This is a genomic window from Acinetobacter sp. 802_lipA, from assembly GCF_058242885.1.
In genome coordinates, this window is the sequence record NZ_JBZAYP010000001.1 from 2,880,937 (window position 1) to 2,996,279 (window position 115,343).

The 115,343-nt window shown below is 41.3% G+C and carries 103 protein-coding genes, 1 tRNA gene, 7 pseudogenes and 1 other annotated feature (2 of these 112 only partly in view); of the genes and pseudogenes, 63 read left to right on the forward strand and 48 right to left on the reverse strand.

Annotated features, from left to right (window positions below; translation table 11 throughout):
- The 6 genes from AC4CU3_RS14280 to AC4CU3_RS14305 form a co-directional block, all read right to left on the reverse strand.
- Positions 1–587: the 5' portion of a septal ring lytic transglycosylase RlpA family protein gene (locus AC4CU3_RS14280; RefSeq protein ID WP_004695839.1), read on the reverse strand. It extends 22 nt beyond the left edge of the window; only the first 587 of its 609 coding nucleotides appear in the window; the start codon lies at positions 585–587; the stop codon falls past the left edge of the window.
- A 287-nt stretch (positions 588–874) separates the two neighbouring features.
- Positions 875–1,876 (reverse strand): lytic murein transglycosylase B, encoded by a 1,002-nt coding sequence (gene mltB / locus AC4CU3_RS14285; RefSeq protein ID WP_279044425.1) that lies wholly within the window; start codon positions 1,874–1,876, stop codon positions 875–877.
- A 469-nt stretch (positions 1,877–2,345) separates the two neighbouring features.
- The gene (locus AC4CU3_RS14290) at positions 2,346–2,996 is read right to left on the reverse strand and encodes a hypothetical protein (RefSeq protein WP_234304686.1); all 651 of its coding nucleotides are present in this window, start codon (positions 2,994–2,996) and stop codon (positions 2,346–2,348) included.
- Positions 2,997–3,023: 27 nt separating this feature from the next.
- Positions 3,024–3,836: an NADPH-dependent 7-cyano-7-deazaguanine reductase QueF gene (gene queF / locus AC4CU3_RS14295; RefSeq protein WP_279044419.1), complete on the reverse strand. Its 813-nt coding sequence runs from the start codon at positions 3,834–3,836 to the stop codon at positions 3,024–3,026.
- Positions 3,836–4,609, reverse strand: a complete 774-nt coding sequence (locus AC4CU3_RS14300) for an ABC transporter permease (RefSeq protein ID WP_004982514.1) — start codon at positions 4,607–4,609, stop codon at positions 3,836–3,838. The genes queF and AC4CU3_RS14300 overlap by 1 nt, the downstream gene beginning before the upstream one ends.
- Complete coding sequence (locus AC4CU3_RS14305) at positions 4,606–5,541, reverse strand: ABC transporter ATP-binding protein (RefSeq protein WP_279044416.1); 936 nt, start codon at positions 5,539–5,541, stop codon at positions 4,606–4,608. The genes AC4CU3_RS14300 and AC4CU3_RS14305 overlap by 4 nt, the downstream gene beginning before the upstream one ends.
- 178 nt (positions 5,542–5,719) lie before the next feature.
- Between AC4CU3_RS14305 and AC4CU3_RS14310 the strand changes: the two genes are divergently transcribed.
- Positions 5,720–5,795: transfer RNA gene (locus AC4CU3_RS14310), tRNA-Arg, on the forward strand.
- 376 nt (positions 5,796–6,171) lie between these two features.
- Here the strand turns inward: AC4CU3_RS14310 and AC4CU3_RS14315 are convergent.
- From AC4CU3_RS14315 to moaA, 3 genes are all read right to left on the reverse strand, one after another.
- The gene (locus AC4CU3_RS14315; protein WP_279044414.1) at positions 6,172–7,389 is read right to left on the reverse strand and encodes a molybdopterin molybdotransferase MoeA; all 1,218 of its coding nucleotides are present in this window, start codon (positions 7,387–7,389) and stop codon (positions 6,172–6,174) included.
- Positions 7,386–8,309: a bifunctional molybdenum cofactor biosynthesis protein MoaC/MoaB gene (gene moaCB, locus AC4CU3_RS14320; protein ID WP_004695990.1), complete on the reverse strand. Its 924-nt coding sequence runs from the start codon at positions 8,307–8,309 to the stop codon at positions 7,386–7,388. The genes AC4CU3_RS14315 and moaCB overlap by 4 nt, the downstream gene beginning before the upstream one ends.
- Before the next feature lie 139 nt (positions 8,310–8,448).
- The gene (moaA, locus tag AC4CU3_RS14325) at positions 8,449–9,444 is read right to left on the reverse strand and encodes a GTP 3',8-cyclase MoaA (RefSeq protein ID WP_279044412.1); all 996 of its coding nucleotides are present in this window, start codon (positions 9,442–9,444) and stop codon (positions 8,449–8,451) included.
- A 376-nt stretch (positions 9,445–9,820) separates the two neighbouring features.
- Between moaA and AC4CU3_RS14330 the strand changes: the two are divergent.
- The 6 genes and pseudogenes from AC4CU3_RS14330 to AC4CU3_RS14355 all read left to right on the forward strand — a co-directional run bounded on the left by AC4CU3_RS14330 (position 9,821) and on the right by AC4CU3_RS14355 (position 15,886).
- Positions 9,821–12,233: pseudogene (locus tag AC4CU3_RS14330) on the forward strand (FdhF/YdeP family oxidoreductase).
- Between the two features lie 83 nt (positions 12,234–12,316).
- Positions 12,317–13,117, forward strand: coding sequence for a formate dehydrogenase accessory sulfurtransferase FdhD (fdhD, locus tag AC4CU3_RS14335; protein ID WP_279044410.1), 801 nt, complete (start codon positions 12,317–12,319; stop codon positions 13,115–13,117).
- An 84-nt stretch (positions 13,118–13,201) separates the two neighbouring features.
- Entirely contained in the window at positions 13,202–13,552 is a 351-nt protein-coding gene (locus AC4CU3_RS14340; RefSeq protein ID WP_201702801.1) for a winged helix-turn-helix domain-containing protein, read from the forward strand.
- A 279-nt stretch (positions 13,553–13,831) separates the two neighbouring features.
- Positions 13,832–14,572: a molybdate ABC transporter substrate-binding protein gene (gene modA / locus AC4CU3_RS14345; RefSeq protein ID WP_407079300.1), complete on the forward strand. Its 741-nt coding sequence runs from the start codon at positions 13,832–13,834 to the stop codon at positions 14,570–14,572.
- Positions 14,572–15,264, forward strand: a complete 693-nt coding sequence (gene modB / locus AC4CU3_RS14350; protein ID WP_151836069.1) for a molybdate ABC transporter permease subunit — start codon at positions 14,572–14,574, stop codon at positions 15,262–15,264. The genes modA and modB overlap by 1 nt, the downstream gene beginning before the upstream one ends.
- 4 nt (positions 15,265–15,268) lie before the next feature.
- Entirely contained in the window at positions 15,269–15,886 is a 618-nt protein-coding gene (locus AC4CU3_RS14355; protein ID WP_201702803.1) for an ATP-binding cassette domain-containing protein, read from the forward strand.
- 72 nt (positions 15,887–15,958) lie between these two features.
- Here the strand turns inward: AC4CU3_RS14355 and AC4CU3_RS14360 are convergent.
- A pseudogene (locus AC4CU3_RS14360) lies at positions 15,959–16,270 on the reverse strand (helix-turn-helix transcriptional regulator); the annotation flags it as partial.
- Between the two features lie 337 nt (positions 16,271–16,607).
- A pseudogene (locus AC4CU3_RS14365) lies at positions 16,608–16,775 on the reverse strand (Mpo1-like protein); the annotation flags it as partial.
- Between the two features lie 21 nt (positions 16,776–16,796).
- On the opposite strand from AC4CU3_RS14365, the gene AC4CU3_RS14370 reads away from it, so the two are divergent.
- The 3 genes and pseudogenes from AC4CU3_RS14370 (at position 16,797) to AC4CU3_RS14380 (ending at position 19,870) form a co-directional block, all read left to right on the forward strand.
- Positions 16,797–17,585, forward strand: a complete 789-nt coding sequence (locus AC4CU3_RS14370; protein WP_279044403.1) for a helix-turn-helix domain-containing protein — start codon at positions 16,797–16,799, stop codon at positions 17,583–17,585.
- Positions 17,586–17,750: 165 nt separating this feature from the next.
- Complete coding sequence (locus AC4CU3_RS14375; RefSeq protein WP_279044400.1) at positions 17,751–18,527, forward strand: class II aldolase/adducin family protein; 777 nt, start codon at positions 17,751–17,753, stop codon at positions 18,525–18,527.
- A gap of 105 nt (positions 18,528–18,632) precedes the next feature.
- A pseudogene (locus AC4CU3_RS14380) lies at positions 18,633–19,870 on the forward strand (IS3 family transposase).
- 27 nt (positions 19,871–19,897) lie between these two features.
- Here the strand turns inward: AC4CU3_RS14380 and AC4CU3_RS14385 are convergent.
- A complete protein-coding gene (locus AC4CU3_RS14385; protein ID WP_201706624.1) occupies positions 19,898–21,301 on the reverse strand; it encodes an aminotransferase-like domain-containing protein in 1,404 nt (467 codons plus the stop codon).
- Between the two features lie 127 nt (positions 21,302–21,428).
- On the opposite strand from AC4CU3_RS14385, the gene AC4CU3_RS14390 reads away from it, so the two are divergent.
- Together AC4CU3_RS14390 and AC4CU3_RS14395 are read left to right on the forward strand one after the other, a co-directional pair.
- Complete coding sequence (locus AC4CU3_RS14390) at positions 21,429–22,289, forward strand: DMT family transporter (protein ID WP_151836076.1); 861 nt, start codon at positions 21,429–21,431, stop codon at positions 22,287–22,289.
- 412 nt (positions 22,290–22,701) lie between these two features.
- A complete protein-coding gene (locus tag AC4CU3_RS14395; RefSeq protein ID WP_201706623.1) occupies positions 22,702–24,543 on the forward strand; it encodes a monovalent cation:proton antiporter-2 (CPA2) family protein in 1,842 nt (613 codons plus the stop codon).
- A 118-nt stretch (positions 24,544–24,661) separates the two neighbouring features.
- On the opposite strand, the pseudogene AC4CU3_RS14400 reads toward AC4CU3_RS14395, so the two are convergent.
- Positions 24,662–26,239: pseudogene (locus AC4CU3_RS14400) on the reverse strand (sensor domain-containing diguanylate cyclase).
- A gap of 324 nt (positions 26,240–26,563) precedes the next feature.
- Here AC4CU3_RS14400 and AC4CU3_RS14405 point away from each other — a divergent pair.
- Together AC4CU3_RS14405 and AC4CU3_RS14410 are read left to right on the forward strand one after the other, a co-directional pair.
- The gene (locus AC4CU3_RS14405; RefSeq protein ID WP_004696030.1) at positions 26,564–26,743 is read left to right on the forward strand and encodes a hypothetical protein; all 180 of its coding nucleotides are present in this window, start codon (positions 26,564–26,566) and stop codon (positions 26,741–26,743) included.
- A gap of 326 nt (positions 26,744–27,069) precedes the next feature.
- Positions 27,070–28,214 (forward strand): IS3 family transposase gene (locus AC4CU3_RS14410; RefSeq protein ID WP_126624276.1). Its coding sequence is split into 2 segments (ribosomal slippage): positions 27,070–27,334 and positions 27,334–28,214, totalling 1,146 coding nucleotides; the frame shifts between segments, so codons are not numbered across the junction.
- Positions 28,215–28,253: 39 nt separating this feature from the next.
- Here the strand turns inward: AC4CU3_RS14410 and AC4CU3_RS14415 are convergent.
- Entirely contained in the window at positions 28,254–28,415 is a 162-nt protein-coding gene (locus AC4CU3_RS14415) for a DUF2171 domain-containing protein (RefSeq protein ID WP_490738338.1), read from the reverse strand.
- A 178-nt stretch (positions 28,416–28,593) separates the two neighbouring features.
- Positions 28,594–29,136, reverse strand: coding sequence for a serine O-acetyltransferase (locus tag AC4CU3_RS14420; protein ID WP_279043832.1), 543 nt, complete (start codon positions 29,134–29,136; stop codon positions 28,594–28,596).
- Between the two features lie 514 nt (positions 29,137–29,650).
- On the opposite strand from AC4CU3_RS14420, the gene AC4CU3_RS14425 reads away from it, so the two are divergent.
- Positions 29,651–29,869 carry a hypothetical protein gene (locus AC4CU3_RS14425; protein ID WP_004696033.1) on the forward strand — a complete coding sequence of 73 codons (219 nt, stop codon included), beginning with the start codon at positions 29,651–29,653 and terminating at the stop codon, positions 29,867–29,869.
- Between the two features lie 340 nt (positions 29,870–30,209).
- On the opposite strand, the gene AC4CU3_RS14430 is transcribed toward AC4CU3_RS14425, so the two are convergent.
- Positions 30,210–30,806, reverse strand: coding sequence for a hypothetical protein (locus AC4CU3_RS14430; protein ID WP_279043833.1), 597 nt, complete (start codon positions 30,804–30,806; stop codon positions 30,210–30,212).
- Positions 30,807–30,895: 89 nt separating this feature from the next.
- Positions 30,896–31,594, reverse strand: a complete 699-nt coding sequence (locus AC4CU3_RS14435) for an exonuclease domain-containing protein (RefSeq protein WP_004696037.1) — start codon at positions 31,592–31,594, stop codon at positions 30,896–30,898.
- Positions 31,595–32,085: 491 nt separating this feature from the next.
- Here AC4CU3_RS14435 and AC4CU3_RS14440 point away from each other — a divergent pair, with 491 nt between their 5' ends.
- The 7 genes from AC4CU3_RS14440 (at position 32,086) to ahpF (ending at position 40,279) form a co-directional block, all read left to right on the forward strand.
- The gene (locus AC4CU3_RS14440) at positions 32,086–33,345 is read left to right on the forward strand and encodes an alpha/beta hydrolase (RefSeq protein ID WP_279043834.1); all 1,260 of its coding nucleotides are present in this window, start codon (positions 32,086–32,088) and stop codon (positions 33,343–33,345) included.
- A gap of 156 nt (positions 33,346–33,501) precedes the next feature.
- Positions 33,502–34,755 (forward strand): serine hydroxymethyltransferase, encoded by a 1,254-nt coding sequence (gene glyA, locus AC4CU3_RS14445; protein ID WP_004982454.1) that lies wholly within the window; start codon positions 33,502–33,504, stop codon positions 34,753–34,755.
- A gap of 170 nt (positions 34,756–34,925) precedes the next feature.
- Positions 34,926–35,330, forward strand: a complete 405-nt coding sequence (rnk, locus tag AC4CU3_RS14450) for a nucleoside diphosphate kinase regulator (protein WP_004696044.1) — start codon at positions 34,926–34,928, stop codon at positions 35,328–35,330.
- A 312-nt stretch (positions 35,331–35,642) separates the two neighbouring features.
- A complete protein-coding gene (locus AC4CU3_RS14455) occupies positions 35,643–36,431 on the forward strand; it encodes a tellurium resistance protein (RefSeq protein WP_201706619.1) in 789 nt (262 codons plus the stop codon).
- Between the two features lie 19 nt (positions 36,432–36,450).
- Entirely contained in the window at positions 36,451–37,584 is a 1,134-nt protein-coding gene (locus tag AC4CU3_RS14460; RefSeq protein WP_259233020.1) for a toxic anion resistance protein, read from the forward strand.
- Positions 37,585–37,617: 33 nt separating this feature from the next.
- Positions 37,618–38,544 carry a hypothetical protein gene (locus AC4CU3_RS14465; RefSeq protein ID WP_279043835.1) on the forward strand — a complete coding sequence of 309 codons (927 nt, stop codon included), beginning with the start codon at positions 37,618–37,620 and terminating at the stop codon, positions 38,542–38,544.
- Positions 38,545–38,713: 169 nt separating this feature from the next.
- Entirely contained in the window at positions 38,714–40,279 is a 1,566-nt protein-coding gene (ahpF, locus tag AC4CU3_RS14470; protein ID WP_348960226.1) for an alkyl hydroperoxide reductase subunit F, read from the forward strand.
- 284 nt (positions 40,280–40,563) lie between these two features.
- On the opposite strand, the gene AC4CU3_RS14475 is transcribed toward ahpF, so the two are convergent.
- The 3 genes from AC4CU3_RS14475 to AC4CU3_RS14485 form a co-directional block, all read right to left on the reverse strand.
- The gene (locus tag AC4CU3_RS14475; RefSeq protein WP_126037291.1) at positions 40,564–40,818 is read right to left on the reverse strand and encodes a YfhL family 4Fe-4S dicluster ferredoxin; all 255 of its coding nucleotides are present in this window, start codon (positions 40,816–40,818) and stop codon (positions 40,564–40,566) included.
- A 14-nt stretch (positions 40,819–40,832) separates the two neighbouring features.
- On the reverse strand, positions 40,833–42,233 hold the full coding sequence (gene trhP / locus AC4CU3_RS14480; protein WP_279043837.1) for a prephenate-dependent tRNA uridine(34) hydroxylase TrhP: 1,401 nt from the start codon (positions 42,231–42,233) through the stop codon (positions 40,833–40,835).
- Between the two features lie 463 nt (positions 42,234–42,696).
- Positions 42,697–43,125 carry a Cd(II)/Pb(II)-responsive transcriptional regulator gene (locus AC4CU3_RS14485; RefSeq protein ID WP_279043838.1) on the reverse strand — a complete coding sequence of 143 codons (429 nt, stop codon included), beginning with the start codon at positions 43,123–43,125 and terminating at the stop codon, positions 42,697–42,699.
- A gap of 76 nt (positions 43,126–43,201) precedes the next feature.
- Between AC4CU3_RS14485 and AC4CU3_RS14490 the strand changes: the two genes are divergently transcribed.
- Complete coding sequence (locus tag AC4CU3_RS14490; protein ID WP_238954173.1) at positions 43,202–43,840, forward strand: cation efflux transmembrane domain-containing protein; 639 nt, start codon at positions 43,202–43,204, stop codon at positions 43,838–43,840.
- Positions 43,841–43,982: 142 nt separating this feature from the next.
- On the opposite strand, the gene AC4CU3_RS14495 is transcribed toward AC4CU3_RS14490, so the two are convergent.
- Entirely contained in the window at positions 43,983–44,825 is an 843-nt protein-coding gene (locus tag AC4CU3_RS14495; RefSeq protein WP_279043839.1) for a hypothetical protein, read from the reverse strand.
- 251 nt (positions 44,826–45,076) lie between these two features.
- Here AC4CU3_RS14495 and AC4CU3_RS14500 point away from each other — a divergent pair, with 251 nt between their 5' ends.
- Positions 45,077–45,643: a TetR/AcrR family transcriptional regulator gene (locus AC4CU3_RS14500; RefSeq protein ID WP_125274718.1), complete on the forward strand. Its 567-nt coding sequence runs from the start codon at positions 45,077–45,079 to the stop codon at positions 45,641–45,643.
- Between the two features lie 387 nt (positions 45,644–46,030).
- On the opposite strand, the gene AC4CU3_RS14505 is transcribed toward AC4CU3_RS14500, so the two are convergent.
- Together AC4CU3_RS14505 and AC4CU3_RS14510 are read right to left on the reverse strand one after the other, a co-directional pair.
- Entirely contained in the window at positions 46,031–46,831 is an 801-nt protein-coding gene (locus tag AC4CU3_RS14505) for a DUF2071 domain-containing protein (RefSeq protein WP_279043840.1), read from the reverse strand.
- 108 nt (positions 46,832–46,939) lie between these two features.
- On the reverse strand, positions 46,940–47,719 hold the full coding sequence (locus AC4CU3_RS14510; protein WP_004696086.1) for a ferredoxin--NADP reductase: 780 nt from the start codon (positions 47,717–47,719) through the stop codon (positions 46,940–46,942).
- A gap of 102 nt (positions 47,720–47,821) precedes the next feature.
- Between AC4CU3_RS14510 and tsaA the strand changes: the two genes are divergently transcribed.
- Positions 47,822–48,532 (forward strand): tRNA (N6-threonylcarbamoyladenosine(37)-N6)-methyltransferase TrmO, encoded by a 711-nt coding sequence (gene tsaA, locus AC4CU3_RS14515; protein ID WP_279043841.1) that lies wholly within the window; start codon positions 47,822–47,824, stop codon positions 48,530–48,532.
- A 5-nt stretch (positions 48,533–48,537) separates the two neighbouring features.
- Here the strand turns inward: tsaA and AC4CU3_RS14520 are convergent, their stop codons facing one another.
- The gene (locus AC4CU3_RS14520; protein ID WP_279043842.1) at positions 48,538–49,794 is read right to left on the reverse strand and encodes a DUF4010 domain-containing protein; all 1,257 of its coding nucleotides are present in this window, start codon (positions 49,792–49,794) and stop codon (positions 48,538–48,540) included.
- Between the two features lie 208 nt (positions 49,795–50,002).
- Here AC4CU3_RS14520 and tfpB point away from each other — a divergent pair, with 208 nt between their 5' ends.
- The 4 genes from tfpB (at position 50,003) to AC4CU3_RS14540 (ending at position 54,368) form a co-directional block, all read left to right on the forward strand.
- Positions 50,003–51,760, forward strand: coding sequence for a type IV pilus assembly ATPase TfpB (gene tfpB, locus AC4CU3_RS14525; protein ID WP_159152861.1), 1,758 nt, complete (start codon positions 50,003–50,005; stop codon positions 51,758–51,760).
- Positions 51,761–51,861: 101 nt separating this feature from the next.
- The gene (locus tag AC4CU3_RS14530) at positions 51,862–52,224 is read left to right on the forward strand and encodes a NirD/YgiW/YdeI family stress tolerance protein (RefSeq protein ID WP_004696098.1); all 363 of its coding nucleotides are present in this window, start codon (positions 51,862–51,864) and stop codon (positions 52,222–52,224) included.
- 144 nt (positions 52,225–52,368) lie between these two features.
- Positions 52,369–53,031, forward strand: coding sequence for a response regulator transcription factor (locus AC4CU3_RS14535; RefSeq protein ID WP_010327161.1), 663 nt, complete (start codon positions 52,369–52,371; stop codon positions 53,029–53,031).
- Entirely contained in the window at positions 53,031–54,368 is a 1,338-nt protein-coding gene (locus tag AC4CU3_RS14540) for a sensor histidine kinase (RefSeq protein ID WP_279043843.1), read from the forward strand. The genes AC4CU3_RS14535 and AC4CU3_RS14540 overlap by 1 nt, the downstream gene beginning before the upstream one ends.
- A gap of 122 nt (positions 54,369–54,490) precedes the next feature.
- Here the strand turns inward: AC4CU3_RS14540 and hemP are convergent, their stop codons facing one another.
- Positions 54,491–54,658: a hemin uptake protein HemP gene (gene hemP, locus AC4CU3_RS14545; RefSeq protein ID WP_004696105.1), complete on the reverse strand. Its 168-nt coding sequence runs from the start codon at positions 54,656–54,658 to the stop codon at positions 54,491–54,493.
- A 150-nt stretch (positions 54,659–54,808) separates the two neighbouring features.
- On the opposite strand from hemP, the gene AC4CU3_RS14550 reads away from it, so the two are divergent.
- The gene (locus AC4CU3_RS14550; protein ID WP_279043844.1) at positions 54,809–55,708 is read left to right on the forward strand and encodes an NUDIX domain-containing protein; all 900 of its coding nucleotides are present in this window, start codon (positions 54,809–54,811) and stop codon (positions 55,706–55,708) included.
- A 12-nt stretch (positions 55,709–55,720) separates the two neighbouring features.
- Here AC4CU3_RS14550 and AC4CU3_RS14555 read toward each other — a convergent pair whose 3' ends face one another.
- Positions 55,721–56,269, reverse strand: coding sequence for a tetratricopeptide repeat protein (locus tag AC4CU3_RS14555; RefSeq protein WP_279043847.1), 549 nt, complete (start codon positions 56,267–56,269; stop codon positions 55,721–55,723).
- A 21-nt stretch (positions 56,270–56,290) separates the two neighbouring features.
- Positions 56,291–58,687, reverse strand: coding sequence for a penicillin-binding protein 1B (gene mrcB / locus AC4CU3_RS14560; protein ID WP_005400554.1), 2,397 nt, complete (start codon positions 58,685–58,687; stop codon positions 56,291–56,293).
- A gap of 151 nt (positions 58,688–58,838) precedes the next feature.
- Here mrcB and AC4CU3_RS14565 point away from each other — a divergent pair, with 151 nt between their 5' ends.
- The 3 genes from AC4CU3_RS14565 (at position 58,839) to AC4CU3_RS14575 (ending at position 60,581) form a co-directional block, all read left to right on the forward strand.
- The gene (locus AC4CU3_RS14565) at positions 58,839–59,777 is read left to right on the forward strand and encodes an NAD(+) kinase (protein WP_078426355.1); all 939 of its coding nucleotides are present in this window, start codon (positions 58,839–58,841) and stop codon (positions 59,775–59,777) included.
- A 3-nt stretch (positions 59,778–59,780) separates the two neighbouring features.
- A complete protein-coding gene (locus AC4CU3_RS14570; protein WP_005400556.1) occupies positions 59,781–60,047 on the forward strand; it encodes a YeaC family protein in 267 nt (88 codons plus the stop codon).
- Between the two features lie 93 nt (positions 60,048–60,140).
- A complete protein-coding gene (locus AC4CU3_RS14575; RefSeq protein WP_005400557.1) occupies positions 60,141–60,581 on the forward strand; it encodes a hypothetical protein in 441 nt (146 codons plus the stop codon).
- Between the two features lie 28 nt (positions 60,582–60,609).
- Here AC4CU3_RS14575 and AC4CU3_RS14580 read toward each other — a convergent pair whose 3' ends face one another.
- Positions 60,610–61,605: a glycosyl transferase family protein gene (locus tag AC4CU3_RS14580; protein WP_236769652.1), complete on the reverse strand. Its 996-nt coding sequence runs from the start codon at positions 61,603–61,605 to the stop codon at positions 60,610–60,612.
- 410 nt (positions 61,606–62,015) lie between these two features.
- Between AC4CU3_RS14580 and AC4CU3_RS14585 the strand changes: the two genes are divergently transcribed.
- The gene (locus tag AC4CU3_RS14585; RefSeq protein ID WP_078426358.1) at positions 62,016–63,359 is read left to right on the forward strand and encodes a dicarboxylate/amino acid:cation symporter; all 1,344 of its coding nucleotides are present in this window, start codon (positions 62,016–62,018) and stop codon (positions 63,357–63,359) included.
- Positions 63,360–63,501: 142 nt separating this feature from the next.
- The gene (locus AC4CU3_RS14590) at positions 63,502–64,644 is read left to right on the forward strand and encodes an acyl-CoA dehydrogenase family protein (RefSeq protein WP_126037264.1); all 1,143 of its coding nucleotides are present in this window, start codon (positions 63,502–63,504) and stop codon (positions 64,642–64,644) included.
- Positions 64,645–64,699: 55 nt separating this feature from the next.
- Here AC4CU3_RS14590 and AC4CU3_RS14595 read toward each other — a convergent pair whose 3' ends face one another.
- Complete coding sequence (locus AC4CU3_RS14595; RefSeq protein ID WP_126037262.1) at positions 64,700–65,218, reverse strand: DJ-1/PfpI family protein; 519 nt, start codon at positions 65,216–65,218, stop codon at positions 64,700–64,702.
- Positions 65,219–65,674: 456 nt separating this feature from the next.
- Between AC4CU3_RS14595 and pheA the strand changes: the two genes are divergently transcribed.
- The 4 genes from pheA (at position 65,675) to AC4CU3_RS14615 (ending at position 70,669) form a co-directional block, all read left to right on the forward strand.
- Positions 65,675–66,784, forward strand: coding sequence for a prephenate dehydratase (gene pheA, locus AC4CU3_RS14600; RefSeq protein WP_004696123.1), 1,110 nt, complete (start codon positions 65,675–65,677; stop codon positions 66,782–66,784).
- 66 nt (positions 66,785–66,850) lie between these two features.
- The gene (gene hisC, locus AC4CU3_RS14605; RefSeq protein WP_126037260.1) at positions 66,851–67,942 is read left to right on the forward strand and encodes a histidinol-phosphate transaminase; all 1,092 of its coding nucleotides are present in this window, start codon (positions 66,851–66,853) and stop codon (positions 67,940–67,942) included.
- Positions 67,943–67,945: 3 nt separating this feature from the next.
- The gene (locus AC4CU3_RS14610; RefSeq protein ID WP_490738339.1) at positions 67,946–70,195 is read left to right on the forward strand and encodes a bifunctional prephenate dehydrogenase/3-phosphoshikimate 1-carboxyvinyltransferase; all 2,250 of its coding nucleotides are present in this window, start codon (positions 67,946–67,948) and stop codon (positions 70,193–70,195) included.
- Positions 70,196–70,303: 108 nt separating this feature from the next.
- Positions 70,304–70,669, forward strand: a complete 366-nt coding sequence (locus AC4CU3_RS14615) for a hypothetical protein (protein ID WP_126037254.1) — start codon at positions 70,304–70,306, stop codon at positions 70,667–70,669.
- A 113-nt stretch (positions 70,670–70,782) separates the two neighbouring features.
- Here the strand turns inward: AC4CU3_RS14615 and AC4CU3_RS14620 are convergent, their stop codons facing one another.
- Together AC4CU3_RS14620 and AC4CU3_RS14625 are read right to left on the reverse strand one after the other, a co-directional pair.
- Complete coding sequence (locus AC4CU3_RS14620; protein ID WP_410169719.1) at positions 70,783–71,190, reverse strand: DUF2147 domain-containing protein; 408 nt, start codon at positions 71,188–71,190, stop codon at positions 70,783–70,785.
- 420 nt (positions 71,191–71,610) lie between these two features.
- Positions 71,611–72,240 (reverse strand): alpha/beta hydrolase, encoded by a 630-nt coding sequence (locus AC4CU3_RS14625; RefSeq protein ID WP_010327145.1) that lies wholly within the window; start codon positions 72,238–72,240, stop codon positions 71,611–71,613.
- Between the two features lie 126 nt (positions 72,241–72,366).
- Between AC4CU3_RS14625 and yaaA the strand changes: the two genes are divergently transcribed.
- Together yaaA and AC4CU3_RS14635 are read left to right on the forward strand one after the other, a co-directional pair.
- Positions 72,367–73,146 (forward strand): peroxide stress protein YaaA, encoded by a 780-nt coding sequence (yaaA, locus tag AC4CU3_RS14630; RefSeq protein WP_236769322.1) that lies wholly within the window; start codon positions 72,367–72,369, stop codon positions 73,144–73,146.
- 15 nt (positions 73,147–73,161) lie between these two features.
- Complete coding sequence (locus tag AC4CU3_RS14635) at positions 73,162–73,788, forward strand: HD domain-containing protein (RefSeq protein WP_236769321.1); 627 nt, start codon at positions 73,162–73,164, stop codon at positions 73,786–73,788.
- On the opposite strand, the gene AC4CU3_RS14640 is transcribed toward AC4CU3_RS14635, so the two are convergent.
- Entirely contained in the window at positions 73,785–75,212 is a 1,428-nt protein-coding gene (locus tag AC4CU3_RS14640; protein ID WP_236769320.1) for a cryptochrome/photolyase family protein, read from the reverse strand. The genes AC4CU3_RS14635 and AC4CU3_RS14640 overlap by 4 nt on opposite strands.
- A gap of 228 nt (positions 75,213–75,440) precedes the next feature.
- On the opposite strand from AC4CU3_RS14640, the gene AC4CU3_RS14645 reads away from it, so the two are divergent.
- The 4 genes from AC4CU3_RS14645 (at position 75,441) to AC4CU3_RS14660 (ending at position 78,857) form a co-directional block, all read left to right on the forward strand.
- Positions 75,441–75,680: a hypothetical protein gene (locus AC4CU3_RS14645; RefSeq protein ID WP_236769319.1), complete on the forward strand. Its 240-nt coding sequence runs from the start codon at positions 75,441–75,443 to the stop codon at positions 75,678–75,680.
- 369 nt (positions 75,681–76,049) lie between these two features.
- Positions 76,050–77,372, forward strand: coding sequence for an NCS2 family permease (locus tag AC4CU3_RS14650; RefSeq protein ID WP_004696144.1), 1,323 nt, complete (start codon positions 76,050–76,052; stop codon positions 77,370–77,372).
- A gap of 66 nt (positions 77,373–77,438) precedes the next feature.
- Positions 77,439–78,440 (forward strand): adenosine deaminase, encoded by a 1,002-nt coding sequence (locus AC4CU3_RS14655; protein WP_279043845.1) that lies wholly within the window; start codon positions 77,439–77,441, stop codon positions 78,438–78,440.
- Positions 78,441–78,494: 54 nt separating this feature from the next.
- The gene (locus AC4CU3_RS14660) at positions 78,495–78,857 is read left to right on the forward strand and encodes a hypothetical protein (protein WP_218288240.1); all 363 of its coding nucleotides are present in this window, start codon (positions 78,495–78,497) and stop codon (positions 78,855–78,857) included.
- 26 nt (positions 78,858–78,883) lie between these two features.
- Here the strand turns inward: AC4CU3_RS14660 and AC4CU3_RS14665 are convergent.
- Positions 78,884–79,438, reverse strand: a pseudogene (locus AC4CU3_RS14665) (cytochrome b).
- Positions 79,439–79,674: 236 nt separating this feature from the next.
- On the opposite strand from AC4CU3_RS14665, the gene AC4CU3_RS14670 reads away from it, so the two are divergent.
- Positions 79,675–80,052, forward strand: a complete 378-nt coding sequence (locus tag AC4CU3_RS14670; protein ID WP_035326742.1) for a hypothetical protein — start codon at positions 79,675–79,677, stop codon at positions 80,050–80,052.
- Positions 80,053–80,239: 187 nt separating this feature from the next.
- Here AC4CU3_RS14670 and AC4CU3_RS14675 read toward each other — a convergent pair.
- A protein-coding gene (locus tag AC4CU3_RS14675) for an IS3 family transposase (RefSeq protein WP_490738342.1) occupies positions 80,240–81,474 on the reverse strand; the annotation gives its coding sequence in 2 pieces (ribosomal slippage) (positions 80,240–81,198 and positions 81,198–81,474; 1,236 coding nt in all).
- Positions 81,083–81,199 (reverse strand) — a sequence feature (AL1L pseudoknot). It overlaps the preceding gene by 117 nt.
- A 151-nt stretch (positions 81,475–81,625) precedes the next feature.
- Between AC4CU3_RS14675 and AC4CU3_RS14680 the strand changes: the two genes are divergently transcribed.
- Positions 81,626–81,880 carry a hypothetical protein gene (locus tag AC4CU3_RS14680; protein WP_348960569.1) on the forward strand — a complete coding sequence of 85 codons (255 nt, stop codon included), beginning with the start codon at positions 81,626–81,628 and terminating at the stop codon, positions 81,878–81,880.
- A gap of 62 nt (positions 81,881–81,942) precedes the next feature.
- A complete protein-coding gene (gene rnhB, locus AC4CU3_RS14685) occupies positions 81,943–82,530 on the forward strand; it encodes a ribonuclease HII (RefSeq protein WP_087012125.1) in 588 nt (195 codons plus the stop codon).
- Positions 82,531–82,578: 48 nt separating this feature from the next.
- On the opposite strand, the gene csrA is transcribed toward rnhB, so the two are convergent.
- The 3 genes from csrA to alaS form a co-directional block, all read right to left on the reverse strand.
- A complete protein-coding gene (gene csrA / locus AC4CU3_RS14690; protein WP_004982340.1) occupies positions 82,579–82,833 on the reverse strand; it encodes a carbon storage regulator CsrA in 255 nt (84 codons plus the stop codon).
- Positions 82,834–83,106: 273 nt separating this feature from the next.
- Positions 83,107–84,387, reverse strand: coding sequence for an aspartate kinase (locus tag AC4CU3_RS14695; RefSeq protein WP_010327134.1), 1,281 nt, complete (start codon positions 84,385–84,387; stop codon positions 83,107–83,109).
- Positions 84,388–84,453: 66 nt separating this feature from the next.
- Positions 84,454–87,147, reverse strand: coding sequence for an alanine--tRNA ligase (gene alaS / locus AC4CU3_RS14700; RefSeq protein ID WP_279043043.1), 2,694 nt, complete (start codon positions 87,145–87,147; stop codon positions 84,454–84,456).
- A 392-nt stretch (positions 87,148–87,539) separates the two neighbouring features.
- Between alaS and AC4CU3_RS14705 the strand changes: the two genes are divergently transcribed.
- The gene (locus AC4CU3_RS14705; RefSeq protein WP_279043041.1) at positions 87,540–88,574 is read left to right on the forward strand and encodes a type I glyceraldehyde-3-phosphate dehydrogenase; all 1,035 of its coding nucleotides are present in this window, start codon (positions 87,540–87,542) and stop codon (positions 88,572–88,574) included.
- A gap of 113 nt (positions 88,575–88,687) precedes the next feature.
- Positions 88,688–88,993 carry a hypothetical protein gene (locus AC4CU3_RS14710; RefSeq protein WP_126037229.1) on the forward strand — a complete coding sequence of 102 codons (306 nt, stop codon included), beginning with the start codon at positions 88,688–88,690 and terminating at the stop codon, positions 88,991–88,993.
- Between the two features lie 9 nt (positions 88,994–89,002).
- Here AC4CU3_RS14710 and AC4CU3_RS14715 read toward each other — a convergent pair whose 3' ends face one another.
- Together AC4CU3_RS14715 and AC4CU3_RS14720 are read right to left on the reverse strand one after the other, a co-directional pair.
- Positions 89,003–89,302, reverse strand: coding sequence for an AzlD family protein (locus AC4CU3_RS14715; protein ID WP_126037227.1), 300 nt, complete (start codon positions 89,300–89,302; stop codon positions 89,003–89,005).
- Positions 89,299–90,045 carry an AzlC family ABC transporter permease gene (locus AC4CU3_RS14720; protein WP_126037225.1) on the reverse strand — a complete coding sequence of 249 codons (747 nt, stop codon included), beginning with the start codon at positions 90,043–90,045 and terminating at the stop codon, positions 89,299–89,301. Before AC4CU3_RS14720 ends, AC4CU3_RS14715 begins: the two co-directional genes overlap by 4 nt.
- Positions 90,046–90,209: 164 nt before the next feature.
- On the opposite strand from AC4CU3_RS14720, the gene AC4CU3_RS14725 reads away from it, so the two are divergent.
- A complete protein-coding gene (locus tag AC4CU3_RS14725) occupies positions 90,210–90,665 on the forward strand; it encodes an Lrp/AsnC family transcriptional regulator (RefSeq protein ID WP_126037223.1) in 456 nt (151 codons plus the stop codon).
- A gap of 87 nt (positions 90,666–90,752) precedes the next feature.
- Here the strand turns inward: AC4CU3_RS14725 and AC4CU3_RS14730 are convergent, their stop codons facing one another.
- The gene (locus AC4CU3_RS14730; RefSeq protein WP_279043036.1) at positions 90,753–91,265 is read right to left on the reverse strand and encodes a hypothetical protein; all 513 of its coding nucleotides are present in this window, start codon (positions 91,263–91,265) and stop codon (positions 90,753–90,755) included.
- Between the two features lie 429 nt (positions 91,266–91,694).
- Here AC4CU3_RS14730 and AC4CU3_RS14735 point away from each other — a divergent pair, with 429 nt between their 5' ends.
- The 4 genes from AC4CU3_RS14735 to AC4CU3_RS14750 all read left to right on the forward strand — a co-directional run bounded on the left by AC4CU3_RS14735 (position 91,695) and on the right by AC4CU3_RS14750 (position 95,716).
- Entirely contained in the window at positions 91,695–92,861 is a 1,167-nt protein-coding gene (locus tag AC4CU3_RS14735) for an ATP phosphoribosyltransferase regulatory subunit (protein ID WP_279043034.1), read from the forward strand.
- Positions 92,862–92,930: 69 nt separating this feature from the next.
- The gene (locus AC4CU3_RS14740; RefSeq protein WP_236769313.1) at positions 92,931–94,250 is read left to right on the forward strand and encodes an adenylosuccinate synthase; all 1,320 of its coding nucleotides are present in this window, start codon (positions 92,931–92,933) and stop codon (positions 94,248–94,250) included.
- A 200-nt stretch (positions 94,251–94,450) separates the two neighbouring features.
- Entirely contained in the window at positions 94,451–94,756 is a 306-nt protein-coding gene (locus tag AC4CU3_RS14745) for a hypothetical protein (protein WP_004696180.1), read from the forward strand.
- Between the two features lie 186 nt (positions 94,757–94,942).
- The gene (locus tag AC4CU3_RS14750) at positions 94,943–95,716 is read left to right on the forward strand and encodes a M48 family metallopeptidase (protein ID WP_004982314.1); all 774 of its coding nucleotides are present in this window, start codon (positions 94,943–94,945) and stop codon (positions 95,714–95,716) included.
- Positions 95,717–95,897: 181 nt separating this feature from the next.
- On the opposite strand, the gene AC4CU3_RS14755 is transcribed toward AC4CU3_RS14750, so the two are convergent.
- Both AC4CU3_RS14755 and crp read right to left on the reverse strand, forming a co-directional pair.
- Positions 95,898–96,947: an NADP(H)-dependent aldo-keto reductase gene (locus AC4CU3_RS14755; RefSeq protein ID WP_279043032.1), complete on the reverse strand. Its 1,050-nt coding sequence runs from the start codon at positions 96,945–96,947 to the stop codon at positions 95,898–95,900.
- A gap of 186 nt (positions 96,948–97,133) precedes the next feature.
- Positions 97,134–97,841, reverse strand: coding sequence for a cAMP-activated global transcriptional regulator CRP (gene crp, locus AC4CU3_RS14760; protein WP_279043030.1), 708 nt, complete (start codon positions 97,839–97,841; stop codon positions 97,134–97,136).
- Between the two features lie 147 nt (positions 97,842–97,988).
- Between crp and AC4CU3_RS14765 the strand changes: the two genes are divergently transcribed.
- The 3 genes from AC4CU3_RS14765 to AC4CU3_RS14775 all read left to right on the forward strand — a co-directional run bounded on the left by AC4CU3_RS14765 (position 97,989) and on the right by AC4CU3_RS14775 (position 102,896).
- Positions 97,989–98,411, forward strand: a complete 423-nt coding sequence (locus tag AC4CU3_RS14765) for an OsmC family protein (RefSeq protein ID WP_125273517.1) — start codon at positions 97,989–97,991, stop codon at positions 98,409–98,411.
- Positions 98,412–98,801: 390 nt separating this feature from the next.
- Positions 98,802–101,381 (forward strand): ATP-dependent chaperone ClpB, encoded by a 2,580-nt coding sequence (gene clpB, locus AC4CU3_RS14770; protein ID WP_125281298.1) that lies wholly within the window; start codon positions 98,802–98,804, stop codon positions 101,379–101,381.
- A 228-nt stretch (positions 101,382–101,609) separates the two neighbouring features.
- Complete coding sequence (locus tag AC4CU3_RS14775; protein WP_279043026.1) at positions 101,610–102,896, forward strand: DUF945 family protein; 1,287 nt, start codon at positions 101,610–101,612, stop codon at positions 102,894–102,896.
- Positions 102,897–103,019: 123 nt separating this feature from the next.
- Here the strand turns inward: AC4CU3_RS14775 and rlmKL are convergent, their stop codons facing one another.
- Positions 103,020–105,224 carry a bifunctional 23S rRNA (guanine(2069)-N(7))-methyltransferase RlmK/23S rRNA (guanine(2445)-N(2))-methyltransferase RlmL gene (gene rlmKL / locus AC4CU3_RS14780; protein ID WP_087012145.1) on the reverse strand — a complete coding sequence of 735 codons (2,205 nt, stop codon included), beginning with the start codon at positions 105,222–105,224 and terminating at the stop codon, positions 103,020–103,022.
- A gap of 231 nt (positions 105,225–105,455) precedes the next feature.
- Here rlmKL and AC4CU3_RS14785 point away from each other — a divergent pair, with 231 nt between their 5' ends.
- The 5 genes from AC4CU3_RS14785 to AC4CU3_RS14805 all read left to right on the forward strand — a co-directional run bounded on the left by AC4CU3_RS14785 (position 105,456) and on the right by AC4CU3_RS14805 (position 111,113).
- Entirely contained in the window at positions 105,456–105,809 is a 354-nt protein-coding gene (locus AC4CU3_RS14785) for a hypothetical protein (protein WP_004696191.1), read from the forward strand.
- 286 nt (positions 105,810–106,095) lie between these two features.
- The gene (locus AC4CU3_RS14790; protein ID WP_126037213.1) at positions 106,096–107,112 is read left to right on the forward strand and encodes an aspartate carbamoyltransferase catalytic subunit; all 1,017 of its coding nucleotides are present in this window, start codon (positions 106,096–106,098) and stop codon (positions 107,110–107,112) included.
- A gap of 10 nt (positions 107,113–107,122) precedes the next feature.
- On the forward strand, positions 107,123–108,358 hold the full coding sequence (locus AC4CU3_RS14795; RefSeq protein WP_126037210.1) for a dihydroorotase: 1,236 nt from the start codon (positions 107,123–107,125) through the stop codon (positions 108,356–108,358).
- A gap of 160 nt (positions 108,359–108,518) precedes the next feature.
- The gene (locus AC4CU3_RS14800) at positions 108,519–109,976 is read left to right on the forward strand and encodes an OmpA family protein (RefSeq protein ID WP_279043021.1); all 1,458 of its coding nucleotides are present in this window, start codon (positions 108,519–108,521) and stop codon (positions 109,974–109,976) included.
- A 114-nt stretch (positions 109,977–110,090) separates the two neighbouring features.
- Positions 110,091–111,113, forward strand: coding sequence for a DUF1311 domain-containing protein (locus tag AC4CU3_RS14805; protein ID WP_279043052.1), 1,023 nt, complete (start codon positions 110,091–110,093; stop codon positions 111,111–111,113).
- Between the two features lie 100 nt (positions 111,114–111,213).
- Here the strand turns inward: AC4CU3_RS14805 and AC4CU3_RS14810 are convergent.
- The 5 genes and pseudogenes from AC4CU3_RS14810 to AC4CU3_RS14830 all read right to left on the reverse strand — a co-directional run.
- Positions 111,214–112,622 (reverse strand): annotated as a pseudogene (locus tag AC4CU3_RS14810) (short-chain fatty acid transporter).
- 133 nt (positions 112,623–112,755) lie between these two features.
- A complete protein-coding gene (locus AC4CU3_RS14815; RefSeq protein ID WP_279043019.1) occupies positions 112,756–113,385 on the reverse strand; it encodes a CoA transferase subunit B in 630 nt (209 codons plus the stop codon).
- A gap of 3 nt (positions 113,386–113,388) precedes the next feature.
- On the reverse strand, positions 113,389–114,093 hold the full coding sequence (locus AC4CU3_RS14820; RefSeq protein WP_279043017.1) for a CoA transferase subunit A: 705 nt from the start codon (positions 114,091–114,093) through the stop codon (positions 113,389–113,391).
- A 26-nt stretch (positions 114,094–114,119) separates the two neighbouring features.
- A complete protein-coding gene (locus tag AC4CU3_RS14825; protein WP_279043014.1) occupies positions 114,120–115,022 on the reverse strand; it encodes a hydroxymethylglutaryl-CoA lyase in 903 nt (300 codons plus the stop codon).
- Positions 115,019–115,343, reverse strand: the final stretch of a protein-coding gene (locus tag AC4CU3_RS14830) for an acetyl/propionyl/methylcrotonyl-CoA carboxylase subunit alpha (RefSeq protein ID WP_279043012.1). Its footprint extends 1,667 nt past the window's final position; 325 of the gene's 1,992 nt are visible here — the last part of the coding sequence; its start codon lies off the right edge, out of view; its stop codon occupies positions 115,019–115,021. The genes AC4CU3_RS14825 and AC4CU3_RS14830 overlap by 4 nt, the downstream gene beginning before the upstream one ends.

Genomic DNA, 115,343 nt, shown 5'->3' on the forward strand with positions numbered 1-115,343 from the left:
CGTTCAATGCTGACTTTCGCAGTACCGGCATTGGTAATACCCAGTTGCTTAGCAGCGCCATAAGAAAGATCAAGCACGCGGTTACCGTGGAATGGGCCGCGGTCATTTACTTTAACCACAACACTTTTACCATTGGTTTTATTCGTTACACGAATAAAACAGTTTAGCGGCAAGCTACGGTGAGCTGCAGTTAATGCATTCATATCGAATGTTTCACCACTTGCTGTTTTACGACCGTGGAACTGACGACCATACCAAGACGCCATGCCCGTTTGACTAAACTTACGTACTGTATTTGATGCAACAGTATTTAACTTTTCAATCACTGAAGGCTCTTCTTCAGGGATCTCAATTTTTGCAGCGATTGTTTCGCGACGAATTTTATCGCCTGAACGTTCAGTGATTGAAAGGCTATTTAAATTTGAGAAGTGTGAGTTGAAGCCTTGAGCATCTTTATTCAAGACACGCGCAGCTAGGCGAGAGTTATCATTATCATTGGTAAATGATGACTGAACCATCTCTGCTTGCGATTGGCTCAGCGCGATGGTCGAGGCAATGGCCAGTATATATTTAAGTGAAGACTGCATTTATAAACTCCAAAAGACAATACTTTTTTCTTTAAACTAAGTGGTTGAAAGATAAAAAAACTTGCCTGTTAATTCACTTTTGCAACAACATTTGACGAAATGGATAATATTCATGCAGTCATAAGCATGTCTAGTGTTTAATTAAAATAATGATAAAAACTACATAAACTGAACATTTTTTGGTTAAAAAATAATCGACATTGTAACAAAGTGTGAAAAATGCCGAAATTTACATCATTTTTAAATATTTTTTTATTGACATCTCAAACTTGATTAAAAAGCTAGCCTTATCGGCTAGCAATTTCAGCTCCTAATTGCCACACTGCAGTCGCATACATACGGCTCTTGTTATAGGTCGTAATCACTTGAAAGTTAGGGTAAGTGATGTAATAACTTTGCCCATAATTTTCCTGTAGTTGGATCACATTCACCATATCTAAATCATCGATTTTGACAATCGGATTGGTCGGTTGAATGCCCTGATTTTTTAAAACACCATAAGGCGTCGGTAAAGTTAAATCTTTGGCAATCACTGATTCAGGATTTGAGCCACTATAGCGTGCTGCGAATCCAATTGGCTGATTACGTTGCCAGCCATGATTTGCTAAATAGTTGGCAATCGAGCCGATGGCATCGACAGCTGAATTGCGTAAATCGACATGACCATTGCTGTCATAATCCACACCAAACTTTGGAATATTGCTAGGCATAAATTGTGGGTAGCCCACCGCACCTGCATAAGAACCTACAACTGAGTTGGTTGGCACGCCATCTTTATAGCTCCATGCGATTAAAGCACTGAGTTCATCTTGGAAATATTGCTTACGACGTTCGTAACCAAAACCTAAAGTTGCTAAAGCATCACGGGTGACAAAATTACCTTTATTGCTCCCAAAACCTGTTTCTACCCCTAAAATGCCGAGAATGACTGACTGCGGTACGCCAAACTGTTGTTCGGCACGGTTTAAAGTATCTGCATATTGTGCTTTGAAACGGACACCTCGTTGAATGGTGCTTTCCGCCATAAAGTTGGTTTTATATTCGTACCACGGTTTACTTTCACCAGGGCGGTTCATAATGTTGATGATGTTAGGTACATTTTTAGAACCACTCATCGCCCAATCAACTTGTTCAGCAGACAGACCATAATTTTGCATGGTTTTTTGTTTAAAGCTGACATAGTCAGGATGAGAAGCGAAATCGTTGGCTTGGCAAAAACTGGTGATCGACAAAGCGCCAATCAATAAAGGTAAACGTTTAACTTTGTTATAAAAGTTTAAATTTAACATAGAAGTCTAATTTCCAGAGTCGTTATTGGCAGTGGAGCAAAGCGAATAGGGTAAAGCCCATAGTTCGCGTTTCTGTTATGTCGAAATTCTTGTGAACGGAGTCTAGCGTGAATAGGCTTTAAGATAACATTGTCTGTACTGAAGCGGGCAAATAGGTATACAAAAAAAGACAAACTCAGCCTATATAAAGGACAGATTATTTAAAATGGCGCAGATTTTTAGGCAGAGTATTTACGTGACTATATAAGTCAAGTTTTACTGACTGATATAAAAAGTCTTCCTTATATAGAAGCAATTAAAATTGTAGTGTTTAGAGTCTAGTGACAATGACAAAAAGATCTGGTCTCAGCTTATATATGGACTTTATATAGCTTTATATAAAGAGCAAGAAATCACAGCTTAGAAACAAAAATGACCCTACATAGGTAGAGTCATTTTGATCTGAAAAGCCTCGAAAGACTTTTAGCACTTAAGCATGAAATAAGGTGTCGTGATATTCAGCTAAAGCTAAAAGTTCATCTTTGGTTAGATTGGGGATGATTTTATTGGCAGCAATATGCACTGCTTTAATGACAGCTGCAGAACCGATATCGGCCGCTTTACGCTTAATCATGCCCAAATCGAGGGTTTTATTAAAGTCATTCATGAAGTGGCGTACAGTCGCTTCAGCAAACTGTTTATACAGTTCAGTTAACGCGGCTTTATCTACTTCATTGCCTGCTTTAATTTCAGCATAGTTATATTTGAGGTTGGTCACTAAGCTTGCATCTAACGCTTCACCCACACGGAACTGACCTTCAGCATCTTTAAACAAGCTTTTTTCAGAAAACTGAATCGATGCTTGAACCACATCATTCGATGATTTGCCTAAAAGCTGCTTCAACAGAACCGCAACTGTTGACTTAATATAGCCAGCTAGTTTCTCGGCTGTGTCTCGTTTATCACTCGGTGGGAAACGACGTACTAACTCAGTCAAAATGGCATCAATAATTTCATCATTGATCAGTAGTGCTGTTTTGTCTCGAAGTGGATATAAAGGTTCACTTGAGTCTTTCTTCTGCTGAGCAGTTTGAATAGTCTGTAAAAGTTCAGTCGATGGAATAAAACCAAAAAATGGCATCGTGTATTAACCTCAATGTTCTTTATTTTATTGTCGCGCCAATCGAATTGGGCGGGGCATCCATGACACATCTGACACACGACAAGGGTTAATGTCTAAACCACCACGGCGTGTATAAGCTGCGTACACCATCAGCTTTTCAGGTTTCAAATTTTGCCAAATATCGGCAAATATTTGTTCCACACATTGTTCGTGAAAACCGTTGTGCTGACGATAAGAGATAATATAAGCCAGTATGCTGTTATAACAAGGCTTTTTACCTTTATATCGGATAAATACCGTGCCCCAATCAGGTTGTCCAGTGACTGGGCAGTTACTTCTGAGTAAATGTGAGTAAATCTGTACTTCAATATCTTCCGCAGTATCATCTAATGCCAATAGATTTGCATTGGGATGATTTTCCAATTGGGTCGGAGTCAGTTCATCAATACAGATACCTTCAGGTTGACTAATTTCCACATCATCGACATGAAAAAGATCAATATTCACATCTGCGCCAGCCGCTGCCGATAAATCCTGTTCGACTGTTTCTTTAAACGTAGCTTTAGACTCAAACTGAGTAAAGTTCATGCTATTAAAGTAAAGTTTTAATGACTTTGACTCAATGAGGTTGGGCGAGGTGGCCGGTAGGCTGATGCGACCAATGGCAACTTGCGGAACACCAAGGTGATTTAACCAAGAAATTTCAAAAACATGCCACCAGTCTTTACCTTGTTGAATACCTTCAACATGTGCATAGTGCTCACGTGCTGTAGCACGGGCTATAGGAAAAAGAATATCGGGTTGATAAGTTGTAGGGTAATTGGTGTCTTTACCCAAAAGAGAATGTTCTACACTCATTATTCACGCATTCCTGAACCACGAGAAAGTAAATAGTAAGCAATGCCATAAAGCACTGCACAGCATATGGTCATAACAGATAGGGAGACGACGACGTTAACATCGCTATGACCTAAGATACCGAAACGAAAAGCATTGACCATATATACAATCGGATTGATCAACGATAAATTTTGCCAAAAAGGGCTGAGTGCTGAAATGGCATAAAATACGCCACCTAAATAAGTTAAAGGCGTCAGCACAAATGTTGGGATGATGGAGATATCATCAAAAGATTTCGCATACACCGCATTGATAAAACCACCCAGTGAAAATAAGAACGAGGTGACTAAGACGGTGTAAATGGTAACAAACCAATTGGTAATATAAAGGTCAGTAAAAAATAAACTCATAGCTGTCACAATAATACCGACCAAGACCCCGCGACAGACACCACCTAAGACAAAGCCCCATAAAATGGCATGCAAAGGTACAGGACTCATGATTAGCTCTTCAATACTTTTTTGAAATTTGGCACTAAAAAAGCTCGAAGAAACGTTAGCATAACTGTTGGTAATCACCGCCATCATAATCAGTCCAGGTACGATGAACTGCATATAGCTAAAACCGCCCATCTCGCCAATACGAGAACCGACCAAATTACCAAAAATCACAAAGTACAAACTCATGGTAATGGCAGGTGGAAGTAAGGTTTGCGGCCAGATGCGCATAAAGCGGCGAATTTCTTTATGCACCAGAGTATATAAAGCTACGCTAAGTTGATTTAAGTTCATGGCGTAGTTCCTTCGAGATTTTTTTCGACCATCTTCACAAACAGTTCTTCTAAACGGTTGGATTTATTGCGCATACTGCGGACTTGGATTCCTTGCGATTCGAGCAATTGAAATAAGTCATTGAGGGTATGCGCTCTATCCATAGTCACCTCTAAAGTCACGGCGTCGACTAAATGGAAACGAACCCCAATAATGTCGATATGAATTGGTTCAATCGGTGCGGCCAAATCAAAAATAAAGGTTTCCTCATTGAGTTGATTGAGGAAATTTTTCATGCTGGTGTCTTCTTTAATCACACCACGGTCAATAATGGCAATTCGACGACACAGCATTTCTGCTTCTTCTAAATAGTGTGTGGTTAAAATGATCGATGTGCCTTTATTGTTCATTTCTGTGAGGAAGTCCCACATCGAACGACGTAGCTCAATATCAACCCCTGCTGTGGGTTCATCTAAAATAAGGAGTTTCGGTTCATGCATCATGGCACGGGCAATCATCAGGCGACGTTTCATACCACCTGAAAGCATACGGGCTTGAACACCGCGTTTTTCCCATAAGCCTAGTTTTTCTAAATATTCTTCGGCACGAATTTCTGCAATTTTTTTAGGAATACCATAATAGCCCGCTTGTGTGACTAAGATATCGAAGGTTTTTTCAAACTGACCGAAATTAAACTCTTGAGGTACAACCCCTAAGCACTGTTTGGCTTGAGAGGGGTGTGTGTCGAGATTATGTCCAAAAATTTCGACAGTGCCTGAGGTTTTCTTGGTCAATGAGCTGATAATACCAATCGTTGTAGATTTGCCTGCACCATTTGGTCCAAGAAGGGCATAGAACTCGCCTTCAGGAACAGTTAAATCGATGCCTTTTAAAGCCTGAAACCCATTTTTATAGGTTTTGGACAAATCTCTTAACGTTAATGCATCAGTCATGAAATTCTCGAATGATTAATAGTGGCACTATTGTGAGCGATTATGCCTAATAAACCAAGTAATCTACTCGCAATTCTGTGTTGCAGATATGGAACATTGTATAAAGCATAAGCAGGAAAATCACTCTAAGCTATATAGATGCTTTACCTTGTGATTTTTTTTGATATGATGTGCTCGCGCGCTCATAGCTCAACTGGATAGAGTACAGGTCTCCGAAGCCTGTGGCGTGGGTTCGAGTCCCGCTGAGCGCACCATTTACCTATTTCAATACATACCAACATAGCCTCAAACACCTATAAATACTGTATTATCTGCCTTTCTCTTGTTTCAATTTGTTCCATGCTGTACCCCTATAATCCATTTTTTTAGGGGCTATACTTAGCAGTACATCAAAACAATAGTCTAAAATCTTTGTAAAAGCTTATTGGCTCATTCATTCGTGTGGCTTTCCCACCCACTAAAATCACTAGTGCTGTTGCTGGGTAGTTTTGCATGCCTTTGATCTAACATTCGTATGTAGGGATAATAATGCTCGTTAAATATTCAAGGGTACGGTCTAAGACAAAGCTGTCCAAGCCTTAGACCGTGTGCAAAAAGCACTTGGTTTGTATTACTATCTAATCGATGTTCTTAGATCGAGATGAAATCGATATAGTCCAATGTTACAGGGGCATCAGATCGAGCAGGGATTCGAACTATACTATTGGCTCGATTTAAATTACTGAGCATGTGGGATTGTTGTTTGCCGAGTTTGGAAACGGTTAATTGTCCAAATTCGTTGACATCTAATACCATGCGAACCAGTTGCTCACGGCTGTCTTGTCTAATGCTGTCGTTGAAGCGAGCTTTTTTCCACGCGGGTGCAGGAGACGTAACCCCCTGTAAAGCCGCCAATAATGTCGATACATGTACAGCAAGACAGGTGAGCACAGCAGCAGGGTTTCCAGGCAAACCAATCAAATAAGAATGATGATAGTCTGTCTGATATTCAGCAAAATACAATGGTTTACCCGGTTTTTGTGCAACTTGCCAGAAAATCTCTGTTGCACCTAAAGCCATTGAAACAGGTCGAATCAAGTCATAATCTCCAACCGAAACACCGCCTGTAGTAATGACTACATCATAATGATTCATGGCATTCGAGAGCGCTTGTGTGAGTATCTTCTCATCATCAATCACATGCTCTAAATGCACTTCAGCAAAACCCTGTTCTTTGAGCCAAGTACGGATCATTGGCGCATTGGCATCGAACACTTTAGATTGATTGTCCAGTTGCGTACTGACTTCATCACCAGTAATAAGCACTGCAATTTTAGGTTGGCGATAAACCTCGACATGCTGAACACCCGCCATACTGAGTGCCGCAATTAAACCGCTGCCTAAACGCTGGCCTTGTTGCGCAAGTGTTGTCCCGATGGATAACTCCTCACCTTGATAACGAATGTCTGCGCCTTTGTCCAAAGCTTGAGTTAGAGTCGCTTGTTTATGGCCACGCGTGATAATTTCCTGTCGAGCCACAGTATCTGCTGAGTTTGGCAGCTTGCCCCCAGTAAAAATACGAACAGTTTGACCTGCTTGAATCTCAATATGTTCTTCAATACCCGCACGAATTTCACCAACCAATTCAAAGCTGGTAATTCCAGCTTGCAAGTCTTCAGAGCGCAGCGCATAGCCATCAACTGCACTTTGGGTAAATAGAGGCAAGGCAACTGTTGATGCAACATCTGCCGCTAAAACATGTCTATGCGCCTGTACTAAAGGCAAAGTAACGACAGGCAATGTTTGGACGGCGCTATAGTGTTCAAGAGCTTGATCGAGTGTAATTAAACCAACGCCAGAGCAACTCATTCATAACCTCCTGGGTGAGGTAGATCACGGCAGACATCAAAAATATGAACCAAAGCAGGTAAAATGGCTGCCATAGATTCACTTGCACCACCACGGCTGCCCGGAAGGGTAATCACCAATGAACGGTCGATAAAACCTGCAACGCCACGTGACATCGCAGCATAAGGGGTACGTTTTTGTCCGAAAGCACGTGCAGCTTCCATCAGGCCATTGAGCTCACGTTCAAGTAAAGGCTCAAGTGTGTCTACTGTAATGTCACGTTTGCCGATGCCTGTTCCGCCTACAGTAATAATGCAAGCATAAGATTGAGTGAGCTCTAAGACCAATGCTTTTAACTGATCGGCTTCGTCAGGTAAAATTTGATAATGAATCGGATCAAAACCAGCTTCGGTTAAGGTCTCGACGACGGAGCGGCCAGCAGTATCTGGTTTACGACCTGCGGCAACGGTATCTGATAGAACCAATACTGCCGCAGAAACAGGCTGACGCAAATGACGTTTAAAGTGTGATTTTCCGCCTTTTTTCAGATCGAGTTTACATTGCTGAATGATCAGCTCATGCGGTTCGCAATGGGGTTTGAGCATGTCGTAAATGGTGAGAGCCGCAATACTGGCAGCGGTCAACGCTTCCATTTCTACACCTGTTGGCCCAATCGTTTCAACGGTTGCACGAATAATCACACGGTCGACAAGTAGTTCAAAATCGACATCGGCACGATAAATAGGTAGCGGATGGCACAGCGGAATCAGTTCATCGGTACGTTTTGCGGCTAAAATCCCAGCAATGCGGGCTGTTTTGAGAGCATCACCTTTTTCGGTATTGCCGTCGGCAAGAAGTTGTAAACAATGTGCAGGGGCAAGCAGTTCAGAGCTTGCAGTTGCAACGCGATAGCTTTCTGGCTTCATGCCAACGTTTTTCATAAAGTATTCCGAAACATTGAAGTGTTGATTTAACGTGAAACTGTTCGATCAAGAGAAAAAGTTTATGACGTATTTAGATAACACAAAAATAAATGCGGATACAGTCGAATGACTGACAAACTCAAAATTAACCCGTGAATTAACCCCCTATGGCATGCATACTGATTTTGCGTGTTGGGGCATGTTGATGTTCAATAAACCCGGCTTTTTTATGCCACACAGCATTGAGAATCTGGGCTTGTAATAAAGCGGGATCTTTTTGTTGAAGTAAATGACGCAGCGGTGTTCCCTTATTGGCAAATAAACAGGTAAAAAGCTCTCCCGTTGCAGTGATACGTAAACGGTTACAGCTTTGACAGAATGGTTTGCTGATGGTGGAAATAATGCCTAATGTGTACTGATCATTAAGCAGATAAATGGTTGCAGGGTCATGTTGTCTGGCTTGTTTCTGAATCTGAAAATGAGGCTTAAGAGTTTGGATAATGTCATCTTCAGTGATGACTTTTTGAGGCTGCCAGTGCTCAGGTTGATCTAAGGGCATATATTCAATAAAGCGTAATGCGATCTTCTGTTGATAAGCCCATTGAGTCAGTTCAAGCACTTCATGATCATTTTGTCCTGCGACTAAAACACAGTTCAATTTTATCGGCAGATTGGCTTGTTGAGCTGCTGCGATGCCTTCGAGCACTGGTGCTATCGGACGTTTAGTCATGTTCATAAACGTGTCTGCATGAATGCTATCGAGGCTGATATTAAGATCATCTAGTCCTGTTTCTTTTAGTGCTCGTGCATACTTGTTTAAATAGAACGCATTACTGGTCATGGAAATACGTTCTAAACCGTGTGGTTTGAGCCGATTCAAAGCATCAATAAAATTGACTACGCCTTGACGCATCAAAGGCTCTCCACCTGTTAAGCGAATGTGCCGAATGCCTAAACTGACCATCATTTCACAAAAGGTTAAAAGCTCTTCAAAGCTTAAGATGTCTTTTTTGGCCAACCATTCAGGTGTATCGGGCATGCAATAACTACAACGATCTGTCAGTGAGATTCGGAGTTTATGTTTATGACGGCCAAATTGATCGATCAGTTGCGCTGACGTATGTTCTAAGCATGTAGTAGTCGAACCGTCCATAGTCGCTCCACTTCGTATTTACCTACGATTTAGTTTTTATAAACGAGAGTATGAAATGTTTTATTTCAAAGATCAAACGGAGTCTTGAAGCTGTTTAGTTCGTTTATTTTCAAAAATTGAGAGGGTTTTCCCTGAACACGATCCATCAAGTCTTTGCCTTTTGTAATAATTCATCTATTGAAATTGCATACCAAAAGGGTGATATTTTTGATCAGAAGTATTTTGGAATTGTGCCAAGAAATGTAGGCATGATGAATAAGAAATAGACAAAAAAAAAGGGATGAGAAATCCAAATCGCTTGCAAGTATGAGCAAAGCTAACAGTGAATTGATCATTGCAGAACTTTTTACCGAAGACGGATATAGAGGGCGGTGAGATGGAAAACACTGAAGATAAAAAGCATGACGATGAAGAAACCAGCTATGCACGAATAGAACCTTATACCAATCCTGCGGGTGGATGGGGCGCGTTGTTAAGTGTTGCAAGAAACTTAAAGAGACAGGAAGTTTTCAAAAAAGGTGCGATTACGCTCCTCAATATTAACCAACCCACAGGTTTCGACTGTCCAGGATGTGCATGGCCTGAAAAAAAAGATGCACATGCCTTTAACTTTTGTGAAAACGGTGCGAAAGCCGTTGCCTTTGAAGCCACTTCAAAACGTGTTACGCCTGATTTTTTTGCAACCCATACGGTCAGTTGGCTGTCTGAGCAAAGTGATTTCTTGCTTGAAGATTCAGGCCGTTTAACCGACCCAATGTGCTATGACAGCGCAACCGATAAATATGTGCCCATCTCGTGGGATGATGCTTTTGCCTTAATTGCAAAACATTTACATGCCTTGAATCATCCAGATCAAGCAGCATTTTATACTTCGGGTCGTGCAAGTAATGAAGCGGCATTTCTATATCAACTCTTTGTCCGTGCTTTTGGTACCAATAACTTCCCAGACTGTTCCAATATGTGCCATGAGACCACCAGTGTTGGCTTACGTGACTCAATTGGTTTGGGTAAGGGAACGGTGACTTTAGAAGATTTTGATATCGCCGATGCGATTTTCAGTTTTGGGCATAATCCGGGCACCAACCATCCGCGGATGTTGGGGACTTTACGTGAAGTGTCGCGCCGTGGTGGCAATATCGTTGCCATTAACCCCTTAAAAGAACGTGGTTTAGAACGTTTCCAAGATCCGCAAGCACCTGTTGAGATGATGACCAATGGCAGTACACCTATTAGTCGATATTATTTCCAACCCAACGTGGGCGGTGACTATGCGCTCATGTTTGGGATGCTGAAACATTTACGTGAATGGGACATTCAAGCACTGGCAGCTGGGAAAAAGAGCGTTTTTGACCGATCTTTTATCGAAATGAATACTGTCGGTTTCGATGCCATGATGGAAGAAATAGATCGTACTGCATGGTCCGATATTCATGCACATACGGGACTTAGCCCTGAGCATTTAGAATCTTTAGCTAAAATGTATTTGGATGCCAAAACGGCCATTTTCTGTTGGGGCATGGGGATTACACAGCATCGACACGGGACTGCGAATGTACATATGCTCGCGAACTTAATGTTGGCAAGAGGGCATATTGGTCGTCCAGGCGCAGGTTTAGCTCCGATTCGTGGGCACAGTAATGTGCAAGGCGACCGAACTATGGGGATCAATGAACGACCAAGCCCAAAATTGCTGGATAGTCTGGACCGAGTATTCGGCATTAAGTCGCCACGTGAACATGGTTTTGGCGTGGTGGATACCATTCAGGCGATGTATGAAGGTGATGTAAAAGTTTTTATTGGTTTAGGTGGTAACTTTGCTGTTGCCACTCCAGATACACCGTATACACAAGAAGGCTTACGTCGTTGTGATTTAACAGTACAGATTGCAACCAAGCTGAATCGTAGCCATTTGGTTTGTGGTAAAGAGGCATTACTTTTACCCTGTTTGGGCCGTACCGAAGTTGATATGCAACAGCATGGGCCGCAGGCAGTCAGTGTTGAAGATTCCATGAGTAATGTACATCTTTCAGCAGGGCGTAATGAGCCTGCTTCTAAGAATCTACTTTCAGAGCCTGACATTGTGGCGCGTATGGCAGCAGCCGTCTTGCCAGACAGTGATATCAAGTGGAAATGGTATGTAGAAAGCTATGACCGTATTCGAGATTCGATTGAAGAGGTCTTTGATGAATTTCATGATTTCAATGCACGTGTCTATCAGCCGGGTGGTTTTCACTTAGAGCATCCAGCAATCAGCATGTATGGAATACGCCTGTAGGCAAGGCCCAGTTTTTAATTACGCCGTTGGCTGAAGTATATGCCGATAAAGAGAATAAATGCGCTGAACAATATACAGGGGCCAAAGTCTATACCCTAATGACCACACGCTCTCATGACCAATACAACACCACCTTGTATGGACTCGATGACCGTTATCGTGGGGTATTTGGTCAGCGCCGTGTTTTGTTTATGAATGCAGAAGATATCGCTGCGGCTGGTTTTGTTGCAGATCAATGGGTGGATATCGAAAGTTTTATTCGGACGGTGTTAAACGTGTGGTTCAAAGCTTCCGTATCGTACCGTATAACATTCCACGGGGTAGCCTCGCAGCCTATTATCCGGAGACCAATCCATTGGTTGCACTCAGTAGCCATGATAAATACGCCAAAATACCAGCTTCGAAAAGCGTGCCTGTGATTTTGCATGCAGGCCAAGCACCTGAACATTTCAACTTGGCACAAGCGGTTGATCCTGAAGATGCCAATCAGATCGTGAATCGAGAGGTTAGTTGATTCAATGCTGAAATGACGCCTGATTTGCAGGTGTCATTTCAGCATTGAAGGATTTAGTGTTTAGGGAAGATTGGAAAATTATTATGGATATTCGGGGGTCTAAGTTGAGTTCTCTGGGGTATGAAACGGTTGATATTCAGCGTTTAAGTGAAAATAGAGCTGTTGAACAATCTGATTTTGTGGTGCAAGAATACCCTATTGCCTTGGTTTATAATGATATTTCCCACGCAGTAATGATGGCAACGCCAGCCGATATTGAAGTCTTTGCGAAAGGCTTTAGCTTGTCTGAAGGTATTTTGACGAGTTTGAAAGAGCTTTACTCTTTACACATACACGAAACGGAATTTGGGATTCAAGTCGAAATGACGATTTCTACTCGGGCCTTTATGGCGCTCAAACAACACCGACGGATGATGGTTGGACGCACGGGTTGTGGTCTCTGTGGGATTGAAAGTTTGCAGCAGCTTTATTTGGATTTACCTCAAATTACCACAGCCCTTTGTGAGGGATGGTTGGCTCAAATTCCGCAAGCCATTGCTCAACTCAATACCCGACAAAAAATCACCCAAATGACGGGCGGTGCACATGCGGCTGCATGGGTTGAAGCGGGGGAAATAGTGGCTTTGTTTGAGGATGTAGGCCGACACAATGCTTTAGATAAACTATTGGGTTATATTGCAGAACATCATTATGATGTAAATCAAGGTTTTGTCGTGATGACCAGCCGCGCCAGTTATGAGTTGATTCGTAAGTGTGCTCAACTGAATATTGCCTTGCTGGCGTGTATTTCAGCCCCAACCAGTATGGCGATTAATATGGCAAAGCAGTCAGGTTTGACCTTAGCGAGTTTTTGCCGCGGTAATGGTTTTGTTTTATATACTTGATATTCAAAATTTTGCTGTATAAAAAGTAAAAGATTTTTCTTTAGGTCATCTGTGTCGATGACAGGTCTTTATTTGAGTGAATGTATGCAGGACGTCAAATTAAAATTACAGCTCAGAATACTTCTCAATCAAGACATTGCATTTGGGCCGGGTAAGGCCGAGTTATTGGAAGAAATTCGACGTACTGGCTCAATTTCTCAAGCTGCAAAAAGTATGAATATGAGTTACCGCCGTGCATGGCAGTTGGTTGAAACTATGAATCATAGCTTTCAGTCAGGATTGGTCGAAACTCAAAAAGGTGGAACGCATGGTGGTGGGGCAAAACTCACGGACTTGGGCGAAAGTATTTTAAGTCAATTTAGACAGATGGAAATAAAAGCACGCATTGCGATTGAACAGGATTTTGCAGAAATAGCTCAACACCTTAAACAATAATCTAGTCAGGTCAGCTAGATGCTTCTCGTAGTCAGTCATTGCATACACGAATAAGCTTCCTCTATTTGATAAAACCTCTTATCTACTCACTCGATTGTAAGAGCAGTATCAGTCACGTGATTAAGATACAAACACTTTAACTTGAATGATAAATAATCTGTTTCTGGAATTGACGTTGCTTATGTATCCATATATTTTTAAAAACATATTGGTCAATTTATAACGCTTAAGGGGAACATGGTGCTGCTCAATTTTAAGAATAAGTGCATGCAATATGCGATGTTGTGTTGTGCTTTGGCTCTTGCGGCACAGGTACATGCAGAGCAAGCCATTACCGTTTATGCAGCAGCCAGTTTGACCAATGCTATAGCAGATGTCGATGCAATGTTTGAACAACAAAAAAGAGTACACGTGAAAACCTCTTATGCAGGCTCGTCGACTTTGGCCAAGCAAATTGAAGCGGGTGCACCTGCGGATGTTTTTATTTCGGCAGATGAACAATGGATGAATTATCTGCAAAATAAAAAGTTAATTGTACCGAATAAACGTGTGAATTTATTGGGCAATCGTCTTGTTTTGATTTCGCCAAAAGCTAAGCCCGTCAAAATAAAAATGGATAAAAGTTTTGATGCTTCTACCGCTTTTCAAGGCAAGCTTTGTACAGGCGACACCAAAAGTGTTCCTGTAGGAAAATATGGGAAACAGGCGCTGACCGCACTGGGATGGTGGGCAAAACTTGAACCAAGATTGGTTGAAACTGAAGATGTCAGAGCTGCGCTCAACTTTGTCGCACGTGGTGAATGTCAGCTTGGCATTGTCTATGCAACCGACGCTGCTATCAGTAAAGATGTCACCGTCGTTGGCGTTTTCCCTATCAATACCCATACCCCGATTGTTTATCCCCTAGGTCTTGTCAAAAATAATCCCGATGCGCTAGCGTTTTATCAGTTTGTACAAAGTAAACAAGCACATGCAGTCTTTAAAAAATATGGCTTTACCGTTTTATCTGCTGCCAAGTGATGATGTTTTCTTTAACGGCTGAAGAAATAGAGGTACTCAAGTTATCCTGCCAAGTGGCTGCAACCTGTTTGGCATTTAGCCTGATCCCTGCGTTGGCGGTGAGTTGGGTTTTGGCACGGAAAGAGTTTTTTGGCAAATCATTATTTGAAACGTTTATTTTTCTACCTCTGGTGCTGCCGCCTGTGGTGCCAGGATATTTGCTGTTACAGGTTTTTGGAGGAAACGGGATACTGGGTAAGTATCTTGAGCCTTTAGGACTCAATTTTGCATTTAATTGGAAAGGCGCAGTTTTGGCCTCAGCCGTGATGGGCTTTCCACTCTTGGTTCAATCGATTCGTTTGGCCATAGAGTTGGTGGATCAACGTCTAGAAATGGCGGCGAAAACACTCGGTGCTTCCTCCTTGGGCACTTTTTTTTATGTCACTTTGCCTTTAGCCAGCAGTGGCATATTGGTGGGGGCCATTTTATGTTTTTGTCGCAGTCTGGGCGAGTTTGGCGCAACCATTACCTTTGTCGGTAACATTGCAGGGGAGACCAGAACCTTGCCTTTGGCCATGTATAGCCTGATGCAGCAACCCGACACAGAACAAGCGGTTTGGCGACTGATTATTCTGTCATTAACTGTGGCATTTTTGGCTTTATGGTTTGCCCAGTGGTTCCATCGTTATCAGAAAAACAAACGGGGGCATTAAGACGATGATTGACTGTCATATTCAGTTAAATTTAGGCAAATTTAAACTCGATCAGACATTTTCATCTGAACATTCTGTCGTTGGTTTATTTGGAGCGTCAGGTTCAGGAAAAACCAGTATTTTGCATGCTATTGCAGGACTTAATACTCCAGTCAATGGCTGGATTAAAATCAATCATCAGACATGGTTCGATGCGCAAAATAAGATCAATTTAAATGTACAGCAACGTCATGTTGGTTTAGTTTTTCAGGATGCACAACTGTTTCCACATATGACGGTGATGCAAAATTTATTGTTTGGCTATAAGCGCATTCCGCCTGAAAGCCGACGTTTTGATCCCGATTATATTATTGAACTGCTTAAACTCGACCATTTACTCAGTCGTATGCCGACGAAGCTTTCAGGTGGTGAAAAGCAGCGTGTTGCATTAGGTCGAGCACTGTTATATTCGCCAAATTTATTATTATTAGATGAACCCTTGTCTGCATTAGATGCGGCACATAAGCAGGAAATCCTTCCTTTTTTTCAAACCGTCCAACATGAAACCCATATCCCGATGTTGTATGTCAGCCATGATGTGGATGAAATTAAGCAGCTGACCGAAGCAGTTTGGTTGCTTTAATTGAACACATTTCAGCTTCAACTTTTAAAGAGGGAACGAATAAAAACAGAAAAAATGGGCCTCTGTATCAGCTTAGGATCCTTCGGTACCATTTTTATAAACAGACGGCGCTTGGCCTGTCCAGCGTTTAAATGCCCGACGAAATTCACGTACCTCACTAAAACCTAAAGCTTGGCTAATGTCCCCAATGGAGAGATTATTTTCAAGCATCTGTTTCGCTTTTCGCTCTAACACGGTTTGTCGAATTTGCTGAAAACTAATGCCTTCAAGCAATAAGGAGCGTCGAAGATGACGCTCACTCATTTGTAAATAGTCTGATGCGAGTTGCATATCAAAGCGTACAGGAAGGTGCTGATCGATGAGCTGTTCTAATAAATATGCATATTGTGCATCACTGAAAAGAATTGGAGAGTAGGGTTGTAATTGAGCATTCAAGGGGGGATTTTCGGTCAAAAGAAAGGACTTATTTTATAAATTGAGTCTGTGAGAAAGGAGTGCCTTGATTAAGTTGTTGGCGAGTGTTGATCACCTTTCATTAGAGCAGATGGTGAAGCCGTGTAGTGGACGTTGATGCAGCCTAAGTTGATGGCGTGGTTGGATGTGATTAATGAGTGTCGTTCTTATAGGGATTTTGTGGCGAGTAACCTTAACAATAGCAATAATCGTCAGATTTCGATCAAACGGACTGCCCTACAAATATATAAGACAGTCGTATCTTTATTTACCAATCGACGCGTTTTAATAAAATGTCTTTATACATTTTAAAGTCACAAACGAAACTGTAAAACGGATATGTAAATGTGGCTGGTTTATTATGTTCAAAAAAGAAATGACCAACCCACGCAAATCCATAACCCACCACAGGCAAAGCCCAGAGTAGTTTTGCATTAAGGATGCGAGTTTAGGGTTAGTGCATCAAAGTAAAATTTACACTTGGGACGGCGTCATTTTGTATGTGACTCATGAGCAGTTGAATAATGCCCATGCCCATTTTCCAGCACTTTTACAAATTGGCTTAGGCACACCTTTTGCGATCACTTTAGACGACCAAGTACGTCGTTATCACGATATTGTGGTGATGGCACCCAATGTGATGCACAGTACTGATTCAGAGAATCAGCCTTATCTTGCGCTCATGATTGATCCTGCTCATGCACTCTATGGACACTTGTATCCATTGCTGAATGGCGAACAGATTTGTTTTTTACCTGCCGCTTGCCTTGCTACGTTTCATTCACAGTTTCAAAAGTTGATCGCTGGGCAACTCACTCCTGATGATGCCAAACAATTGGTTTTAACGCTGCTGTCAACGTTAAACCCAAATCCGTTGCAGGTATTGCCATGGGATGCCCGCGTTTTACAAGCCTGTCATTATATTCAACAACTTGTACCTCAGCAGATTCCCACAGTAGCTCAAGTCGCGGCACACACGGGACTGTCTGAGTCGAGGCTGATGCACTTGTTTAGTCAGCAATTGGGAATTTCAATGCGGCGCTACATTCTTTGGTTGCGTATTCGTTATGCCATCAAACTCTGGGCCGCAGGTCGGAGTTTGATTGATATTGCCTTGGAAGCAGGTTTTGCCGATCAGGCACATTTCACCCGAACTTTACGTAGCATGGTCGATTTTGCACCCTCGATGCTGAAAGGCAAAACCATCTTCGTGAATGACTCTATTAAAACACCATTGATGTCATAGCGTGTTAAGTTGCTTGATAGCACATGGAAATAGCAGAATCATTCAAGACAGGTTTCGCTATTTTACGAAGAATCAGTTTACGTTGAGAGAAGGACTTAAGCAGGGTTGGGCTTTTTCGTTCAAGCTCAATGTCAATTTTATGGATAGAGATAATAGGGATAACAAATGACCAGTTTACATGCGATGAAAAGTCTAAAAGATGTCGTGTCCGAAAAAGAATGGGATGCACGTTGTCAGCTTGCGGGGTTGTACCGTCTAATTGCACATTTCCGCATGACCGATTTAATTGATACACATATTAGTCTACGTGTACCCGACGAAGATGGTCATTTTCTGATTAATCAATACGGCATTCCCTTTGAAAAAATGATGGCTTCGCATTTGGTTAAAATTGATTATGCAGGCAATATTATTGCGGATTATGATCAGGGCAAACTGGTCAATACCGCAGGTTTTGTGATTCACTCCGCGATCCATGATGCACGAAAAGATGTGCACTGCGTGATTCATACGCATACCGCAGATGGCATTGCAGTGTCTGCACAAAAACACGGTTTATTGCCTTTGTCTCAGCATGCTTTGAAGTTTTATAACAAAGTCAGCTATCACGAGTATGAAGGGGTGGCGTTATTAACCGAAGAACGTGAGCGTCTCGTGAAAGACTTGGGGCACAACCGAGTCATGATTTTACGTAATCATGGTTTGCTATCGACAGGAGATTCGATTCAACGTGCTTTCCACGAGATCTATTTCCTTGAACGTGCATGCCAAGCGCAGATTAAAGCGATGGCGGGTGGAGCAGAGCTTCATCTTCCATCTGAAGTTGTACGTCAACATACGGCTCAACAGTTTGAAAGTGAATTGATTGAAATGGTGATGCTGAAAGCATGGAATGCCGCGCTGTCTTTAATTGAGCATCAACGCGACGAGTATTGTTCATAAGCCATTCAACCATTTTAATAAAAGCCTCTATTTCTAAGTAGAGGCTTTTATTATGTAGAGTTTGTCCCGTCCTGAAATAAGTTTACACCTTAAGAGACTTATTTTATGGAACATAAACGAGAACAACGAGTTAAACGTACACAACGTGACTATAGCTTTGCCTTTAAAATGATGGTGGTACATGAAGTAGAAAAAGGGCAAATTACTTATAAGCAAGCTCAGGCAAAATATGGTATTCAAGGAAGATCAACTGTGCTGGTATGGTTACGCAAGCACGGACAACAGGACTGGACTTCGAATATGCCGCCTTCTTCTAAACGCCAATTAACACCCCAACAACGAATCCGCCAATTAGAAAAGCAGTTAGCCGCAGAAAAGCTTAAAACTGAATTTATTCAGGATGTGATTTATCACATTGATAAAGAATGTGGGACTGATCTTGGAAAAAAGTATACCGAGCACGTTTCAAAGATTGGCAAAGCCAAAGAAGACTAAGCGTTTCACGTTATTGTCAGTGATTGGGAATCACCCGACAAGCTTATTATCAAGCAGAAAAACGTGCTCAAATGACTGCACAAGCAACTGAACAAATACTTGAGTTGGTTATGGAATATCGCTGTCTCATGCCAAGTATCGGAACACGTAAGCTGTATTGGCTTATTAAAGGCAAATTGTTGCAACGTGGTTTAAAGTGTGGACGGGATCAGTTATTTAAAATATTGAAAGAAAATAACTTATTGATTCGCCCTAAGCGTCGCTATACAAAAACTACGGATAGCAAGCATTGGATGAAGAAGCATCCAAATTTATTAAAGGATTATTCAGCAGTGCAAGCCAATGAAGTCTTTGTTAGTGATATTACCTATGTTGAGAGTGCTGAAGGTGTGCATTATTTATCCTTGGTGACAGATGCTTATACCCGACAGATTAAAGGTTATAAGTTATCGAATGATATGCGTGCGGAGAATGTTGTGCAGGCTCTACATATGGCGATGCAGCAAGCGACAGATCGAGCGACTAGGATGATTCATCATTCAGATAGAGGTGCTCAATATTGCTCTGAGCTATATCAATCGGCATTGCGCCATTATGGGATATGTCCTTCCATGACAGATGGCGCACTTGCGAAACAGTGTTTCTCATACCAGAATGCATTAGCAGAGCGGATTAATGGAATATTAAAGCAGGAGTTTTTAACTACACGATGTCAAACCATGAAGGAGTTAGATCACTTAATTACGGAATCTATCATGATTTATAATTACTATAGACCACATTTAAGTTTAAATATGAACACCCCGAATCAGATGTATGAGCAAACTAAAACCGAGCTAATTGCTTAACTCGGTTTGAAGTGGAATACTGTCAATCTATTTCAGGACAAGACAGTTTTGCTGTTGAGCTAACACATTTTTAAGCGTTTCGAAAATACGCGGATCCGCTGATTGTGCGACATTGAAGCGTAAGAAATTCTGTGCATTTAAGGATTGGCTAAACGCATTTCCCGGCGCTAAAACAACGCCATGTTTTAAACACTCTCGCGCAATGAGCGCAGCATCGAAACCGTCGGGAAGTTTACACCAGAGGAATATACCCGCCTGCGGGACTAGCCACGGGTGAATATTTAAAGCTTCGAGCTGAGTGATGACTTTTTGCATTTCATGGGCAAGGCGTAAGCGCACCGTTTCCATATGCTTACGATAGCCACTGTCTTTTAAAGCAATCAGCACCATATCGGCGGCAAGTCGGCCTCCACCAAAAGAGGTGGCGATCTTTAAATCGATTAGATTTTCAATCCATTCATTTTTGGCCACGATATAGCCACAGCGCAAAGAGGCTGAAATCGTTTTTGAAAAACTACTAACTTGAATGACACGATTGAGTCCATCAAAAGCAGCCAGTCGTGGGGCAGGGGTATGTTCAAAGTCGGCAAAAATATCATCTTCCACAATGACTAAATTGGTTTGATCGACCAATTTAAGTAAGCGATGCGCCGTGACGGGGGAAAGCACTGCACCCGTTGGGTTGTGTATGCCTGAGTTGGTAATATACAGCCGTGGTGAGTGTTCAGCTAAAACAGACTGAAAGATCTCCAAATCTGGGCCATGGGGGGTATAGGGCACACTCACAATATTGATGCGATGGGCTTTGAGCAGCGCATGAAAATTAAAATAACAAGGGTCATCAACAATAACAGTATCCCCAGCTTCCAATAAAAAACGACAGATCAAATCAATTGCTTGCGTGCCAGATTCGGTGAGCATGATGTGTTCAGGCGAAGCTTCAACACCAATGTGGGTTAAACGACGAGAAATTAATTGTCGCAGTTCAGGATGTCCTGCTGGTGTTGCATATTCCACCAGTTCTAAGCTTTTTGCTTTTGCCATGCTACGCAGGGCACGCCGAATACCAGTCTCATATAACCATTCGGGAGGTAACCAGCCGCAACCCGGTTTGAGTGTGCTGTGATCTGTATCCAAGGCTTGTCTAGAGACCCATAAAGGATCGACCTCTCTATCGAGCTTAGACCCCATTTGGGCTAAAGCCAGTGGCGCGACAGGGCCAGACACATAAAAGCCTGATCCGGGTTTAGACAGAATGATGCCTTCGGCCATTAAACGTTCATAGGCTTCGACAACAGTTGAAACAGAGACCTGCAATGTACGTGCTTGTTGGCGCACAGAGGGAAGGCGATGACTGGGGAGATAGGTGCGTGAGCTAATTTTGAGTTTAATTTCATCCATGACTACATCAATTCGAGTTTGGCTGCGCATTCCATTTCTCCTCAACTGTATGGGATTTTTATACATTACAGTTTTTATTTATTGTATTGGATTGTATCTCGATTCAAACATGCGGTCTATGTTCAACTTAAGCGATTAACGATAAGAGAACTATTCAATGAAGCAGGCAACCAGCGGCTGGGTAAACGGATTAATCGGTGTCGCTATTTTTGCGGGGTCTTTACCTGCAACACGGGTCGCCGTTGCCGATTTTACGCCCATATTTTTAACCAGTGCACGGGCCACAATTGCAGCGCTATTAGGATTCTTTTTTCTGGTTTTACTTCGCCAAGCACGCCCGACCGCTTCAAACATACCTGCACTTGCAGTCAGTGCATTGGGCGTGGTCATTGGATTTCCACTCTTAACTGCTTTGGCCCTACAGCATGTAAGTTCTGTACACTCCATCGTTTTCTTAGGCTTATTACCTATTAGTACTGCGATTTTTGCAGTTCTACGCGGAGGTGAACGCCCCAAGCCACTTTTTTGGTTGTTTTCAGTGCTAGGAGCCATTTTTGTAGCAGGCTATGCTGCACTTGGAGAGACGAGTACTGCATGGAAAGGCGATCTATACATGCTGGCAGCAATTATTTTATGTGGGCTGGGCTATGCAGAAGGAGCAAAACTTTCGCGAACACTGGGCGGTTGGCAAGTCATTAGTTGGGCTTTACTGCTCTCGTTACCGGTGATGTTGCCAATAGCATTATGGAGCATGCCTGTTTCATTTCAGAATGTCAGTACAGCCGCATGGATAGGACTGGCTTATGTTTCTGTCTTTAGCATGTTGCTAGGTTTTGTATTTTGGTATCGAGGATTAGCGCAAGGCGGCATTGCATCCGTTGGTCAACTGCAATTATTCCAACCCTTTATGGGTCTTGCACTTGCCGCTCTATTACTACATGAAAGCGTGAGTTGGATGATGTTAGTCGTCACTTTGGCCGCCATTATCTGTGTGGCTGGGGCGAGAAAATATGCTTGAACATACGACGTTCTACTTTATCTTGATGGAGTAAAATTCCGAATGTCATCTCTATATCGTCAAAGATACAATTCATCTTTGACGATATAATCTTACTAAACACTATTGTTAAGTACCTATCTTTTATAAAAATTTGGTCTTGATTATCTTCTGTTCATAAGTAGTGAGGTGTTTTTTATTCCTCGAATAAAATCTTGCCGGATAGCAACAATGCTGTATATAGTTTTAAACATAGGCAGGTCAAGCCATGCTTAAATTCGCAGCATGTTGAGTGTTGATGATAAGCCTTCGGAAATCGAGAACGAAAAGATCGCCGCTGAGACGTCCTATCCGTACAGGCGTAGACCTTAGTGAATAAAATTAAAATAGCGTGAAATAGGCATGGATTGCCAACAACCAAGATGGGAACAAGATGAGTGCAGAAGTAGATTCACTAGGACTGGTTGGGCCTGTTGTACTGTTGAGTGCAGCGGTTATTGCCGTCCCTATTTTTAAACGTATTGGTCTAGGTTCGATATTAGGCTACTTAATTGCTGGATTGATTATTGGGCCATTTGGTTTTGCCTTTTTTAACAATCCCACAGCCATTTTACATATTGCTGAACTCGGCATCGTGATGTATCTCTTTATCATCGGATTGGAGATGCAGCCTTCGCACTTATGGAGTTTGAGGAAAGAGATTTTTGGATTGGGCAGTTTGCAGATCCTTATTTCAGTCATTGCCTTAACGGGTATGGGGATGGTGTTTGGCTTTAGCTGGAAAATTGCGTTCATTGGAGCAGCGGGTTTTGTTCTGACGTCGACTGCGATTGTGATGCAACTGTTAAATGATCGTGGAGAGCTGCATCAACGACGTGGTCAAAAGATCGTTGCGATCTTATTGTTTGAAGACTTATTGATCGTTCCCTTATTGGCATTGGTTGCCTTTATGGCACCCAATCAAGCAGCAGAAAGCTCATCTATCGATTTACAAGGGATTGGCATCGGACTGTTGGCCATTGCTGGATTAATTGTTGCAGGGCATTGGTTACTCAATCCATTATTTAAAGTGCTAGCTGCCGCAAAAGCACGTGAAGTGATGACCGCTGCGGCGTTATTGGTAGTACTGGGCGCGGCATTGCTGATGCAACTTAGTGGTTTATCCATGGCACTGGGTGCATTTTTAGCAGGAGTGTTATTGTCCGAATCGACTTTCCGACATCAAATTGAAGCGGATATTGAGCCCTTTCGAAGCCTATTACTGGGCTTATTCTTCTTAGGTGTCGGGATGTCTTTGGACTTGGCAGTGGTCAGGCAAAATTGGCCGCTGATTGTCAGTGGTGTAATTGCGTTGATGTTGACAAAAGCACTGATGATTTATGTGGTCGCGCGTTTGACCAAGAGTAATCATCCCGAAGCTTTAGATCGTGCCTTACTGATGGCGCAGGGAGGCGAGTTTGCCTTTGTATTGTTTAGTGCCGCGACGACAGCTCAAATTATTGACAATACCATCAAGTCGAATTTAACCGCGATTGTCGTATTGTCTATGGTGCTAACGCCAATCATCGGCGTGTTATTTAAACGCTTTACCCTTGAACAGGATGAAAGCTCACTTGATCAGGTCAGGGTTGCCGATGGCTTAACGGGTAAAGTATTGATGATTGGTTTTGGTCGCTTTGGTCAAGTGGCCAGTCAGTTGTTATTGGCGCGTAGTGTGGATGTGACCATTATTGATAATGACGTCAATATGATTCAGAACGCGGAAAAGTTTGGTTTTGATGTCTACTATGGCGATGGGTGTCGTTTAGATATTTTACATGCTTCAGGGGCAGATACAGCAGAAGCAATTTTAGTCTGTGTCGACCACAAAGAAACGATTAATAAAATTGTAGAATTGGTGAATGCTGAATTTCCTTTGGCTAAGCTGATTGTTCGTTCCTATGACCGTGAACATGCGCTGTATTTGTCTAAGAAAAATGTCAGTCTGATGGTTCGAGAAACCTTTGAGTCTGCATTGGCTTTAGGTCAAATGGCTTTGCAGCAATTGGGAGCAAGTCAGGATGAAATTCAGCAGGTGAGTGAGGATATCCGAGCTTTAGATCAGCAACGTTTTGAAATGGAAGTTGCAGCTGATGATGTCAAAGCGGGCATAGGTATACAATATACGCAGCGCAACCCACGACCTACTGCACCCTTGATTAAGCCACAACATACGGGGCAGTTGTTAAATGATGCAGAACTAGAAAAACAGAGTGAAGTAGATGATAGAACTTAAAAAAATGAGTTGAATCATCTTGCATGAAAAGGCCTATTTTAGGCCTTTTCATTTTTGAACAGATGGATTTGTAAGCACTGCATGATTTGGCCTAATTTTATATTGAACGAAATCTATGTCAGTCCGATGATGTCGAACGGATACAATTTCGACCATCATTCTTGGCTTGATAGAGTTTTTGATCTGCCAGTTTAATCACATCTTGAATATTCTCTGAGTCTTGAGGCCAAGAGGCGATACCAATTGAAACCGTGATCGTTCCAATTGGATCAATGTAGCTTTGTGCTACTGTTTTACGAAGTCGTTCAGCTGCTATATAGGCAATTTTCGGATCTTCGTGCACCACAAAGACAATAAATTCTTCTCCACCGGCACGGCAGCACACATCATGTTGACGAAAGTTGCTTTTCATATGAGAAGCCAACTTTTTCAACACATGATCACCTTGATCATGCCCATAGTTATCATTCACTGCTTTAAAGTGATCGATGTCCAATGTCAGTACCGAAAAAGGTGTATTGGTTGCTTCTAATTCATTTAAAAACAGTTTCATACCGCGGCGGTTATAAAGTCCCGTCAGCGGATCGGTATTCACGTGTTGTTTAAGCTCTGCAATTTCATCTTTAAAATGTTTGGAGCTAAGTAAAAGAGCGGTGCGAAAGCGTAAAGCCTCAAAATACCAAGGATCGATGTTTTTAATGTCTTGATCAATATTTGGGCGCGTCAACATGCTGGCCATTTGTGCAAGCTTATTGAGTGGTGACGAAATCCAGTAAGAAAGTTTCCACACAAAAATGAACAAGAGTAAATAGAAACCGAGCATAGCCAGTGTTACTTTAACGATGATCGAGTTGGCTTGGCTTAATAACTCTAACGTCGGTTGTTGTGACACGACAACCCAATTCACACTTGGAATTGCCGCAAACCCCGCAAGGTTTTCGATCCCTTTACTATTGACCAGTGCAATATTGCCTGTGGAGTGGGAGGTAATATATTGCATCCCTGTGTTATTTTTTAATGAATCTCCAATGCGGGTTTTATCTGGATGGAAGATGATCTTATTTTTATTATCAACAACATAAGTATAGCTTTTCTTATAAGAATAAGTGGTAGCTAACAGCTCACTCACCAAGTTTTCTTTATTCAAATAAATCGAGCCTGTCACGATACCGAGGAACTCATTTTGATGATTAAAAATAGGCTGAGCAATCAGCACAATTAAATTGTTTGACAAGCCTTTGTATGGAGAGGAAATATAGGTTTTCTTGAGCTTTAATGCTTCGGTAATACCTGGAGTTTTATATTATTTTTTTTGATTAACATGTAAGGTCTCGGGTGAGTATTCCAAAATAAAAGCATTTTTATCGATAATCGTGACCGAATTAAATTTTTGTGATTGACCTTTAAGACGTGTAACTTCAGCTTTTAAAACCTGTTGATTTGAGAAATCTTGACCAACAATTTGAGCACTATAGCGGAGCTCATTCAACATACTTTCAAAATATTTGTCGGTACTAAATGCAATTTTTGAGGCATAGCGTTGATTGGCAGCTAAAGAGTTTTCGGTTAACTGCTCTTTGATGACATAATTCAGAACAAAAATTGAAATTAGAAACAAGCTTGAGACACAGCCAATAATTAAAATCAAAATAAGTTTTTGTAAATCTAAACTATGAAAAACAGATTTCTTGATCACTCATTGCCCCCAAGACAAGAACAGATTTTTTAAAGTTTTGTTGTGACGCCTGTAGAAGCTCAATTCTCATGATTGAAATCAATCTGGGTGAAAACTGTTCGAATTTGCTTGCTGGTATTTTTATAAGTATAGAGAATCTTCAGATTAATATATATGTAATTTTTCTATAAAAATTACATTAGTTTTCATTAAGATAATATGAATAGTACACAATAGCGCATAATCAATCAAAAGCACTATTAAAGTTTAATGAAAACAACATTAAATTGACATGCCTAAACGTAATAATGAGCTCTTTATTATTTCGATCATTGGAGAACAAACATGAATGTCTTTGGTATCGCATTGATCACTTTATTATCATTCATCGGGTTAGGAGCGCTCATTACCGGCTTCGTTGTGGGTGAAACATTCTTTATCGTGATTGCATTACTTTTATTTATTATGGCTTTTTTGGTTTGGTTAAGTATTAAAGATAAAGTTTCAAACCCTTTTAAAGATTAAGAATGTTGTGTTTGAGTGATTTTTATACTTTTACTATAGATCAATATTGATCAAGCTTAGATAGATGGATGTAGATGACGTTCTTTACATCTACTTAGTGTGTATATCATATGTAATACCAGCCCAAAGGCTGGTAGCTTTGCAGTTTTTTGAGTCTATGCTTCAATCCAATTATCTTTAATTTCTTGGGCATCTTTGCTTAACATCACCTGATTTTCTCGAATTTCTCTCACCCATGCACTCGGGATAAAGAGGTGGATCAGGAAATTTGAACAACACTTATAAGTGATATTTTGCTCCCCAAATGATGTTATAAACATCAATATATGGAGTATTTTATGGCACGTAGACCAAGAAGAAATCATTCAAATGATTTTAAAGCTAAGGTAGCACTTGCTGCGATTAAAGCAGAAAAAACACTTGCTGAATTGAGTGCTGAATTTGATGTTCATCAAAACCAAATTATCGACTGGAAAAATCAACTGATTTCAGCTTCCTCGCAAGCTTTCGATCAATCAAAAGCTCCAACAGAACCACCCATCGATCTAAAAAAACTACATGCAAAAATCGGTGAGCAGGCATTAGAAATTGATTTTTTAGAAGGTGTGTTGAAGAAACTGGGCCGCTTCAACCACAAAAGTTAATCGATGACTCACTTCAGATTTCAGTATCTAAGCAAGCTCAGCTGCTGAAAGTCTCCCGTGGTTGTTATTACTATCGCCCAAAACCTGTGAGTACATCAGATCTGAAGCTGATGCGGTGTATGGATGAGTTACATATGCAATACCCTTTTGCAGGTAGCCGTATGATGCGTGATTTGTTGAATCGTCAAGGACATCATATAGGACGACGTCATACACGTACTTTAATGAAGAAAATGGGCATTAATGCGTTATATTGCAAACCAAATTTAAGCCAGGCTAATCAAGCTCACCGCAAATATCCATATCTGCTCAAAGGATTGGCTATTCAGCGCAGTAATCAAGTGTGGTCTACGGATATAACGTATATCCCTATGGCAAAAGGCTTTGTTTATTTATGTGCTGTGATTGATTGGCATAGCCGCAAGGTACTTGCGCATAGAGTATCGATTAGTATGGAGGTTACATTTTGCATAGAAACATTAAATGAAGCTATTGAAAAATATGGTCGACCTGAAATATTTAATACAGACCAAGGCAGTCAGTTTACCAGTGATGCATTTATTGATGTATTGAAATCAAATGGCATTCAAATCAGTATGGATGGTAAAGGTCGATGGGTTGATAATGTGATGGTTGAACGATTATGGCGGAGCGTTAAATATGAAGAGGTGTATCTCAAAGCCTACAGCAATGTTTTGGATGCGAAGAAGCAATTAAACGCATATTTTGAATTTTATAATTTGAAACGACCTCATTCGAGTCTGGACAAAATGACTCCAGATGAGTTTTACTATGACCAGCTACCACAACAAAATAAGGTAGCTTAACTAGAGCAGAGTATCACTTATAAATAAGCTTTTAGTTGTTCAAACATGTGGGACCACCTCTATAATATGGTGTTTGCCATCGCCATGTTTAGTCAGTTTGATCTCTTTACCTTCTATATGGTCAACATCTCCAACTTTAGTGCCACATACGGCAATTACACTAGAATGTTCTTTAATGTCTGAAATATTAATCGTGGTCATGATGTACCTCTATTTTACTCATCGAACAAAAACGAAGATTTACCCTAACCTAATTTCTCCTATTCATCGGCATTTGAAATACAACAGCCACATATTATGTCTTAAAATTTACGGATTATAAAAATTGTCAGTCTGTGTTTTACTTATAGAGCGCTAAGTTGATTAAATTATGCTAATTTTATTTGTAATTCAGCCAGCGTTTATTTACTGAATTTCCAGCATTATTATAATGAATGACTTTTGCATAATTACCTACAGCTGTTGCATTATCAGGAATATCTTTGGTGACCACACTACCTGCACCGATGGTGGCATTATCGCCAATTTTAACATGGTCGATAATACAGACATTTGGGCCAATATAGACATTGTCGCCAATTACAGCAGCCTGACGACCGCCATTGGCACCAATCGTTGTAAACTGAGAAAGGTTGACATTGTTTCCAATCACAGTAGTTGGGTTGACAATCAAAGGTCCCCCATGACCGATGAACAAGCCATAGCCAATTTTTGTGGTGCAGTGGATATCGATCCCGTATTTCTTCTTCTTATAATAAAAAATAGGGTAGGCCAGTTTGCCGATCCACGATTTTGAAGCCGAAAGACGTAACCAAACGCTAAAGTTAAAACCACGATTAAACAAATAAGTTTTGAGAAATGAACTTAATTTCGTATTGCCACAATACCGATATAAATCACTCAAAATCAATTGCACTAACATGGAAAAGAACTCATAGGTTGAATGCGCGATTTTACTTGATTTGACGCTGAGATGTTATCTCGATTTTACCTTTCAGTATGGTCTCTTATTTTTAAAAAATATCAATTGGCTTTTATTTGTACAGTTGTTTCGAAATGTCATAGGCACTTGTCGAGAGTGAAAAATGCTTTTATATTGTACTTACAGTAGGTCGATAACTAAGACGCTATGATGTAGTTGGACGGATCAATGACAGCTCGTTGAGTTTGAAACGAAATGTTCAAACAATAAATCAGCACTAGCCTTCCAACATAGAAAAGCTCGCAGCAATGCGAGCTTTTTTTATGTAAAAATATATGACTATGTATCTCGGTTGTTAAGCATATTTGATTTAAGTTTATGATTTATAGTTATGATTTTGAAAATATTTATATAAATTAACATTGCGATAAATTCTAACAACTCTAATGGCGGTGCTGGAAAAAACTTGTGCTATAAGATTAAACAGAGCTAAAAAAAGAAAAGGAAAATGACCATGACTCAGCTTGTAGATGTAAAGGTAAAGGACCAATACAGCCAAACTTATAATGTGAAGGCCCAGTTAAGACAAGTACCTGAAAACTCCGAAGCAGAACGTTTGGATTTGTTTAAACGAATTGAACATATCGTTGTTGATGGTGAAGTGATTCTGCCTAGTATTGAACTGTTATTTGAAAGTCGACAAACGGAAAATATATACCGAGTTGTTGATTAACCCTATTGAAAAAAGCCCATGTTTACATGGGCTTTTTTATGGGCGATCTACGTCGAGTTGCGTTATCCCATTGCAGTATATAAGAGATAAATTTTTTTGAGCGATTATCTTGAAGGTCATAAAATAAAATCAGCATTTCACTTCACACATAGTTATTATTTATCAAGCTGTTTGATGAATGGTTCGAGTAACCATTGTGCCAAAGTATTATAAAGTCGATGAAAAACATTAAGATTTATTGCCTGAATGATAAAACAATAGATTGCTAATCAAACTCGTAGTCTTTAAATCTTAACTAAGGCCGAAAAAGACTCAATTATTATCCTTTGAATCTATTTATTTAGGCTGCCTGCAAACGCAACAGTGAGTGATTGATCTGTTGTAAGTGTTGGTTGAGTACTATGGGTTCTATTCGACTTTCCTGTAACGTCGTAATCCATTGCATTTGGCAGCGTTTGAGACTGTGTAAGTCTGTCGCCGATTGAATTTGAAGAATGAGTTGTTTTGCCATTAAGCCACAATAACGTTGTAATAAGCTCATCATCAAATCGCGTGTTTCTTCAAAGCTATAAGCTTTAAGCGGTGGGGCTGGGCTTTGTGTAGGGGTGGGTGGTGAAGGAGTCTGCGCTGTGCTGTCTAAATCTATTGGATTGACGTTATTCTGACTATTTTCGAGTACAGACGTCGATGATTGAGCCTCCGATGACGGCTGTATTGGGCTAGAGACGGGAGATGTTTGTATGGAATGAATTAAACCTAATTCAATTAATTGTCCGAGGATTTCAGGCGTTGCGATGCGTTGTTTGAATTGGTCAGCCAATTGTTCAAAATCTTCTGTACCAATTAAAACCAATAGTCGTCTTTGACGTGCATTGAGTGGGATATGACGTTGTTGTAAAGCATCTAAACCCAATGCTGTTTTTTGATAATGATTCATACCTTAATTTACTCCCCCGAACAAATAAATTAAGGCTGAACATACAGGGCAAAAATTACAACAATATTAAGAATTTATGACAATACATTTTAGAGCGTTTTAATGCTCGTATTTTCTAAAGCTTTACGTAAATACGGATCGAGTTCATCTTGACGCATTAACCACTGAATATAGTCAGCAGGGAGTTCGGCAATCGCTGTTCCGCGATGCTTGCCAAAATTAATGATTCGCGGAATACGAGCATCTTCAGAGACAGCAAATAATTGCTCCATGCTGTTTATTTTTAATTGATGAACCACATGCATTAAAATATTGGCCGTTAAAATAATATCCATATCGGCACGATGGGCTTTTTTAATCATCTCACGGGCTTTTTCACTACCTTTGGAGATCATATAAATGAGTGCCGAAATATTGTGCGCTTCAGCATCAGGCCAGACCAAACGTGCAAGGGCGAGTGTACAAATCGCTTTAATATGAGAAGTATCGACACCACATTTTTCGATAGCCCGAATATCATAATCAATATTATGACCAATGATGTACTGTGTTTCAGCAGGTAGTTTAAAGGTCGTATAGTGAGGCTTCCCAACGAGGTCTGACTCTAAAATATGATGCACAGCCATCGCTGCGAATGAGATTGGTTCATCGACGGTATAGAGCTGATCAAATACTTGGCTTTTGTCTAGGCTTAATTTGCCATTTGCAATTTCAATCGGTGCATATGCAATCTCAATGGGTTGACCATTTAGGGTATGGGTTTCTGTGTCGAGAATAATGGCTTGCATGTGCATATCCGAAAATTAAAAGCTGAACAAATTTATCATTTCCAAGACTATCAAGACAGCCTATGACAGCCAGATTTGTGGTTTATTCGATGATTTTGTAAGGTGATGTTGTTTAAATCATCTGGTGAACCTAGGTGATTAGAGATCAGACTTTATTGAGCAAGGGAAAAGTCGGAAGCTACTTGTCAATTTATTTAGGCAGATTACAAGGAAAATTTTTGCTTAAAATTAAAATAATTCTTTGGGATTCAGCTCAAACAACGACTAGGAGAGTGTTCCGCACCTGAATTCAGTTGTAGGGTCAGGATTTATTTTGAACTCCAAATTACCAGTTTTTATAACAATGGTAAGTGCTCACTTGCAGACAATGTTCACTTTGTATCATTCTCGTAACCAGTCTTGCCATGCGTCATTTTGAGGCGTAAATCATTAATGTATTCAAGTGATTTGAATCGTTACAACAAGAAAAAATGTCATTAAGGAATTTTAAGATGAAAAAACATATATTGGCCGTGTTCGTCAGTAGTTCTGTGCTTGTTTTAACAGCCTGTGGAGGAGGGGATGGCGATTCAACTTCTGTTATCGTAGATGATGGGGTGCCTAAAAATAATATTGTTAATCCAGTGGTTAGAGTCGAGGCTTATACAGATGTAGATATTAATGCTAATGTTGTGTTGGATAGTGTTAGTAGTTCTAAAACATTGATGACCTATTTAATGCGTGGGGTCAATGGAAGTGAAACGCAAGCAACAGCTTTAGTCTTTAAACCAAAAGGGCCAATGCCAGCAGGCGGTTGGCCGATCGTTGCATGGGCACATGGAACTACAGGTGTTGCTGATCAATGTGCCCCGAGTCAGCAAGGTTTAGGTGGAAACGAATTCTTAATTGCAAAGTTACTTGTAGCAGGTTATGCCGTGGTTGCTCCAGATTATGAAGGCTTAGGTGAACCTGGAGGTCGTGAGTTACATCCATTTTTAAATCTGAAAAGTGAGGCTTATTCGATCACAGATGCAGTTGTTGCCGCGAGTAAAAATTTGGGGAATACAACGGAGAAGCGCTGGACTGTTATTGGCCATTCTCAAGGGGGACATGCCGCATTAGGTGCTGCTGAGAATGCATCAAGAGCACAGCTCGATTACAAAGGCGCTATTGCCATTGCACCAGCATCCAACCTGAGTTTAATCCTCGCAGGTGGTGAGCAGCAAGCTGCTACGGAAACGGATCTAACGAAAAAAATTAATATTCTTGCGCCATTAGATACTTTTACTGCTTTAATTACAGCAGGATTAAGAAATCCTTACCCAGCATTACGCTATAGTGAAGTCTTTGAAATTCCAACAGATGATATTGCGAGACAAGCTGAGTCTCTATGTTATACGCTATTAGGAGGTACTTTTCGTGCCCCAATGGTCGATTACGCAGACATTTTTGGAACAATAGAGGGATATCCACGTACCCAAACTGGGTTTATGACCAATATTCCGGAAGTGAAAGATTTTCTGGCAAATGGTTCTCAGCCTTTGAAAAAGAAGATAAGTACTCCAATCATTATTTATCAAGGATCATTTGATGAGACTGTGCCTAGAACGGTTACGGATTTATTAGTAAATACTGCCCCAGCGGGGACAGTCATTACTTACAAAAATGATGGACTACTTGCTCCAGTTGATAAATGGAATCATACGACTGTTTATACTCGTAATTTGGATAATTTTGTGACCGATGTCAAAACTCTCATGCCAATTCAGTAATTTGCTTTGACTCAAATCGCTCATGGAGTTCTGCTTCATGAGCGATTTTTTATTTAAAACTGCGTAAAGTTCGTTCTCGAACTTTATAAACTTCATGCTACAATACGCGCCAATCTTAGCACGGCTTAAAAGCCCTAATTTCATAGGACCTCGCTAATGTTTGCCAATATCTCAATTGCTGAATTTGATCCAGAAATCGCGCAAGCAATCACAAATGAAGATGCTCGCCAAGAAGCGCACATCGAACTGATTGCTTCTGAAAACTATTGCTCTCCAGCAGTAATGGAAGCGCAAGGTTCAAAACTTACAAACAAATATGCTGAAGGCTACCCAGGCAAACGCTACTACGGCGGTTGTGAATATGTAGACGTGATTGAACAATTAGCGATTGACCGTGCTAAAGAGCTTTTCGGTGCAGATTACGCAAACGTTCAACCACATGCAGGTTCACAAGCAAACTCTGCTGTTTACTTAGCTCTTCTTAACCCAGGCGACACTGTTTTGGGTATGAGTTTGGCTCACGGTGGTCACTTGACTCACGGTGCTAAAGTAAGTTTTTCTGGTAAAACATACAACGCAATTCAGTACGGTTTAAACCCTGAAACTGGCGAAATTGATTACGAAGAAGTTGAGCGTTTAGCAGTTGAGCACAAGCCACGTATGATCGTAGCTGGTTTCTCTGCTTATAGCCAAATTGTAGATTGGCAGCGTTTCCGTGACATCGCGGATAAAGTTGGCGCTTACCTATTTGTAGATATGGCTCACGTTGCTGGTCTAGTTGCTGCTGGTGTTTACCCAAGCCCAGTTCAGATTGCTGACGTAACAACAACCACTACACACAAAACACTTCGTGGCCCACGTTCAGGTTTAATCCTTGCGAAAGCAAACGAAGAAATTGAGAAAAAATTACAATCAGCTGTATTCCCTGGCAACCAAGGTGGTCCATTGGTTCATGCGGTAGCGGCTAAAGCGATTTGCTTTAAAGAAGCAATGGCTCCTGAATACAAAGTTTACCAACAACAAGTGGTGAAGAACGCTCAAGCAATGGCTGAAGTTCTCATTGCTCGTGGTTATGACATCGTTTCTGGCGGTACAGAAAACCACTTGTTCTTGTTATCTCTTATTAAGCAAGATGTAACAGGTAAAGAAGCAGATGCATGGTTAGGTGCAGCTCATATTACTGTGAACAAAAATGCTGTACCAAATGACCCGCGCTCACCATTTGTGACTTCTGGTATCCGTATTGGTACACCAGCTGTGACGACTCGTGGTTTCGGCGAAGCTGAAGTACGCGAACTTGCTGGTTGGATCGCTGATATCCTAGACAGTAAAGGTGATGAAGCTGTGATTAACGCTGTTAAAGCGAAAGTTGAAGCTGTTTGTGCGAAATTTCCTGTTTACGCAAACTAAGTTCTGACTTGAGAAAGCCCCCTCAAGGGGGCTTTTTTTATAGCATTAAAAAATCAAAATCAGTTGAAATGTAATTTAGACTGCATTTCTGATATAACAGAAGTTATAGGCTAATAAATTATTTTTAATAAGAATTTTATTCATATCGTATTCAAATAGGAATGCAGCACATGGCAAACCCAGCAATTATCATTTCTGAGCAGGATCTTCATCGTTTAGAAACGATGTTAGAGCATCAGCCTAAACTTACACCGACCATGCAGTTGCTTGAAGAAGAATTGGCCCGCGCCGATGTTGTTGCTCCACAAGATATGCCTGCCAATGTGGTAACGATGAATGCAAAAGTTTTACTGACCATTGCGCCATCTACAGAAGCATCTGAAATTACCTTGGTTTATCCGCATGATTTTAAAGGCGAGAAGGGACAGGTCAATGTTGTAGCCCCAATTGGTGCAGCAATTCTTGGCTTAGCTGAAGGTCAAGAAATTGAATGGCCACAGCCAGATGGTCAAATGATGAAAGTCAAAATTGAAAAAGTGGTTTATCAACCTGAGCGTGAAGGCGATTATTTATAATATCGAAACACCCCATTTTTAAGCCATGTTGATCATGGCTTTTTTATGACTTCAAATATGCGTTTTTTTTCATAAAGGATTGTAACTCCATAGAAGATAAAAATAGAGTATGTATTGATTGGATCTTTTATTTCTATTCAATAGGTTTGAGTCCTAGTACGAATAGAGTACTTAATAACAGATATACCTTCATGATAATTTCTACGGCACAAAAGATGTCACAGCATTTTTGCAAAAATCTACATGTTATTTGACATAAAAGCTGTACTATAAAAATGATTTTATTCAATTTCTTTATTGGGTTAAAGCACTATGGCACAAATTGACGTTCTTGTTCCTTTAAGGGATATACCAGTCAATTCAGATGAACTTTTAAGTATCCAGCATAATGATTTGGTTCCGTTGCTGAACGATCAATATCGTCTCAATCATTATGCAGATAGTGTCATTCAAGCGCAGTCTGTGCTGTTAAATGGAGTGGACCCGCAGCTCACTTTACAGTTGAGTCAGACCATTGAGCAACTGATCCAGTCACTGGCTGACTCAAAAAAATACCTGAAGAAGCGCAAATTTAATGGGCTGCAAAAGTGGCTCGGGATTGATATTGAATATGGTTCAACCCAAGTTGAATACTATAAAAAACTGGATCAGCTGTTGGATCGAGCCAATCATCTCAGCCAAAAATTACAAATTGAAATTCAAAAGTCACAGGCGCGCTATCAGCAGTTAACAGGCTTACGTGAGCAAATGGCCAAATATATATCTGCGGCTGAAGCATTTTTACTGGAATATCCTAAATTTGTGAAGAATGCACATCCTTTAGATAATTTTGCAGAACGGTTATCCAAGAAAATAAACAGCTTGCAGACTTTGCAAAGCAGTAATGATATTGCGATCACTCAAATGCAATTGTCTCAGCAGCTTTCATTGAGTTTGTTGGACCGATATAAAGAGGCACAACAGGTCTTGATTCCAGCATGGCAATATCATGTCAAACAATCACAGCAATCGAGCTCGACAATTGAACTAGAAAAGCTCGATAATAGCCGTGAAAAATTGATTCATACCTTAAAAAAATCACTACAGAAACCAACACTTTAAGAAATAGATTAGGTGAATTATGACCAACTCAGAACAAAACAGTCTTGTGGTGGAGCCAACCACTGAAGTGATTGAACATAAGTTTCAACAGTTAAATTTGCAAGAAATTGGCTTGCAACAAGATGACTTCAATGCGGTCTTGGCAGCTCGGAAAGAGTTGGCAGAAATCAACCATAACGCCGTGGCGGAGTATGGTAAAAATATTGCGACACAAACCTCAGGATATACCGATGAGTTGTTAAATTTGGTGCAAAACAAGGATCTTGATGAAACAGGGCAAAAGCTGAATCAGGTGGTACAAGTCGCACAACAGCTCAATACCTCAAGTATCTTAAATAAAAAGAAAAATTCAGGTTTCTTCGGTGGCTTGATGAGCAAAATTAAAGGGGCAAAGAATAATATTGATATGCACTTTAATACCACCAAAGAGCAGATTGATACTTTAGTGAAAGAAATTGAAAAATCACAGTCTGGTTTAAAAGCACGTGTTGATACACTAGATCGGATGTTTCATGGTGTACAAAGTGAATATAAACAGCTCGGTGTGTATATCGCAGCGGGTCAGTTGAAACAGGATGAAATTCAGCAGGAAATCTCAACGCTGACTTCACAGGCACAAGATCAAACCACGACACAGAGAGTTTACGACCTCAATCATTTAGCCAATAATTTGGAAAAACGCGTGAGTGATTTGCAGGTTTTACAACAATCAGCCATGCAAACATTACCGATGATTCGTATTATCCAGTCTAATAATTTGATGTTGGTCGATAAGTTTTATGCGATTAAAAACATCACATTGCCTGCATGGAAAAATCAAATTAGTTTGGCGATTTCTTTAAATGAGCAGAAGAATAGTGTGCAGTTGGCCAATACCATTGACGATGCGACCAATGACTTATTGAAGCGTAATGCCGATTTGTTACATCAAAACTCAGTAGATACAGCAAAAGCCAATCAACGTTCAGTGATTGATATTGAGACGCTTGAACATGTACAAAACACCCTCATTAAAACAGTAAATGATGTGATTCAAATACAAAAAGAAGGGATGCAGAAACGTGCTGAAGCAACCACACGTTTGCGTAGTTTGCAGGACAATTTGAATCAACTGGTTTTAGACTCAAGTTCTAATCGTACGACACCATCTTAATGCCCAGTTGCGTGGTCGATAGAGGAGAAGTATTTGCCTTCCTTAGATGAGTATGTTGTTCAGCCTCAGCACATTGAACAAGGCGTGGTTGCACTCAAACAACGTCAACGTAAACTGAGTTTATGGTGTATGTTGAGTGCAGCCCTGTTTATTGCCTCCAGCATTAGCTATTTTCTACAACCTGATTTTGTCTATAGCTTTTTTGGACTGAGCACAGAAATACAGCAACTACATATGCCCATGAGTATCGATGCAAATTTAGCATCACTTGGACATCAGCCAGATTATTTTCTGAATTTGCTGTCGTGGTTTGGTTGGCTTGTGCTCAAGATTATGGTGTCTTTTATTGGGGCATTCATACTGGTGCACTATGCACGGAAAATTCATTTTTTCTATGTACGTTTTCAATCTTTTATACTGAAGTTTGTGGCATGGCTGATTGCCTTTATTCTGCTTTGGTCTGGGCTGACTTATGTGCAATATGATTTAAAAGATGATGAAAGCGAGGCTTTTCAGCAAATCGTACACTACGATAAAAATATTCAGCAAAGTGAAATAGCGCAGTATTTGCAGCAGTCACGAATACAAATGCCTGTAAAACATTATTTGCTTGCGCAAACGGCGTTGTTACACCAACCTGTCGATAAAAATGCAGCCATTCCGCATGTGCTTGCTCTGGTCCAAGCAGAAAAAACCGATTCACATTTTATTGAATATGGGTTTAAGCCTGAACAGTTATGGACGATGCAGCATCAACTCTATGGCAAAACACTCACGCCGATGGCTGCAAGTGTAGAAAAACAAGTTCAGCAAGCAGCACAGTTCACTACGGTCATGCAATTCTTCTCGCTTATCTTGATGCTACTAATGGCAGTGCTGAGTCTTGTGTTGTTTGGTCTGACACGTCAGTTAAAAGCCAGAACTTTAAGAATTGAACAGCGGATGCAGAGTGAATCCTAAGCTTTGACTTCATTTAAAGTCCTGCGTTTAGTGTGACTTTAAATGATGGATATCCTTAAATCTATAAAACCGATTATTAAAATAAAAACAAACTGTTTTATCTATTTTTAGATTTACTCTATGATTCTTCTATCAAATAAATTTATAGACTGCTTTGGAGAGCTTAACAATGTTAGATCAAAATACTTCAGCTCAATTAAAAACACTTCTTGAACGCCTAGAAGGTCCGATTGAATTGGTTGCGACTTTGAACGGTACTGAGAAATCAGACAAAATCAAAGAATTGGTTGAAGAGGTTGCAGCACTGTCTCCACTGGTGACTGCACGTTTTGATGGTCAAAACTCACGTGCACCGAGCTTTGGTGTGGCAAAGGCCGGTGAAGAGCCGCGTGTGTTCTTTGCGGGTTTACCGATGGGGCATGAGTTTACCTCTTTGATCTTGGCATTGTTACAAACCTCAGGTTATGCACCCAAAGTATCGGATGAAGTTTTAGCTTCAATCAAAGGTTTAGGCATCCAGTCTGACTTTGACGTCTTTGTCTCTTTAAGCTGTCATAACTGTCCAGATGTGGTACAAGCGTTGAACCTGATTGCCATTTACAATCCGGGCACGACAGCAACTATGATTGATGGGGCATTCTTCCAAGACGAAGTTGAAGAACGCAAAATCATGGCTGTACCAATGGTGTTCCAAGACAACCAGCATATCGGTCAAGGCCGTATGACCTTGGAAGAGATTGTTGCCAAACTGGATACCAATTCAGCAGCTAAAGAAGCTGAAAAACTTAATGCCAAAGATGCTTTTGATGTTTTAGTGATTGGTGGTGGTCCTGCGGGAAATACCTCTGCCATCTATGCAGCACGTAAAGGCATTAAAACCGGGATCGTGGCTGAACGTATGGGTGGTCAAGTCATGGATACCATGGACATTGAAAACTATACCTCGATTCAAAAGACTCAAGGGCCGAAGTTTGCTGCTGAAATGGAAGCACATGTACGTGAGTATGGTGTGGACATCATGAACTTACAACGTGTCTCTAACATCAAAGGTGCGGATGAGACAGCAAATGGCTTGGTTGAAGTCACTTTAGAAAATGGTGCGAAGCTTGAATCTAAAACTGTGATTCTTTCAACAGGTGCACGTTGGAGAGAAATGAATGTGCCGGGCGAAGCAGAATACCGTACCCGCGGTGTTGCCTACTGCCCACACTGTGATGGTCCACTGTTTAAAGGCAAACGTGTAGCAGTAATAGGCGGGGGGAACTCAGGTGTCGAAGCGGCGATTGATCTTGCTGGGATTGTTGAACATGTGACCTTGGTTGAGTTTGATACCAAACTACGTGCTGACCAAGTGTTGCAAGATAAATTGCACAGTTTGCCTAATACCACAGTGATCCTGAATGCACTCTCAACTGAAGTTGTGGGTGATGGTTCACAAGTGACAGCATTGAAATATAAAGACCGTGCAACTGATGTAGAACATTCGGTTGAGCTTGCAGGAATCTTTGTGCAAATTGGTTTATTGCCAAACACCGATTTCCTCAAAGAAACAGCGGTTGAGCTTTCAAACCGTGGTGAGATTGTGATTAACGATCGCAACGAAACCAATGTCAAAGGTGTATTTGCCGCAGGTGACTGTACGACAGTGCCATACAAGCAAATTATCATTGCCACAGGTGAAGGCGCAAAAGCATCATTGTCTGCTTTTGATTACATTATTCGTTCTGGGCTGTAAGTGTAAAATGAAAAAGCCAACGCTCTCCCAAAATATACGTTGGCTTTTCCCCTTTATGTTGTATCACTGATCTTTGGTTTTACCCTTGATAGGAACTGAGTCACTAACAGCTCAGTTCCTTTTTTCGTTTAAAGCAAATATCTTCTACAAAGAAAAAGCCAAAGTGCTCCCCAGTCACTTTGGCTTTTTCATTTAGTTTTTGTTTATTGTTATTCTTTGCCCAGTTTTTGTTTTGAAACTCTGAGTGTGGTCAGTACTCGGTTTCTTTTCTACTTTCCCCAAGGTTAGACGCTAAATAAGTTCAATCCTTTAAATTTTTCTAACAGTTGTTGCTGTGTTTCAATGTGTTCTGGATGTGGCTCGATACAAGCAATTGGGCAAACATCGACACAGGTTTGGGTGTCATAAAAACCAACACACTCGGTGCAACGGCTGACATCTATTTCATAAATTTTATCACCTTCAAAAATAGCGGTATTGGGACATTCGGGAAGACACATATCACAGTTAATACATGCATCCGTTATTCGTAGTGCCATGGCAATATCCCCAGTCAGCTTGCAACATAGGCCAAGGCAGGCGCTGAAATATCGGCACTTGAATGCGGTAAATTACGAATGAGTAGGGCATAGCGCATGTCGACATCAGCAGGAACAGGGATTTCAACCACATGCCCTGAGCCTTTCGCTTCAAGTATTAGATTGCCTTTTTTATCGAGGATTTCTGTTAGTTCAAAAGTGATGTTGCCTGAAGTGGTCATGAGTTCGAGCACATCGCCCACTACAAAACGGTTTTTGACATCGACTTTCAGATAATCGCCATTGCGTTCCAAAATTTCACCGCAGTATTGTTGATGGTCAAAACTGGATGAACCATTTTCATAGTTTTGATATTCGCTATGTACGTGGCGACGTAAGAAACCTTCGGTATAACCGCGGTTGGCTAGACCTTCGAGTTGTGTCATGAGTGATGGGTCAAAAGGTTTACCTGCAAGCGCATCATCTATGGCTTTGCGATAAATTTGGGCGGTACGCGCACAGTAAAAATAAGACTTGGTACGCCCTTCAATTTTTAAAGAATGGATGCCCATTTGAGTCAAGCGCTCAACATGCTGCACCGCGCGCAAGTCTTTTGAGTTCATAAAGTAAGTACCATGTTCGTCTTCTTCAGCAGCAAACATGTCTTCTTCATGACGTTGTAGTAATACGGGTTCATCGAACTGATGTTGTGCTTGCATATGCAGTTCATCAGCATCAGAGTTTGAACAGCAATTGGAGTCTGTATTCAGATTTTGGACTGGGATTACATCACCATTTTCATCTTGATGAGTCTCATGTACTTTGTATTCCCAACGGCAGGCATTGGTACATGCCCCTTGATTGGCATCACGCTTATTCATATAGCCTGAAAGCATACAACGTCCAGAGTATGCCATGCATAGCGCGCCATGCACAAAAACCTCAATTTCCATGTCAGGCACTTGCTGCTTAATTTCTTCAATTTCATCAATGGATAGTTCACGAGACAAAATGACCCGGGTCAGTCCCATGTTTTTCCAAAACTTCACAGTAGCCCAGTTGACAGCATTGGCTTGAACCGAAAGATGTACATCCATGTCTGGAAAATGCTCGCGTACCATCATAATCAGCCCTGGATCTGACATGATCAGGGCATCGGGTTGCATCGCAACCACAGGTGTGAGGTCACGAATAAAGTTTTTGAGTTTTGAGTTATGTGGTTGAATATTGACGACCACATAAAACTTTTTACCTAAGTCATGCGCTTCTTGAATGCCGATAGCTAGATTGTCATGGTCAAATTCATTATTGCGCACACGTAAACTGTAACGAGGTTGTCCGGCATAGACCGCATCTGCACCATAGGCAAATGCATAACGCATATTTTTAAGCGAACCTGCAGGAGAAAGAAGTTCAGTAACGTGATGAATGCTCATGATTAAACTAAGGCATATAAAAAATATGGGTTTATTGTAGGGCTTTAAAAAATAGATTCAACCTAGTAAAAAACTCGGAATTTGAGCGGGGGATAGACGCGAAAATCACACATTCAAATGTTCGATTTGAGTGCTAAGTGGTAAATGTTTGAATATATGATTTTATGTGGCTAAGGATAAAAATGAATTTAAATTCCCTTGTTTTATAAAGTAAAAGATCTGTTATATAAAACTTACTTGTCGTTTTAATCATCAAAAAATTGGAGTTCTTTGTGGCCTTTTATCCGAAATAATTAGAGATCATTTTTATTAGATTTGATGTGTGGCTAGATTTTTTATTTCTGAAATTATTAAAAAATTAAAGAAAATAAGAATAAAAATCCTACATTGACGATGTAAGGTTCGGGTAAATAGGTAGCAAAACCGAGTAATACCCATATTCTAAATTCTGCGTTGATGTGTTTTATACATCTAGCCCTGCTTCAAGATGTCTTAAAATTTGACAATCATCAATGGTTGATTGAGTTGCGCAAGACTGCCGAAGTTGTTGTAGTTGTATCTGAAATTTTTGCAATTCAATGATTTTTTGTTCGACTTGTTTCAAATGCTCATCGATCAGTTGATTGACCGCACTACAGTCTTGTTGAGGCTTTTGCTCCAGTTCAATCAGGTATTCAATTTCTTTGAGTGAGATATCCAGCGCGCGGCAACGTTTAATAAAAATGAGTCGTTTAAGTGCATCATCTTGATAATAGCGATAATTATTGTCCCCGCGAAAAGAAGGCTCTAATAAATGCTTTTTTTCATAGAAACGAATGGTATCGGCACTTAATCCTGTTTTATGGACTAAGTCTTTCATTAAATAAACAGGAGATGCGTTTTGTTGATTCATTTTGCTTGACCCTAGAGCGACTCCATAGTTTTTAATCATAATAGAAAATGATTAGGTCTGGATAGAGGTTGTGTATATGGCATGTTCTTCTTGCAGTTGTGCACCCGCACCGCAAAAGCCAAATAGTAAGTTTAGAACGGCATTGTGGATTGCCTTATTGATCAATTTAGCCATGTTTGTGGTAGAGCTCATTGGTGGGGCTTATGCACATTCATCATCTTTATGGGCTGATTCTTTAGATTTCTTTGGTGATGCAGTCAACTATGGTATTTCCCTAGCGGTACTTGGTGCGAGTTTGTATTGGCGGGCGACAGTGGCACTGCTCAAAGGCATTACAATGGCGTTGTTTGGCTTGGTGGTGATTGGTAAAGTGATATATGCCTATGCTTTGGGAATTCCACCTGAAGCCATGACCATGGGGGTGATTGGTGTGATTGCTTTGCTCGCGAATGTGGTTTGTGCCGTCATTTTATATGCCTTTAGAGAAGGTGACTCTAATATGCAATCGGTCTGGCTTTGTAGCCGAAATGATGCGATTGGAAATGTGGCGGTTATTTTTGCTGCAATAGGTGTGTTTGGTACAGGCAGTTTGTGGCCAGACATAATCGTGGCAGGCATTATGGCGACTTTAGGTATGACTGCGGGTTATCAAGTGGTGAGCAAAGCATTATCTGAGCGCAAAAAAAGTGTATTAGAAAATTCGACTGCACAATAAAAGTGAGAGTGCTTCTACGGTTTAATTCTAGATTTAATGCTACTGCTGGAAATTAATGATTGGCATTCATAAGATGTGAATTCACTCCATATTCAAGAGTTGGATACGTGAGTGTACAAGGATGTTTAGCTACTGAGGTGAATTAATGAGTGCGTAAACTCATTTTGCTCCAAAAGTTATTCCATAGACTTAAATATTCAGTTTGAAGTTGCTGGAAATACAGAGCTTGTTCAGATTTATAGCATTGTGTGAATAGCACCCAAATGTCGTCTTCATGATTGTCATCGTTAGCAAGGGTTGTATCACATGTTTCTGCAAGACCATGACATGCATAGTAGCCTTGGGTAAATGAAGGATCATAGGCTGCAAGATTAGTTCTGAGTGCTTCACTAAACTTAATCACTTGTAGTTCGGTGCAAGCTAAAATGAGCAGCAAGTCTGCATAAGAATGAATATGTTCTTGAATAAATTGTGCAATTGCAAAAGCTTCAGGCTCGGTCTGTTTTTGATCGGTGACATTGACCCCAAGTTGCTGCATTAATTGAAGGAAATAGACCAAATGCGATTTAGAGGGTGAACTTTTCTCAAGTTGGTGAGTATTAAAACCTAGTTCATCTAAAAGATTCAACGATAGTAAATAGCGTGCATATATTTTGGCTGCAATGCGGTCTTGCTCCACGATATTACTGTCGTGCTCAAGTTGCAGCGCTTGATACATAGCCATACTCAAAGCATCAGTGAAAATTTTAACAATGGCGGTAAAATAATTCAGATGAATAAATTTCAGCTGTTCAAGGCTCTGTTGGCATTGATGCAGCCGTGTCAGTATCGGATGTTGAAATAAAATATGTTCAGCTGTCGTTTGCTTTAAATGGCTGATCGCTTGAGTATTGGCTGCCCATGACGTTGAGCTTAAGGATCGTTCAATAAAGCGCAAAACTTCTGAGCGGGTGTGTTCAGACTGGGTGAAGGAGAGAACATTCATATACGAGGTAAATTTTAATTGTCATCATTTTTATCATAGTGAAAAAGACTCGATTCTTCTAGTGTTTTATTTATCTTAAAAACTATATATTTCAAATGCTTATTTTAATATTGATATTGTTTCTTATAAAAAAACGGTGTTGATCTGAATTTGATATATAATATCGTCTTCAATCGATGTATTTCGTTTTCATGTGCTGTTCTTTTGGGTTAATGGCTTAATTTTAAAGTTTTGTGCATCAGGTAAAATAAATGTCAAAAAAAGAAGACATCATTAACACAGCGCTTAATCTCTTTAACTCACATAGTTATAATTCTATCGGTGTGGATCGAATTATTAGTGAGTCTGGCGTTGCTAAAATGACGTTTTACAAACACTTCCCATCTAAAGCTAAATTAATTGAAGAATGCTTAGTGACCAGAAACAAAAAATTACAGCAGTCGCTTGAAGCGACGATTGCTGCATGTGACCCCAGTGATTATCTCTCCCATATTCGTGCAATTTTTGAATGGTACCATGCATGGTTTCATAGCGCGGATTTTAATGGTTGTATGTTCCAAAAGGCAGTTGAAGAAATTTCAAAAATTTATCCGTCTTCGCTACAGCCTGCAATTGATTATAAAGAATGGTTAAAAGGCAAGCTATGTCAGGCTTTGAATCGTCTAGGTGTGAAGCAGGATGAACAGTTGGCGGCTTTTTTATCGAGTATTTTGGATGGCATGACCATACAAGCGCAAATCGATCCGAACCAAGTGCATTTGGAAGATTATTGGAAGCGTGTGAACACTTTAATTCAAATGGAACTCTCGGCTGCTTAATATATAAACTTTGATTTTAAGTTTAACTCAATACACATTATCTTGCTGGCTTAAATACATTTTAAATAAATCAAGTGCAAATAAATAAGCGCGATAACGGTTAGGTTATCGCGCTTTGCTGATAATGATTATGTTCCATATCGCACATTATTTTACAATAAAGCATGATATGAATATGAGCAACTTAATGTGCCTTCTTATATTTTTTGTACCCTCTGAATGTTTTCGGTCATTCAGTATTTCAGCAAAAATAGACAGACTTGTCTGTTTTGTTGAATTATAGAGAATTTGTGGAGAAAAACAACCAATCTCTCATTATCTTAGCTGAAATTTATTCATTATGCTTAATATTCCTTAAAATATGTAGGGTATTCATTATTTATTGCACTATTTACCCGAGTAATTAAGACAACTCGGCGGTAAATAAATGGTGAATTCATTGATTGGTTCAATCAGAACGCTATAAGGTTTGAGCTGATCGTCATAGGATACCAGATTGAGCCTTGCTAAAAGTTCAAAGCGAGCGTAATGCAGTGTTGCAGGTTTCGGATTTAAGCGACCATGCCACACACGATAGCTGCCGAGTTTTCCATCGCGGAGATGGTAAAATCCTGCCAAAGGATGAGTCAAGAAGACCTGATAACTTTCTAAATTGGGAAAGCCTTCAAAAAGCCATTGGTCATGTTCGGACTGAGACAAATGCACATCTGAAGTGGCCCATGCCGATTGGGTACGCATTTTATATTGTGTATATCGACCCTCTACATCTTGCTGACAATCAAACTCAATCTGTGCTGGATGCCACGGTAATTGCCAAACATAACGAGGAACGATTAGCGTCCAAGAGTCCAAAGTTGTTCCTAAAAACCAAACACAACGTTCCTGTGTTTCCTGATCAATCACGTAGACCCGATAATTGGTTTGCCCCATAGTGAATTTTGGAAAAGGGTAAACCGCAGAGCTGAAATCGACATCGATGAAGGGCACTACTGACATCAGTGCATGTTGTTTGCCTTGGTACTGGACCGTGTCTAACTTAAACCGTGCTGGAATGATCTCTTTAAAACGAGCTGGGTCAACGACATAAGTAATCAGGGCAAAATGCTGGAGTTTGCACTGTACATCGAGGCCGCTGGGTTTGGGTTTTGGATGTAAATAGTCTTTAAATTTGAGTTCTGGAAAGGTCATGGGTTTGAATTCTGGATTTGTTATTTTTTTTAATATTAGATAAAACTATGCGTAGAGTAAATAAAAACCGAAGCCTAAGCTTCGGTTTTTTAATATCTTTATACGATCTTATTTTTCAACGAATGCACGTTCAATCACGTAGTCACCAAGTACACCCATACGTGGCGACTCTTTTAAACCATGTTGGTCTAGAAGTGCAGCAACGTCATCGAGGAATGCAGGGCTACCGCAAAGCATTGCACGGTCCGTTTCTGGGTTAAAACGTGGTAAACCGATCTTCTCAAAAATCTCGCCAGTTTCAATTACTGTTGTTACACGACCTTGGTTTGGATACTCTTCACGAGTAACTGTTGGGTAGTAAACCAATTTGTCTTTAATGCCTAGCTCTTCAAAGAACTCATTGTTCGGAAGTTCGTCTAAAATAAGGTCTTGGTAAGCCAACTCAGAAATGAAACGTGTACCATGAACTACAATTACTTTCTCAAAACGTTCGTACGTTTCAGGATCACGAATGGTTGCTAAGAACGGCGCAAGACCTGTACCAGAAGAAAGTAGGTATAGGTTTTTACCTGGGTTTAAGTCATCAAGTACTAAAGTTCCAGTTGGTTTTTTAGATACCAAAATTTCGTCGCCCACTTTAACTTTTTGTAAAATAGAGGTTAAAGGGCCATCAGGAACTTTAATTGAGAAAAACTCAAGTTCTTCTTCGTAGTTTGCGCTAGCGATAGAATAAGCACGCATTAACGGTTTGCCATTTACTTCAAGACCGATCATCACAAATTGACCGTTTTTAAAACGTAGAGCAGTGTCGCGCGTCGTTTTAAAAGAGAATAAAGTATCATTCCAATGGTGGACGTGAGTAATCTTTTCGACGTTGAAAGCAGCCATTAAAGGTCTCAATAAATTATCAAATTAGAACAGGTTGCTATTCTAATCTAAAATCATTCTCGATAAACTGAATATATTTAATTGAGCTTATTAGAAAAAGTGATGATGACTGAGTTAACCTTGCCGATTATTGGCTATATGCACTCTTCTTATAAGGAAAAGTTTGGTATTCCTCGTCAGCCTAATTTGGTTCAAGTGGAATCGTATATTGAAATGCTAGCACCCTATAATGATGTTCTGGCCTTTGAAGGAATTGAGGCATTTAGTCATTTATGGTTGTTGTGGCAGTTTCATGACAATAAAAATCCAGAAAAAACCCAGTTTCGTCCACAAGTTCGTCCGCCACGCTTAGGAGGGAATAAAAAAATAGGGGTGTTTGCTACGCGCAGCATGTATCGTCCTTCACCGATTGGTCTATCGGTGGTGAGGCTCAAGTGCGTCAAAAAAGAGGGGAAGTCGGTTCGAGTGTATGTCACAGGAAGTGATTTGCTAGATGGCACTCCGATTGTGGATATCAAACCTTATATACACTACTCAGATGCAGTTATAGATGTGGAAAGTGGCTATGCGCAAGATGAACCTAAACGTAAATCGGTGATATGGTCGGATCGGGCGATCGAACAGAAGCAGCAGCTTTTGATGAGTGAAAAACTTTCACTACAGACCGTACAAGAGCTTGAAGCCGTTTTATCTTTAGATCCCAGACCGGCGTATCAGGATGATGAAGCACGGGTATATAAAATGAAATTTGCTGCTGTTGATATCGCTTTTACAGTGGGTGAAACTACAGTGAATATTACGGCCGTAGAATGATAGCCTTAAAGAGAGAAGCTCCAATACAATAGCCCAATCAAAACCACCATATGCAAAATCTGAATCGGGGCAAAAGCAATAAAGTATTGCTTACCACCTGTTAAGGCGGCATTAACGGATTTAGCAACAGCGTGTGCAGTCAAACCTAAGATAAATGCTGACATTGCTGCCGTGTCTGTCGGTGTTCCTTGCATCACGACTGTTGCCATCGCTGCATGGATTTCAAATAAAGAAGCCAGCAAAGTCCCTGCTATTAAACCTGCATCTCCCAGCCAAAGGTTAAGTCCATACACACCCGCTTGGATGAACGTCAAAGTCAGGGCAATAATGCCAGCCTCTTTTAAGCTAAACATGCGTGAATCAGTGGGTTGATGTTGTTCTTGTGCAGGGGCAGATCGTACCAACGCATAAGCACAGATCCCTAAAAGGACACTTGCTACAAGAGTCGGAAGCAGTATAGTTTTGAGCCAAAGTATACTCACACCTGCGACTATAATTAGTAGTTGCAACAAAGTGGCAATACAGGACATTAGCGCTGCACCTGCATTGGGTTTGGCAAGTGCTCGACCTGCACGTACTTCCATGCCTAAGCTGGCAACAGTCGCTGTACTGGATACAAAACCTGAGGCGATTGCCGATAAAATCATGGCATTTTTAGTGCTCAGCAGTCGTTTGGCGATATGCGCAAGCGCTTGAACAGCAAGAATGAGTGTGACTAATTTTAAAATAATATAGGGATTCAGCACAGCACCCCATAAAGGCGTATTCGGCGTTAAGGGCAAGGCAACTAGAATCAGTGCTAGAAGAAAGATACCGTCTTTAAACTCAGCCTCAGTAATCCATTTCCCCGCAATGCTGTGCATCGGATGTTTGGTCATTAAAATAATGGTCAGGAGCACGGCTAAACCTGCAGCAAGTGATGTATTCCATAAGCACATCGCCCCGATAAAATAGGTCATGACAAAGGCAAGTTCAGTGGTTGAACCCAAATCTTCGGTTTGGTTTTTCATTGAGAATATAACTATGCCGCCGATGATCAGCGCACCAACAATGCCAATATTGACACCAAATAAAAAACAAATGGCACCGAGAAGGGCACAAATGGCAAAGGAGCGTAGTCCTGCAAAGCTCTGTTGGTTTTCACGTTGTTTGCTTCGTTCGCGCTCTAGACCAATCAACAGTCCACAGCCCAATGCCGAAGCCAAGGTGATGAGGACCTCAGATAAAGCTAAGCTGTTGATGGAAATTGCGCTGAAGTCCAAGCCTATCTCACAAAATTTAATGACCTGTCTAAAATATAGGCGAATGCTGAAGGTGGATTCAAGTTAAAAGAGCAAGATTTGTGAGTAAATTCGTGATTATATTTATGAGCTTGGCTACTCCTCGATATTTGTAGGATTTGCTTATGCTTTGTGCGAATGAATACAGAAAATCTTGCTATAGTGGGGTTATGTTTGGGGACGTATAACAATGAATTTTAATTTTGAAATTGATACCACTTGGTGCTTAGATCAACTGTTTAAAGATGGGCGAATCACTGAAAAAGAAAAAAATCTAGTACAAACCTCGCACCGTCAACGCGATCAATTGAAGTGGCATCCCTTACAGTGGATTGCTCATTTTAATTTGGTGGATCAGTTGCATCCACAGTCGAGACTGACATTAAATCGGCTGTGTCAGTGGCTAGCCGAAAAGACCCAATTACCGTTTTATGTGATTGATCCACTCAAAGCCGATGTGCAAGCTTTGACTTCGGTGATGTCTCAAGAATTCGCCTTCCGCAATAAAATCTTGGCAGTAGAAGTTCAGGCTAATCAAGTTTTGATTGCAACAGATCAGCCGTATATGAAAGATTGGATTGCAAATTTGGAGCAGAATGTTGCACCGAAAAAAATCCAGCGTGTATTACTCAGCCCTGAACAATTACAGCGCTATATGGTCGAGTATTATCAGGTGAGTCGCGCCGTCAGTAACTCCCAGAAGTCTGGGAGTTATGACCGTGATAATAAAGGCGTAGAAGCACTTTTACAGTTGGGTGATAGTCAAAACCCTGATGCCAATGACCAACACATTGTTAAATTAGTCGACTGGGTTCTACAGTTTGCTTTTGAGCAAGGTGCCAGTGATATTCACTTAGAACCACGTAAAGACAACGGCAAAGTTCGTTTCCGTATTGATGGAGTGCTGCATACGATTTATAACATGCCTGCCAATACTTTAACCGCAGTGATTTCGCGGATTAAAATTTTAGGTCGAATGAATGTGGCGGAAAAACGTAAACCACAAGATGGACGGTTAAAAACACGGACACCGAAAGGACAAGAAACAGAACTGCGTCTTTCGACTTTACCGACTGCTTTTGGTGAAAAGTTGGTGATGCGTATTTTTGACCCTGAAGTTTTAGTGCGTAGCTTTCAGCAGTTGGGTTTTGAAGGGCATTTGCTCAGTGATTGGCAAGCGCTGACTTCGCATAGTCACGGCATTATTTTAGTGACAGGGCCAACGGGTTCAGGTAAAACCACCACGCTTTATTCTTCTTTGAAACAATTGGCTACGGAACAGGTGAACGTCTGTACCATTGAAGACCCAATTGAGATGTTAGAGCCGAGTTTTAACCAAATGCAGGTGAATACAGGCATTGATCTTGGGTTTGCTGATGGTGTTCGCGCACTGATGCGTCAAGACCCTGACATTATTATGGTCGGTGAGATTCGTGACCATGATACGGCCAATATGGCGATTCAGGCCGCACTTACAGGGCATTTGGTGCTTTCAACTCTGCATACTAATGATGCACCTTCCAGTCTGACGCGTTTGCATGATTTAGGCGTACAACCGTTCTTAACCGCGGCAACCATTTTAGGGGTGTTGGCACAGCGTCTCGTACGTCGTTTATGTCCACATTGTAAAGTTGAAAAGCAAATCAATAGCCAAGAATGGGAGCATCTGACTTTTGATTACATTATGGAGATGCCTGAAAAAGTCTTTACCGCAGTGGGATGTGAAGAGTGTCGTCAAACGGGCTACAAAGGACGAGTCGGCATCTATGAGTTTATGCCCGTGAGTTTAGAGGCAAAGCAACTGATTGGTGCCAATGGTGACTTGACTGCACTGCGTCAACAAGCCAAAAAAGAAGGCATTGAGCCTTTAAGAATTGCGGGTGCTCGTAAAGTTTTAGAAGGCGTCACGACACTAGAAGAAGTGTTACGTGTCGTCCCACTTAACTAAGCGTTTAATGCTTTAATTGAATCTTTCTTAAGATTCAGCTCATCTAGCTTTGGTTTAATGACTTCATCAAATAGATGAACAATTAAATAGAGGTACTGGATATGAATATGATGATGAAAGCGTTATTGGTTGCAGGTGTTATTGGCTCAACCACTGTCGCTGTAGCAAACACCGCAGTGAACCAAGCGGCAGTTGCTGCTTCAACACCAACTACAGTTAAGCATGCGTTAACATTAAAAGATGACAGTCACGTCCAGTTAAAAGGTTATGTGGTCAAAGCCATTGGGGATGAGAAGTATGAATTCCGTGACCAAACTGGTTCAATTACTGTCGACATTGATGATGAACTATGGGGTGGCAAAGCGATTTCAGCTAAAACACCTGTAACCATTATCGGTGAAGTGGATATTGATTACAAACCAGCAAAACGCGTTGAAATTGATGTAGATCAAGTGAAATTCTAAATACGCTAGTTCAAGCTCAATTCAATTTTGATTGGACTTTCTTAAAAAACCACAGGGCTTCGATTGGATCTTAGCCCTGTGGTTTTTGTATTTTGAGCCATTTCACGGCATGATCTAAACAATCGTAATAAGGCAGGTTAAGCAGTGCGGATATTATTGGCAGAAGATGATGCCTCTCAAGCTGAGAGTATTAAAACTTGGCTTGAAATGGATGGCTACAGTGTCGATTGGGTGGAACGGGGCGACCATGCCATTTTAGCCATTGAACAGCATCAGTATGACTGTGTGCTTTTAGATCGTGGTTTGCCGCATGCCACAGGTGATGACATTTTGCTGAAAGTCCGTGGCAAGAACCTATCGACTCCTGTAATTTTTTTAACAGCGCGTGACAGTATTCGAGATCGAGTCGAAGGGCTAGACTTGGGCGCCAATGATTATTTGGTCAAACCTTTTAGTCTAGAGGAATTATCTGCTCGAATTCGCTTACAACTTCGACAGCAACAGCATAGCAGCTCGCAGGTATTGAGTTATGCCAATATTCAACTCGACCCGCAAGCCAAAAGTGTGACTCAAAATGGTCAAGCTGTTAATTTAACCGCCAAAGAGTTTCAAATTTTGCATAAATTGATGCTCAAACCCGAATATGTCGTTACGCGGGAACAACTCGAAGAAAGTCTTTATGCATGGGGTGATGAAATCGAAAGTAATGCAATTGAGGTCTTTATTTATCAATTACGAAAAAAACTCGGTAGTCAGTGTATTAAAACCATTCGTGGTTTGGGCTACAGAATGAATCAGGACACATAATGGATCAGCCAATTTCACTGCAGCGTCAGCTCGTTAAAAGTTCGCTCCTCAGTTCGATACTGGCGGGGCTTTTGGCATTGCTGATGTTTATGGGGGTGTCGGTTTATCAGACTATGTCTATGCAAGATGAAATCATGGATGAAATGGCCGATATGTTGCTGGCAGATGATTTAACGGTCAGCAATGGTCAAGCCTTGGCAGAGCTTAGTGATGAGTTTGATATTCGCTATCGACTCGATAATGCACAGCAACTTTTGACTGCATCCGAAGATGTGCCTGAAAAAATTACCGTTGATCATTTGAGTTTGGTTTCAGATGCACCTTATGGTTTTTATTGGTCAGAGCATAAACTGTGGCGTATTTATACTGCACAGGATAATCACGGTTTGCAGGTTCAAGTGACCCAGTCGATGTCCGAACGTTTCCATGCCTTTTGGCAAAGTATCCTAGTTTTCAGTGGTGTGTTGTTTTTAGTCTGGTGTGTACAGTGGTTGTTGATGCATTTTGCCATTCGACGTAAATTTCGGATGATACACCAAGTTTCAGAGCAAATTTCAAATAAATCGGTCAATGATTTAGCACCTATTTCTATGCCAGAACCTGAGCTGATTGAGTTGCAACCGATGCTGTCTCAGCTGAATGCTTTATTGGCGCGTTTAGACCAAGCTTTAGTGGCAGAGCAGCGCTTTACCGCGGACGCTTCACATGAGCTACGTTCTCCACTCTCCGCGATACAAATGCGACTTCAGGTGCTTAAGCGCAAGTTCCCTGAACTTGAAAGTGAGTTCAAACCGATCCAGCAAGATGTCAGTCGTGGGGTACAGGTGTTGGATAATTTGTTGTTGCTGGCACGTCTAGACCCTGAGCAAAAGGGAAGCTTAGCGAAGACTAAGTTTGACTTCAGTCTGCTAATGCTGGACGTGATTAAAACTTTACAGCCTTTTGCGGACTCAAAACAGATTAAAATTAGCGCGGTGCTTGCAGAGCAAGCCTATGTATTGGCCAATGAACAGCTCTTATTTAGCGCACTTCGCAATTTGCTCGACAATGCCATTCGCTATAGCCCCGAGCAGGCACAAGTTTTTGTCAATCTCACGATCGAAAAACAGCAACTCAGACTGAGGATTGAAAATAGTGGAAATGGGGTCGATGCTACGATTATCCAGCGTTTAGGTGAACGCTTTTATCGGGCTTTAGGTACAAAAACACAAGGTTCAGGCTTGGGTTTATCGATTTGTCAGAAGATTGTCGATTTACACGCAGGGCAGTTGTTATTTAGTTCATCCGACTTAGGCGGTTTAAAAGTGGAGCTGCTGTTAAATAGGGTTGAGCCTTAGATGTGCAGATTGTGATCTGTGATAAAAAAAGCATAAATGATCAAACTTAAAGACATTAAAAAGCAGTACGCGCTGACATACTGCTTGTTTCCACGATTATTGTTATTGGGTTTTTATAGTTCTTATTTGGTAAGAATGAGTCGATTATTGCGAGTGAGTCGTAGACGATACTCTTCTCCAGCATGCATAATGCGAATTTCACGGCCTAGGGCAAATAAGTTGTTTGAGTGTAGCATTGGTAGTGAATGGGCTGTTTCGTTACGAGTAAATAAGCTAAATGGTGCGTTCATTCCGGCGACTCCGTGGTATATGTTGAACGATTTAAATGATAATCATTATCGAATGAGGCTGTCAACATTTTCTCGCTGAAAATATAAAAAACTTCAATATCGTTACATGCAATCACTCAATACACTACACATCTGAAATGGAATCTGATTATGTCAAAACCTTTGGTTCAAGTCGCTATAGCCATCCTTTTACATCAAGGCAAAGTGTTGGTGGGCTGGCGCCAGGCGGAACAGCATCAGGGCAATAAGCACGAATTTCCTGGAGGGAAGGTGGAAGCAGGTGAAACGCCTGAGCAAGCTTGTCGCCGTGAAGTTTTAGAAGAAGTAGGAATTGATATACAAGATTGGCATGCTTTTGACTGTATTCAGTTTGAATATGATGATGTGATTGTCAATTTGCATTTATTTCATGCTGTAGTATCAAATCATCTATTGGCAGACATTCACTCACCATGGGCGTGGTTCAAGCGTGCCGAATTACAAGATCTTAACTTTCCAAAAGCCAATCAAGCCATTTTGAAGCGACTCTATGCTGCACCCGTGATTAAAATTTCAGATCAAATCGATCTGTTGAAGGATTTGCCTGAACAACAAGTGCTGTATTGGCGAGTGCCTGCCAGTCCTGAACATATTTTAAAAATTGCAGAACTGAGTGTAGAACAATTGGCACGGGTGATTGTCAATATAGAGCTATGGAAAGATTTAAATCCACTCCAACAGCAGGCAGTTGCGGCCATACACCTGAAACAATCTCAACTCATGCAATTGAGTAAAGGGGAGTTGAACGTTGGGCAGCGTTATATAGCGGCCTGTCATGACCATAGCAGTGCTGAACATGCGCAAGAGATTGGCTGTGATGCACTTTTACTCAGCCCTGTACTTGAAACACTCAGCCACCCAAATAGTGAAACTTTGGGTTGGGAGCAGTTGAGCCTGATTGCAGAAGAGATTCATATCCTAATTTTTGCTCTCGGCGGCTTACAGTTAGCCGATTTAGCCAAAGCGCAAAGTTATGGCGCTTATGGTATAGCAGGGCAGCGTTCCATCTAACTGAGCGTGCTTTTAAGACAGACTTTTGATTGCTGTTTGAGCTTGTTGAATGGTTTTCTGATTCTTCTGCATTTGACCTGCTTTTAAGATAACGCTCCAAAGTTGCTTTTTCATGGCATTGCTTTGGGCATAACTCAAGCCGCGATGTGCAAGCGATTCCGCATTTGCAGGTTGTTTTTGTTGATTAGCAATTAAAGCCAAATACAAAAAGGTCTCACTCGACTGTGGCGCTAAACGCTGTGCTTGCATGGCGTAGCTTTGTGCTTGACTCCACTGGCCTTGGCGATAGGCCGTTTGTGTTTTTTGCATCAGACTTTTAAAAGCAGGAAGCTGTCGCCCATCATCAAACTGTTGTTTGCTTTTCTGCTCAGGAATCACAATCTTCTGACGTTGAATTTCTTCGCGGTCATAAGGGTGAATTGTTACCCCTGAAGGTGTTTTCTGCTCTTTATCCGACTGTGTCGGCTTTTCAGGTATCTTTTTTTCAGCTGGCTGTGGGAGGCTTTGACAGCCTGCCACAGTCACGATGGTTGCTAAGATACTTAAACGTTTAAACCACATCAAAATTTAAATCCGTCCTATTTATTCAGGTTGATAGCTACCACTCGAAATGACTTGCGTCTCATCTTCTAAGTTACGCTGCATGTTCGATTCACTTTCACGAATATAGTTGTCTATGCTGTCGCCTTGTTCAGGTGTAGCTTGGTAACCATCTGTTTCAGGATTGTAAGTGGGTTCAACTTGATAATGCGGTAAGCCACATGCTGTTGCTTTGCGTGGTATGGTATTCCGTAAAAGGGGGATATACATTGCACCTTCACAACCTTGAGCAGCAAGATAACCCGTGCCACGATCAATCCAATGCCATTGCACATCATCTGGTTGGCGTAAGTTGACTGGTTTTTGACGTAGCTGGCTCATCACATTGGTCCACACTGGCAACGCACCTGAAGAACCTGTTAAGCCAGTTTGTTTGTTGTCATCTAAACCTAGCCAAACCACAGAAACATAATTGCCCGAGTAACCTGCAAACCATGAGTCACGGGTGTCATTGGTGGTTCCAGATTTGCCTGCAAGCTGAAGCGAGTTCGGTAGAGTGTTATAAGCTGAACGACCTGTACCTGAGGTCATCACTTGTTGTAGACCATAGTTCAGGACATAGGCAGAAGCAGGGTCAATGGTTTGTTGGACATTTAAACCATAACGGGTCAGCAAGCGACCATTTTGATCGACAACAGTACGAATGGATTTAGTCGGATACTTAAAACCGCCTGTGGCAAAGTTGCCATAAATGCTGAGCATTTCCATCGGAGACATGTCTACTGCACCCAAGAAAATGGATGGATAGGTTGGAATATTACTGGTCACACCAAAACGTTTTAGGTGATTGCTAAACGTCGATAAACCAAACTCTTGACCAAGGCGAACAGCTGATAAGTTATATGAATTAGACAGTGCTTGTACCATTGGCACAACGCCATGTTCACCACCACTATAGTTCTTAGGTGTCCATGCTTTACCATTGGCTTGAATACTAATGCTACTGTCTTCAATTGGGCTGGCCCAGTTGTAACGTCCCGACTGAATCGCACTGAGGTAAATCACAGGTTTAAGTAATGAACCAACTTGACGTTTGGCATCGAGTGCACGGTTAAAACCAGTAAAGTCTTGGGTTGAACCAACAGCTGCGACCAATTCACCATTTTCAGGATGTGCAACCAATACTGCACCTTGCAGCTCTTTTAGACGGCTTGAGCCACGGCTTAAGCGACTAACAGTCGATTTAAACGCATCTTGAATTTTGGTTTGGGCAATCGGATCGAGCGTTGTAAAGATGCGTAGACCTTGGTTGGTCAAATCACCTTCTTGGTATTCGGTACGTAACTGACGGCGTACAATGTCTAAGAAATCTGGGAAACGTGAAGGGCCGAGAGTCGGTTTGGCTATCACATTTAAAGGGCGAGCTGTTTCAGTTTCGTATTGTTCTTGGGTTAGATAGCCCATGACCAACATGTTGTTTAAAACAATATTACGACGCTTTTTTGCAGCTTCTGGGTTACGCCAAGGGTTATATAAGGTTGGACCTTGTACCAAACCCACCAAATAAGCTTGTTGCGCAATATTTAGCTCACGCAAAGGCATGCCGAAGTAAAACTGCGAAGCCAAACCATAGCCATTAATAGAATAGTTGCCATTTTGACCGAGGTTCACTTCATTGAGATAGGCTTCTAAAATTTCATCTTTGTCATAGTGAAACTCAACCAATAAAGCCATAAATGCTTCATTGACTTTACGCTTAATGGTTTTTTCAGGGGTGAGGTAGAAGTTTTTCACCAACTGTTGAGTCAGTGTTGAACCACCTTGACGTTTTCCACCCGTGACATTACTCACAATCGCACGTGCCGTACCACGAATCGAAACGCCGTGGTGACTATAGAAATTACGATCTTCTGTTGCAATTAAAGCCTCAATTAAAGGCTTAGGGACTTTGTCGAGTTTAATCAGGACACGGTCTTCGTTATGCTGTGGATAAATCCCGCCAATCAGCATCGGCTCTAAACGTGCAATCCCTGTAGAAGAGGGTTTAGTTGCACTGACTTCAGCCACTTGCTCATCGGCAAAGGTGACTTTAAGCACTTGTTCAGGCTCGACACTATCACCGAAGTCAAAGCCACGAGTGTGTACATATAGCTCATTGCCAGAACTGACAAAGTTCCCTGATTTGGTATAGTTTTCCGAGGACTTATAGCCCAAAAGTTTTAACTCTTGAGTGAAGTCAGCCTGACTGACAGGGGCATTGGTATACACTTCGAGCGGGCGTGCGAATACCTTCGCAGGAATATCCCAGCGCTTGCCTTCAAACTTGTCACGTACAACGGAGTCGAGTCTTATTAAATAAATACTAAACACCAAGAATGCTGCAATGACTAAGATGCAAAAGATCAGTGCAATTAAACCTATGCCACGTTCTGACTTCATAAATACGAATAAGATCCTGAGAAATTGTGCTAATCATGCGAAGCTTTTCGCTAATTTGCAATAATTAAACTGTGAACAAACTGAAATATAGACAATTCCGCGTGTAGCAGCAGTCACTTTAGTTTTTGAATCAATTTAAATAAATAATGTTATGATAGGCGAGAATCGTAGCGGAGCGATGTTGCAGGTGCAAATTTCACATAAAACATTTCGAAACATAGGCTTAATTGGACGTCCAGATAAGTCTTCAGTTGTCGAAACCTTATGTCTTATTCATGATCATCTACTCAGCTTAGGGTTACATCCCGTTTTTGATGCGCAAACCGCTGAACTGGTTCCTTATAAAAACACGCAAACGGTGAGTCGTGCGCTTCTGGGTGAAGTGGTCGATTTGGTGATTGTGGTGGGTGGGGATGGCTCACTTCTGCATGCTGCACGTGCCTTGGTTAAATTTAATACCCCTGTAATGGGTGTAAACCGAGGGCGTTTGGGTTTTTTAACCGACATCAAGCCGACTGAAGTGATTTTTAAGCTCGATCAAGTCTTAAAAGGTGAGTTTCAGTTAGATCGTCGTTTCTTATTGGAAATGGAAATTCGCTCAAAGGGCGAGACGATTTATGATGCTATTGCGCTAAACGATGTGGTATTACACTCGGGCAAGTCGGTGCATATGATTGACTTCGAACTCAATATCGATGGTCAATATGTCTACCGTCAACACAGTGATGGTTTGATTGTATCGACGCCCACGGGTTCAACAGCCTATTCGTTGTCAGGTGGTGGCCCAATCGTGCATCCGGGGATGGATGCGATTGCTTTGGTACCGATGCATCCGCATACCTTGTCTTCACGCCCGATTGTGGTGGGTGGACACAGTGAAATTAAGCTTCTGATTCGTGAAAACCGTGTCTTGCCGATGGTCAGTGCCGATGGTCAACACAGTGTTTCGCTCAATGTGGGTGATAGCTTACATATTCGTAAGCACCCCTTTAAACTGAATTTATTACATCCACCGGGTTATGATTTTTATATGTCATGCCGAACTAAACTTGGGTGGAACCAAGATTTTGACTCTTTTCAACAGGATTAAATCATGAATATTGAACAGATGCTTTCTATTTTAGATGCCGATATTGTTGAGCGTTTAAAAACAGCTGTAGAAATTGGTAAATGGCCAAATGGCATTGCGTTGACTGCTGAACAACGTCAAACCTGTATGCAAGCCGTTATTGCTTGGGAGCATCAGAATACGCCTGAAAAAGAACGTACGGGTTATATCGATAAAGGGCATAAAGAAGAAGGTGAGGAGTGTGATTCTCATGTGCCTGAACCAGAATTTAAACCTATTCGTTTTATTTAATTGATTAAAAATGCGTTGAATCGCTTAGCAATAGATGCTTGGTGATTCAACAACTCAATCTAACAAGAATACCTTCAAACTGTTTCAATCATTATGCTTATAAAAATAATAAAGCTCACTCGACTCAGTTTATTCTTCATTACTGTAATTTCGACCAATGTATTTGCTGAGCGAACAAGTGATGCAAGAAAAATTGAATGTTTATTAGATGTTTCTGTGTTACCGAGTCAAAATTTTCAAAATCCCGTCACACAATACACATCAATGAAAAATGATGGTTATCCGATGTTATTGATTGGAATAAAGATCCATAACACCCATGCAGGTGAAGCATCGAAAAAGATAAAAAGCCATCAAATCTATTGTTCAAACCTAATTGGACAACAAAAAGATGTTTATTTATCTGGTCCTCATGAATCTCAAAAAATCGACATTCATATTGGTGATCAGTTGATTCTCAGAAATATTCATTCTTCAGGAAAGCGTTATCCTTACTGGGCTGACTTTTATTGGATCGAAAAGCGTGACGAATAACGTTCACGCTTTTGTTCGTCCCCTCTGCTTAGAAACGAGTGTGCCAAAGCTGGTTGGCCTGTTGCATGGCATCGCTATATGTATCGCACACTCCCATGGTATAGAGCGCAATGCCAATGGTTTCAGTCACTGCCATTTCACCATATTCATGTTGTTTTTCACCCAGCCAAACTGCTTTAAACTCAGCCAAATCTAACTCTTCTTCAATTGGGCTTCGGTTGTCGGTGAGTTTAGGTAGCTCATGTTCGTAGAGTTCACCATTTTTGATGCCGCAGATCAGTGTTTTGGCATCTGGGTTACGTTCAAATTCGCCGCCTTCACCTTTAATGACAGCGCTATTTTTATAGCCCAGTTTAAATGCTGCTTGCTGATGCGAACCACGATAGGCAGGGTGGAAAATAGCTTGCAAGGTTGCTTTGGCATTAAATGGATTGATCAAGCGCGCAAGAGTATGAATGGGTGAACGAAGACCCATAACATTTCGTAGGGAAATTAAGTCACTTAAAATCGGGGAGATGGCGTGCAGCGGTAGATAAGCAAAATTACGCGTCGCTAATTCCTGTTCTACATCTGCTTGAGTTTGGCAAATATTAAAATCAAGATATTCCAATACCTGTTCAGTATAAATACGGTTAATGGTATGACCTGATGCACCGTGCATCACGACCTTATAACCTGCTTTGGCTAAAGTCAGTGCCGCTAAGAGAAACCATGGATAGTGTTTACGCTTGCCTGCATAAGAAGACCAGTCTAAATCGACCTCTAAAGCCGTGAACGGCAGTTGATCTCGTGTGGCTTGAACAAAGCCTACCAGTTCATCTACAGACTCTTCCTTAACTCGTAGTAGCATCAGAAATGCACCGAGCTGTACATCTAACACTTGATTTTTCAAGATCATATCAAAGGCTTGGTAAGCTTCTTCACAACTGAGTGAGCGCGCACCATTTTTTCCTTTGCCAATAATGCGAACAAACTGGGCAAAAGGGTGCTCAGCATCTTTATAAATATTTCTTTTGTTGTTCATGGAAAAACCAAAGTAAGTGAAGGCTGTGTTGTGCTATTTTAGTGGAACAATCAAAAAAAACAGCACTTTTAATTTTAAATAAATTTTCTACCATTAGACTAAAGTATGAGCCATATTGTTTAGATTTTATACATTATGATTGAAATCAGTTTACTTTGATTAAAGAATGTTAGGTAAAATTTACCCAATACTTGTGACTCGCTAGTTTTTAGTCTCTCCCATTGCAGTAAATGTGAATGAACTGTGATTTTTGTCACAGTGCTGTTGTTTGTACACCATGATTTTTTTACCCGGTGTTTGGATGCGGTCCAAACTGTGGGCTTTTTTGTGTTTATCAGAAAGCCAACTACCTATGAGGAAGTATAGGTATACCGATTTTTTCAGTCTTTTGATTTACAGAAGTATTCGTTATGACTAAGAAACCAATCTATAAGTCACTATATTTTCAAGTTATTGTCGCGATTATTGCGGGTATCTTAGTAGGACATTTTTTCCCTAGTGGTACGCAAGTTATCAATGGCGTTGAAAAATATGTACCCGGCTGGGGCGAGCTTTTTTATCCTCTAGGTCAAGGCTTTATTAAGCTGATCAAGATGATTATTGCGCCAGTAATTTTCTGTACCGTCGTGAGTGGTATCGCGGGTATGGAAAGTATGAAGTCTGTGGGTAAAACAGGCGGTGTTGCGCTACTTTACTTTGAAATTGTATCGACTATTGCACTATTGATCGGTTTACTGGTCATTAACATCTGGAAGCCAGGTGTGGGCATGAATGTTGACCCTTCAACACTAGATACTTCTGGGATCTCAAAGTTTGTTGAATCTGGTCAGCAGCAATCGACTGTCGATTTCTTTATGCATATTATTCCAAACACCGTGGTTGGTGCATTTGCTGAGGGTGAAATCCTGCAAGTGCTACTTTTTGCCTTGATGTTTGGTTTTGCATTACATAAGTTGGGTGATGCAGGAAAACCTGTACTGAAGTTCATCGATCAAATTTCTCATGTGTTCTTTAACATTGTAAACATGATCATGAAACTTGCTCCAATTGGTGCTTTTGGTGCAATGGCATATACCATCGGTAAATATGGTATTGGTAGCTTGGCACAGCTTGCTCAGTTGATCATCTGCTTCTACATTACCTGTTTACTTTTCATTTTCTTGGTTCTAGGTACTATTTCACGTCTTTGTGGCTTCAGTATTTTGAAAATGATTCGTATGATTCGCGAAGAGTTGTTGATCGTACTGGGTACGTCATCTTCAGAATCGGTTCTACCGCGTATGCTGAAAAAGCTTGAAATTGCAGGTTGTGAAAAGTCAGTGGTTGGTTTGGTTATTCCAACAGGTTATTCATTTAACTTAGACGGTACCTCAATCTATTTAACGATGGCGGCAATTTTCATTGCACAAGCGACCAATACTCAGCTGGATCTTATGCACCAAGTGACTTTATTGGGTGTGTTATTGATTTCATCGAAAGGTGCTGCGGGTGTAACAGGTTCGGGCTTTATTGTGATGGCAGCGACTTTGTCAGCCGTTGGTCATATTCCAGTGGCGGGTCTTGCGCTTATCTTAGGTATTGACCGTTTTATGTCTGAAGCACGTGCCTTAACCAACTTGGTGGGTAACTCATTGGCAACGATTGTTGTTGCGAAATGGGTGGGTCAGTTAGACCAAGAAAAATTAAACTTCGCACTTGCAAATCCAGAAGAAGTAGATCGCCAAATGGCTGTTGAAGAAAATGCTCACGCATAATTTCAGTTCATCTTAAAAAGGAAGCCCAAGGGCTTCCTTTTTTATTGGAATATAAAATGGCCTGATGCGTTCATGACAGTTGCCTTAAAAATGGCTAGCATGTGAGCTGAATAATAAAACAACGTCACTACAAGGAAGAAGCATGTTGAATTACGATGCAGACTTAGAACTATTTCGCGATAACTTTCGCCGTTTTATGAATGAACACATTGCACCACACTATGAACAGTGGGAACGAGAAGGCTTAATGCCGCGCTCAGTCTGGAATGCCTTGGGTGAAAATGGCTTCTTATGTGTTGATGTTCCAGAGGAATACGGCGGTTATGGTGTTCCAACGCATTATTCACTGATGTTGGTGGAAGAGTCGGCACGTGCGGGTTTTAGTGCTTTATCGACAGGTATTTCTTGTCACTCTGAAATTGCTGCGCCTTATATTTTGCACATTGGAACGGAAGCACAGAAGCAGTACTGGTTACCGAAAATGGTGTCAGGTGAAGTGGTCGGTGCGATTGGAATGACGGAACCGGGTGCGGGTTCAGACTTACAAGCCATGCGAAGTAATGCCATTTTGCAAGGGGAGCATTATATTTTAAATGGCTCTAAAACCTTTATTTCAAATGGGCAGCATGCCGACCTTGTGGTGTTGGCAGTAAAAACTGATCCGCAAGCCCGCGCAAAGGGTGTTTCGCTGATGTTGGTCGATACCCACTTGGATGGGTTTAAAAAAGGCACCAACCTCGACAAAATTGGGCTACATTCACAAGACACTTCTGAGTTGTTTTATGACAATGTGAAAGTCCCGAAAGATCAATTGTTGGGACAAGCAGGTCAAGGTTTTGCTTATCTGATGCAAGAGCTACCACGAGAGCGTACAGCAATTGCAGCAACGGCTATAGGGGCAATTCGTGGTTCGATTGATGTCACTATCCAATACGTCAAAGAGCGTCAAGCCTTTGGTCAACATATTTCGCAGTTCCAAAATACACGTTTTGTTTTGGCTCAAGCCAAGATTGATGAACAAGCCACAGCTGCTTTTTACAATCAAAACGTTGAGCTTTATATGCAAGGTAAGCTGGATGTCGAAACCGCAGCTGCGCTGAAATGCTTTTCAACAGATATGCAAATGAAGGTGGCAGATAATTTATTGCAGCTCTTTGGTGGCTATGGCTATATGAGTGAATATCCAATTTCACGTTTCTTTGTCGATGCGCGTATTCAACGCATCTACGGTGGGACCAATGAAATTATGAAAGAAATTGTCGCACGTAGTTTGCTTGGGCGCTAAGCCTTAGGTGTTGATATAAACATGTGTCTAAAAAGAGCCTCAAGTAGGCTCTTTTTTATCGGTTCAGTACCAATAAACTTTCTTGTATAAAGGCGGGTAGGTCATATTGGGTTTGCGATGAAATGTATAAATTATTGTCATTCATAACACCTGTGTCATACAGCACGGCACCTGCATCTTTTAAGTCTTGATGAAGGTGATGGATACACGTCATGCGTCTACCTTTCACAACTCCAGCATGCATTAAAATTTGCGGAGCGTCTGCACTGCATAAAATAGGTTTTTGCGTGTTTGCAAAGTGCCTGACAAATATGACATAGCGTTCATCTTGGCACAGGTTGTCTGGCGAAAACCCACCTGGGATGAGTAAGGCATCGAAGTCATGCACAGAGGCATCATCGATACTTTGGTCAATGGTGACAAAAGCTTTACGCTTTTTGCCATAAATGATTTTGCCAGCCTGACTTTCAAGGTTAATAATACTATGCCGAGCTGCTCGAAATGCTTCTACGGGTTCAGCATATTCGGCATCCTCAAAGTCATAGGTGACCAAGACTGCAATTTTTTTGTGCATGACAGTACCTACAGTTCATTATTGTTTTGTTTTATTGAGACTATAGAGCAATCGCTACTGCTGCATACTCTCTTTGTTATGAATACGTCAACTTAAGTAAAGCATATTTTAAAAGATATTCTAACGCACTGAAATACGGATGAATGGTGATTTTTGTGAAGGTGTAGCAAAATTTTTCAAAACCTAGACACAGCTTTAAAAGCGTTGAGTTAAGACCCAAATGCCATCGTCTTAGTGTTTTGCTTGAGTGCTATTCTATGCATAACAGTAAGAAGAAAATAGGCAGGACTCAGTGGTTTTATTGATGTCTATTATTGGGGCAGTTTATTGATAAACTTGATGATTAAATCAACTGTCTGTTTTTAGCACTGAAACATACAAAGTCTTATTGCGCAAGATTTCAAAGCTAACTATTGTTATACTGTTTGCACAATGTTTATGAAGGGCGACATAACAATGATCCAAGACGATCAAAACACAACGACTTCTCTTGACCTCAATCAAATCCGTCAGGATATCGACTCTGTTGATCAACAGATTCAACAACTTATTAACCGTCGTGCGAAACTGGCGGAAGCTGTTGCAAAAGCAAAATTTGCTTCTGAAGAGAATCCAATGTTTTACCGTCCAGAACGTGAAGCGCAAGTTTTACGGAATGTTATGGAGCGTAATGAAGGCCCTTTATCTGATGTGACCATGGCACGTTTGTTCCGTGAAATCATGTCTGCATGTTTGGCTCTAGAAGCACCGCAAAGTATTGCATTTCTAGGCCCTGTCGGTACGTATACACACTCTGCGGTGTTGAAGCACTTTGGACATGATGCTGTGGTTCGTCCTTTACCGACCATTGATGAAGTGTTCCGTGAAGTGGAAGCAGGCAGTGCACACTATGGTTTGGTGCCAGTAGAAAACTCATCAGAAGGTGTGGTCAACCATACTTTGGATTGTTTTAAAGCCTCACACTTAAATGTAATTGGTGAAGTTGAATTGCGTATTCATCACCAGTTTCTTGTGTCTGAAAACACGCGTAAAGACAGTATTAAACAAATTTATGCGCATCAGCAAACTTTGGCACAGTGTCGTGCATGGTTAGACGCACACTATCCAGGTGTGGAACGTGTAGCTTTAAGTTCGAATGCTGAGGCGGCACGTCGTATTCGTACTGAATGGCATTCGGCTGCTATTGCATCTGATGTTGCAGCAAGTATTTATGATTTAGAAATTTTACACAGCAATATTGAAGATAATCCTGAGAACACCACACGTTTCTTGGTGATTGGTCGTGAAAGAATACCGCAAAGCGGTAATGATAAAACGTCATTGCTGATTTCTGCACATGATCGTGCAGGTGCATTATTGGAAATCCTTGCACCATTTGCAAAGCACAACATTAGTTTGACCAGTATCGAAACGCGTCCTGCATTGCCTGAAAAATGGGCTTATGTTTTCTTCATTGACCTAGAAGGGCATGTGGAACAAGATAATGTTAAAGCAGCTATTGAAGAGATTCGTCCACTCGTGAAAGAAGTTCGAGTATTGGGTTCATACCCGATTGCAGTACTGTAATCTCTAAGGTGGTTGGGTTTACTCCAAACTCAACCATGTCACCACTTGTAAGAATGGAAAGGTCACATGTCGTTTGCTCCAGCCAATGAAGGTATTGCGAAGTTAAAACCATATCAACCGGGTAAGCCAATCAGCGAATTAGAGCGTGAATTGGGAATGACCGATATTGTTAAGCTTGCTTCAAACGAAAACCCTTTGGGTTGTTCGGACAAAGTCAAAGAAGCAGTTGTTGCTGAATTGGTGGAAATTGGACGATATCCAGACGGTGGTGGTTTTATCTTGAAGGATCAAGTGCATACGCAGTTTGGTGTAGCACATGATTGTATTACTTTAGGCAATGGTTCAAACGATTTACTTGAAATTTTTGCCCGTGCATTTGTTTCAGAAAAAGATTCGGTGGTGTATAGCCAACACGCATTTGCAGTCTATGCTTTGGTCACACAAGCGATTAATGCCGAAGCGATTGAAGTACCTGCTCAAGGTTTTTCGCATGACCTTGACGCGATGGCGGCAGCAATTAAAAACAATACCAAATTGGTGTTTATTGCGAATCCCAATAATCCGACAGGAACTTGGTTTGAAGAGGCTGAGTTTGAGCGCTTCATGCAAAAAGTACCGAGTCATGTGATCGTGGTTTTGGATGAAGCTTATGTGGAATATTTCCCAGAAAACTTTAACAGCTTAAAGTTTTTAGCACAGTATTCAAACCTGATTGTTAGCCGTACCATGTCGAAGTGCTTTGGTTTAGCGGCATTACGTGTTGGCTTTGCTTTAGCATCGACAGAAGTGACAGACTTCTTAAATCGTATTCGTCAGCCGTTTAACGTCAACCATTTAGCCATGGTGGCAGCAGTTGCTGCACTGAAAGATGAAGATTTTATTAAGAAATCACGTGTGGTCAATAAAGCGGGCATGGTGCAACTTGAAACAGGGTTTAAAGCGCTAGGCCTAAACTATGAGCCTTCTCGTGCCAACTTTATTTTGGTCGATATACAAGCCGATCCTGCACAAACTTTTAATGCTTTATTAAAAGAAGGGGTGATTGTTCGTCCTGTGGGCATCGCCAATCATTTACGAGTATCGATTGGAACTGAAGCTGAAAATACGAAATTTTTAACGGCTTTGGCCAACGTACTAGGTTTAGAGGCGAACGCTTAAATTATGTCTGCGCCACTGTTTGAAAAAGTTGCATTTATTGGTCTTGGGCTGATTGGTTCGAGTCTTGCACGGGTGATGATGGCTGAGGGTTTAACTCAAAATATTGTAGCTTCTACACGTTCGGAAAAAACTTTACAGGATGCCAAAGCTTTGGGCTTAATCCAACAGGGGTATAGTGATCCTGTACAGGCGGTTCAAGGTGCGGACTTGGTGGTTTTGGCCTTGCCTGTTCGTGCAACGCAAAAAGTCTTGGAAACCATCAAACCATATTTGCAAGAACATACGATTATTACCGATGTGGGCAGTACCAAAGGTAATGTGGTCGACGCGGCCAAAGCAGTGTACGGCGAAGCATTACCTGCTGGCTTTGTACCGGGGCATCCCATTGCGGGTGCAGAACACACGGGTGTGCATGCGGGTAAGGTCGATTTATTTGCAAATCATAAAGTGATTTTGACACCGTTACCGACCAGTGCTGATTGGGCTGTAGAGAAACTGATTCAACTATGGCAAGCTGCGAAAGCAGAAGTGATTTGTATGGATGTGGCCAAGCATGATGAAGTCTTGGCGCATACCAGTCATCTTCCGCATTTGATGGCCTTTAACTTAGTTGAACAACTGGCAAACCGTGAAGATAATTTAGATATTTTTCGCTATGCTGCGGGGGGATTTCGCGATTTTTCTCGAATTGCGGCAAGTGACCCACAAATGTGGCACGACATCTTTTTTGCCAATAAAAAAGCCATTTTAAATGCCGTAGATGGTTTTGAAAACCAACTGGCAACGATTCGTAAACTCATTGAAGATGAAGATTCACATGCTTTAATGGGCTTGCTTGGACATGCGCAAGCAGCACGCCAGCATTTTAACCATATGCTCGCTCAAAAACCTTTCATGGAGAACAATAAAGTGACGACACAGCAATTCACCATATTACCGGGTAAAAAAAGTTTCCAAGGTAAGTTTAGCGTGCCAGGTGATAAATCTGTGTCACACCGTTCAATCATGTTTGGTGCAATTGCAGAAGGAACGACGCATGTGACAGGTTTCTTGGAAGGAGAAGATGCGCTAGCGACCTTACAAGCCTTCCGTGATATGGGCGTGAGCATTGAAGGTCCTAAAAATGGTGAAGTGACGATTCATGGTGTGGGCGTAAATGGCCTAAAAGCGCCAGCAAGTGCGCTTTACATGGGTAACTCAGGGACTTCAATGCGTCTGCTTTCAGGGATGCTTTCTGCACAAAAATTTGACTCTGTCATGACGGGTGATGCATCACTGTCGAAGCGTCCAATGGAACGTATTGCTAAACCGTTACGTGAAATGGGTGCACAGATTCAAACCACAGGTGAGCGTGGTACACCTCCTGTTTCGATCACTGGAAACCAAGCTTTACAAGGCATTCACTATGACTTGCCAATGGCATCTGCGCAGGTGAAATCTGGGATTTTATTGGCAGGTTTGTGGTCAGCAGGTGAAACATCAGTCACAGAACCAGAACCTACGCGTGACCATACTGAACGTATGCTACGTGCATTTGGTTATGATGTGAAAACAGAGGGCAACCGTATTTCACTGCAAGGTGGCGGTAAGTTAGTCGGTACAGAGATTCAAGTGCCATCAGATATTTCATCGGCTGCTTTCTTTATGGTGGGTGCTGCGATTACTGAAGGTTCAGACGTGACTTTAGAAGCAGTGGGCATTAACCCAACGCGTACAGGTGTGATCGAGATTTTGAAGCAAATGGGTGCGAACATTACCGTTGAAAATGAACGTATTGCAGGCGGAGAGCCGATTGCAGACATTCGTATTCAAGGTACACGTACACTCAAAGGTATTCATATGCCTGAAGATCAAGTGCCATTGGCGATTGATGAATTTCCTGCATTATTTATTGCGGCTGCCTGTGCAGAAGGGCAAACCGTATTAACGGGTGCTGCTGAACTGAGAGTAAAAGAGTCAGACCGTATTCAAGTGATGGCAGATGGTTTAAAAACCATGGGTATCGATTGTACACCGACTGACGATGGCATCATCATCGAAGGTAAAGGTCATTCGGGCGAGTGGGGTGCGATTTTCACTGGTGGCGAAATTGAATCACATCATGATCACCGTATTGCAATGAGTTTCTCAATGGCCGGCTTACGCACCTCTGGTGAAATTAAAATCATTGGTACTGAAACGGTTGCAACCAGTTTCCCGACCTTTACGCAATTAAGCAATCAAGCTGGTTTAGCGATTCAAGTCACTGAATAAGACTAAAGCTTAGATATTTTGTGTGAGAACAGCCAAGCTTTTGCTTGGCTGTTTTGTGTTAAGCCATTATGCTAAACCCATATAACAAAAAAGCCTTTGGGATGATCAATGAGAAAATTACAATTTACAGCACAGCATGGACAGCAGCAGGATGTAAATGAAAGCGGTGTGGTACAGAAGCAGGTACAAGACCTACTGGTTCAAAAGTTAGGTCAATTTGGTTTTGAAACTTTGCCACAAAGTGGTGATCAGGTGGCTGTGAGTGTCGATAATCATACTTTGCCACTGTCTATTACGTGCCAAGGTCATGACGGTGAAGGAAATCTGGTGTGCGAAATTGCCTCTTATCCAGATGAAGAGCAAGACTGGTTAGACCGAATTGCTGAACGAAGCTTATTGAACCAACTTGCACAAGCGGTTGAAACTACACTAAAAACAGATAAAAGTTTTACTGAGTTTGAGTGGAAAGGCTAATTGAATAGATAAAAAATGCTGAATTGGTTTTTCCTAATTCAGCATTTTTTAGAACAGAACACGTTTAATATTTTGATGGGTCAACGCGCTTATAACTGGATGTGCTATAAGACTTATTCCACACGTAACCAAGTTTGGCTACGTCCCACAGCAGAAACACCTAAATAACCTCTTAAGAATAGCTTTTTCCCATTTGGGCTAATTTTACCTTTTAGGCTATACAGCTTGCCTGAAACGGGGTCAATGATTTTACCATGAGTATAATTAATATTATTTTCAGTCTTTAAACCGGTAATCACTTGCATACCAATAATAGGCTTATCGGTGTAGGGTGCAGGGCAGTTGGTGCAAAACTCTTTTGCTGTATAACCTGGACGAGGTGTTGCTTTCAGTGCAGTTCCAGCATAAGTCCCGTTGGCTTGCTTTTCAATTTTCACCAGACCTTTGGGTTCTCCAGTTTTATCATCGATATAACGCCAAGTTCCTATAATGTCTTGAGCACAGGCTGATGTGGTGGCTATAGTGACTAAAACTGCCCGAGAATTGTTTTCATAAAATCCCTGAATATTTTAAAAATTATTTAAATGAATAGCTCTCTCGAGCTAAGATGTTGATTGTATAACTTATTATTTTAATAATGATGTGCAGAATATATCAAGTTCAAGCGTGGATTGTTGCATAAAGTACCATTAGCAGGATTCAACCCTCACTGATTTTTAAAACAGGTATTTGATGGAGATCGTGCTGGTTGAGTTTAGCGCTCAAAAGGAAGCTTAAAACTATTTTGACAAGAGATATAAGGGAAGACTAATCAAGCTGCTGGAAATGGCTTATTAAGCGTTGGAATAGAAAAAGAGATACGTCTAGATTAAAAATAAAAAGTTCAAGAAAGAAAGGGGCTAATGTTAGACAGCCATTTCTTTCCTGAACTGAGTGATGTGTTAAATCCACAGGAAACGTGTAATCGCAATACGTAACTGTTTTAAGTAACCGGTAAAGAAATGGTTTGCACCAGGTAATACAGTCACTAAATGGCGCTGCGGTTTAGCCCACGTAATCATGTCAGACAGTAAGGTCACTTCATCGGCTTCGCCATGGATGAATAAGATGTCACCTTTCAGTTGTGGTGTTACATAGTGGCGTACACCTGCGACCGTTGCCGTTGGTAGACCACATAAAATGGTTTGTTTTGGTCGAATTTCTTCTTGTAAAGCATCATAGCATTTTGCCATGACATGCGCACCGAAACTAAAACCACCTGCATAGAAGGGTAAAGTTGTATGTGCTGCACGAGCATGCTTAATCACTTCAAGAACATCATCAGTTTCGCCATGACCTTCGTCGTGTAGACCAACACTTTGACCTGAGCCACGGAAACTTGGACGGTACACAATGCAACCGCGTTCTAAGAACATTTGCGCAAGCAATGCTGGAACCTTGTGTTGAGGCGTACCACCTTGGAGTGGATGGGGGTGAGTAACTACCGCGAATCCTTTCACTTCACCCTGTGGATAATCTACAAAAACTTCAATTTGCCCAACTGGACCTTGAATGAACATCTGCTCAGACATAGAGAATCGATACATATAACAGGAGAATGGGCTAGTTTAACCGTTTATGCTTATTAAAAACACAGATTGGCAATAAAATAAGTCTACTGATATAGTCTGTTTAATTGTTTTTTAATCAGGTTATCTATGCTTGCCCTTGTTTCTCCTGCCAAAACTTTAGATTACCAAACTGCTTTACCTACCGATGCGTATACACAACCCAGATTGCTGCAACATTCCCAAGAATTGATCGAAGTTAGTCGCAAACTGTCAGCAAGTGAAATTGCAAGCTTAATGAGCGTCAGTGAAAAAATTGCCACCTTAAACGTCGATCGTTTTCGCGATTGGCAGCCAGAATTCAACTTTACCAATGCACGACAAGCCATGTTTGCTTTTAAAGGCGATGTCTATACCGGTTTAGATGCATATCATTTGTCAGAGTCGAACATTGAATATGCACAGCAACATTTACGAATGCTCTCTGGTCTATATGGTTTGCTACGTCCATTGGACTTGATGATGCCATATCGTTTAGAAATGGGAACCAAGCTGGCTAACCCACGCGGACATAATCTGTATGAGTTTTGGGGCAATCACATTACCGATTTAATTAACCAAGATTTAGAACAGGCAGGTTCTAAAATTTTGCTGAATATTGCTTCGGATGAGTACTATAAATCTGTGAAAGAAAGCAAAATCCAAGCAGAAATTATTAAACCTGTGTTTTTAGATCAGAAAAATGGCAAATATAAAGTCATTAGTTTCTATGCCAAAAAAGCACGTGGTTTAATGGCGCGTTATATGATTGAAAACCAAATTGATCAAATTGAAGGGTTAAAATCATTCCAGACAGATGGTTATTATTTTGATGCAGACAGCTCATTAAAAGGCGAGTTGGTCTTTAAACGAGATGAACAGGCGGCATAACGAAAGGGCCTTCCAATGGTGCAGTATACAAAACAGTTTCAGGACTATTGGGCGCTCACCGCAAAGCAACTGAGTTTGGATGACGATACCACTCAAAATTTCTATGCGTTGCTTTATGGCGCCTATAGTGAAGTGCAGCGGCATTATCATAGCATTCAACATATTGTTGAATGTTTAGAGCATTTTCATCAGATCAAAACCTATCTGGATGATACTTTGTCTGTTGAGTTGGCCATTTGGTTTCATGATGTCATTTATAACCCGAAAGCACATGATAATGAGCAGCAAAGCGCCGATTATATGCAACGGATGCTTGAAAATGTGCTTGGAGCTGAGCAAATTGCAAAGATCTATGCATGGATTTTGGCAACCAAAGCACATGCACCGACCGCTGACACTGATTTGGCTTATCTATTGGATATTGATCTGGTTATTTTAGCCAGCGATCCTATGCGTTTTGCTGAATATGAACGCCAAATTCAGCAAGAATATGCTTGGGTTGAGCCTTCACTTTATGTGCAGAAGCGCCAACAAGTGTTAAGGCACTTTTTAGAAACGCAGCCACTGTACCAGACACCATTTTTCCAAAAGTGCTATGAGCGTCTTGCTAAGCAAAACTTAGCCCAAGCTTTAGGTATTTAAAGCCCTTTAAATGCTTCGATGGCACGAACACGACTGGATTTTAAATCGACGATTGGTTTGGGGTAGTCCAAATCCATATTCTGCTGCTTCGCATAAGGCTCATGAATGCTTTTGGCATCTAAATGTGCAAGCTCTGGCAGCCACTGTCGAATATAATCACCATTGCTATCAAATTTCTGAGATTGGCTCACAGGGTTAAAGACTCGGAAGTAAGGTACAGCATCGGTGCCCGTCGAGGCACACCACTGCCATCCGCCATTATTGGCAGCTAAGTCACCATCAGCCAAATGTTGCATAAACCATTGCTCACCCAGACGCCAATCAATCAACAAGTTTTTAGTTAAGAACATTGCGACAATCATACGAACTCGATTATGCATCCAGCCTGTCTCAAGGAGTTGTCGCATGCCTGCATCCACAATTGGAATACCGGTACGACCTTGTTGCCATGCGTTTAAATCTTCAGGCGAATCTCGCCAAATAATATGCTGTGTATTGGCTTTAAATGGCCGATGTTTAGAGACATGTGGAAAATCAAATAAAATATGCTGATAAAACTCCCGCCAAAGTAATTCATCTAACCAAATCTGCTGGCCTGTGTTATCAATCATAAATTGACCGTGTTGAGCACGAAACAGGGCATTGAGACACTGGCGAATCGACACGATCCCGAGATTTAAATAAGTTGAAAGTTGGCTGGTGCTATTTAAAAATGGAAAGTCTCTCTCTTTTTGATAGTCACTAACTTTGTGATTAATAAAATCATCGAGCACTGAAAGCGCATATATTTCCGTTTCAGGCCAATAGGCTTTAATTTGATTTAAATCATTCGTATTCACATCAATCAGCGATTCAATGCGTGGAATGGCTGTATTTAAATCGGCAGGAAGCTGTATAGGTTGCTGTGCAGAAGGGAGAGGGTAACACTGCGGTAAGCCAATATTTAAGCGCTCATAACAGGTTTTTTTAAAAGCGCCAAAGACTTGATAGGGCTTACCAGATTGGTTACGAATACTGTTTAAGGGAAAGAGGGTTCGATCTTGGAAGAGCGTAAATTCAATGTGCTGCTGATTTAAGCATTGTTGAACTTCGGCATCGCGCTTAAGCTCATTCACGCCCATTTCGATATTTGCAAAGATTTGTTGTACTTGCAGTGTATGACATAAAGATGAAAGCTGACGTGGAATGTCTTGCCACAGCGGAATATTTAGAATGAGCAAAGGAATATTCAGTTGAGCAAGGCTCTGTTTTAAATCGTGCAATTGTCTGACATATAAATCAATTTTTACAGCCGCGTCATGATGTAATAGCCACTGTTGTGGGGATAGGATCACTAAAGCCAGCATAGGTCCATGTTGGCTTGCATGCCAAAGTGCAGCATGGTCGTGTATGCGAAGATCTTGTCTAAACCAAATTATGTTCATAAAAGGTTAATCAACTGTAATTTTTTGAAATATAAAATATTACAAAATTGAGCACTTTGATCATATTTTTTTCTCACTCGTTTAACTTAATCTTATGTTATTGAAATAATTAAATCAGAAAAAACTATAAAGTGTGAAGATGCTTTTTATCTGATAAATGTGTGACCCTTTGTATTATTTGTTATGATTTGTAATCATGCTAAAGCAGTTGTGGATATTGTGAATGTCATGAAAAAAATTCTAATCCCTATTTTTGTGGCTGCAGTTTGTTTGCTTGGGTTTGCTGTTTTTCAGGATACAGAAACGAAAAAACAGCAACAGTTGAATCAACTCATGAACAGTGCTGAGCCTAGAGTACAAAAGTTGAGTCCTTTCTCAAAGGCAAAGGCCGTGCCTGAAAAAGTTAGTAGCCCGCTTCAAAGTGATGCTGAAGCAATAATCGAGCAGGTCTCCATTAAAGTACTTTGATGCTTAAGATAGAATAAAATCATGTATAAATGACTTATCATGTTGAATTTTAATTAAAAATAAATTTAAAACAATTAAAAATCAGTGTGTTATAATTCGCGCCAAGATATATTGAATTTTAGATTTTGAGTCTAAAATGACGTTTTTGTTGAAAGCTGCATACGGTTTATGCGGCTTTTTTGTTTAGGTATATATGGTTCAACCCTGCGTTTGAACCATTCATGGCTAAATAAACTTTTCCTGAATTGAGGAAATTTGGCATATTCATTGCTTTAACTTCCAGAAATTTAATCAGATTTTCATCGTACTGAGTGTCGAAATTTTTTGGCAGTTATACAGTTTTAAAAGTTTATTTACAGGGGCTAGGTCATGACGACTCCTAATCCATCTTCAGAAAATATGCTCGAGCGTATGTTCAAACTGAGTGAAAATAAAACCAGTTTTCGTACAGAGCTTCTTGCAGGTGTAACCACATTCTTAACCATGTGTTACATCATTATTGTGAATCCAATGATTTTATCCGAAACGGGGATGGATCATGGTGCTGTCTTTGTAGCGACTTGTCTTGCAGCCGCAATTGGCTGTTTGGTTATGGGTATTGTTGCAAATTATCCAATTGCATTAGCACCAGGTATGGGCTTAAACGCTTACTTTACCTATTCGGTGTGTATGGGTATGGGTGTGCCTTGGCAGACTGCTTTAGCTGCAGTGTTTGTATCAGGTTTGGTGTTCATTGCGATCAGTATGTTTAAGATCCGTGAAGCCATTGTGAATGCAATCCCAATGTCGCTTAAGCTTGCGATTGGCGGCGGAATTGGTTTATTCCTTGCGTTGATTGCTTTAAAAAATGCAGGCGTTATTGTGGACAATCCAGCGACTTTGGTTGGATTGGGCGACTTAAAGCAACCGACGGTTCTTTTGGCTTTATTTGGCTTCTTGATGGTGGTTGTACTGCATCACTTTAAAGTGCGTGGTGCCATTATTATTAGTATCTTGGCTTTAACTGCAATTTCAACAGCTATGGGCTTAAGCGAGTTTAAAGGTGTTGTTGGTGAGATTCCATCAATTGCTCCAACATTCATGCAAATGGACTTTGAAGGTCTATTTACGGCAAGCTTGGTGGGTGTCATCTTTGTATTTTTCTTGGTCGATTTATTTGACTCAACAGGTACATTGGTGGGTGTGTCACATCGTGCAGGCTTACTGAAAGATGGCAAGCTTCCACGTTTGAAAAAAGCATTATTTGCAGACTCAACCGCAATTGTTGCTGGTGCAGCATTAGGTACATCTTCGACGACACCATATATTGAGTCGTCTGCGGGCGTTGCTGCTGGTGGCCGTACAGGTTTAACCGCAGTTGTGGTCGGTGTGTTATTTATCTTATGTTTGTTTTTAGCACCTCTAGCTCAATCTGTACCTGGTTTTGCAACAGCTCCAGCATTGTTATTTGTTGGTGTGTTGATGATTCAGGGGATTACCCATATTGATTGGGATGATATTACTGAAGCTGTACCTGCGTTCTTAACCATTGTATTTATGCCATTTACCTACTCAATTGCAGATGGTATTGCGATGGGCTTTATTAGCTATGCATTGGTTAAATTGTTCACCGGTAAAGCGGCGACTGTACCGTACATGGTGTGGATCGTGGCTGTGCTTTGGGCATTAAAATTCGCGTTATTTGGTGGCTAATTCATCAAATAGTGATAAGGGTGTAAACTCAGTTTACGCCCTTTTTTATTTTAAAGAGGAAAATATATGAGTCAATTGGAGCTCATTCGTGCTTTACCAAAAGCTGAATTGCATGTGCATATTGAAGGGACATTTGAGCCAGAACTCATGTTTGCAATCGCACAGCGTAATCAAATAGACATTCCTTATAAGTCGGTTGAAGAAGTGAAACAGGCTTATAATTTTCACAATCTGCAATCATTTTTAGACATTTATTATGCAGGTGCAAATGTACTGATTCATGAGCAAGACTTTTATGACTTGGCTTGGGCGTATTTTGAAAAATGTGCCGAAGATCGTGTAGTGCATACCGAAATGTTCTTTGATCCACAAACGCATACTGACCGCGGTATTGCTTTTGAAACAGTGATTAATGGTCTGCAACGCGCATGTGATGATGCCAAGGCAAAATTTGGCATTAGTTCGCATTTGATTATGTGTTTCTTGCGTCATTTAAGTGAAGAAGCAGCCCTTGAAACTTTAGCACAGGCATTGCCGTATAAAGATCAAATCATTGGTGTAGGCTTGGACTCAAGCGAAGTTGGACATCCTCCTTCAAAGTTTGAACATGTCTTTGCTAAAGCACGTGAAGCAGGCTTTTTAGTGGTTGCGCATGCGGGTGAAGAAGGTCCAGCAGAATATGTGTGGGAAGCTTTAGATTTGCTTAAAGTGAATCGTATTGACCACGGTGTGCGTTCTGAAGAAGATCCTGTATTAATGCAGCGTTTGATCGCGGAGAAAATGCCACTGACAGTTTGTCCGCTCAGTAACTTAAAGTTATGTGTCGTTGAAGATATGGCACAGCACAATATCCGCCGTTTGTTGCAACAAGGTGTGCAAGTAACAGTAAATTCAGACGATCCATCGTACTTTGGTGGTTATATGAATGATAACTTTATTGCCATTACAGATGCGTTAGACTTAACAGCAGCTGAGCTAAAACAATTGGCGTTGAACTCTTTTGAAGCGTCATTTATTTCGGCAGAAGAGAAGCAAAAATGGGCGGCTGAAATTGCAGCTATTGCTTAATCTAATGTCCTTTTAAAGACAGAGTTCGCTCTGTCTTTTTTATGTGAGGTTGATATGAAAAAAATCATTGCATTGCTTGTGGTTATTTTTGTGCTCTTTGCAGTTTATTTACTCAAAACCGATACTGGGTTAACGCAAAAACTACTAAAGCCTGTGGTGGTGTATCAGTGCGGTGTAGAGCTTGAAGCGACAAGGTTGTGGAAAGTCAGTACAGCATTGCTTGGTGAAGAGAAAAAGAATCAGCTCCAAACGCAAATCTGTGGTTGCGTGGGTGAAAATGCGTTAAACGATATTCCAGCAACAACTTTGTTGCGTGCAGTGGTTGATGAACAAGTCAAAAAACAGGTGGTCCAACAGGGCGTGTTGAATACGCTGAAAGGATGTGTGGTGGATGAAGTCCTAAAAGCAACAGATTGATGCTTTTAGGCTAATTCAACTTGGTCTTACTTTGCTTGTTTGGTCATGCTATTTAACACATTATCTTTATCAATAAAGTGGTGTTTCAGTGCTGCTACAATATGACCCACTAACAGCAATCCTGCAGCCCATGAAATCCAGATATGTAAAGGTTTTACGATTGCGAGTAATTCAGGGTTGTCTTGTACTAAACGGGGAATTTCAAAAAGGTACAATACAGGCGCAGGGTGCCCAGCACTCCAGCTAAATAAACAGCCAGTAATTGGCAAAGCCAACAAAATGAAATATAAAGCCAAATGACCGAGGTGTGCCATTTTTTGCATGAACGGTGACATACTGTCTGGAAGTTTGGGTGCAGGGTGGGTATAGCGCCAAAAGATACGAATCACCACCAGAAAAATAATCGTGGTTGCAATGTTCTTATGTAAGGTAATGACATCCCCTTTAAAGCTACCATCAGCATCATAGCTGAGGAAGTTTCAGCTATAAAAACCAATCAGCCAAGCAGCAATAAAGATAATTGCCATGAGCCAATGCAGGATTTGAGCAGTACGCGTGTAATGGGTATTTGCCGAGTTCATTAGATTCACATCCATTTTTATGTTGCGCTATTTTATAGAACTATAGATAGGTCAAAAATGTAGTAGATGCAACATAGCGTTGATATTCTGCAACGCTGCACAGACCAATGGCGCATGACTGATCTAAAACCGTGCAATAAGCGAAAGATATTAAAATGGCATGGAAATAGTGTTTCCGTAAATAGCAAAGATTCGGCAAAATACGCGCACTTTAACTGTTATAAATGGATATATCCGTGAAAAAAATGATTGCAGTGCTTGCTCCTTTGGCTTTGATCCTTTCGGCTTGTACAACGACTGATATGGCAACGACCAATACGACGACCACCACACAACAACTGGGTACAGCAGCGCTTAAAATTGCCATTAATGCAAAATGTACGACTGAGTTGAATAATCTGCCAGCATGGAAAACAGCAACCAAATTTATGACGGCTGATCAAAAAACCGATATTCAAACCGAAATTTGTGGTTGTGTCAGTGAGAAAGCCCCACAAAATATTACCGCTGTCGATGTGGCAACAGCGGCCATTGACCCTGCGGCGCGTACAACCATTATTAGCAATGCTGTGACGAAAACCATCAATGCATGTGTGGCTGAAGCGGTGAATTAAGTTGTGATATATCAAAGAAGCGGGGGACATGCCTCGCTTCTTTGCAGTTTTTTTGTACTTTTTGGTGTTTATCTTTTATATTGATGTGAATAATAACAATTGAAGCCTGATTTCTTTTACAACAAAGGGTGTATCTGTATGAAAAATGTGAACCGTACCGGGTTTGTCGGAGATTTTTTTATTTAAGTTAGGCCACCTGACCTAACGGGTTAATCTTATCATAGTACATTGCTTCAAACTCAAAAGGCGATACATAACCCAGTGCACTGTGTACACGCTTTTTATTGAACCAATCTACCCAGTTTAGTGTCGCAAGTTGTACATCTGCTAAACCTTGCCAATCTGCTTTTAAATATTCAATCACCTCTGTTTTGTATAAGCCATTCACCGTTTCAGCCAGAGCATTATCGTATGAATCACCAGTCGTACCGACTGATGCTCGTAAATTTGCTGCTTCTAAACGATTGGTATAGCGAATGGAAAGATATTGCACACCTCTGTCGGAATGATGAATCACATTCTTTGGCATGCCTCGATCGTGCAATGCTTGCTCAAGTGCATCGAGCACCATATCTGTATTCATCCGTGTAGATACTTTCCATCCAACAATTGCTCGTGAGAACACATCAATAATAAAGGCGGTATAGACCCAGCCTGAATTTGTTTGAATATAGGTAAAGTCAGCAACCCACAAGTGATTAGGCTGATCAGCTCTAAAATTCCGTTTCACCAAGTCATCTGCTCGTTTTTGGTCATCTCGGCTACGGGTGGTTTGTTTGTTCTTACCTCGCCAAACACCTTGTATACCTAGTTTTTTCATTAATCGAGCAACAGTACAGCGTGCAATAATATAGCCTTCACGTTTTAATTTTTGCCAGACTTTACGTACACCATATCGACCTGAACTTTCCTTCCAAATTCGTTTAATCTCCTCAGCATGATGCAAGTCATGTAAATCTCGCTTTGCTCGATGTTCCCTTGCGAAGCAATGCTTCTCATCGCAGAGATCTAGAGTCCGGTAATAGGTTGAAGGTGCGATCGGTAAAATTCTACAAATCGCATCAACACCATATAAGTCTTTATTGTTATGGATGAAATCCACCATTATTTGTGTGGGCGGTCGAGCTCCGCCTGGGCGAAAAAAGCGGCTGCTTTACGTAGAATTTCATTGGCACGCTTTAATTCTTTAATTTCACGTTCCATTTGCTTCATTTTTTCTTGATCAGATATCTGTTGTACTTTAATAGGATTTTGCTGATCTAAATGCTTTTGATGCCAGGCACGAAGTGTTTCAGGAGTACAACCAATCTTAGGCGCAATTGCTGTGATTGCAGCCCAAGTAGAAGGATAATCTTTTTCAGATTCAATCAATAATTGAACCGCTCTTTCTCTGATTTCAGGGGTATATTTTAATTTTGTCATCGGGGTAGTCTCTCAGAATATTGACTCTCCGACAAACCCGGTACGGTTCAATGATAAGTTAATTCTCTGTTTGTTTGGCTCGCTTATACTTTCCGCTTGTGTATCGAATCCTTTATCTAGCTCAGATGATGATGGAATCTCGGCTATTAAAATGGCCTCACATGCAAAATGTATGGATGAAATAGAAACTAATCCGACATGGATCATGGGCAGTAAGCTGTTATCAGAAGACCAAAAACAAAAGAAAAAACGTGAAGTATGTAACTGTGTGGGTGATAACTCACCCAAAGTGTTGTCTAAAGAGCAGTTGGCTTTGGCGGCAATTGATCCCAAAGCAAAGGCAACCTATGGTGCTTTAGCAGCAACAAAAACAACAGCCACATGCGCCTCTGAAATGCTAAACTAAGCCGAATAAATTGTTAAATTTTAGAATGGCTGTTGATCAGCCATTTTTTATGAGAGTAGAAAATGCAAATTGCAGGTGCAGATGAGGCAGGGCGCGGCCCTTTGGTGGGTTCAGTGGTCGCTGCTGCGGTAATATTAGACCCGAATAACCCGATACAAGGGTTAAATGATTCCAAAAAACTGACCGAAAAAAAACGTGAAAAACTTTTTGTCGAAATTCAGGAAAAAGCATTGGCATGGGCGATTGCTGAGGCGAGTGCTGCTGAAATTGATGAGATCAACATTTTACAAGCATCTTTGCTTGCGATGCGCCGCGCGGTTGAACAGCTTGCAATACAGCCTGAACATGTCTTGGTTGATGGTAATAAAATTCCACAAGGCTTGAGTATGAGCTGTGAGGCAATTGTGGGCGGGGATGCTTTACATGCTGAAATCTCAGCGGCGAGTATTTTGGCCAAAGTGACACGTGACCATCAAATGATTGAGATGGATCGAAAATATCCTCAGTTTGGTTTTGCCAAACACAAAGGTTATCCAACCAAAGCGCATTTTGAGGCGATTGCTGAACATGGGGTCATTGACGAGCATCGTCGTAGTTTTGGGCCTGTAAAGAAAGTAATTGAGGCACTTGAGCAAAAAGAGACTGTATAAAAATTTAAAGCGGCCAATCGGGCCGCTTTATATCTGAATGTTTCAATCTTAACGATTGAAATTATTCTGCTGTGCACCTTCATCTTCAAATGCAGGCTGGTAGTCCTGATCAAGATGTTGAAGATGTTCATGCATTGCACGTTCATGCTGAATGCGTTGATAAATCTCTTCACGATGTACAGATACTTCTTTGGGAGCATTGACACCAATACGAACTTGGTTGCCTTTGACACCAAGTACAGTAACACTTACTTGATCCCCAATCATTAATGTTTCACCGACGCGTCGGGTCAAAATCAGCATGTTTATCTCCTTGCAAAACGCTAAACCTGCAGTTGTACTAAAGTAAAATACATAATTTTTTGTATTTAAAAAAATTTAAACAAATGTTTAATACAACCACATGACACTTGAATTTTTAGATATCTAGTGACATTAGGTATAACATTCATCTAAATTTAAGAAAGCCTCGGGCTTAATATAACAGAGCCACTATAGAAAAAACTATAGTGGCCCCTGATTTTTGTAGTCTTTTGCAAAAACTGTCAGACAATGACAAGTTTTTCGCAAGATTGCTTAAGCACGTGCGCTTGATTCACCATGTTCACGGTCTAAACCGAAAGCAGTGTGTAAAGAACGTACAGCAAGTTCTAAGTAGTTTTCTTCAATAATCACGGAAATTTTGATTTCTGAAGTTGAGATCATCAAAATGTTGATGCCTTCATCAGCTAGGGCAGTAAACATTTTACTTGCAACACCTGCATGCGAACGCATACCAACACCTACAATTGACACTTTAACAATGTCATCACGTGTAGCAACTTCGCGCGCACCAATAGCTTGAGCAGTTTCTTGAAGAATTTTTGTTGCTTTTGCAAGTTCGCCACGGTTTACCGTGAAAGTGAAGTCAGTTGTACCATCTTCTTCAACATTTTGGATAATCATATCCACTTCAATGTTGGCATTACCAATAGGCGATAAAATTTTAGATGCAATACCTGGTTCATCAGGAACACCTAGAATCGTAAGTTTAGCTTCGTCACGGTTAAATGCGATACCAGAGATAATTGGTTGTTCCATGTTGTCTTCCGCCTCAGTGGTGATTAGTGTTCCGACGTTCTTTTTAAAGTCTTCGTCGAATGCGCCATCATCGTCATTATCAAAACTTGATAATACGCGTAAAGGCACTTGGTATTTTCCTGCAAATTCAACCGAACGAATTTGTAGAACTTTAGAACCAAGTGATGCCATTTCCAGCATTTCTTCAAATGAAATACGGTCTACTTTTTTCGCTTTTGGTGCAACGCGTGGGTCAGTCGTATAAACGCCATCTACATCTGTATAGATTTGGCATTCATCTGCTTTTAATGCTGCAGCAAGTGCTACACCAGAAGTATCTGAACCGCCACGGCCGAGGGTGGTGGTGTTACCATCGGCATCGAAGCCTTGGAAACCAGCAACCACGATCACACGACCAGCATCTAAATGCGCAGTCATGGTGTCAGTATCAATCGACTCGATACGTGCTTTGGTAAACGCATTGTCTGTTTTGATACCGACTTGGCGACCCGTAAGTGACTTAGCTTCAACGCCAATAGAATTGAGCGCCATTGCTAACATTGAAATCGTTACCTGTTCACCCGTAGAAACCATTTGGTCTAATTCTCGTGGGTCAGGGGTTTCGGTAATGGCTTTCGCTAAAGCAAGTAGACGATTGGTTTCGCCACTCATTGCTGATACAACCACTACAACCTTGTGGCCGTGGTCATGCCAACGCTTTACACGACGAGCAACATTTAAAATGCGCTCTGGAGTACCCATAGAGGTACCGCCATATTTTTGAACGATTAATGCCATAGTTGTTCCATATAAACCATGACCCTGAATGCATCATTCAGGGTCAGTTACACAAAAGGTGAAGTTTTATTTCGCTTCAAGCCAAGCAGTTAAATCTGCCATCACTGTTGCAAACTTCTCGTTTAGTGGCGCGCCACCTTGTGCTAAGTCAGGTTTGCCACCACCTTTACCACCAAGCTCAGTTGCTAGATGTTTGATGATGTCACCTGCTTTAATAGAAGCAGTAAAGTCTTTTGCTACAGATGCAATCAGGCTAACTTTGTCACCTTCAACACCAGCAAGTACGATGACTGCATTTTCTAATTTTGATTTCACACCGTCATGTAGGTTACGAAGTGATTTCGCATCCATGTTTTGAACAGTCGTGATCAGCGTTTGACGACCCGCAAGCGTTTGAACTTGGCTAAGAAGTTCAGCAGCTTGGAAGCTGGCAAGTTTTTGATTGAGTTGCTCAATCTGTTTTTGCAAGCTTGATGCTGTGTCGACTAAGGCTTCAACTTTTTCTAAAGTTTGGTCTTTTTGAGCTTTCAATAAACCATTGATGGTGTTGATATCACGGTCAGCTTTTTGAGCAACTTCAATGGCTTTGGTACCTGTTACCGCTTCAATACGACGCACACCTGCAGCTACACCACCTTCAGAAGTGATTTTGAACAAGCCGATGTCGCCCGTGCGTTTAACGTGAATACCACCACACAGCTCAATTGAGAAGTTCTTTTCTTCAATGATTGAACCCATTGAAAGTACACGAACTTCATCGCCATATTTTTCACCGAACAACATCATCGCGCCTTTTGCTTTCGCAGATTCGATGTCTAAAAGCTCAGTAGAAACTGCAGTGTTGGCAATTACTTCAGCGTTTACAAGACGTTCAATTTCTTGAAGCTGTTCAAATGACACAGGTTGATCGTTGGCAAAGTCAAAACGTAAGATGTCTGAGGCAACCAATGAACCTTTTTGTTGTACGTGTTCACCTAAGATTTGACGTAGTGCAGCATGTAAAAGGTGAGTTGCAGAGTGGTTGCGTGCAGTTGCAGCGCGGATGTCTGCTTTGACTGTTGCTTCAACATTTTGAGCAACCTTAATGCTACCTACAGTAACAATCCCTTGGTGGACAAAAGCACCGCCCGATTTCTTGGTGTCTTGGACTTCAAAAATACCCGTGTCGTTTTTGAAAATACCCGTGTCACCAATTTGACCGCCGCTTTCTGCATAGAACGGAGTTTGGTTCAGTACGATGAGGGCTTCGTCACCTTCAACCACTTCATCAACTTGTTCTCCATCTTTGTAGATTGCGATAATTTGACCTTCGCCAACCGTTGCATCATAGCCATCAAACTGAGTTTCGCCTTCAACTTTAACAACAGAGTTGTAGTCAATCGCGAATTTACCTGCATCACGTGCACGTTGACGTTGCGCAGCCATTTCAACTTCAAAGCCTGCTTCATCAATGGTTAAATCACGTTCACGTGCGATGTCAGCAGTCAGGTCAGTTGGGAAACCGTAAGTATCATACAGTTTAAACACCACTTCACCTGGAATCACTGAACCTTTCAGTTGAGCCAATTCACCTTCAAGCAATTTCAAACCTTGCTCTAGAGTTTTAGCAAATTGTTCTTCTTCTTTCAGCAATTGCGCTTCAATACGTACTTTCTGTGCTTCAAGTTCTGGGTAAGCTTGACCCATCACTTCAATTAAAGGTTGCAACATTTTATGGAAGAATGAACCTGTTGCACCTAGCTTGTTACCATGACGAACTGCACGACGGATAATACGACGTAGTACATAACCACGACCTTCATTGGATGGGTTTACACCATCAGCAATCAGGAATGAACATGAACGTGCGTGATCCGCAACCACTTTAAGTGATGCAGGATATTGAACTGGTGTACCTTTTTCGCGAGCTTCTGCTTCAAGTGCAGCGGTATCTAAACCAATAATTTCAGCGGCTGCTTTGAGTAAGTGTTGGAACAGGTCAATTTCGTAATTTGAGTTAACATGTTGTAAAACAGCAGAAATACGCTCTAAGCCCATACCTGTATCAACAGAAGGCGCCGGAAGAGGGTGTAATACGCCATCCGCAGTACGGTTAAACTGCATGAAAACGTTGTTCCAAATTTCAATGAAACGGTCGCCGTCTTCTTCAGGTGTGCCTGGTAAGCCACCCCAAATATGGTCGCCATGGTCAAAGAAGATTTCAGAACATGGACCACAAGGACCTGTATCACCCATTGCCCAGAAGTTATCTGATGCGTATTGACCACCTTTGTTGTCGCCAATACGAATAATACGGCTAGCATCTAAACCAATTTCTTTGTTCCAGATGTCAAATGCTTCGTCGTCAGTGTGGTAAACCGTTGCGTAGAGTTTGTCTTTAGGCAGTGCTAACCAAGCTTCACCAGTGAGGAAATCCCATGCAAATTTGATCGCATCACGTTTGAAGTAGTCGCCAAATGAGAAGTTACCTAACATTTCAAAGAAGGTATGGTGACGTGCGGTATAACCGACATTGTCTAAGTCGTTGTGTTTACCACCTGCGCGGACACATTTTTGTGAAGACACTGCACGTACATAATCACGTTTTTCTAGGCCTAAGAAACAATCTTTAAATTGGTTCATACCCGCGTTGGTAAACAACAAAGTAGGGTCGTTGGCGGGAACTAGAGAACTCGACGCGACACGTGTATGCCCTTGCGATTCAAAGTAGCTTAAAAAAGCTTCGCGAATTTCAGCTGATGTCATAAAACGAGTACTCACAACCAAGTCACTCCATAATTTCGATTTGGCTAATAGTAGCTGAAGAAAGTCTTATTCTAAATACGCTGACTTCAGATACTGGCTTAAAAATTTTAAAACGCCAAATTATAACGGAAAAAGGATGTTGCACCAATCACTTTAAGGCGAATTGATGACATTTCTATGTATTCGATAGTTCTAAGATTTTGCTTGTTATTGTTGGATATTTATATCATTTCGTGGAAATGAGTTGATTAGTGCGAGGTGGTCAGGCCGGTCAATTTATCACTTAAGGGTTCATATTCATCATCTTCACTGATGGATGATAGAAAAAGAAAGCTTAACCAAATCTGTATAAATCCATTAATATAAGCCTGCTTTATCTTTCATCATTTTATACATAAGGGCAAGTCATGCAACGAGTGGCGATAAATGGATTTGGTCGAATCGGACGTAATGTACTTCGCGCTTGGTTTGAAAATCCAAAGAACTTTCAGTTTGAAATCGTCGCGGTAAATGATGTAGCAGATGTAGAAACCTTATTGCATTTATTTAAATATGACACCACGCATGGGCGCTTTCCCGGAAAAGTCGATTTAAGTTATGAAAATGAAAGGATTTATTTACATCTTTCTAAAGATCAATCGCAGCTCAAGGTTGAAGTATTGTGTCAGGCAAACCCGCAGAATTTACCTTGGTCAAGTCTCCATGTAGACGTGGTTCTAGAGTGCACAGGTTTATTTCGCTCGCGTGAAGCAGCAACAGGGCATATCAGTGCCGGTGCAAAGCGGGTCATTATCGGTGCGGCACCTTTTGACTCGGTTGATGCCGCAATTGTGTATGGGGTGAATCACCATGAGGTCAAAGTCAGTGACCAAATCATTTCCAGTGTGTCATGTACTACGCAGGCCTTAGTGCCTTTGGTTAAAATCATTGATGATGCTTTTGGGATTGATACTGCACTCATGACGGAAATTCATGCAGTGACTGCCGATCAGTCTGTATTGGATCATGCGCATCGTGATTTAAGACGTGCTCGTGCTTCAGGTCAAAACATTATCCCAACGACATCGTCTGCTTTAGGTGCTTTAAAACAAGTCATGCCGAAAATGGCCGATCGTATCGATGGTTATTCGATTCGTGTGCCAACCATTAATGTGGCGGCGATTGATTTAACTTTTATTTCACAAACTCCGATTACCGACCATAAAATCAATGAAGTACTGATTCAGGCGGCGAAGTCAGACTACCGTGAAATTATGGATGTGACGGATGAACCTTTGGTGTCTTCAGATTTTAATCATTCACCCTATTCACTTATTGTTGATTTAACGCAAACCATGGTGGTGGGGCATCAAGCTAAAGTCTTTGCGTGGTATGACAATGAGTGGGGCTATGCAAACCGCTTATTAGATTTGTGTGAATCTTTTAGTGCGTCAACTACCTAAAGGTTTTTATTTTTAAGCATCTTTTACTCTGAAAACAAGATGATAGGCATAGACCGAATACAGACTTGTGGTTATCATGAATTTATAAACGAAAATAATGTAGAGCGGTGCTTATGTTGATCTTAATTTGGGGATTTATTTTGTTGTTGGCGGTCGCTGTCATTTTTTTAATTTGGTTTCAATTTAAAAATCAGGCAGATAAAACCGATCCAAGCGTAGAGCAAAATCAGCTGCAAGAAAAAGTACATCATCTTGAAGAAAATTTAAAAAAGACCTTGGAAATTATGCAAGATCTTGCAAAAAAAATGCATGTGCAACAGGAAGTGATCGAACAGACTACGTCTAAGTTGCAAAAAGTTGAGTTACAAAACGCTGAATTGGTGAATATTCTCGCTAAAGCTGTACAGCCTGAACGCTAAAAATTCAGTTTAGATGAGCACGGTACGTAATAATGCCGCGCTCAGCATACTAATCACAACGGTTGGTAAAAGTGAAAAGCGTGAAGCTGCAATCAATGTGATGGCAATGGCGAGTAGATCTGCGACATTGTCTTTGACAAAATAAGGTGCAATTACTGAAATAAGTACGCAGCCTGGAACAACTTCCAAAATCTTTCGTTGTTTGTTGCTTAAAGCTTTATTTTTCAGCAAAACATAGCCCAATATACGCGTCAGATAAGTGGTTGCTGCGACCAATAAAATTGCGCCAAGTGTAGTGCTGTGGATCATAGCTCATCCTCCTGAATAAATAAGAAGGCAGAGGCGATGCCACAGATTGCCCCAATAGGCACATACCAACCCGTCGGTAAATATAAATAAGCAATGGCCGCACTGATTAGACTGATAAGCCAAGGGCGTGCGGCGCTAAAGCCTTTCCACATACCACGCAGTAAAACCAAAAATACTGCAGCAAAGGCCATATCAAATCCATAACGGTGAACATCGCCTAGCAAAGGACCAAGAATGGCACCTAAGCTGGTAAAACTGACCCACATCAAGTACAGAGCAAAACAGATGCCTGCGTAGTAGGGCATGCTAAAGGCCTGTTGTAGCCCAAATCTTTTCTTCTTTTCTGCATCGGCAAGAGCTGCGGCCCAACTTTCATCACACATGAAAAACAGGGCAGGGAAAACCTGTCGATTAGGCAAATGGCGTAAATAGGGCACGAGACTTGCACCCATGAGCAAATGACGGCTATTGACTAAAAAAGTAATGAAAATTAAAACGAGAAAATTTGGTGGATTGGTCCAGACCTCGAGCACGGCAAACTCGGAACCGCCCGCAAAGTTTAGGCCAGTAAATAATGGAACTTCTAAATGGCTAAAGCCTTTTTGAGTGGCTTGTGTTCCTAGGACCAAAGCAAAAGGAATAATGCCCAGCAGCATGGGGATAGATGTTTTAATACCACGTTTAAACTCGACGTAATCTGTAGAGTCATTGAGTTCTTGAGTCGTATTTCTAAGGGAGAACATTTTAAATCGCCTATGCGTGCTAGGTTTTGGTGCAGTAGGTGAATAAGTTTAGGCTTTTTCCGAAGATATTTTTTGCTTTATTTAGCTTAATATAGGGCTTGTTTGGAATAATATGCTGTAATTGGTTAAATATGAGCAAAATTATGCTTTAGGAGGTGAAATTTATGGATCAAACCGATAAACGTATATTGCAAGTGCTACAAGTTGATGGAAAACTTCAAAATAATGAGTTGGCTCAGCGTATCGGACTGTCTGCCTCACCGTGTTTAAGGCGAGTAAAACAGCTAGAAGAAGACGGGATTATTCGGGCTTATGTGGCTTTGGTTGATCCTGCTAAGGTGAATCTGCGTTTGACCGTGTTTGCACGCATTTGGCTAAAAAGTCAGGATCCGCAAACTGTGAACCAATTTGTTGAATCGATTCGTGAAGTTTCTGAAGTGGTCGAGTGTCATTTAATGGCAGGGGATTGTGATTTCTTTTTACGTATTGTGGTTGCAGACTTAGACGCCTATCGACAGTTTCAAATCCATCGCTTGAATAAAATCCCCAATATACAAAGTATTAAAACAGAAATTCCTTTGCAAAATATCAAACAAACCACAGAACTGCCGATTTGGTAGCTCAAAAGTTGATAACAAAATCGCCCGTGAATGTGACAGCATGACTCAAAGTGATAGACTTGCACTCTAGTCATGCTGCTTAGGATGTTATGACTCTTCGTTTAAAAAGCCTTCTTTAATTTCTTTAGGTAGATCTGCGTGCCACCATGCATAAATACTGGCTTTAATTTCTTCATCTTCTTCAGGATCATTTAGGGGTTCATCATCTTCACGAACCAGTTCATCACCTTCAAATTTGAACCAAAACTCCCAAGGATCATCATCACCGCAACCCCATGCTTGCGCATGGATGTCTGGAAGCAAGGCTTTCAGGAAGAACAAAATCGCTTCCATGAACTCATCACCTGATGAACCATGGACAAAGTGTGCGATGGAATAACCCGCGAGGGAGTATAGCGATTCAGGACCTAAGTCAAACTCGATATTATCGACGGTATTTAAAATATCTTCGGCCAGTTCAGCGCCATGGTCTGGATTAATGTCACAGACTAAAGCTGTAAATTGACTCGCATCGCCGCGATGTTCTTGAAATAATCGGTCTAATTTTGACATGATTTGAGCATCTGGATGCTTGTAATATAAGTTGCTGTGCATTTCCATCGAATTTTCCCCAAGTAAAAAATATGTGATTAAAAGTGTTATCTGTATAACGCCGTTGTATTTATTGTTGCTGTTAAATTGAGCTGAAGTATAAAATAATGTGTCTTTTGTGCAAGCATAGGTATAATTGGAAATAAAAGATAAAACAAAGTCTTAAATGAATTTTTCCAATCTGTACAGAGCACTAGGATGAGTTAATATTATTTATTCTGATACTTGGGCATTGTCTAAAGCCATGTTTTGAATGACTCGCTCAAAATCGGTAAGAATTTATAAAGTTGTTAACGATGACATCGAAACGATAAATTAAATTTTCCGAAATTGTCTAATGCACAGCACATTGTATCGTGATAGACTAAGAGAAATCGGGTGTGCCCCGATTTTTTTATGCGGATTCGTTCCGCGCAGACAAGATTTTAGGTTTACAACATGCCCATTTCAGAGACATGGTTATTACCTGATGGTGTAGCTGATGTACTACCAGAACAGGCGCAAGTGATTGAAACTTTGCGTCGTCAAGCATTAGATTTCCTCGCAACTCGAGGTTATCAGTTGGTGTACACGCCATTCATTGAATACATCGAATCGTTATCTTCTCTTTCAGAATCGAATCAAGATTTAGACTTAGCCACTTTTAAAGTGATTGATCAGCTTTCTGGTCGTTTGCTTGGTGTACGTGCAGATATGACACCACAAGTGGCTCGTATTGATGCGCATGTACATCCAGTTGAAGGCGTTGCTCGTTATTGCTATGCAGGAACAGTCCTACATACCAAACCACAAGGCTTTAATACCACGCGTACACCTTTGCAGTTAGGTGCTGAGCTATTCGGTTCAGACAGCATCGATGCCGATGTTGAACTGATTGATGTGATGATCAGCCTGCTTGAAAAAACAGGTTTTGCAGACGGTATCCATTTGGATTTAGGCCATGTGGGTTTATTCCGTAGTATGGTGAGGTTTGCGGGGTTAAACAAAGCGATTGAACGTCAACTCTCTGATTTATACCAACGTAAAGCTCTACCAGAATTGGCAGAATTTACCCAAGATTTAAACTTTGGTGCTGACTTTTATACTTTAGGTCGTTATGCCAGTGACTTAGATGCCTTGCAAACGCATTTAAGTGCAGAAGTTATTGCCGATGCAGAATTTAAGCACGCTTTTGATGCATTAAAAACCACACAATCTGAGATTCAAGCACGTTGGCCAAATCTTCAGATGGGTATTGATGTGGTTGAGCTACGTTCGTATCACTACCATACGGGCTTAATGTATGCCGTTTATGCACCAAACCGTGCTGCACCATTGGCACAGGGTGGACGTTATGACGGGATTGGTGAACACTTTGGACGTGCACGTCCAGCAACAGGTTTTAGTTGTGACTTATATGCACTTAGTGCAGGTCGTTTTCAGCAAAACAGTCTTGTAGTTGCACCCAAAGGTACTCAAACAGATTTGATCCAAGCGATTGAACACACACGTGCTCAAGGCATGAGTGTGATTCAACTTTTGGGGCAGGATGATTTAACTACGCTTCCATATGCAACGCACCAGTTGGTGAATGTTGCAGGTCAATGGACTGTAGAACAAATTTAATCACTTCTTCAGGTAAGCTAAAACCTGAGAAGTTCTTCAATTTTAACAGCATGATGCAATGAGGCTATTATGGGCAAGAATGTTGTGGTACTCGGTACCCAATGGGGCGACGAAGGTAAAGGTAAAATCGTCGACCTGCTCACAGATCAAGCGGCTGCGGTCGTTCGTTATCAAGGCGGACATAACGCAGGTCATACACTTGTCGTTGGTGGTAAGAAAACTGTATTACACCTCATTCCATCTGGTATTTTACGTGAAAACGTACTGTGCTTAATTGGTAATGGTGTGGTGCTTTCTCCTGAGGCGCTCATCAAAGAGATGGACATTCTTGAAAAAGAAGGCGTGCCAGTTAAAGAGCGTCTACGTATTTCTCCGAACTGTCCACTGATTTTGCCAAACCATATTGCACTTGACCAAGCGCGTGAAATCAAGCGCGGTAATGCGAAAATTGGTACCACTGGTCGTGGTATTGGCCCTGCGTATGAAGACAAAGTTGCACGCCGTGCAATTCGTGTTGCAGACTTGGTTCGTGGTGGCGAGCATCTTAAAGCTCAGTTAACTGAACTTCTTGAGTACCATAACTTCCAATTAACGCAATTCTACGGCGTAGAAGCAGTTAAATTAGAAGATGTACTTGCGCTGTGTGATCAATGGCGTGAAGTGGTTGCACCACTTGTGATTGATGTCACTACAGAGCTGCATAATTACCGTAAAAACGGTGACAACATCATGTTTGAAGGTGCTCAAGGTTCACTTCTAGATGTTGATCATGGTACATATCCGTATGTAACGTCTTCAAACACAACTGCTGGTGGCGTAAGCTCAGGTTCTGGTTTGGGTCCATTACATCTTGACTATGTATTGGGTATTACCAAAGCATATACAACACGTGTAGGTGCAGGTCCGTTCCCAACTGAGTTGGTTTATGACGCTGCAAATGACGTAGGTGATGCTATTGGTAAGCACTTAGGGACTGTAGGTTCTGAATTTGGCGCTTCTACAGGTCGTCAACGTCGTTGTGGTTGGTTCGATGCTGAAATCCTTCGTCGTTCTGTAGACGTAAACTCACTTTCAGGTATTTGCTTAACTAAACTTGATGTTCTTGACGGTTTAGAAGAAGTGAAAATCTGCATAGGTTACGAAGCTGCTGATTCTGGTTGTGTTGGTTCTTCTGATGCGCTTGCATTTGAAACTTTAAAACCAATTTACGAAACGATGCCGGGTTGGTCTGAGTCTACCTTTGGTGCGAAATCAATGGATCAATTGCCACAAGCGGCGATCAACTATGTAAAACGCATTGAACAATTAATCGAATGCCCAATCGATATCATTTCTACAGGTCCAGACCGTGAAGAAACGATTGTTTTGCGTCATCCATTTGACGCTTAAGCGATAAAGCATTGAGTAAAAAACCCTGTCTCGTACAGGGTTTTTTATTTGTGCGATACATTTGTACATGAGCTTGATAGGTATTGATTTAAGCTACTGAGCTGGAATGATTTTCCCGACTAAAGTTGCATGAATAAGCACGACATAATGTATAAGTGCTTGTTAGAATAAAATGCACAATAAACAGATGAGCAGGCAGGATGCAAAAGAATATCGCGGGAACTATTTTTTACTCACTACTTTTTGCTATGGGTGGTGCGCCAACAATCGCGATGATGATTATTCAAGGGCAAACCACCGATCCAGACGTGATTTATAGTGCGCTCATTGGATTGTCTGTGATTATTGCTTGTATCTTGGTGCCGATCATTCTGCTCCAAAATGCATTTCTGTTTGCAAAGCGTAAAAGTGCGACCCTTGAGGAAAAAATTGAACCTTTAAGCCACCTGTATTTGGGTTTAAATATCCTGTGTTTGGTTTATTGGCTTTTAATTCAGTTTATGTAAGTAGGTTTAAGGTGGCGTGTAGATAAGGCTTTACCGCTGAAATTTGGCTTATTGTACTTAATTGTGAAGATATTTTTACATAATTGCTATGATAAAACGCGGTGATGATATTTAACACTTTAAATCTATTTAATATAATTCAGCACATTATGTAAAATGCTTTGAGATGGATGGAGTTAAGCAATAATGAAAAATAAAATATTAATGAGTTTGTGTGCAGCAAGTGTGGTTACAATTTCAGGTTGTGCAACTTTTGCGGAAGTGGCAGGTGCGGACACTGCAACATTAAATGCAGCAGCAACCCAAGGCTTCAACAAAACAGTGAATGAAGCACGAAGCACAAAGACCTTAGATACCTCATCTACGACCTATAAGCGTATTTATGGTGTATTCAATCGCTTGAAGCCATATGCCGATCAAATGAATCAAACTGGAACGAAATTTGACTGGCAGTTGGCAGTACTTAAGTCAAATCAGGTCAATGCCTATGTTGCACCTGGTGGTAAGGTGGTGTTCTATACAGGTATTGTAGATAAATTGAACCTAACGGATGCTGAAATTGCAGCGGTGATGGGACATGAGATGGTGCATGCTTTAGAAGAGCACTCGAAGAGTAAGGTTGGTGCGCAGGCATTAACGGATTTGGCATTGGGAATTGGTCTAAGCGCAGCAGGTGTAGGTCAAACGGGTTCAGCAGCAGCGCAGCTAGGTAGTCAAATTGGTATTGGTTTGCCTTACTCACGTAGCCTAGAAAGTCGTGCAGACCAAGGCGGCTTAATGTTGATGGCTAAAGCAGGCTATAACCCTCAAGCCGCAATTAGCCTGTGGGAAAAAATGAATAAGCTTGATGGAGCAGGCGGCTCTTCATTCCTATCGACGCACCCATCAAATAGTCAGCGTATTGAAGCAATGCGTAAGAACTTAGCCGCTGCTCAAGCGGTTTATAATCAAAGACGTTAATTTATTTTTGAGTAAAAAAGGACGCTAAGACGTCCTTTTTTACTGTCAGTTTATGATTTTGAAATTCATAAATTATTTGTGACAGGTGAAGTTGTGATTCAAACATTACATTTATCACCCCAATAGAAGCAGTACAGATATAGTCTGAGTCATACAATAAAGCAGTGCTTTATTGTATGACTTAGGGTGCTGGGTTCGGCTGTTGCTGATGAATGGCTTGAATACCTTGTAAAACCTCTTCTGATAAATCAATCTCAAAGGCTTGAATATTTTCTTTCAGCTGGTCTAAGTTGGTCGCACCAATAATCGTACTGGTCACAAAAAACTGCTGCTTGATGAAGGCTAAAGCCAGTTGCGTCGGCGTTAAACCGTGATGTTCAGCCAGCTGTGCATACTGTTCTGTTGCCCATTCACTCTCTGGGTTGCTATAACGACTAAAGCGGCTGAAAAGCGTCACGCGAGCATTCGCTGGGCGTGCACCATTGCGGAATTTACCTGTGAGATAGCCAAAAGCGAGTGGGGAGTAAGCGAGTAAACCAACGCCTTCATATTTCGCAATTTCTGACATGCCAATTTCATAAGTACGGTTCAATAGGCTATATGGGTTCTGCACACTGACAAATTTAGACAAGCCGAGCTGTTCTGCAATTTGTAGAAACTTCATGGTGCCCCATGGTGTTTCATTAGATAAACCAATATAACGAATACGCCCTTTTTGAATCTCTGCTTCTAATGCTTGTAGTGTCTCTTGCAAAGAGGTCACGGTTTGCGTGTTATGGGCTTCACTGTTTTCATAGCCTAATTTGCCGAAAAAGTTGGTTGGACGTTGTGGCCAGTGTAGCTGATATAAATCGATATAATCGGTCTGTAAACGCTTTAGGTTGCCATCTAGAGCCGAAGAAATGTCGCTTGCATTAAAACGAGTCTGTCCATCACGAATATGACTACCACCTTGCGACGGCCCCGCAATTTTAGAGGCTAAAAATAGCTTGTCTCGACCGCCGCGCTGGGCAATCCATTGGCCAATAATACTTTCGGTTGCACCTTGGGTTTCATGTTTTGGAGGAACAGGGTACATTTCCGCAGTGTCCCAAAAGTTAATGCCTTGCGCCAAAGCATAGTCCAGTTGCTCAAAGGCTTCAGCTTGAGTGTTTTGCTCACCAAAGGTCATGGTGCCGAGACAAATTTCAGGAACCAAAATACCTGTATCGGCTAAGGGTTTAAATTGCATTCAACATTTCCTTTTATGGACTGCGTTTTTTCGGTCGAATTAGATTACACAGTTATGCCCAGTAGGTTAAATCACTATTTTTACAAAGTTTGTCATGATTTTGTCAAAGCAGAAGCAGATTTAAAGACATAAAAAAAAGCAAATCCTAAAATTTGCTTTTGGCTGTATCAGCTATGGAGGAAAGTCTTATTCTTCGTCTTCATAGTCATCAGCATTCGCTTTTGACTCTTCTAAAGAGGCATCAAAAATTAAGATGGCTTTACCATCAGTTTCGATCATGCCTTGCTCTTCGAGTGTTTTCAAAACACGACCAACCATTTCACGTGAACAACCGACAATACGTCCAATCTCTTGACGCGTAATACGAATTTGGCGGCCATTTGGTAAAATCATCGCTTCAGGCTGCGTAGATAGATCGATTAGGCAACGTGCAATACGACCTGAAACATCGATAAAGGCAAGGTCAGTCACTTTACGAGTGGTATTTTTTAGACGGCGTACCAGCTGTGCAAATACTGCATAGCTCAGGTCAGGGTATTGTTTGCTGAGCTCATGGAAGTTTTCATAAGTCACTTCAGCAATTTCGCAGACATCACGGGTACGCACTTCTGCAGTACGTTGTGAGTTTGCTTCGAATAGACCCATTTCCCCAAAAAAATCACCCGCATTTAAATAAGCGACCACGATTTCACGTTCATCGTCTTCACGCAGAATAATGGAGACCGAACCTTTTAAAATCAAATATAAAGATTTAGATTCTGAGCCTGCATCTACGATGGTGGTACGCTTAGGATAACGATTAATATATGCGCGTTTTAATAATGCTTTGACTGACTCGGGGAGTTGACCTGGAGACAGCGCATCAGTGCTTAATTGTGAAAAGCTTGAAGTCATGCTAACGGTTCCGAAAATGGATAAAATATAGATCGCACAGACCTAGGGTGAACTTGTCACACAGTCAGAGCTGAAATTCCTTATCAACTCAATTTATGTTAGTGTACAGTCACTTCGTCAATCTATAGCTTTTTTTAGGTACTTGCAATGCAAACAACTGTTCATTGGTTAGAGAATGTTGCTTTCGAAGCAAAAACTCAAAGTGGTCACAGTGTTATCATGGATGGATCGCCAGAATATGGGGGTGAAAACCGTGGTCCAAGACCAATGGAATTGATCCTGACGGGACTGGGTGGTTGCGCCTCTTTTGACATCGTAACCATACTTAAAAAATCACGCCAAGAAATTACCAATGTACGCTGTGAACTCAAGGCAGAGCGGGCAGATAGCATCCCTGCAGTGTTCACAAAAATCCACTTACATTTCGTGATTACGGGTCATGCGGTGAAGGAAAAACAAGTCGCAAAAGCTGTGGAATTATCGGCAGAAAAGTACTGTTCTGCGAGTAAAATGTTGATGGATGGTGGGGTTGAAATCACCCATGATTTTGAGATTATTGCAGCAAATTAAACGCTGACTTTTAAGTCATTTGGGGCTGATCTGGTGATCGGCCTTTTTCATGCTTCACGCTTTTGTTTTGATTCCGTAAACTGGGACAGAATTCATCACACGAATAAATAGAAAAATGCGTTGCTTGTTTGATTAATAATTGATCAAATGATTTTAGTTGTCACTGATTGATAGGTCGTTGTGGTTTTTAATACATAAATAATCTAGGTTGACGCTTGAAAATAAGACGGAGAAGACCCATCTTACAACCGAGTCTTATGAGTTTATTATTAAGATAAGCTAATGAAAAATAACTTAAAATGTAGAAAAATTAATTAAATTTGAATTGAATTTTGAGCAATTGTTCCCATATATCCATCAAGTTCGAAATTTGTTGTGAGGAAAACAAGAATGCGATTTGAAAAATTCACAAACCGCTTACAGCAAGCTCTCTCAGATGCTCAATCACTTGCAGTGGGGAAAGACCATACCGCAATTGAAGGTATTCATATTTTATCAACGTTGTTAGATGAAACCTCCAATCTGAGTTTGTTGCAACAAGCGGGTGCCAATTTACCTGCTTTACAAAGTAAATTAAAACAAGCGCTAGCTGATGCACCAACACTGACGAATCCTACAGGAGACGTCAACTTAAGTTCAGAGGCAGTCAAAGCGCTGAATTTGGCAGATAGCTTCGCGCAAAAAGCAGGTGATGAGTTTTTGTCTACCGATTGGGTGATGCAAGCCTTGGCCGAAGTGGGGGCAACTAAAACGCTACTCAACAGTGTGGGCGTGCAAGCAGAAAGCTTACGCAAAGTCATTTTAAAAATTCGAGGTGATGAGAAAGTCATGAGCAACAATCATGAAGATCAACGTGATTCTCTAAATAAATACACCATTGATTTAACTGAACGCGCACTTGCAGGTAAGTTAGATCCTGTGATTGGGCGTGATGACGAGATTCGTCGTACCATTCAAGTTTTGTCGCGTCGTACCAAAAATAACCCAGTGTTGATTGGTGAACCAGGGGTGGGTAAAACAGCCATTGTTGAAGGCTTGGCACAGCGGATTATTAATCGTGAGGTGCCTGAAAGCTTACAAGGTAAACGTGTTTTATCTTTAGATTTGGGTTCTTTGCTTGCGGGTGCTAAATACCGCGGCGAGTTTGAAGAGCGCTTAAAAGCAGTGCTGAAAGATTTGTCTAAACAGGATGGTGAAGTCATTTTGTTCATCGACGAATTACATACGCTGGTAGGCGCAGGTAAAGGCGATGGTGCGATGGATGCAGGCAATATGCTAAAACCTGCTCTGGCACGTGGTGAGCTACGCTGTGTTGGCGCGACCACATTAGATGAATATCGCCAATTCATTGAGAAAGATGCTGCGCTAGAGCGTCGGTTCCAAAAAGTGTTGGTCGATGAGCCAAGTGTGGAAGACACCATTGCGATTTTACGTGGGTTGAAAGAGCGCTATGAAGTGCACCATGGTGTGAAAATTTTAGACTCTGCCATCATTGCAGCAGCGAAAATGTCACATCGTTATATCACCGACCGTCAATTGCCTGATAAAGCGATTGATTTGATTGATGAAGCGGCTTCTCGTATCAAAATGGAGCTGGACTCTAAGCCAGAAGCTTTGGATAAACTTGAACGTCGTTTGATTCAATTGAAACTGCAACTTGAAGCAGTGAAAAAAGATGAAGATGCAGGTAGTCGTGCTGAAGTCGCTCATCTTGAAAAGCAAATTAGCGAAGTTCAACACGAATACAATGATTTAGAAGAAGTTTGGAAAGCTGAAAAAACCTTAGTCGAAGGCACCAAACAAGTTCAAGCCGAATTGGATCAGGCTCGTATTGCGCTGCAAAAAGCGCAGCGTGAAAACGACTTGGGTGAAATGTCGCGTCTTCAGTATGGTGTGATTCCAGAGCTGGAAAAACGTCTCAATGAAGAAGAAGTCGTTGAGGAAAAAGAAGAGCCAAAACTACTGCGCAACAAAGTCACTGACAATGAAATTGCAGAAGTCGTTAGTGCTGCTACGGGCATTCCAGTGGCTAAAATGATGCAAGGTGAACGTGAGAAACTTCTCCATATGGAAGAGTTCTTACATAACCGTGTCGTTGGGCAGGATGATGCTGTGGTTGCAGTATCCAATGCGGTTCGTCGTTCGCGTGCGGGCTTGTCTGACCCGAACCGACCAAGCGGCTCGTTCTTATTCTTGGGTCCAACGGGTGTTGGTAAAACTGAGTTGACCAAAGCACTGGCAAACTTCTTGTTTGATAGTGACGATGCCATGATTCGTATCGACATGTCCGAGTTTATGGAAAAACACTCTGTCAGCCGTTTGGTGGGTGCACCTCCTGGTTATGTTGGCTACGAAGAAGGTGGTGTGTTAACCGAAGCTGTACGTCGTAAACCCTATAGTGTCGTGCTGTTCGATGAAGTGGAAAAAGCACATCCTGATGTGTTTAACATCTTGCTCCAAGTGTTGGATGATGGTCGTCTAACGGATTCACAAGGTCGCGTGGTTGACTTTAAAAATACCGTGATCGTCATGACATCGAACTTAGGTTCGAGTGATGTGCGTGAGTTGGGTGATAATCCTTTGGATGAAGAAGTACGAGCAGTGGTGATGAATGCCGTGACGCAACATTTCCGTCCAGAGTTTATCAACCGTATCGATGAGTTAGTAGTCTTCCATTCACTCAAAAAAGCGCAAATTCGTGGTATTGCGGATATTCAATTGGATCGTTTACGTGATCGTTTGGTTGAAAAAGATATGCGCTTAACGGTGGATGATCAAGCCTTTGACTTATTGATTGACGCTGGTTTTGACCCTGTATACGGTGCACGCCCATTGAAACGTGCCATCCAACAACAGGTTGAAAACAACTTAGCTCAAAAAATATTATCTGGTTACTATGTGGCTGGAGACAATATTATGATTACTGCACATGATGGTCAATTGAGCTTTGATAAAGTGAAAATGAGTTAATCATTTAAACGGTTCCTTGAAACTAAAAAACCCAGCTTCGGCTGGGTTTTTTATTACGGGATAGAAATGTTAAAAAATGACATTTTTAAGCCAAAATGTGACGTAAGTTTTCACATTTATGTGATGGGTGTGGCATCTAAGTGGTTTATTCGCAAAACAATTATCTTTATTTGAAGATTCTCTTTATAATTTATATTAATAAAAAACAAACAACTTGAGATAGAAGAAATGACTCAATTGAAGTGGGGTATTGGAGGCGTACTTACGCTTGCTGTGGTCGCAGTAGGGGGTAATCTTTATGCAGATAAAAGTTTGAAGGCTTATTATCAACACAGCACCAAACAGTCGAATGATTTAAATTTGCAATATCAACAATTTCAAATGGGGGCTTTAAATGGCAGTGCGAACTGGACCGCTGAATTAGTACTAGACCCATGTAAACCGAAAGAAGTGATCCAATTGAAGGGGCAGGATCATATTCAACGGAGTTGGAATGGATATGCGATTCGTTCAGATATTAATATTACGCAAGCACCTGGCGCACTTCAGTCTTTGTTGAAGGAACCACTTAAAGTACAAAGCAAAGTGAATTGGTTGGGTACTTTGAATAGTACCTTGACTACGCCAGTGATTACCCGCAATGAGGCTCAACTCCAGTCTAGATTAGACCCGATGACATTAAAGTTTCGGGCAAAACCGATCGAACAACAGCTTAAGATACTGGATTTACAGCTTGAAATTCCGAATCTAACAGTCACCGATCCAAATATACATTTGCAAATGGTGGGGCTAAAGCTAGAAAGTAACCAAGGGCTCAATGGTGAATATCTTGAGGCGGGTGAAACCAAAATTCAGATGGATTTGTTGAAAATGTCAGATCGTGATATCAATAAACCTACCAATGCCGAACTGAAGAATTTTAGTATAGAAACGCAAAGTGAACTGACAGACCGAGTTGTAAACACTGAAATGTTGTTGCGTCTAGATGAAATGAAAATGCCTTCAGCACCCGCAGTCCAAAACGTGCAGTTTAATTTTAATGTGCTCGATGTAAACCGACAAAAATTACAGACGCTGTTTGATATTTTGGCGAAAAGTGAAAACAGTTGTTTGGCAAAAGAGGCAATGGAAAAAGATATGGAGCCTGCTTTATTGGCAGTGATCAATGAAGGTTTCCGTTTTGAATCCAAAGAGAACCAATTTGCTATTGGGGAAGGGGTTGCACAAGCGAATGTGACGGGACGTATTATGCCGAGCCATCAATCGACGCTGATGAGTATGGTGAAAATGATGCCGAGTTTAATGGAATACAGAGCAGATATTCAGTTTGATAAAAATATGATCTCGCGCATCATGAATAATTATCTGCAAAAAGGAGGCATCAGCATGTCTGATCAAGAGATCGAAAGCATGCTTTCGACGATGCAGAGTTCAGGGCAGGTGAAACGTGAAGGGAATGTCATGAAAATGTCAGTTGATTACAAATATGGGCAAACCAATTTCCTGACTGAATAATGTAAAAGATAATGATCTAACATAATAAAAGGGACGTATTTCGTCCCTTTTTTATATCTGAACATTGTCTAATACATAATTTAGTGAAGATGAAATGCCAGCGGGTATTTCATCTTCAGTGCATTAGTTTTTTGGATGGGTAATTTTCCACGCACGATGGATTTTTTGATTGCGCTTGAAATCTGGCCCAATGGTTTCACTGGTAATTTCTTCGACATCAAAGAACGCTAAAATTTCTTCGTCCATTTCAAAACCACGGTAGTTGTTCGAGAAGTACAAGGTACCATCCGTAGTTAAACGGTTCATTGCACGTTTCAGCAAGGATAAATGGTCGCGTTGTACATCAAAGGTACCGTAGAACTTCTTCGAGTTTGAGAAGGTTGGTGGGTCAATAAAGATCAGCTCATATTGCTCATGACCTTCTTTTAACCACTCAAAACAGTCGCTGGCAAAGAACTGATGTTGTTCATCGGCATGATCGACCGTTAAGCCGTTCAAGACGAAGTTCTCTTTAGACCAGTTCAAATAAGTATTTGAAAGATCGACGCTGGTGGTACTTGCTGCACCGCCTAAAGCTGCATGTAAGCTGGCTGTAGAGGTATAGCTATACAAGTTCAAGAAGTGCTTACCACGCGCTTCTTGTGCGATGCGTAGACGGATTTGACGGTGGTCTAAGAACAAGCCAGTATCTAAGTAATCAGTTAAGTTCACTAAGATTTTTGCTTTGCCTTCTTGCACGATAAAACGCTTAGAAGCAGTACTTTGCTTGGTATATTGAGTTTTACCTTCTTGGCGAGCACGTGTTTTGATAAAGATCGCATCACGGCCTAAACCTGTCACCGCACGAATGGCCTGTAAAGCAAGATTGAAGCGTTTCTTGGCTTTTTCAGGATCGATTTTTTTCGGTGGCGCATATTCTTGGACATGTAAGCGTTCGCCATACAAATCGACTGCAACGTTAAAGTCTGGAAGATCGGCATCATATAAACGTAAACAGTGAATGTTTTCTTTCACTGCCCATTTCTTTAAGGTCTGCATGTTCTTTTGTAAACGGTTAGCAAAGTCTTCAGCGCCTTCAATTGCTTCAAACTGTTGCGGTTGCCATGTTTCCAAGAACGGCTTGATCACTGCAACAGGTTTAACTGAACCTGAACGCACGTAAATTGGCAGTTTACCATTCATCAAACGCATGGTTTGTGGGTCATTCAGCGCCAATACATCAGCTTGCTCAACGGCTGCAGCGATAACCGCTGCGGTCTGATTTGGGAAGTTCTTTTGCAGTAAAGCAGATAAGCCTAAATATAAAGCACGGTTTGAGGCTTTATCACCCAAACGCTCACCATAAGGTGGGTTGGTCACAATAAAGGCTGTTTTTCCTTCGGCTTCAAAGTTCGGCCAGTCGGCTAAAGTCCGTTCTTCGATTTGGATCTGGTCAAGTACACGTTCAAAACCAGCAGCAATAATATTTTGCTTGGTGGCTTTTACTGCTTCCCAGTCTGCATCAAATGCGTAGAACTTAGGAAGGGGTTGTTCCAAGGCTGTTTGATGGCGTTCAGCTGCTTCCGCTTTAATGCTCATCCACAGATCATGGTCATGGCCATTCCAGCCATTGAAACCGAAACGACGAACTAAACCAGGTGCGCGGTCAGTCAGCATCATTAATGCTTCAATAATGAACGTCCCAGAACCACACATTGGGTCAAGGAAAATATCGGGTCTTTTTGTAAGGAGCTTGGCTTTTTGTAAAATCGCAGCAGCTAAATTTTCTTTAATTGGGGCATCGGTCATATAACGACGGTAGCCACGTTTATGCAATGAATCACCAGATAAGTCTAAACAGTAGGTGTGTTCAGTTTTTCCTGCGAGTGCATAAATGGTAATTTCAGGTTGCTTAATATCAATACTTGGACGTTTACCGACAGCTTCCATGAATGAATCGACGATACCGTCTTTTACGCGTAGAGTTGCAAACTGGCTGTTCACCTTAATTTCACGTTCAATATGTAAACGAACGGCGAAGGTGCTTTGTGGTGCAAAAATTAGCGACCAATCAAAGTTCATTGCACCTTCGTAGAGCTCTTCAGCGACATCACGTGCGTCATGGCTAAATTCCAGCTCATGGACATGAATTGGTGTGAGTACACGCGAAGCAAGACGCGACCACATACAAATGCGATAGGCATGTTCCAGTGTACCTTTGAAAACTAAACGCCCAGGAAAACGTTCAATGTTTTGAACACCTAAACCTTCTAATTCTTCTTGGAGTAAGGTTTCTAAGCCATCGGCACACGTAACCCAATAGCTGCTTAAACGCGAAGCGGTTTTCATAAATTTGAGAGACCAAAATAAAACAAAATAAACTCGCTAAAGTTTAACGTATTTTGCCTCTGAATGGTTTTTTAAATATGCTTCTACTCAGCGGAAATATCAAAATAAATGAATCACCATGTGAACAATAACGTTTTTGGTACGTATTTTGCTAAATCCTTGCAAGTTTAATTTGCTGACTGATTTCTGATAGATCGTTAGTAAATATTTTTCACTTGAAAGGGGATGAATATGTCGACCAAGTTAGATCGCGGTGTTGTAAGTCATGCTGATGCTTTTTCAATTGCAACTTTACTTTATGCACGTCTGCGGCGTGTATCGGGGCGTGTAATTGATGTGATGTATTTGGTGGAAAACCCAAGTTATGCACGTCAAATGGCAGAGCTTGCTTTAAGTACAGAAGATGCTGAACTGATTCGATTGGTGAGTCGTTTAGACAGTGTCATGGATGTTTTTAACTATGAAGAAACCGCCGTGATCGAAAAACCTAAACAGGTCGACACGACACGACATGAGTTGGAAGCCACTGAAGAAGAAATCTACCGTGCCCAAGTGTCACATCACTATATTGGTGCTTTACGATAAGAATTGCTGAAGTTGGATCGCTCTCGCAAGAGAGCTTTTTTAAATGTCCGCTTGGGATAAATGAGATAAGAAACTCTATAGAATTGATATTTGTAGCAATTTGATGAACTCTAAATTTGGCTAATTTAGCCTTTAATGGTTTAATTTAACTGGTTGAAATAATAGATAAGAATTTCATAATCTTAGTTTTGAAGACGATGATAATTAAGGCAATTGTTTTAAACTGAGGTCCAAATCAAAAAGAAAATCTGTATAATGCGTTAACTTAACGTACAAGGAATCTCTCATGCACTTGGCAGCATTGCATACTCCGAGTCAGATTCAACTCAACCAAGATGGTCATCTCAAACACTTCCTCACCATCGAAGGTCTTTCTAAAGAAACTCTTACAAAAATATTGGACACCGCGCAGTCCTTTTTTAATGACCAAAATCAGCTGATTACCAACAACCTCTTAGAAGGTCGAACGGTAATGAACCTTTTCTTTGAAAACTCAACCCGTACTCGTACCACTTTTGAAGCAGCGGCAAAGCGTCTTTCTGCAAATGTATTAAATATTGATATTGCACGTTCAAGTACTTCCAAAGGGGAGACGCTCAGAGACACTTTGTGGAACTTAGAAGCGATGGCTGCGGATATTTTTGTGGTACGTCATTCTTCGTCGGGTGCGGCACATTTTATTGCCCAAACCGTTTGTCCGCATGTTGCAATTATCAATGCAGGTGATGGCCGTCATGCGCATCCAACACAAGCTATGTTGGACATGCTGACCATTCGCCGTGAAACCAAAAAGAAATTTGAAGATATTTCAATTGCCATCATTGGTGATATTAAACACTCACGCGTGGCGCGTTCAGATGTTGCTGCATTACAAACACTGGGGTGTAAAAACATTCGTGTAATTGCACCGAACACGTTGCTGCCATACGGCTTTGATGAATATGGTGAAGGCGTACGTCTATTTAATAACATGGAAGCAGGGATTCAAGATTGCGACGTGATTATTACCTTACGCATTCAAAATGAACGCATTGATTCACCTGCGCTGTCATCTCAAGCTGAATTCTACAAAATGTACGGTTTAAACAAAGAGCGTCTGGCAATGGCAAAACCTGATTGCATCGTGATGCATCCGGGGCCAATGAACCGTGGTGTAGAGATTGATTCCAGTATTGCCGATGGTCCACAGTCTGTGATTTTAAATCAGGTGACCAACGGGATTGCTGTACGTATGGCAGTTTTGGCGCTTGCAATGCAAGGTCAACTGCAAGAGCAAGGTTTGTTAGACGCGATTGCTGGATAAGGAATAAGTCATGACTGTGGTAAAAATTGAAAATGTACGTGTTCTTGACCCAATTCATCGAACAGATACGGTTCAAACGGTTTATGTGGAAAATGGCAAGTTGGTTGCTGAAACAGCCAATGTCACTGAAACCATTGATGGTCAAGGCAAGTGGTTGATGCCAACCATGGTGGACTTATGTGCACGCCTACGTGAGCCAGGTCAGCAGCAGCACGGGACATTAAAATCAGAAGGTCGTGCTGCGCGTGAAAATGGTATTTTGCATGTGTTTACACCGCCAGACTCAAAACCGATTGTGCAAGACAATGGTGCTTTGATTCATGGTTTGATGGAAAAAGCGATGCTGGATGGCGGCATTTATCTGGAAGTGATTGGTGCTCAAACCCAAGGCTTACAAGGCAACCAACCTGCAAATATGGCGGGTCTCAAAAAGGGTGGTTGTACAGCCGTTTCAAATGCCAATGCGCCTTTTGCAGATGACGATGTGGTGCTGCGCACTTTAGAATACGCAGCAGGTCTTGGTATGACGGTGGTGTTTTATGCCGAAGAACCGCAAATTGCCAAAGATGGCTGTGTCCATGAGGGCTTTGTGGCATCGCGTCAGGGCTTACCGACCATCCCTGCGATTGCCGAAACCATTGCGATTGCCAAGTATTTACTAATGATTGAAGCGACGGGTGTTCGTGCTCACTTTGGCTTATTGTCTACAGGCGCTTCTGTCGATTTGATCAAAATCGCTAAAGATAAAGGCCTGCCAGTCACTTGTGATGTGGCAATGCATCAGCTGCATTTAACAGATCAGTTGATTGATGGCTTTAACTCACTTGCACACGTCCGTCCTCCGTTACGTGCTGAGTCGGATAAAGAGCTCCTTCGCCAAGGTGTGAAAAGTGGAGTGATCGATGCGATTTGTACGCATCATGAACCGCTGAGCAGCTCTGCAAAGCTAGCACCATTTGCTGAAACACAGCCAGGCATTACCGCTTTTGATACCTATGTAGCTTTCGGTGTGCAATTGGTGCGTGAAGGTTTATTTAGTCCTTTGGAATGGGTCGAAAAAGTCACGATTGCACCTGCCACGGTAGCCAATATGCTTGAACGTTGGACTGCTGAAGCGGGCTGGGTGTTGGTTGATCCTGAGTTAGACTGGATTGTGAATAAAGACAATATTTTGTCACAAGGTAAAAATACACCTTTGATCAATCAAGTGGTGAAAGGAAAAGTTCTAAAAACTTTTGCAGCTTAAATATTGCCTTAAACGTGGATTAAAAAGTCAGCTTCGGCTGGCTTTTTTATTGGGCCTAGATAAAACTGATGCAAATACAATATTTTACAAAGTATAAAAAATGAACAGATAAACTGAAAAATGACGATGAAAACAATGAGAAAAAGTGGGGTAAGACTTCATGAATGTCGATTTTATGGATTTACTAAAACAAAATGTCTCTGCAATTGTTTTAGAGGGTGATACACAAAATTTACTTGAAAAAAATCAAGCAATTCAATCCTTTTTACCAATTTTACTGTCTATATTAAAGTCAAAATCTGAACTGATTCCTGCATTTCAGCAGCAGTTGAATCCACGTCTTAATGATGCTTTTGCATCGAATGTCAGTCTCAAGCAACAGTTCTTGGAGCATGTCCGCGGGCCAGCACCCGCAGATGAAATTGAAAGTACCTTGAGCCGTTCAATTACACCTGCATTAGCATTTTTAGCCACAGAGGCAGGCTCTTCAGAACCTGAAGCGATTTCCCATTTACTACAGGTCAACACAGATTCTATTAGTCGTGCGTTACCTGAGTGGGCAGGTGCATTACTGGCCGGATTAGGGGCAAATACCTTACAAGGACAAGCTACACATGTTGCACCTGCAAGCGTACATGCTACAAAAGTAGATGAAAAACGGTCATTTTTACTGCCAGTTTTGGCTTTAATTATTTTTGCGGCATTGTTTGCTTTTATCTTTAGGGCTTGTACCGACAAAATCACGACTGAAACAGTACCTGCTGCAAATGTGAATGCCAGCCAACCCGCTAAATTTCAAATCACCACAGGGGCAACAGGAGACTTGGTCACTTGCCAAATTTTCTCAGCCAATGCGGCTTATGTTGAAATTTTACAAAAAGAAGTAAAGCAAATTTTTAATAACAGCATCGGTTGTGGTGCAGATATGCAGAGTATGTATCACACTGAATTTATCGACCAAGATGCGATACCCAGTGTCATCAGTGCATTGAAAGGTGTGCCAAATATAAATTTAACATGGTTTGGCAATCAGTTATCGATTCAATCACAAGATCCAGCCAATGCACTTAAAGTGGCAGATCAAATTAAACCTTTACTGCGTAATATGACAGTTGTGACGCAGCAACCACTGGATGTAAACCGTGCCGTGGATACCAGTATTAGTGATGCTGAGCGTGCGCTGGCAGAAATTAATCCTGAGCAAGTTCGAGCATTAGATGTTGCCACGGCATTGAATTTGCAAATTATTAACTTTGATACAGCTTCATCGACGATACCTGATGCCAATAAGTCGATCTTGGATCAGGCCGCAGCGCTGATGCAAAAAGCACCTCAAGTCAAACTGACCGTGATGGGGCATACAGATGCAACGGGAGATGCGGCAGTCAATAAAACTTTGTCGCAAAATCGGGCACAAGCGGTGGTGGATTATTTAATTTTTAAAGGCGTCGATCCTGCGCAGTTGAGAGCCATTGGTTATGGGCAAGAAAAGCCAATTGCAGACAATCAAACCGATGAAGGTAAATTTAAAAACCGTCGTATTGAATTTGAGGTTTTAAATACAGACTCGGGTGTGGTGCGTGAAGTGGATGATCGTGGTGTTGAAAAGGCCAACTAAACGATATTTTAACCCTGCTACGGCAGGGTTCTTTTATATAGCTACTCGCATAAAAGCTTATTTTTTGGTTAAATACGCTGCGAAAAACAACAGCCTTATGGTTTTATAACAATGATGAAGAAAACAATTTTTGCCAGTCTAATCTTGAGCAGTTTATTTTTAAGTGCTTGTAACCGAACCGAGAATAAAACAGAAACGGTTGCTGAACCGCAAGAAATGTCAGATTGGAGTTGTACGGCTCCTGCCAATGTCGAACAAATTCAAGCGCATTTAAAAGCTGAATACTTAAAAGCCCTAGACCGCCGTTTGCGTGATAGCCGTGAATATGAGGCCGATGAAAAATTATTAACGCAGATTAATAACGGTATTCGCTTTGAAATTAAAGGGATTTCAACAACTACAGAAAAGCCTGATACAGCGAAGCAATTGGACTGCGAAAGCCAGTTGGTGGTGATTTTCCCGAAAGGGTTACAGAAACGTGCTGAAAATGCGTTTTTAGCGCGTCCATGCGAAGAGTGTGAGGACGGTTATCAAAGTACTTTGCGTGATGTCTTAGAAGAGGGTGAATATTCACTCAACTTAGACAATGATCAGCTACAAGGTGCATTTAGCTATAACATCATTAAAACGGATAAAGAAGGCATTAGCCTGAATGTACCCAATCAAAATGGCGTGATTGATGGTGTAGTGTTGGTGACGCAGCATGCGGTTCAGTTTGCGGCATATGAAAAAGAAAATGCAGAAATACAAAAGAATATAAAACAATATAATGAGCAAGAAGTTGCGCAGATGGAACTGGCACAGAAAGCCATGAATATTCGTAAGAAGGAATTGGACGCTGAACAAGTCAAAGTGGTGGAACGTCTGAACCAAACTTGGGACAATTTCACTGAGGAACAAAAACAGCAGCTACAACAAGACCAAACGGAGTGGTTTGAAAAACGTGATGTAGACTGTAAAGTGATTTCTCAAAAAAGTGTCTATCAAATGACGGATAGTGAAAAAGAAACCTATCAAAAGCAGTCGCAATATTGGGATGATGCTTTACGTGCTCAAGATCAACAATTGCAATATATCAAGTGCTTTAACCAAAAAACCAATGAGCGCATTGTGTATTTAAATAATGTGTTTAATTAATTGGGCTAGGTTAAAAATACGCTTTATTGAGTATTTATAGAATAAAAAGGACGAATATGATTCGTCCTTTTTTATTTAGATTGTGTTTTTTATCCCTCGTTTAGAAGGTAGGCGGCATATAGGTCAGGCTACGGCCTAAAATCCAAAGTAGGAACAGCACCAAAGGCAGGTGAAAAACCAATTGGGTGACGGTAAAGCCAATCACATCTTTGGCTTTTAATTTGAGAATACCGAGCATTGGTAGCATAAAAAATGGGTTGATTAAATTCGGCAAGGCCTCCGCAGCATTATAGATTTGCACCGACCAGCCCAAATGCACTTTTAAATCGTGTGCAGCTTGCATGACATAGGGTGCTTCAATAATCCATTTACCACCGCCAGAAGGAATGAAAAAGCCTAAAATGGCAGAATATAGGCCCATCACAATGGCAAAGGTTTCTTTGGAGGCAATCGAAACAAAAAACTCAGCAATATAATGTGATAGCGATAAATCATGGCTGTTTAAGGCTTGCGTCATCATAAAGGCGATACTGCCATACAGTGGAAATTGAATCAGAACACCTGAGACCGCTGGCACGGCTTTAGTGACAGCATTGAGGAAATTGCGAGGCGTACCATGCAGTGCAATACCAGCATAAGGAAAATAAAGTTGTAGGTATTTAGGCTTGAAATGGCCAAGATCGGATTGCTTTTGCTGAACTCATTGAACATCCAAACTAGACCCAAGAGTACAATCAAGATACTCAATAAAGGTGAGTTCTCTAACCAGTCTCCTGGGCGTTTTGTGGTTGGAGTCGGTTTGGCATCTTCCTCCAACTGAATAGGGAATTGATCAATGGTTTTAATGTCTTTCCCTTTGGGTGCAGACCAAAATGCAATAGCAATCGAGGCAATAATCAAGACAGCCGTCATGATCATCGACTGAGGCAAGAAAATGGTTTCGGTAAAGGGAATCACGCCCGTTAGATTGTAAATCGATTCAGGCAGGCTGGCTTTGTTGGCTTGTAGTTGTGCCGCAGAAGAACTAATACCTAAGGCCCATGTCGCTCCCATACCAATAATCGCGGCGGCAGCAGCAGCACGATAGTCCATATTCAGTTCTTTGCGTTTAGCTAAAGCAATTACCAGCAGGGCAGTCAGTACTGTACTCATGGCCCAGTTTATCAGCGAAATTAATAAACTGACTGTCGCAACAAGTACAATCGCACCGCGGCCACTATGGGGGATTCGGGCCATTTTTTGAATCAGCAGTTCTACAGGCTTTGAAACAGAAACCACATAACCAACCACAATCAGCATACACATTTGTAAGGTAAAAGGAATCAGACTCTAAAAACCATCACCAAAGGAAACTGCGACATCTTTGGCAGGTGCGCCAATGCTGATTGAAGCAATCGCGACGATCACGACACCCAATAGGGCAAAAATATAAGAGTCTGGAAACCATTTCTCCGACCAATCACTGACACGTAGTGCAAAACGTTGCAAAATATTTTGAGAGTTTTCCATGCATTGATTCCATTTTTATCTATGAGGTATGAATTTTTGATTCAGCCTATCCGTGCTGATAGAAATGCCTTTAAAACAGGATCGCTGCTTTAAAGGCATTGGATTATTTTTCTATTGTATAAATGATGTCGAATTAGCGGATGAGGGGAACACCTGTCACTTTTTGAATATCTTCAAAACTGACATCTTTCGCCAGTTCAACTAATTTCACACCTTGCTGTGTAATGTCCATGACACCGAGGTCAGTAATCACGCGATGTACGACATTTTTACCTGTCAGAGGCAGGCTACACTGCTCGACAATTTTCGGTGTACCATCTTTTGCAGAGTGTTCCATGAGCACCACCACTTTTTGTACTCCAGCAACCAAATCCATGGCGCCACCCATGCCTTTGACTTTTTTACCCGGAATCATCCAGTTGGCCAAATCGCCATTTTGTGAGACTTCCATTGCCCCTAAAATGGCGATATTGACATGACCTCCACGGATCATAGCAAAAGAATCTGCACTAGAGAAAAATGCGGCGCCCTGACGTGCAGTAACAGTTTGTTTTCCAGCATTGATTAAATCGGCATCGACTGTTTCCGCCGTTGGAAACTCGCCAATACCCAACAATCCATTTTCAGACTGCAACCAGACGTTGACATTTTCAGGAATATAGTTGGCCACCAGTGTGGGTAAGCCAATGCCTAAATTGACATAAAAACCATTTTCCAGCTCAAGCGCTGCACGTTGTGCCATTTCATTACGAGACCAAGCCATAGGTTAAGCCTCCTCTTTTAATGTGAGTTGTTCGATACGTTTTTCAGGGGTTGCATTCAGTACAATGCGATTGACATAAATACCCGGCAGGTGAATCTGGTCTGGATCTAAAGCGCCAATTTCAACAATTTCCTCAACTTCGACAATGCAGACTTTTCCAGCCATTGCACATACAGGGTTAAAGTTTTGTGCGGTTTTACGGAAAATTAAGTTACCTGCAGTATCGGCCTTGTATGCCTTCACGAGTGCAATGTCAGCGGTGAGCGAGTTTTCTAGAATATATGGTTTGCCATTAAACTCACGTTCTTCTTTGCCTTCGGCAATGATCGTACCTACGCCTGTTGCGGTAAAGAAAGCCGGAATGCCCGCACCACCAGCACGGAGTTTTTCTGCCAGTGTACCTTGAGGGGTAAGCTCCACTTCAAGCTCACCACTTAAGAACTGACGTTCAAATTCTTTGTTTTCGCCTACATAGGAAGCAATCATTTTTTTGATTTGTTTGCTTTCTAATAAAAGACCTAAGCCGAAACCATCGACGCCTGCATTGTTTGAAATACAGGTGAGGTTTTTCACGCCCGTTTGTTTTAAGGCCGTAATTAGATTTTCTGGAATACCGCATAAACCAAAGCCACCAACCGCTAGGGTTTGACCATCTTGAACCACATCTTGTAGTGCATCATTTGCACTTGAATAAACTTTATTGACCATAGTGTTCTCGTTATCAATTGAATGGCTTAGGCACAGCGCTTTTGCCAGTAGGCATTGGCATAGTTAGATGGATTGGTGCGTTGTAGTACTTGGCTGATGTTTTGGCTGGCAATCATCAGTGCATCAAGATCAATCCCTGTGTCATAGCCCATGTTGGAGAGTAGGTAGTAAAGGTCTTCTGTGGAGACATTGCCCGATGCACCTTTGGCATAAGGGCAGCCGCCTAGGCCTGCAATGGACGAATCAAATACACGAATGCCTTGTTCTAAAGACTGGTAAATATTGGCAATGGCCATGCCATAGGTATTATGAAAATGTCCTGCTAAACTCGCAGCATCCATTTCAGCTAAACATGCCTGCCAGACTTTTTTCACGCGGTCTGGTGTTGCCGTACCAATCGTTTCACCTAAGGACACTTCATAGCAGCCCATGTCCAGCAAACGTTGACTGACGTGTGCAACTTTGCTCGGTGCAATTGCGCCTTCATAGGGGCAGTCGACAATACAAGACACATAACCACGCACTTTGATGTTATGGGCTTTCGCCGCAGTCATGATGTCTGCAAACTTTTCAAAGCTTTCGTCAATGGAGCAATTGATGTTTTTTTGGGTAAAGCTTTCAGAGGCTGCGGTAAAAACGGCAACCTCCTGACAGCCGGCTGCCAAAGCAGACTCAAACCCTTTCAAGTTCGGAGTCAGTAAACTAAAACTGATATTCGGATCTTTGGGTAAGCTGGCAAAGAGTTCGTCACTTTGTGCCATTTGTGGAACCCACTTTGCAGAGACACAAGAGCCCACTTCAATTGCACGGAGTCCTGTCTGCATTAAATCTAAAATCAGTTTACGACGGTCATCCAAAGTGAGCGGTGTCTTTTCATTTTGCAAACCATCTCGCGGCCCAACTTCGACAATTTTGACAAATTCACTCATGCGGCACCTTCCAAGCTTGAAAACTCAACCAATTCATCACCCGCTTTGACCTGATCACCGACTTGGAAGTAAGCTGCAGAGACAATGCCATCATGTGGAGCACGAATTGAATATTCAATTTTCATCGCTTCTAGCGTGAGGAGTACATCGTCTTTTTTCACTGCGCTGTTGTTTTGTACCAAGACTTGCGTGATTACACCTGGCATTGGTGCTTTTAAGTTGTTGGCATCAGAAGCATCATCTTCCGTATTAAAGTTAGGCTGAATATGTGCAAATTTATAGCTTTGACCGTCTGCATAAAGGGTTAGGCCCTGTGCATTT

Excerpts from the sequence above, each read along its gene's own strand:
- hemP (WP_004696105.1), bottom strand. The coding sequence starts at position 54,658 with ATGAACGCACCATTTAGCTTATTTACTCGTAACGAAACAGCCCATTCA.
- AC4CU3_RS14720 (WP_126037225.1), bottom strand. The coding sequence starts at position 90,045 with ATGTTCTCCCTTAGAAATACGACTCAAGAACTCAATGACTCTACAGAT.
- AC4CU3_RS14725 (WP_126037223.1), top strand. The coding sequence starts at position 90,210 with ATGGATCAAACCGATAAACGTATATTGCAAGTGCTACAAGTTGATGGA.
- AC4CU3_RS14610 (WP_490738339.1), top strand. The coding sequence starts at position 67,946 with ATGTCTGCGCCACTGTTTGAAAAAGTTGCATTTATTGGTCTTGGGCTG.
- AC4CU3_RS14635 (WP_236769321.1), top strand. The coding sequence starts at position 73,162 with ATGGTGCAGTATACAAAACAGTTTCAGGACTATTGGGCGCTCACCGCA.
- AC4CU3_RS14640 (WP_236769320.1), bottom strand. The coding sequence starts at position 75,212 with ATGAACATAATTTGGTTTAGACAAGATCTTCGCATACACGACCATGCT.
- AC4CU3_RS14815 (WP_279043019.1), bottom strand. The coding sequence starts at position 113,385 with ATGGCTTGGTCTCGTAATGAAATGGCACAACGTGCAGCGCTTGAGCTG.
- AC4CU3_RS14735 (WP_279043034.1), top strand. The coding sequence starts at position 91,695 with ATGCCCATTTCAGAGACATGGTTATTACCTGATGGTGTAGCTGATGTA.
- queF (WP_279044419.1), bottom strand. The coding sequence starts at position 3,836 with ATGAGTGTAGAACATTCTCTTTTGGGTAAAGACACCAATTACCCTACA.
- AC4CU3_RS14825 (WP_279043014.1), bottom strand. The coding sequence starts at position 115,022 with ATGAGTGAATTTGTCAAAATTGTCGAAGTTGGGCCGCGAGATGGTTTG.
- AC4CU3_RS14530 (WP_004696098.1), top strand. The coding sequence starts at position 51,862 with ATGAATATGATGATGAAAGCGTTATTGGTTGCAGGTGTTATTGGCTCA.
- AC4CU3_RS14460 (WP_259233020.1), top strand. The coding sequence starts at position 36,451 with ATGACCAACTCAGAACAAAACAGTCTTGTGGTGGAGCCAACCACTGAA.
- rlmKL (WP_087012145.1), bottom strand. The coding sequence starts at position 105,224 with ATGAAAACCGCTTCGCGTTTAAGCAGCTATTGGGTTACGTGTGCCGAT.
- fdhD (WP_279044410.1), top strand. The coding sequence starts at position 12,317 with ATGGATATTCGGGGGTCTAAGTTGAGTTCTCTGGGGTATGAAACGGTT.
- AC4CU3_RS14565 (WP_078426355.1), top strand. The coding sequence starts at position 58,839 with ATGATAGGCGAGAATCGTAGCGGAGCGATGTTGCAGGTGCAAATTTCA.
- ahpF (WP_348960226.1), top strand. The coding sequence starts at position 38,714 with ATGTTAGATCAAAATACTTCAGCTCAATTAAAAACACTTCTTGAACGC.
- AC4CU3_RS14645 (WP_236769319.1), top strand. The coding sequence starts at position 75,441 with ATGAAAAAAATTCTAATCCCTATTTTTGTGGCTGCAGTTTGTTTGCTT.
- trhP (WP_279043837.1), bottom strand. The coding sequence starts at position 42,233 with ATGAGCATTCATCACGTTACTGAACTTCTTTCTCCTGCAGGTTCGCTT.
- AC4CU3_RS14440 (WP_279043834.1), top strand. The coding sequence starts at position 32,086 with ATGAAAAAACATATATTGGCCGTGTTCGTCAGTAGTTCTGTGCTTGTT.
- AC4CU3_RS14300 (WP_004982514.1), bottom strand. The coding sequence starts at position 4,609 with ATGAACTTAAATCAACTTAGCGTAGCTTTATATACTCTGGTGCATAAA.
- modA (WP_407079300.1), top strand. The coding sequence starts at position 13,832 with ATGTTGTGTTGTGCTTTGGCTCTTGCGGCACAGGTACATGCAGAGCAA.
- AC4CU3_RS14340 (WP_201702801.1), top strand. The coding sequence starts at position 13,202 with ATGCAGGACGTCAAATTAAAATTACAGCTCAGAATACTTCTCAATCAA.
- AC4CU3_RS14415 (WP_490738338.1), bottom strand. The coding sequence starts at position 28,415 with ATGACCACGATTAATATTTCAGACATTAAAGAACATTCTAGTGTAATT.
- AC4CU3_RS14730 (WP_279043036.1), bottom strand. The coding sequence starts at position 91,265 with ATGGAAATGCACAGCAACTTATATTACAAGCATCCAGATGCTCAAATC.
- AC4CU3_RS14695 (WP_010327134.1), bottom strand. The coding sequence starts at position 84,387 with ATGGCATTAATCGTTCAAAAATATGGCGGTACCTCTATGGGTACTCCA.
- AC4CU3_RS14710 (WP_126037229.1), top strand. The coding sequence starts at position 88,688 with ATGTTGATCTTAATTTGGGGATTTATTTTGTTGTTGGCGGTCGCTGTC.
- AC4CU3_RS14650 (WP_004696144.1), top strand. The coding sequence starts at position 76,050 with ATGACGACTCCTAATCCATCTTCAGAAAATATGCTCGAGCGTATGTTC.
- AC4CU3_RS14655 (WP_279043845.1), top strand. The coding sequence starts at position 77,439 with ATGAGTCAATTGGAGCTCATTCGTGCTTTACCAAAAGCTGAATTGCAT.
- AC4CU3_RS14435 (WP_004696037.1), bottom strand. The coding sequence starts at position 31,594 with ATGCAAGCCATTATTCTCGACACAGAAACCCATACCCTAAATGGTCAA.
- mrcB (WP_005400554.1), bottom strand. The coding sequence starts at position 58,687 with ATGAAGTCAGAACGTGGCATAGGTTTAATTGCACTGATCTTTTGCATC.
- AC4CU3_RS14305 (WP_279044416.1), bottom strand. The coding sequence starts at position 5,541 with ATGACTGATGCATTAACGTTAAGAGATTTGTCCAAAACCTATAAAAAT.
- AC4CU3_RS14420 (WP_279043832.1), bottom strand. The coding sequence starts at position 29,136 with ATGTTAGTGCAATTGATTTTGAGTGATTTATATCGGTATTGTGGCAAT.
- hisC (WP_126037260.1), top strand. The coding sequence starts at position 66,851 with ATGTCGTTTGCTCCAGCCAATGAAGGTATTGCGAAGTTAAAACCATAT.
- AC4CU3_RS14790 (WP_126037213.1), top strand. The coding sequence starts at position 106,096 with ATGCACTTGGCAGCATTGCATACTCCGAGTCAGATTCAACTCAACCAA.
- modB (WP_151836069.1), top strand. The coding sequence starts at position 14,572 with ATGATGTTTTCTTTAACGGCTGAAGAAATAGAGGTACTCAAGTTATCC.
- AC4CU3_RS14510 (WP_004696086.1), bottom strand. The coding sequence starts at position 47,719 with ATGGCTGCTTTCAACGTCGAAAAGATTACTCACGTCCACCATTGGAAT.
- AC4CU3_RS14505 (WP_279043840.1), bottom strand. The coding sequence starts at position 46,831 with ATGACCTTTCCAGAACTCAAATTTAAAGACTATTTACATCCAAAACCC.
- AC4CU3_RS14575 (WP_005400557.1), top strand. The coding sequence starts at position 60,141 with ATGCTTATAAAAATAATAAAGCTCACTCGACTCAGTTTATTCTTCATT.
- mltB (WP_279044425.1), bottom strand. The coding sequence starts at position 1,876 with ATGTTAAATTTAAACTTTTATAACAAAGTTAAACGTTTACCTTTATTG.
- AC4CU3_RS14660 (WP_218288240.1), top strand. The coding sequence starts at position 78,495 with ATGAAAAAAATCATTGCATTGCTTGTGGTTATTTTTGTGCTCTTTGCA.
- AC4CU3_RS14540 (WP_279043843.1), top strand. The coding sequence starts at position 53,031 with ATGGATCAGCCAATTTCACTGCAGCGTCAGCTCGTTAAAAGTTCGCTC.
- tfpB (WP_159152861.1), top strand. The coding sequence starts at position 50,003 with ATGAATTTTAATTTTGAAATTGATACCACTTGGTGCTTAGATCAACTG.
- AC4CU3_RS14425 (WP_004696033.1), top strand. The coding sequence starts at position 29,651 with ATGACTCAGCTTGTAGATGTAAAGGTAAAGGACCAATACAGCCAAACT.
- AC4CU3_RS14775 (WP_279043026.1), top strand. The coding sequence starts at position 101,610 with ATGACTCAATTGAAGTGGGGTATTGGAGGCGTACTTACGCTTGCTGTG.
- AC4CU3_RS14705 (WP_279043041.1), top strand. The coding sequence starts at position 87,540 with ATGCAACGAGTGGCGATAAATGGATTTGGTCGAATCGGACGTAATGTA.
- AC4CU3_RS14595 (WP_126037262.1), bottom strand. The coding sequence starts at position 65,218 with ATGCACAAAAAAATTGCAGTCTTGGTCACCTATGACTTTGAGGATGCC.
- rnk (WP_004696044.1), top strand. The coding sequence starts at position 34,926 with ATGGCAAACCCAGCAATTATCATTTCTGAGCAGGATCTTCATCGTTTA.
- AC4CU3_RS14375 (WP_279044400.1), top strand. The coding sequence starts at position 17,751 with ATGACCAGTTTACATGCGATGAAAAGTCTAAAAGATGTCGTGTCCGAA.
- AC4CU3_RS14805 (WP_279043052.1), top strand. The coding sequence starts at position 110,091 with ATGAAGAAAACAATTTTTGCCAGTCTAATCTTGAGCAGTTTATTTTTA.
- AC4CU3_RS14355 (WP_201702803.1), top strand. The coding sequence starts at position 15,269 with ATGATTGACTGTCATATTCAGTTAAATTTAGGCAAATTTAAACTCGAT.
- AC4CU3_RS14395 (WP_201706623.1), top strand. The coding sequence starts at position 22,702 with ATGAGTGCAGAAGTAGATTCACTAGGACTGGTTGGGCCTGTTGTACTG.
- moaCB (WP_004695990.1), bottom strand. The coding sequence starts at position 8,309 with ATGAAAAACGTTGGCATGAAGCCAGAAAGCTATCGCGTTGCAACTGCA.
- glyA (WP_004982454.1), top strand. The coding sequence starts at position 33,502 with ATGTTTGCCAATATCTCAATTGCTGAATTTGATCCAGAAATCGCGCAA.
- AC4CU3_RS14615 (WP_126037254.1), top strand. The coding sequence starts at position 70,304 with ATGAGAAAATTACAATTTACAGCACAGCATGGACAGCAGCAGGATGTA.
- AC4CU3_RS14475 (WP_126037291.1), bottom strand. The coding sequence starts at position 40,818 with ATGGCACTACGAATAACGGATGCATGTATTAACTGTGATATGTGTCTT.
- AC4CU3_RS14580 (WP_236769652.1), bottom strand. The coding sequence starts at position 61,605 with ATGAACAACAAAAGAAATATTTATAAAGATGCTGAGCACCCTTTTGCC.
- AC4CU3_RS14745 (WP_004696180.1), top strand. The coding sequence starts at position 94,451 with ATGCAAAAGAATATCGCGGGAACTATTTTTTACTCACTACTTTTTGCT.
- clpB (WP_125281298.1), top strand. The coding sequence starts at position 98,802 with ATGCGATTTGAAAAATTCACAAACCGCTTACAGCAAGCTCTCTCAGAT.
- AC4CU3_RS14785 (WP_004696191.1), top strand. The coding sequence starts at position 105,456 with ATGTCGACCAAGTTAGATCGCGGTGTTGTAAGTCATGCTGATGCTTTT.
- AC4CU3_RS14390 (WP_151836076.1), top strand. The coding sequence starts at position 21,429 with ATGAAGCAGGCAACCAGCGGCTGGGTAAACGGATTAATCGGTGTCGCT.
- crp (WP_279043030.1), bottom strand. The coding sequence starts at position 97,841 with ATGACTTCAAGCTTTTCACAATTAAGCACTGATGCGCTGTCTCCAGGT.
- AC4CU3_RS14750 (WP_004982314.1), top strand. The coding sequence starts at position 94,943 with ATGAAAAATAAAATATTAATGAGTTTGTGTGCAGCAAGTGTGGTTACA.
- AC4CU3_RS14755 (WP_279043032.1), bottom strand. The coding sequence starts at position 96,947 with ATGCAATTTAAACCCTTAGCCGATACAGGTATTTTGGTTCCTGAAATT.
- AC4CU3_RS14385 (WP_201706624.1), bottom strand. The coding sequence starts at position 21,301 with ATGCGCAGCCAAACTCGAATTGATGTAGTCATGGATGAAATTAAACTC.
- AC4CU3_RS14715 (WP_126037227.1), bottom strand. The coding sequence starts at position 89,302 with ATGATCCACAGCACTACACTTGGCGCAATTTTATTGGTCGCAGCAACC.
- AC4CU3_RS14500 (WP_125274718.1), top strand. The coding sequence starts at position 45,077 with ATGTCAAAAAAAGAAGACATCATTAACACAGCGCTTAATCTCTTTAAC.
- AC4CU3_RS14795 (WP_126037210.1), top strand. The coding sequence starts at position 107,123 with ATGACTGTGGTAAAAATTGAAAATGTACGTGTTCTTGACCCAATTCAT.
- AC4CU3_RS14740 (WP_236769313.1), top strand. The coding sequence starts at position 92,931 with ATGGGCAAGAATGTTGTGGTACTCGGTACCCAATGGGGCGACGAAGGT.
- AC4CU3_RS14455 (WP_201706619.1), top strand. The coding sequence starts at position 35,643 with ATGGCACAAATTGACGTTCTTGTTCCTTTAAGGGATATACCAGTCAAT.
- AC4CU3_RS14570 (WP_005400556.1), top strand. The coding sequence starts at position 59,781 with ATGAATATTGAACAGATGCTTTCTATTTTAGATGCCGATATTGTTGAG.
- csrA (WP_004982340.1), bottom strand. The coding sequence starts at position 82,833 with ATGCTGATTTTGACCCGACGCGTCGGTGAAACATTAATGATTGGGGAT.
- AC4CU3_RS14585 (WP_078426358.1), top strand. The coding sequence starts at position 62,016 with ATGACTAAGAAACCAATCTATAAGTCACTATATTTTCAAGTTATTGTC.
- AC4CU3_RS14495 (WP_279043839.1), bottom strand. The coding sequence starts at position 44,825 with ATGAATGTTCTCTCCTTCACCCAGTCTGAACACACCCGCTCAGAAGTT.
- rnhB (WP_087012125.1), top strand. The coding sequence starts at position 81,943 with ATGCAAATTGCAGGTGCAGATGAGGCAGGGCGCGGCCCTTTGGTGGGT.
- AC4CU3_RS14485 (WP_279043838.1), bottom strand. The coding sequence starts at position 43,125 with ATGAATCAACAAAACGCATCTCCTGTTTATTTAATGAAAGACTTAGTC.
- AC4CU3_RS14550 (WP_279043844.1), top strand. The coding sequence starts at position 54,809 with ATGTCAAAACCTTTGGTTCAAGTCGCTATAGCCATCCTTTTACATCAA.
- AC4CU3_RS14680 (WP_348960569.1), top strand. The coding sequence starts at position 81,626 with ATGGCCTCACATGCAAAATGTATGGATGAAATAGAAACTAATCCGACA.
- moaA (WP_279044412.1), bottom strand. The coding sequence starts at position 9,444 with ATGGACGGTTCGACTACTACATGCTTAGAACATACGTCAGCGCAACTG.
- AC4CU3_RS14765 (WP_125273517.1), top strand. The coding sequence starts at position 97,989 with ATGCAAACAACTGTTCATTGGTTAGAGAATGTTGCTTTCGAAGCAAAA.
- AC4CU3_RS14490 (WP_238954173.1), top strand. The coding sequence starts at position 43,202 with ATGGCATGTTCTTCTTGCAGTTGTGCACCCGCACCGCAAAAGCCAAAT.
- pheA (WP_004696123.1), top strand. The coding sequence starts at position 65,675 with ATGATCCAAGACGATCAAAACACAACGACTTCTCTTGACCTCAATCAA.
- AC4CU3_RS14555 (WP_279043847.1), bottom strand. The coding sequence starts at position 56,269 with ATGTGGTTTAAACGTTTAAGTATCTTAGCAACCATCGTGACTGTGGCA.
- tsaA (WP_279043841.1), top strand. The coding sequence starts at position 47,822 with ATGATGACTGAGTTAACCTTGCCGATTATTGGCTATATGCACTCTTCT.
- AC4CU3_RS14800 (WP_279043021.1), top strand. The coding sequence starts at position 108,519 with ATGAATGTCGATTTTATGGATTTACTAAAACAAAATGTCTCTGCAATT.
- AC4CU3_RS14405 (WP_004696030.1), top strand. The coding sequence starts at position 26,564 with ATGAATGTCTTTGGTATCGCATTGATCACTTTATTATCATTCATCGGG.
- AC4CU3_RS14820 (WP_279043017.1), bottom strand. The coding sequence starts at position 114,093 with ATGGTCAATAAAGTTTATTCAAGTGCAAATGATGCACTACAAGATGTG.
- AC4CU3_RS14315 (WP_279044414.1), bottom strand. The coding sequence starts at position 7,389 with ATGAGTTGCTCTGGCGTTGGTTTAATTACACTCGATCAAGCTCTTGAA.
- AC4CU3_RS14290 (WP_234304686.1), bottom strand. The coding sequence starts at position 2,996 with ATGCCATTTTTTGGTTTTATTCCATCGACTGAACTTTTACAGACTATT.
- yaaA (WP_236769322.1), top strand. The coding sequence starts at position 72,367 with ATGCTTGCCCTTGTTTCTCCTGCCAAAACTTTAGATTACCAAACTGCT.
- AC4CU3_RS14590 (WP_126037264.1), top strand. The coding sequence starts at position 63,502 with ATGTTGAATTACGATGCAGACTTAGAACTATTTCGCGATAACTTTCGC.
- AC4CU3_RS14625 (WP_010327145.1), bottom strand. The coding sequence starts at position 72,240 with ATGTCTGAGCAGATGTTCATTCAAGGTCCAGTTGGGCAAATTGAAGTT.
- AC4CU3_RS14430 (WP_279043833.1), bottom strand. The coding sequence starts at position 30,806 with ATGAATCATTATCAAAAAACAGCATTGGGTTTAGATGCTTTACAACAA.